Origin of the sequence: Nonomuraea sp. NPDC049480, assembly GCF_044465905.1 — a bacterium.
GTDB lineage: Bacteria > Actinomycetota > Actinomycetes > Streptosporangiales > Streptosporangiaceae > Nonomuraea.
This window is the reverse complement of record NZ_JBITMD010000011.1, coordinates 286,017-368,505: the sequence shown is the minus strand read 5'-3', so window position 1 is coordinate 368,505 and position 82,489 is coordinate 286,017. Positions and strand designations below refer to the sequence as shown.

The 82,489-nt window shown below is 70.8% G+C and carries 77 protein-coding genes and 1 tRNA gene (1 of these 78 running past the window's edge); 34 read left to right on the top strand and 44 right to left on the bottom strand.

Features of this window, described 5'->3' with window-relative positions; genetic code table 11:
- Together ACIBX3_RS31155 and ACIBX3_RS31150 are read right to left on the bottom strand one after the other, a co-directional pair.
- On the bottom strand, positions 1-1,517 hold a 1,517-nt coding region (locus ACIBX3_RS31155), incomplete at its 3' end, for a type I polyketide synthase (protein WP_397123132.1).
- 36 nt (positions 1,518-1,553) lie between these two features.
- A complete protein-coding gene (locus tag ACIBX3_RS31150) occupies positions 1,554-2,303 on the bottom strand; it encodes a thioesterase II family protein (protein ID WP_397123130.1) in 750 nt (249 codons plus the stop codon).
- Between the two features lie 340 nt (positions 2,304-2,643).
- On the opposite strand from ACIBX3_RS31150, the gene ACIBX3_RS31145 reads away from it, so the two are divergent.
- Positions 2,644-3,684, top strand: coding sequence for an LLM class flavin-dependent oxidoreductase (locus ACIBX3_RS31145; protein WP_397123128.1), 1,041 nt, complete (start codon positions 2,644-2,646; stop codon positions 3,682-3,684).
- A complete protein-coding gene (locus tag ACIBX3_RS31140) occupies positions 3,684-4,160 on the top strand; it encodes a flavin reductase family protein (RefSeq protein ID WP_397123126.1) in 477 nt (158 codons plus the stop codon). Before ACIBX3_RS31145 ends, ACIBX3_RS31140 begins: the two co-directional genes overlap by 1 nt.
- A 49-nt stretch (positions 4,161-4,209) precedes the next feature.
- Here ACIBX3_RS31140 and ACIBX3_RS31135 read toward each other — a convergent pair.
- The 3 genes from ACIBX3_RS31135 to ACIBX3_RS31125 all read right to left on the bottom strand — a co-directional run bounded on the left by ACIBX3_RS31135 (position 4,210) and on the right by ACIBX3_RS31125 (position 5,899).
- Positions 4,210-4,286 (bottom strand) — tRNA-Lys (locus ACIBX3_RS31135).
- Positions 4,287-4,329: 43 nt separating this feature from the next.
- A complete protein-coding gene (locus ACIBX3_RS31130) occupies positions 4,330-5,256 on the bottom strand; it encodes a nucleoside hydrolase (RefSeq protein ID WP_397123124.1) in 927 nt (308 codons plus the stop codon).
- A gap of 250 nt (positions 5,257-5,506) precedes the next feature.
- Entirely contained in the window at positions 5,507-5,899 is a 393-nt protein-coding gene (locus ACIBX3_RS31125; RefSeq protein ID WP_397123122.1) for an OsmC family protein, read from the bottom strand.
- 117 nt (positions 5,900-6,016) lie between these two features.
- Here ACIBX3_RS31125 and ACIBX3_RS31120 point away from each other — a divergent pair, with 117 nt between their 5' ends.
- Both ACIBX3_RS31120 and ACIBX3_RS31115 read left to right on the top strand, forming a co-directional pair.
- Positions 6,017-6,718: a hypothetical protein gene (locus ACIBX3_RS31120; protein WP_397123120.1), complete on the top strand. Its 702-nt coding sequence runs from the start codon at positions 6,017-6,019 to the stop codon at positions 6,716-6,718.
- A 50-nt stretch (positions 6,719-6,768) separates the two neighbouring features.
- Positions 6,769-7,545 (top strand): FAD:protein FMN transferase, encoded by a 777-nt coding sequence (locus tag ACIBX3_RS31115; protein ID WP_397123118.1) that lies wholly within the window; start codon positions 6,769-6,771, stop codon positions 7,543-7,545.
- On the opposite strand, the gene ACIBX3_RS31110 is transcribed toward ACIBX3_RS31115, so the two are convergent.
- Positions 7,542-7,811, bottom strand: coding sequence for a hypothetical protein (locus ACIBX3_RS31110; protein WP_397123117.1), 270 nt, complete (start codon positions 7,809-7,811; stop codon positions 7,542-7,544). The genes ACIBX3_RS31115 and ACIBX3_RS31110 overlap by 4 nt on opposite strands.
- A gap of 134 nt (positions 7,812-7,945) precedes the next feature.
- Here ACIBX3_RS31110 and ACIBX3_RS31105 point away from each other — a divergent pair, with 134 nt between their 5' ends.
- Complete coding sequence (locus ACIBX3_RS31105; RefSeq protein WP_397123116.1) at positions 7,946-8,326, top strand: phage holin family protein; 381 nt, start codon at positions 7,946-7,948, stop codon at positions 8,324-8,326.
- Positions 8,327-8,528: 202 nt separating this feature from the next.
- On the opposite strand, the gene ACIBX3_RS31100 is transcribed toward ACIBX3_RS31105, so the two are convergent.
- Complete coding sequence (locus ACIBX3_RS31100; protein WP_397123115.1) at positions 8,529-9,488, bottom strand: LacI family DNA-binding transcriptional regulator; 960 nt, start codon at positions 9,486-9,488, stop codon at positions 8,529-8,531.
- Between the two features lie 295 nt (positions 9,489-9,783).
- On the opposite strand from ACIBX3_RS31100, the gene ACIBX3_RS31095 reads away from it, so the two are divergent.
- Both ACIBX3_RS31095 and ACIBX3_RS31090 read left to right on the top strand, forming a co-directional pair.
- The gene (locus tag ACIBX3_RS31095; protein WP_397123114.1) at positions 9,784-10,680 is read left to right on the top strand and encodes an amidohydrolase family protein; all 897 of its coding nucleotides are present in this window, start codon (positions 9,784-9,786) and stop codon (positions 10,678-10,680) included.
- A complete protein-coding gene (locus ACIBX3_RS31090; RefSeq protein WP_397123113.1) occupies positions 10,677-11,207 on the top strand; it encodes a cysteine dioxygenase in 531 nt (176 codons plus the stop codon). The genes ACIBX3_RS31095 and ACIBX3_RS31090 overlap by 4 nt, the downstream gene beginning before the upstream one ends.
- Here ACIBX3_RS31090 and ACIBX3_RS31085 read toward each other — a convergent pair.
- Positions 11,179-11,853: a hypothetical protein gene (locus ACIBX3_RS31085; RefSeq protein ID WP_397123112.1), complete on the bottom strand. Its 675-nt coding sequence runs from the start codon at positions 11,851-11,853 to the stop codon at positions 11,179-11,181. The two genes, ACIBX3_RS31090 and ACIBX3_RS31085, sit on opposite strands and share 29 nt — an antisense overlap.
- 15 nt (positions 11,854-11,868) lie before the next feature.
- The gene (locus ACIBX3_RS31080; protein WP_397123111.1) at positions 11,869-13,041 is read right to left on the bottom strand and encodes a CynX/NimT family MFS transporter; all 1,173 of its coding nucleotides are present in this window, start codon (positions 13,039-13,041) and stop codon (positions 11,869-11,871) included.
- Between the two features lie 69 nt (positions 13,042-13,110).
- Here ACIBX3_RS31080 and ACIBX3_RS31075 point away from each other — a divergent pair, with 69 nt between their 5' ends.
- Positions 13,111-14,091: a LacI family DNA-binding transcriptional regulator gene (locus ACIBX3_RS31075; RefSeq protein ID WP_397123110.1), complete on the top strand. Its 981-nt coding sequence runs from the start codon at positions 13,111-13,113 to the stop codon at positions 14,089-14,091.
- 58 nt (positions 14,092-14,149) lie between these two features.
- Here the strand turns inward: ACIBX3_RS31075 and ACIBX3_RS31070 are convergent, their stop codons facing one another.
- A complete protein-coding gene (locus ACIBX3_RS31070; protein ID WP_397123109.1) occupies positions 14,150-15,373 on the bottom strand; it encodes an MFS transporter in 1,224 nt (407 codons plus the stop codon).
- 59 nt (positions 15,374-15,432) lie between these two features.
- On the opposite strand from ACIBX3_RS31070, the gene ACIBX3_RS31065 reads away from it, so the two are divergent.
- The 9 genes from ACIBX3_RS31065 (at position 15,433) to ACIBX3_RS31025 (ending at position 25,297) form a co-directional block, all read left to right on the top strand.
- On the top strand, positions 15,433-16,407 hold the full coding sequence (locus ACIBX3_RS31065; RefSeq protein WP_397123108.1) for a DUF5937 family protein: 975 nt from the start codon (positions 15,433-15,435) through the stop codon (positions 16,405-16,407).
- A 71-nt stretch (positions 16,408-16,478) separates the two neighbouring features.
- The gene (locus ACIBX3_RS31060) at positions 16,479-17,447 is read left to right on the top strand and encodes a sugar-binding transcriptional regulator (protein ID WP_397123107.1); all 969 of its coding nucleotides are present in this window, start codon (positions 16,479-16,481) and stop codon (positions 17,445-17,447) included.
- Between the two features lie 185 nt (positions 17,448-17,632).
- Positions 17,633-18,682: a sugar ABC transporter substrate-binding protein gene (locus ACIBX3_RS31055; RefSeq protein ID WP_397123106.1), complete on the top strand. Its 1,050-nt coding sequence runs from the start codon at positions 17,633-17,635 to the stop codon at positions 18,680-18,682.
- Entirely contained in the window at positions 18,682-19,443 is a 762-nt protein-coding gene (locus ACIBX3_RS31050; protein ID WP_397123105.1) for an ATP-binding cassette domain-containing protein, read from the top strand. The genes ACIBX3_RS31055 and ACIBX3_RS31050 overlap by 1 nt, the downstream gene beginning before the upstream one ends.
- Complete coding sequence (locus ACIBX3_RS31045) at positions 19,440-20,672, top strand: sugar ABC transporter permease (protein ID WP_397123104.1); 1,233 nt, start codon at positions 19,440-19,442, stop codon at positions 20,670-20,672. Before ACIBX3_RS31050 ends, ACIBX3_RS31045 begins: the two co-directional genes overlap by 4 nt.
- Entirely contained in the window at positions 20,672-22,147 is a 1,476-nt protein-coding gene (locus ACIBX3_RS31040) for an FGGY family carbohydrate kinase (protein ID WP_397123103.1), read from the top strand. The genes ACIBX3_RS31045 and ACIBX3_RS31040 overlap by 1 nt, the downstream gene beginning before the upstream one ends.
- Positions 22,144-23,643 (top strand): FGGY-family carbohydrate kinase, encoded by a 1,500-nt coding sequence (locus tag ACIBX3_RS31035; protein WP_397123102.1) that lies wholly within the window; start codon positions 22,144-22,146, stop codon positions 23,641-23,643. Before ACIBX3_RS31040 ends, ACIBX3_RS31035 begins: the two co-directional genes overlap by 4 nt.
- Entirely contained in the window at positions 23,640-24,281 is a 642-nt protein-coding gene (locus tag ACIBX3_RS31030) for a histidine phosphatase family protein (RefSeq protein ID WP_397123101.1), read from the top strand. Before ACIBX3_RS31035 ends, ACIBX3_RS31030 begins: the two co-directional genes overlap by 4 nt.
- Positions 24,278-25,297 carry a 2-hydroxyacid dehydrogenase gene (locus ACIBX3_RS31025; RefSeq protein ID WP_397123100.1) on the top strand — a complete coding sequence of 340 codons (1,020 nt, stop codon included), beginning with the start codon at positions 24,278-24,280 and terminating at the stop codon, positions 25,295-25,297. Before ACIBX3_RS31030 ends, ACIBX3_RS31025 begins: the two co-directional genes overlap by 4 nt.
- Here ACIBX3_RS31025 and ACIBX3_RS31020 read toward each other — a convergent pair.
- The 3 genes from ACIBX3_RS31020 to ACIBX3_RS31010 all read right to left on the bottom strand — a co-directional run bounded on the left by ACIBX3_RS31020 (position 25,287) and on the right by ACIBX3_RS31010 (position 28,370).
- Positions 25,287-26,138: a carbohydrate ABC transporter permease gene (locus ACIBX3_RS31020; RefSeq protein ID WP_397123160.1), complete on the bottom strand. Its 852-nt coding sequence runs from the start codon at positions 26,136-26,138 to the stop codon at positions 25,287-25,289. The two genes, ACIBX3_RS31025 and ACIBX3_RS31020, sit on opposite strands and share 11 nt — an antisense overlap.
- Before the next feature lie 5 nt (positions 26,139-26,143).
- Positions 26,144-27,025, bottom strand: a complete 882-nt coding sequence (locus ACIBX3_RS31015; protein WP_397123099.1) for a carbohydrate ABC transporter permease — start codon at positions 27,023-27,025, stop codon at positions 26,144-26,146.
- Between the two features lie 82 nt (positions 27,026-27,107).
- Positions 27,108-28,370 carry an ABC transporter substrate-binding protein gene (locus tag ACIBX3_RS31010; protein WP_397123098.1) on the bottom strand — a complete coding sequence of 421 codons (1,263 nt, stop codon included), beginning with the start codon at positions 28,368-28,370 and terminating at the stop codon, positions 27,108-27,110.
- A 251-nt stretch (positions 28,371-28,621) separates the two neighbouring features.
- Here ACIBX3_RS31010 and ACIBX3_RS31005 point away from each other — a divergent pair, with 251 nt between their 5' ends.
- Positions 28,622-30,484 carry an ABC transporter ATP-binding protein gene (locus ACIBX3_RS31005; RefSeq protein WP_397123096.1) on the top strand — a complete coding sequence of 621 codons (1,863 nt, stop codon included), beginning with the start codon at positions 28,622-28,624 and terminating at the stop codon, positions 30,482-30,484.
- Here the strand turns inward: ACIBX3_RS31005 and ACIBX3_RS31000 are convergent.
- Positions 30,481-31,932 carry a penicillin-binding transpeptidase domain-containing protein gene (locus ACIBX3_RS31000; RefSeq protein ID WP_397123094.1) on the bottom strand — a complete coding sequence of 484 codons (1,452 nt, stop codon included), beginning with the start codon at positions 31,930-31,932 and terminating at the stop codon, positions 30,481-30,483. The two genes, ACIBX3_RS31005 and ACIBX3_RS31000, sit on opposite strands and share 4 nt — an antisense overlap.
- Positions 31,933-31,968: 36 nt before the next feature.
- Entirely contained in the window at positions 31,969-32,331 is a 363-nt protein-coding gene (locus tag ACIBX3_RS30995) for a MerR family transcriptional regulator (RefSeq protein WP_397123092.1), read from the bottom strand.
- 79 nt (positions 32,332-32,410) lie between these two features.
- Here ACIBX3_RS30995 and ACIBX3_RS30990 point away from each other — a divergent pair, with 79 nt between their 5' ends.
- On the top strand, positions 32,411-33,334 hold the full coding sequence (locus ACIBX3_RS30990) for an aldo/keto reductase (protein WP_397123090.1): 924 nt from the start codon (positions 32,411-32,413) through the stop codon (positions 33,332-33,334).
- A gap of 45 nt (positions 33,335-33,379) precedes the next feature.
- On the opposite strand, the gene ACIBX3_RS30985 is transcribed toward ACIBX3_RS30990, so the two are convergent.
- A complete protein-coding gene (locus ACIBX3_RS30985; RefSeq protein WP_397123088.1) occupies positions 33,380-34,018 on the bottom strand; it encodes a TetR family transcriptional regulator in 639 nt (212 codons plus the stop codon).
- A 92-nt stretch (positions 34,019-34,110) separates the two neighbouring features.
- Here ACIBX3_RS30985 and ACIBX3_RS30980 point away from each other — a divergent pair, with 92 nt between their 5' ends.
- Entirely contained in the window at positions 34,111-35,427 is a 1,317-nt protein-coding gene (locus tag ACIBX3_RS30980; protein WP_397123086.1) for a GH1 family beta-glucosidase, read from the top strand.
- Here ACIBX3_RS30980 and ACIBX3_RS30975 read toward each other — a convergent pair.
- Positions 35,409-36,305: a coiled-coil domain-containing protein gene (locus tag ACIBX3_RS30975; RefSeq protein WP_397123084.1), complete on the bottom strand. Its 897-nt coding sequence runs from the start codon at positions 36,303-36,305 to the stop codon at positions 35,409-35,411. The genes ACIBX3_RS30980 and ACIBX3_RS30975 overlap by 19 nt on opposite strands.
- Positions 36,306-36,563: 258 nt before the next feature.
- On the opposite strand from ACIBX3_RS30975, the gene ACIBX3_RS30970 reads away from it, so the two are divergent.
- Positions 36,564-37,997: an aldehyde dehydrogenase gene (locus ACIBX3_RS30970; RefSeq protein WP_397123082.1), complete on the top strand. Its 1,434-nt coding sequence runs from the start codon at positions 36,564-36,566 to the stop codon at positions 37,995-37,997.
- A 288-nt stretch (positions 37,998-38,285) separates the two neighbouring features.
- On the opposite strand, the gene ACIBX3_RS30965 is transcribed toward ACIBX3_RS30970, so the two are convergent.
- The 5 genes from ACIBX3_RS30965 to ACIBX3_RS30945 form a co-directional block, all read right to left on the bottom strand.
- Entirely contained in the window at positions 38,286-39,038 is a 753-nt protein-coding gene (locus tag ACIBX3_RS30965) for an alpha/beta hydrolase (protein ID WP_397123080.1), read from the bottom strand.
- An 85-nt stretch (positions 39,039-39,123) separates the two neighbouring features.
- Positions 39,124-39,270, bottom strand: coding sequence for a hypothetical protein (locus tag ACIBX3_RS30960; RefSeq protein WP_397123079.1), 147 nt, complete (start codon positions 39,268-39,270; stop codon positions 39,124-39,126).
- Between the two features lie 5 nt (positions 39,271-39,275).
- Entirely contained in the window at positions 39,276-39,674 is a 399-nt protein-coding gene (locus tag ACIBX3_RS30955; protein WP_397123077.1) for an AMP-binding protein, read from the bottom strand.
- 56 nt (positions 39,675-39,730) lie between these two features.
- Positions 39,731-42,148 carry a LuxR C-terminal-related transcriptional regulator gene (locus tag ACIBX3_RS30950; protein WP_397123075.1) on the bottom strand — a complete coding sequence of 806 codons (2,418 nt, stop codon included), beginning with the start codon at positions 42,146-42,148 and terminating at the stop codon, positions 39,731-39,733.
- 63 nt (positions 42,149-42,211) lie between these two features.
- Positions 42,212-42,955 (bottom strand): AMP-binding protein, encoded by a 744-nt coding sequence (locus ACIBX3_RS30945; RefSeq protein WP_397123073.1) that lies wholly within the window; start codon positions 42,953-42,955, stop codon positions 42,212-42,214.
- Between the two features lie 314 nt (positions 42,956-43,269).
- On the opposite strand from ACIBX3_RS30945, the gene typA reads away from it, so the two are divergent.
- Positions 43,270-45,120: a translational GTPase TypA gene (gene typA / locus ACIBX3_RS30940; protein ID WP_397123071.1), complete on the top strand. Its 1,851-nt coding sequence runs from the start codon at positions 43,270-43,272 to the stop codon at positions 45,118-45,120.
- 207 nt (positions 45,121-45,327) lie between these two features.
- Complete coding sequence (locus tag ACIBX3_RS30935; protein ID WP_397123070.1) at positions 45,328-47,841, top strand: hypothetical protein; 2,514 nt, start codon at positions 45,328-45,330, stop codon at positions 47,839-47,841.
- Positions 47,842-47,898: 57 nt separating this feature from the next.
- Here ACIBX3_RS30935 and ACIBX3_RS30930 read toward each other — a convergent pair whose 3' ends face one another.
- A complete protein-coding gene (locus ACIBX3_RS30930; protein WP_397123068.1) occupies positions 47,899-48,972 on the bottom strand; it encodes a PLP-dependent cysteine synthase family protein in 1,074 nt (357 codons plus the stop codon).
- 248 nt (positions 48,973-49,220) lie between these two features.
- Here ACIBX3_RS30930 and ACIBX3_RS30925 point away from each other — a divergent pair, with 248 nt between their 5' ends.
- Positions 49,221-49,805, top strand: coding sequence for a sigma-70 family RNA polymerase sigma factor (locus ACIBX3_RS30925; RefSeq protein WP_397123066.1), 585 nt, complete (start codon positions 49,221-49,223; stop codon positions 49,803-49,805).
- Here the strand turns inward: ACIBX3_RS30925 and ACIBX3_RS30920 are convergent.
- Together ACIBX3_RS30920 and ACIBX3_RS30915 are read right to left on the bottom strand one after the other, a co-directional pair.
- On the bottom strand, positions 49,802-50,746 hold the full coding sequence (locus ACIBX3_RS30920) for an anti-sigma factor RsbA family regulatory protein (protein WP_397123064.1): 945 nt from the start codon (positions 50,744-50,746) through the stop codon (positions 49,802-49,804). The two genes, ACIBX3_RS30925 and ACIBX3_RS30920, sit on opposite strands and share 4 nt — an antisense overlap.
- A 28-nt stretch (positions 50,747-50,774) precedes the next feature.
- Entirely contained in the window at positions 50,775-51,608 is an 834-nt protein-coding gene (locus ACIBX3_RS30915) for an EamA family transporter (RefSeq protein WP_397123062.1), read from the bottom strand.
- A gap of 90 nt (positions 51,609-51,698) precedes the next feature.
- On the opposite strand from ACIBX3_RS30915, the gene ACIBX3_RS30910 reads away from it, so the two are divergent.
- The 3 genes from ACIBX3_RS30910 to ACIBX3_RS30900 all read left to right on the top strand — a co-directional run bounded on the left by ACIBX3_RS30910 (position 51,699) and on the right by ACIBX3_RS30900 (position 54,294).
- Positions 51,699-52,274 carry a helix-turn-helix domain-containing protein gene (locus tag ACIBX3_RS30910; RefSeq protein WP_397123060.1) on the top strand — a complete coding sequence of 192 codons (576 nt, stop codon included), beginning with the start codon at positions 51,699-51,701 and terminating at the stop codon, positions 52,272-52,274.
- A 539-nt stretch (positions 52,275-52,813) separates the two neighbouring features.
- On the top strand, positions 52,814-53,608 hold the full coding sequence (locus ACIBX3_RS30905; protein ID WP_397123058.1) for a polysaccharide deacetylase family protein: 795 nt from the start codon (positions 52,814-52,816) through the stop codon (positions 53,606-53,608).
- Positions 53,609-53,643: 35 nt separating this feature from the next.
- A complete protein-coding gene (locus tag ACIBX3_RS30900; RefSeq protein ID WP_397123056.1) occupies positions 53,644-54,294 on the top strand; it encodes a DUF2461 domain-containing protein in 651 nt (216 codons plus the stop codon).
- Positions 54,295-54,337: 43 nt separating this feature from the next.
- Here ACIBX3_RS30900 and ACIBX3_RS30895 read toward each other — a convergent pair whose 3' ends face one another.
- Complete coding sequence (locus tag ACIBX3_RS30895) at positions 54,338-55,321, bottom strand: ABC transporter substrate-binding protein (protein ID WP_397123054.1); 984 nt, start codon at positions 55,319-55,321, stop codon at positions 54,338-54,340.
- 102 nt (positions 55,322-55,423) lie between these two features.
- Between ACIBX3_RS30895 and ACIBX3_RS30890 the strand changes: the two genes are divergently transcribed.
- The 3 genes from ACIBX3_RS30890 to ACIBX3_RS30880 are packed head-to-tail and all read left to right on the top strand — an operon-like array spanning position 55,424 to position 58,301.
- Positions 55,424-56,458: a FecCD family ABC transporter permease gene (locus tag ACIBX3_RS30890; RefSeq protein ID WP_397123052.1), complete on the top strand. Its 1,035-nt coding sequence runs from the start codon at positions 55,424-55,426 to the stop codon at positions 56,456-56,458.
- Complete coding sequence (locus ACIBX3_RS30885; RefSeq protein WP_397123050.1) at positions 56,458-57,501, top strand: FecCD family ABC transporter permease; 1,044 nt, start codon at positions 56,458-56,460, stop codon at positions 57,499-57,501. The genes ACIBX3_RS30890 and ACIBX3_RS30885 overlap by 1 nt, the downstream gene beginning before the upstream one ends.
- Positions 57,498-58,301 carry an ABC transporter ATP-binding protein gene (locus ACIBX3_RS30880; RefSeq protein ID WP_397123048.1) on the top strand — a complete coding sequence of 268 codons (804 nt, stop codon included), beginning with the start codon at positions 57,498-57,500 and terminating at the stop codon, positions 58,299-58,301. Before ACIBX3_RS30885 ends, ACIBX3_RS30880 begins: the two co-directional genes overlap by 4 nt.
- 15 nt (positions 58,302-58,316) lie before the next feature.
- On the opposite strand, the gene ACIBX3_RS30875 is transcribed toward ACIBX3_RS30880, so the two are convergent.
- The 6 genes from ACIBX3_RS30875 to ACIBX3_RS30850 all read right to left on the bottom strand — a co-directional run bounded on the left by ACIBX3_RS30875 (position 58,317) and on the right by ACIBX3_RS30850 (position 67,178).
- A complete protein-coding gene (locus tag ACIBX3_RS30875) occupies positions 58,317-59,972 on the bottom strand; it encodes a tetratricopeptide repeat protein (protein ID WP_397123046.1) in 1,656 nt (551 codons plus the stop codon).
- A gap of 250 nt (positions 59,973-60,222) precedes the next feature.
- On the bottom strand, positions 60,223-61,398 hold the full coding sequence (ftsY, locus tag ACIBX3_RS30870) for a signal recognition particle-docking protein FtsY (protein ID WP_397123045.1): 1,176 nt from the start codon (positions 61,396-61,398) through the stop codon (positions 60,223-60,225).
- Positions 61,399-61,659: 261 nt separating this feature from the next.
- Entirely contained in the window at positions 61,660-65,403 is a 3,744-nt protein-coding gene (smc, locus tag ACIBX3_RS30865) for a chromosome segregation protein SMC (RefSeq protein WP_397123043.1), read from the bottom strand.
- A 177-nt stretch (positions 65,404-65,580) separates the two neighbouring features.
- Positions 65,581-65,775, bottom strand: a complete 195-nt coding sequence (locus ACIBX3_RS30860; RefSeq protein ID WP_090938435.1) for a hypothetical protein — start codon at positions 65,773-65,775, stop codon at positions 65,581-65,583.
- Positions 65,776-65,966: 191 nt separating this feature from the next.
- The gene (locus tag ACIBX3_RS30855; RefSeq protein ID WP_397123158.1) at positions 65,967-66,242 is read right to left on the bottom strand and encodes an acylphosphatase; all 276 of its coding nucleotides are present in this window, start codon (positions 66,240-66,242) and stop codon (positions 65,967-65,969) included.
- Positions 66,243-66,272: 30 nt separating this feature from the next.
- Complete coding sequence (locus tag ACIBX3_RS30850; protein WP_397123041.1) at positions 66,273-67,178, bottom strand: LysR family transcriptional regulator; 906 nt, start codon at positions 67,176-67,178, stop codon at positions 66,273-66,275.
- A 91-nt stretch (positions 67,179-67,269) separates the two neighbouring features.
- Here ACIBX3_RS30850 and ACIBX3_RS30845 point away from each other — a divergent pair, with 91 nt between their 5' ends.
- On the top strand, positions 67,270-68,415 hold the full coding sequence (locus ACIBX3_RS30845) for an MFS transporter (protein WP_397123039.1): 1,146 nt from the start codon (positions 67,270-67,272) through the stop codon (positions 68,413-68,415).
- Here the strand turns inward: ACIBX3_RS30845 and mutM are convergent.
- From mutM to ACIBX3_RS30805, 8 genes are all read right to left on the bottom strand, one after another.
- A complete protein-coding gene (gene mutM, locus ACIBX3_RS30840) occupies positions 68,354-69,208 on the bottom strand; it encodes a bifunctional DNA-formamidopyrimidine glycosylase/DNA-(apurinic or apyrimidinic site) lyase (protein ID WP_397123156.1) in 855 nt (284 codons plus the stop codon). The two genes, ACIBX3_RS30845 and mutM, sit on opposite strands and share 62 nt — an antisense overlap.
- A 77-nt stretch (positions 69,209-69,285) precedes the next feature.
- Entirely contained in the window at positions 69,286-70,005 is a 720-nt protein-coding gene (rnc, locus tag ACIBX3_RS30835) for a ribonuclease III (protein ID WP_397123154.1), read from the bottom strand.
- Positions 70,006-70,305: 300 nt separating this feature from the next.
- On the bottom strand, positions 70,306-70,485 hold the full coding sequence (rpmF, locus tag ACIBX3_RS30830) for a 50S ribosomal protein L32 (RefSeq protein ID WP_082535183.1): 180 nt from the start codon (positions 70,483-70,485) through the stop codon (positions 70,306-70,308).
- A gap of 1 nt (position 70,486) precedes the next feature.
- The gene (locus ACIBX3_RS30825; RefSeq protein ID WP_397123037.1) at positions 70,487-71,056 is read right to left on the bottom strand and encodes a YceD family protein; all 570 of its coding nucleotides are present in this window, start codon (positions 71,054-71,056) and stop codon (positions 70,487-70,489) included.
- 54 nt (positions 71,057-71,110) lie between these two features.
- Positions 71,111-71,587, bottom strand: a complete 477-nt coding sequence (coaD, locus tag ACIBX3_RS30820) for a pantetheine-phosphate adenylyltransferase (protein ID WP_127936038.1) — start codon at positions 71,585-71,587, stop codon at positions 71,111-71,113.
- Positions 71,588-71,601: 14 nt separating this feature from the next.
- The gene (gene rsmD / locus ACIBX3_RS30815) at positions 71,602-72,168 is read right to left on the bottom strand and encodes a 16S rRNA (guanine(966)-N(2))-methyltransferase RsmD (RefSeq protein ID WP_397123035.1); all 567 of its coding nucleotides are present in this window, start codon (positions 72,166-72,168) and stop codon (positions 71,602-71,604) included.
- 294 nt (positions 72,169-72,462) lie between these two features.
- The gene (gene recG / locus ACIBX3_RS30810) at positions 72,463-74,640 is read right to left on the bottom strand and encodes an ATP-dependent DNA helicase RecG (RefSeq protein WP_397123033.1); all 2,178 of its coding nucleotides are present in this window, start codon (positions 74,638-74,640) and stop codon (positions 72,463-72,465) included.
- A 49-nt stretch (positions 74,641-74,689) separates the two neighbouring features.
- Entirely contained in the window at positions 74,690-76,234 is a 1,545-nt protein-coding gene (locus tag ACIBX3_RS30805) for a DAK2 domain-containing protein (RefSeq protein WP_397123031.1), read from the bottom strand.
- 220 nt (positions 76,235-76,454) lie between these two features.
- Between ACIBX3_RS30805 and rpmB the strand changes: the two genes are divergently transcribed.
- Positions 76,455-76,640 (top strand): 50S ribosomal protein L28, encoded by a 186-nt coding sequence (rpmB, locus tag ACIBX3_RS30800; protein ID WP_043618345.1) that lies wholly within the window; start codon positions 76,455-76,457, stop codon positions 76,638-76,640.
- Positions 76,641-76,746: 106 nt separating this feature from the next.
- On the opposite strand, the gene thiD is transcribed toward rpmB, so the two are convergent.
- The 3 genes from thiD to ACIBX3_RS30785 all read right to left on the bottom strand — a co-directional run bounded on the left by thiD (position 76,747) and on the right by ACIBX3_RS30785 (position 80,869).
- Positions 76,747-77,550, bottom strand: a complete 804-nt coding sequence (gene thiD / locus ACIBX3_RS30795; RefSeq protein ID WP_397123029.1) for a bifunctional hydroxymethylpyrimidine kinase/phosphomethylpyrimidine kinase — start codon at positions 77,548-77,550, stop codon at positions 76,747-76,749.
- A gap of 8 nt (positions 77,551-77,558) precedes the next feature.
- Entirely contained in the window at positions 77,559-79,775 is a 2,217-nt protein-coding gene (locus ACIBX3_RS30790; protein WP_397123027.1) for a hypothetical protein, read from the bottom strand.
- A gap of 125 nt (positions 79,776-79,900) precedes the next feature.
- On the bottom strand, positions 79,901-80,869 hold the full coding sequence (locus ACIBX3_RS30785) for a thiamine-phosphate kinase (protein ID WP_397123025.1): 969 nt from the start codon (positions 80,867-80,869) through the stop codon (positions 79,901-79,903).
- Positions 80,870-80,916: 47 nt separating this feature from the next.
- Between ACIBX3_RS30785 and ACIBX3_RS30780 the strand changes: the two genes are divergently transcribed.
- Positions 80,917-81,150, top strand: a complete 234-nt coding sequence (locus tag ACIBX3_RS30780) for an Lrp/AsnC family transcriptional regulator (protein ID WP_188191651.1) — start codon at positions 80,917-80,919, stop codon at positions 81,148-81,150.
- Positions 81,151-81,163: 13 nt separating this feature from the next.
- Positions 81,164-81,646, top strand: coding sequence for a DUF3515 domain-containing protein (locus tag ACIBX3_RS30775; protein ID WP_397123023.1), 483 nt, complete (start codon positions 81,164-81,166; stop codon positions 81,644-81,646).
- Between the two features lie 2 nt (positions 81,647-81,648).
- On the opposite strand, the gene ACIBX3_RS30770 is transcribed toward ACIBX3_RS30775, so the two are convergent.
- Positions 81,649-82,489: the 3' portion of a D-alanine--D-alanine ligase family protein gene (locus tag ACIBX3_RS30770; RefSeq protein WP_397123021.1), read on the bottom strand. The gene runs 254 nt beyond the window's last position; only the last 841 of its 1,095 coding nucleotides appear in the window; the start codon falls outside the window, past its right edge; it ends in the stop codon at positions 81,649-81,651.

The window sequence follows — 82,489 nt, the reverse complement described above, 5'->3', positions numbered from 1 at the left end:
TCGACGATCGACGTCTCGTCCGAGACCCACGACGCCAGCCGCGACGCCTGCGCCCGCAACCCCTCCACCGACTTGGCCGACACCAACCACGGCACGACCGGTAGAGCCACCTCGTCACCAGCGGCGACGTCAGCGGTTTCCCCCTCTTCGATGATCACGTGGGCATTGGTGCCGCTGACGCCGAAGGAGGAGACCGCGGCCCGGCGCGGCCGGTCCTGCTCCGCCCAGGGCTGGGCCTCGGTCAGCAGCTCCACCATCCCCGCCGACCAGTCCACGTGCGGCGACGGCTCACCCACGTGCAACGTCTGCGGCAACACCCCGTGCCGCATCGCCATCACCATCTTGATCACGCCGCCGACACCGGCAGCCGCCTGCGCATGGCCGATGTTCGACTTCAGCGAGCCCAGCCACAGCGGCCGCTCCCGATCCTGCCCATACGTGGCGATCAGCGCCTGCGCCTCGATCGGATCGCCCAGGGTCGTGCCCGTCCCATGGGCCTCGACCGCATCCACGTCGGCGACCGACAGCCCGGCATTGGCCAGCGCCTGCCGGATCACCCGCTGCTGCGAAGGACCGTTCGGAGCCGTCAACCCGTTGCTGGCCCCGTCCTGGTTGACCGCCGACCCCCGCAGCACGGCCAGCACCCGATGCCCGTTGCGGCGGGCGTCCGACAGCCGCTCCACCAGCACCATGCCGACGCCCTCGGCCCAGCCGGTGCCGTCGGCCGACGCGGAGAACGCCTTGCACCGCCCGTCCGGCGACAACCCGCGCTGCCGCGAGAACTCCACGAACGTCCCCGGCGTGGCCATCACGGTCGCGCCCCCGGCCAGCGCCATGTCACACTCGCCCGACCGCAGCGACTGCGCCGCGAGATGCAACGCCACCAGCGACGACGAGCACGCCGTGTCCACCGTCACCGCCGGGCCCTCGAACCCGAACGTGTACGACACCCGCCCCGAGGCGATGCTCCCGGAGTTGCCGGTGCCGACCAGCCCCTCCAGCTCCTGCGGCACAGAAGACACCTGAGGGGCGTAGTCGTGGTACATCACACCGGCGAAGACACCGGTCCGGCTGCCCCGCAACCCGTCAGGATCGATCCCGGACCGCTCGATCGCCTCCCACGACGCCTCCAGCAGCAACCGCTGCTGCGGATCCATCGCCAGCGCCTCACGCGGCGAAATCCCGAAGAACCCGGCGTCGAACTCGCCGGCGTCGTACAAGAACCCGCCGTGCCGCGCGTACGACGTCCCCCGCCCATCGGGATCCGGGTCGTACAACTCCTCCAGATCCCATCCACGGTCGGCGGGGAACTCCCCGATCGCGTCCCGGCCGGCTGCCACCAGCTCCCACAGATCCTCCGGCGAGCCCACCCCGCCCGGATACCGGCAGGCCATTCCCACGATCGCGATCGGCTCACGTGCCGCTTCAGCGAGAGAGCGGTTCTGTGCCCGCAGGCGTTCGGTCTCCTTCAATGAGGAACGCAGGGCCTCGATGAGCTTGGTGTCGTTCGCAGCCATTTCTCGCCTCGTACTCCTCGTGCTGCCGAAAGGGACCTACGCCGGAACGGCGGGGATGTTTTCCGTGATCTTCCGCATGACGCCCGCGGCGTGGGAGTTCAGATAGAAATGGCCCCCGCGGAAGACGTGCATGTCGAAGAGGCCGCTGGTGTGGTCTTTCCAGCGCCGCGCCTCGTTCAGCGACACGTGTGGGTCGGAGTCGCCGGTCAGTACGATGATCGGCGCGTCGATCCGCGCCCCGGGCCGGCATCGGTAGGTCATGACGGCCGTGTAGTCGCCGCGGAGCGAGGGCATGATCATGCTCACCAGCTCCGGGTCGTCCAGCATCCGCGCGTCGGTGCCGCCGAGCCGCCGCACCTCGGCGAGCAGCGCCTGGTCGCCCTCCTTGTGCACGGTCTCGACGCGTACGCACGAGGGCGCGCGCCGGCCGGAGGCGAACAGCACCAGCGGGGAGACGTCCTCGGCCATCAGCCTTCTGGCCACCTCGAACGCGACCACCGCGCCCATACTGTGCCCGAAGAAGGCCATGGGCCGGTCCGCCAGGGGGAGGATCTCCGCCGCGGCCCGGTCCGCGAGGGTGCCGATGTCGTCGATGCAGCGCTCGTGGCGGCGTTCCTGCCGGCCCGGATACTGCACCGCCAGGACGTCCAGCCGCGGCGAGAGCTGTTTGGCGACCGGGTGGAAATAAGAGGCGGAGCCGCCCGCGTGCGGGAAGCAGATCAGACGGGTGGCGGATGCCGGTGCGGGGAAGAACCGCCGCACCCACGCTCCGGTTTCGGTGATCACTGGAAATTCCTTCCTTAGGTGTCCGCACTCATCCGGACGTCCAGGAATGCGCCCATACCCCGGCCCCGGTCATGCTTCATTGCAACCCACGGGGCGGCGGCATAGCTACACGATTCGCCCCCTAACGTCGTCCGCATTCCCCTACCACGCGGTTCTGTCGCACCATCCCAGGGGGCGATAGGGGCTTGACCGCACAGGCCCCGACGTGTCCACGAGCACGTCTAATGGGCCTTAGGGGTTACCCCGCCGTTCTGACGCGGCGAATACTGGTGCCGATATCGGGGACGCGCTCTCCGCCACCCGGAAATCGCGCGCCAGCGCGGCAATTAAGGAGAGACCGGTGGACTTTGGTTTATTCTATTTCGCCGACGACGTCACGACGGGAACCGACCGCTACCGGTTGCTGCTGGAGGGGGCCAGGTTCGCCGATACCCATGGATTCTCCGCCGTGTGGACTCCAGAACGGCATTTCCATGAATTCGGCGGCCTCTATCCGAATCCGGCTGTGACGGGCGCGGCCATCGCCGCCGTGACGGAGAACGTCGCGATCCGCGCGGGAAGCGTCGTGGCCCCGCTGCACCACCCGGTGCGCATCGCCGAGGAATGGGCCGTGGTGGACAACCTGTCCGGCGGCCGCGTCGGCGTGTCGTTCGCGCCAGGCTGGCACGTGGTGGACTTCGCCTTGCGGCCCGAGAGCTACGCCGATCGCCGGCAGGTCACGATGGACACGATCGACACGGTGCGGCGGCTGTGGCGGCAGGAGGAGGTGGAGCTGGTCGACGGAGCGGGCGAGTCGGTCAAGCTGCGCTCCTATCCGGCTCCGGTCCAGCCGGAGCTGCCCACGTGGCTCACCAGCTCGGGCAACCCGGAGACGTTCCGTCAGGCGGGCGAACTCGGCGTGGGCATCCTGACGCACCTGCTCGGCCAGAGCCTGGACGACCTCGTACGCAAGGTCGCCGACTACCGCGAGCACTACGCCAGGTCGCACGACGGCACCGGACACGTCGCGCTGATGCTGCACACCTTCATCGGCGAGGACCGCGGCCGCGTGCGCGAGGTGATCCACCAGCCCTTCACCGACTACCTGCGCAGCTCGCTCGGCCTGGTGCTGAAGGCCGCCGAGGAGCTGATGCCGGGTATCGACCCGGAGTCGATGGATCCTGAGGACATCGACTTCCTGCTGGAGATCTCGTTCGAGCGGTACTTCGAGACGGGTGGCCTGTTCGGCACGGTCGACGACGGCATGGCGACGCTGCGGTCCCTCGAGGAGATCGGCATCGACGAGGTCGCCTGTCTGGTCGACTTCGTCCCGGACACGGACGCCGCCCTGGACGGGCTGCGTCATCTGGACCGGCTCAAGCGGCGTTGGGAAGCGCAGTGATGATCGAAAGTCTGCGCCTGAGGCGGGTGCTGGGCCACTATCCGACGGGTGTGGTCGTGATCGCCGCGTTGTCGGGCGGCGAACCGCATGGTTTCACGGTCAACTCCTTCACCTCCGTCTCCCTCGACCCGCCCATCGTGAGCTTCTGCGCCGCCCACACCTCGACCACGTGGCCGCACATCCGGGCCGCGGGCGCGTTCACGATCAGCATGCTGAGCGCCGGGCAGGAGCGGGTGTGCCGGTCGTTCGCGTCCAAGGGGGCGGACAGGTTCTCCGGGATCGAATGGTCGGTGCGGGAGGGCGGCCATCCGGCGATCAACGGCGCGGTCGCCTGGATCGACTGCGAGCTGGACTCCTGCCATGTGGTGGGGGACCACGAGCTGGTCCTCGCCAGAGTGGTCGCCCTGACCACCAACGACAGCGACGGTGAGCCGCTGGTGTTCCACCGGGGGCGGCTGGGCAGGGTCCTGGTCTGAAAACCACGCAGGGCGCCCTCCGCGATGCGGAGAACGCCCTGCTTCGGTGTGGTGCGCCGCCAGGGACTCGAACCCCGGACCCGCTGATTAAGAGTCAGCTGCTCTGACCAACTGAGCTAGCGGCGCGACAGATGTAACTGTAGCAGCCGCCAACCGATGCCCGCACACGTCAGCCGAGCCGAGCGGCCAGCCCTTCGTACGCCCCCACCACCAGATCCCAGAACCGCCTGACGTCCAGCGAGGTAGCCACCAGCGCGTTCGCCCGCCGCTCCCCCACCACGAAGTTCGTCACCGTCATCCCCCGCGTATAGAGCCCGGCCGTCTCCACGTCCACCGCAGCCGGAACACAGGCGAAAAGGGACGGATCCAGCACGTACGCCACCGCGCACGCGTCATGGATCGCCGGCCCGCCATCGACCGTCACCGCCTTGTACGACTGCACCCCCGGCACCAGCAACTCCGCCAGCCGGCCGAGCGGCCGCATCCGGTCCAGCACGCTCGACGTGGCCACGGCGGACAGCGTCACGTCCAGGCCCAGCATCTTGACCGTCCATCCGGCGTCGAAGACGATCGCGGCCGCCTCCGGGTCTGCCAGCATGTTGAACTCGGCCGCCGGGCTGTGGTTGCCACGCGTGTAGGAGCCGCCCATGATGACCAGGTCGCGGGCCCATTCGGCGACGCGGGGCTCCTTGCGTACGGCGAGGGCGAGGTTCGTCAGCGGCCCCACGGCCACCAGCGTGATCTCGCCGGGCGCGGCCCGCAGCGTGTCCACGATGAAGTCGACCGCGTGCCCCTCCGACGGCCCGCGCACCGGCGCGGGCAGCACCACGCTGCCCAGCCCGGTCGCGCCGTGCACGTCGGCGGCCCGCACCGTGTGCCGCAGCAGAGCGCCCGCGCTGCCCGGCGTGACCGGCACGTCCCCGAGGTCCAGGAACTCCCTGAGCGCCAGCGCGTTCGTCGTGGTCAGCGGGAGGTCGACGTTGCCGCCCACCGTGGTGATCCCCACCACGTCCAGGGCGTCACGGGACCCGGCGGCCAGGGCCAGGGCGAGCGCGTCGTCGATGCCGGGGTCACAGTCGATGAGAACTTTCTTCACAGAACCGGAGGATACGCATGGATCGGGCCGGGCAGTTCCCCCAAAGCTGCCCGGCCCGATCGGCGGCGGTCCAGGCCGACGAATTCCCCCAAAAACGTCGGCGGTCCCGCACTAGCGGCCCGCGGTCCCCCTCCGCGTCCGCTTCGGTGAAAGTTGTCGGCCAGTCGGTAGTGCTCCTGACCTGCTATAACGCTACCGAGACGAATGCAACGGTCGCGTCATAACGGGGTCGAATATCTGTTTAATCCGACTACGGAAGCTTCAACCGAACCTCTGCACCCTCCTCCAGGGATCTCCCCACCGTGCAGTACTTCTCGTGCACCCGCCCGGCCACCGCGCGGAACACCTCGCCGGCCTCCTCCGACGGCAGCTCCACGTCATACGTGATCGTCACCGGCCCCAGCCTGTTCTGCTCGACCTTCTCGGCCTCGACGGTCATGGCCAGCCGGAGCAGCTGATGCCCCCGCTTGGCGGTGAGCGGCTCCACGCTCACGATGTTGCAGCCGCCCAGCGCGGCCAGCAGCAACTCCACCGGCGTGAACACCCCGTCGTCGGTGCCGCCGCCCATCCGTACCTCGGCGCCGCGGGCGTTCACAGCCCGGAATCCGCCGTCCTCAGTCCGCTCGACACGCACGTTAGCCATGTCTGCGACCCTACCCAGCCCGCGCCGGCCGCCCCCGCGAGGGCCCGGCGCGGGCATTTAGGCGATTCCTTGGAAGTACTCAGAAACCTTTAATGTTCGCTCAGGATCGTGGATGGCATGGCTAGCGAGGCGAATGCGAATCACGGTCCCATCCTCTTCTGGTGTGGAGTCGCGGTTGCGGAGTTCGGCGCGATCCAGCCCGGTTTCAGCTACCCGTGGACCCCGACCGCCTACGCCGCCGCGGGTCTCCTCGTGGCGCTCGGCTTCCTCAGCGTCAAGGCCGCCGACTACCTGCGTACCGAGGAGGCCAGGCAGCGGCTGCGGCTCGGCGGTTACCTGGCGGGTGCGCTGCTGGTGGCCCACCAGTTCACCTCGACGGCGCACGTGACGAGTCTCAGCCGCGTCGGCGCGCTCCTCCTCTACTCGACGGCGGCCGTGATGGCGGTCTGGAGCCACCGGGTCCCCCAGACGACGAGGGGCTCCCTGCTGATCGCCACCGGCCTGGAACCGGCGGCCCTGCGGTCCCGCCTGTCCCGCGCCCCAGACACGGTCGCGATCTACCGCGCCGAGCGCGCCACCGACGAGCTCCGCGACCTGGAGGCCAGATATGGGCTCATCCTCGTCGTGGGCGAGGAACACGACCCGAGGGCCAAGGAGCGGGTCAGCGCCTCCGGCCTGAGCCGCGAAATTCCCGACATCGCTGAGCGCGAGGTGGTGGTGGCCGGTCCGCGGCAGTTCAAGCGATACGTCGGCGGCGCTTTGTCACGCCTTGCCATCCCAAAGTCACAGATTCATTTCAAATCCATACCAAAAGTTTAGCCTGACATTACGCGGCTTCTGGGACGGTTGGCTGCAGACAAGGAGGCAAGGTGACGAGTTTCCCCGGAACCGCTCGTGTCGAAGTGATCTCGGGCATGCCGGTCAGCGTGGACATCCGCACGGCTCTCCCCGCGCGCGAGCTGAGGCCCCTGCTGGATGACGCATTCTCGTGGCTGAAGTGGGTGGCCGACACCTTCAGCCCCGCCAAGGAAGACAGTCAGATCGGCCGGCTCAACCGCGGACAGACGATCAGGCAGATCCCGGAGCTCATCGAGGTCCTGCACCGCTGCGACGAGCTCAGCGAGGCCACCGGCGGCTGGTTCGAGGCCCGCATCAACGGAGTCATCGACCCGTCCGGCTACATCAAGGGATGGGCGCTGGAGCGCCTGTCACGCGCCCTGTCCCAGGCGGGCGCGGGCGACCACCGCATCACCGCGGGCAACGACATCCGGGTGCGCGGCTCGGCCACCCCCGGCAAGCGCTGGCGCATCGGCATCAAGGACCCGCGCAGAGACGTGGTCCGCAAGGTCGTCTTCGCCAACGACCTCGGCATCGCCACCTCGGGCGGCGCGCCCGTCGTCAACCCGCGCACCGGCGAGGTCCAGGACGGGCTCGGCTTCGTCACCGTGATCGGCCCCGACCTCGGCCTGGCCGACGCGTACGCCACCGCCATCTTCGCCATGGGCCCGCTCCTCGCCCGCCGCTTCGCCGCCGACCTGGCCGCGTCCGGGCCGTACCAGACCATGATCGTCGCGCGCGACGGGCAGGAGGCGAGCACGCCGGGCTTCGCCGAGTACAGCGGCGCGGAGGCCCGGCTCGCTGGCTAGGCGTCGGGGTGTTTGCGCAGATAATCGATATAGACCGGGCGCAACGCCTCCCCCAACTCGCCCTCCCCGGCCGCAAGGGCGTCGCTCAGCAGCGCGGACACCTTGGTGAGGTCGGCGTCGGTCTCGTGACCGGCGGCGGCCTCGGCGGCCGGGATCACCTTCAGCAGGTCCCACAGGAACCCCAGATCGCCGTGGCGTACGGCGTATCGCACCGCCCGATCGTGCAACTCGTGCGCCGGCAACGACTCGAGCCCGTTCGCGTCCATCTCACTCCCTCCCCTGCACGCCTCTTCCCCGCGTTCGGGCACCGATAACCGGTGACCACGACCAGTGACAGCTGGGCATCGTACTGGCCGCGCCTCTATCGCAGCCCCGAGCCCAAGTGGGAGGATCAAGCAGCGTGAGATTCATCATCAGAACCATCGCGGCGGCGGCGGCCCTCTGGGTCGCCGTCCAGTTCATCGATGGCATCGAGGTCAACGCCCCCTCCAACTCGGCGCGATACTGGGGCGTCCTGCTCCTCGTGGCGCTGATCTTCGGCATCGTGAACGCGATCGTCAAGCCCATCGTCAAGGCGCTCGGGTGCGCCATCATCGTCTTGACCCTCGGATTGTTCCTGCTAGTGATCAACGCCGGCATGCTGCTGCTGACCAGCTGGATCGCGGGTGAGCTCGACATCCCGTTCCAGGTCGACAACTTCTACCCGGCCGCGTTCTGGGGCGCGGTCATCGTCAGCGTCGTGAGCTGGCTGCTGGGGCTGTTCATCCCGGACAACGACTGACCCTTCCATGGTGCTGCTCGACGGCGCCGGACTGACCTGCGCACAGGTCCACGCGGCCGCGTACGGCGGGGCCCGGGTCACGATCGCCTCCCTGGATCGTGCCCGGGCCGCGTGAGTCACCGCCCAGGAGCCGACCGGCCCGGTGTACGGCCGCAGCACCCGACCCGACCGCGGTGCCAGGCCGGACGGGCGGCAGGCGGGGTCAGGAGACGTGGGCGACCGAGCCGCGTTCGCGGAGGGTCGGGGCCTGGATGATGCGGCGGCGGCGGGTGGCCCCGTCGGCGGCCGCCGAGATGAGCCGCACCGCCGCTCGCACGATCCCGTCAATGTCCCAGTCGACCGTCGTGAGGCCCGGCGTGAGCAACCCCGACATCGGGTGATCGTCGTATCCCATCACGGACACGTCCCCGGGGATCGACAGCCCCAGCTCCTGGGCCGCCGCGTAGACCCCGTACGCGATGGAGTCGGCGAAGCAGAACACGGCGCTCGGCTTGTCGGCGGAGAGGATGTCGCGGGCGGCCGAGGTGGCCCCGGCCAGGCCGTGCGGCGCGGTGACGACCTCGATGTCCAGCCCCAGGCGCTCGGCCTCGGCTGTGGCGTGCACGTCGGCGGGGCGGTCGGGCGTGCTGGACCGGGTCGAGGTGAGCACGGCCACGCTGCGGTGGCCCAGCGCCCGCAGGTGCTCCAGCGCCAGCGTCACCCCGCGCCGGTTGTCGAAGATCACTTCCCCGGCCGTCCCCGCGAGCGAGTCACCGATCGCGACCACCGGCAGCGACTCGCACAGCTCCTTCCAGAAGGCGGCGGAAGGGTCGATCGGCTGGACGATCATGCCGTCCACGCGCTGGTCGCGCAGCTGCTGGGCCAGGGCCCGCTCCCTGGCAGGATCGCCGACCGCGTCGAGGATGAGGGCGTAGCGGTCCTTCTCCCGCAGCCCCCTGCTGATGCCGACCGCCAGCGACTGCTGCCACAGGTCCTCCAGGGACCCGCAGAGCAGCCCGATCATGCCGGTGCGCCCGCTGGCCAGGGCTCTGGCGATGGGGTCGGCCTCGTAACCGAGCTCGGCCGCCGCGGCGCGCACCCGCTCCATTGTCTCCTCGGACACCTGCAGGCCGCGCAGCGCATAGGAGACAGCCGCCGGCGACAAGCCAGTGGCTTGGGCCACCTCACGGATCGTGGCTCGCTTTCGAGGCATTCCGCCAGCCTATTGCGTAGCACCGACAGAATCGGATTCCCCATCACAGGCTTGTCGGTTCGTCCTCCTTTCGTGGAGGCATGTTCATCGGTCCGCCTCCTGCTGTATCCCCGGGGTCGGACGGCGGCACCGGCGGCGTCACACCGTTGACATATCCTGAGTGAAGCGGTTCACTGAACCGAATCACTGAAACGGTTCACGGCCACGGTTCGCAGGACAGAGCGTTTACCTGTAATACTAGTAGGAAATACGGGGAGGTGTGATCGTGGCCATCGACGTGCATCAGCATCTGTGGACCGGCGAGTTCGTCGACGCGCTGCGTGCTCGCAGCTCCCCGCCGTACCTCGACGGATGGACGCTGATCCTCGAGGGCGAGCCGCCGTACCAGGTGGATCCCGCCGACCACGAGCGCCGGGACACCACCGGGCTGGAACTGGCGCTGGTGTCGTTGTCGAGCCCGCTGGGCATCGAGTTCCTGCCGCCCGAGGAGTGCTGGCCGCTGCTCGACGCCTACCACGACGGCGCGCTGGCGCTGGGTGAGCCGTTCGGCGCCTGGGCGGCCACCTGCCACAGCGAGCCCGATCCCGAGCGCCTGGCCAAGGACCTCGGGCGGGGGTTCGCGGGGCTGCAGATCCCGGCGAGCGCCGTGCCGGACGACCGGCTGCTCGAGGTGCTCACCGAGCGGGATCTGCCGCTGTTCGTGCATCCGGGTCCGGCCGGGGCCGCCGCGGGCATGCCGCCGTGGTGGCCGGCGCTCGTGCCGTACGTGCAGCAGCTGCACGCCGCCTGGCACTACTTCCACGCCGTCGTCAGGCCCAGGCACCCGCGGCTGCGCGTGTGCTTCGCGGCGCTCGCGGGCCTGGCGCCGCTGCACTCCGAACGGCTGATCGCCAGGGGCGGTCCCAGCCGTGGGCTGGTCGACAGGGACGTGTTCGTGGAGACCTCCTCGTACGGCCCCCGCGCGATCGACGCGATCGTCCGCGAGCTGGGCATCGACGTCGTCGTCAACGGCTCGGACGCCCCCTACGCCACCGCACCGGAGCCGGGGCTCGGCGCGGCGGCCGCCCACGCCATCCGCGTCACCAACCCCCGCCGCCTACTGGCCTCCCACCCCGCCTTGCGGAGTGAGGCCATGAGACACAGAGAGGAGCCTCGTACATGAGCACCAACCAGATCCAGGGCGGGGAGACCTGTGCGCGGCTCCCCGAGCGCACGCTCGACCGGCGCGAGCTGCGCGACCTGGTGGATCAGCTGGCCGCCCGCCCCGAGGAGTGGCGTGATGTGGTCGACTTCCCCGAGGACGGCGGGCGGCACTACGCCTCGCTGCACCGGGACGCGTACGTGGACGTCTGGGTGCTGTGCTGGCGCCCCGAGGACGACACGGGCTGGCACGACCACGACATCTCCTCCGGCGCCGTGCACGTGGTCCAGGGCGCGCTCCTGGAGTGCAACCCGCGCATCGGCGGCGAGCACCTGGAGACCGTGGTGCCGGAGGGGCAGTCGTTCTCGTTCGGGCCCGACCACATCCACAGGCTGACCGGCGCGGTCGACCGGAGCGTCTCGATCCACGCCTACTCGCCGCCGCTGTGGCGGCTCGGCCAGTACTCGATCGACGACACCGGCGTCATGCGCCGCGTCTCGGTGAGCTACGCCGACGAGCTCAGGCCGCTGGACGACGCCGTGGCCTGAGGACGCAGCAGCTTCCGCAGGGCTCGACGTCGGGCAGCGTGATCCACAGGCAGCAGGTCCTGCGGAAGTAGCCGTCGTCCGCGGGCTCCACCAGCCCGTCGACCGGCGGCCCGACCTCCTTCAGCAGCCTCATGTAGTCGCCGGGCACGACGGCCGTCAGCGGGTGGGCGAACGCCTCCGCCGTGGATCCCCACAGCGTCCGCTCGCCCACCTTGGCCAGCGCGCCGATGGCCTTGACCAGCGGCGCCTGCGACTCGGCCAGCGCCTCGCGGATCGCCTGCGCGCCGGAGCCCCAGCGCACGCGCGTGGCGGCGATCGTCACCCCGGCGTCGGAGGGCTTGACGTAAGTCTCGGCGGGCGGCATGACCGGCACCCGCCCGTCCAGCGCCCAGCCCAGCGCCATCGGCAGCGTGTGCCAGTACGCGAAGGTCTTCCAGAACAGCGCGGCGCCGACGTGGTGCGGCGCGTTCCAGCGCCCGGCCGTCTCGGCGATCAGCCCGTCCAGCAGCGTGTACGGCTCCCGTGTCAGCTCCGCGACCGGCGTCCAGCTCTCGGCGGCGACCCCGGGTTCGATGACGAGGCCGGGCACGACCCCGATCACCCCGCCGCGCCCGTCGGCCATGCGCTGGAGCGCCTCGGTCAGCACGCTGGAACTCCTCCCTTAAAGGGTAGCCTTACCTAAAGTAGCAGGACGGCCGGCGAACCATCCCGCCACGATCTGCACCGCCAGCACCCCCAGCACCGCGATCAGGGGCACCGACCAGCCGCCGGAGACCTCGCGCAGGAACCCGAACAACAACGGTCCCAGGGCGGCGATCACATACCCGACGGACTGGGCCACGGCCGACAGCGCGGTCACCGTCGCGGGGTCGGCCGGTCGCAGCGCGATGATCAGCAGCGCGAGCGCGAACGACGCGCCCTGACCGACGCCGAGCACGATCATCCACAGCCACGGGACGCTCGTCGGGGCCAGCAGCAGGCCGAGGTAACCGAGCACGGTCAGCGCGCCCGCCACGACCACGTACGGCACCTGCGACTCCCGCCGCCCGGCCAGCACCGGGACCGCGAGCGAGGCCGCGACCTGGACCAGGTTCGTGAGGCTGAGCAGGTAGCCGGCCTGGTCGGCGGGCATGCCGTTCTCCAGGAAGATCGTCGGCAGCCAGGCCAGGACGACGTAGAAGGTCAGCGACTGCAGGCCCATCAGCGCCGTGATGTACCAGGTCACGCGGCTGCGCAGCACGGCGCCGTACGGCCTGGGCCCGCTCTGCGGCCCGGCCGGCTTGGCCAGCGCCTGCGGCAGCCAGAGCAGGGCTGCCAGCAGCGCGGGCACGGCCAGCAGCGCGGAGACGCCGCGCCAGCCGTACCCGGTGGCGTTCTCGACGGGGATCACCACCGCCGAGGCGGTGGCGGCGCCGCCCACCACCGCGGAGACGTAGACGCCGGTCAGCAGGTTGACCCGGGACGGGAAGTGTTGTTTGACGACGCCGGGCATGGCGACGTTCATGACGGCGATCGCGGTGGCCGCCAGGGCGGAGCCGAGGTAGAGCACCGGCGCGCCGTCGAGGCCGCGCAGCGCCACGCCGGCGGCGATGACGAGCAGCCCGGCCAGCAGCGTGCGGTCGAGCCCGATGCGCCGCGCGAGCAGCGGCGCCACCGGGCCGAACACGCCCAGGCAGATCACCATGACCGTGGTGATCGCGCCGCCACCCGCGGGTGAGAGGCCCACGTCGTTCATGATCTCGTCGAGGAGCGGGGAGACACCCGCGATGGCCGGACGGAGGTTGAGCGCGGCCAGGACGAACCCCGCCACGAGCACGGCAGATCTCAACGACATAGGGGTCCACTCTCGCACAGCGCCTCTGACAACGTTGTCTACCGGGGCCTGGTGAGACATGATCCTGGCGTGAGACCGACGATGAAGGACGTCGCCACCGCGGCGGGTGTGGCGCTCAAGACCGTCTCGCGCGTCGTGAACGGCGAGCCGGGCGTCCACCCGGCCACCGCCGAGCGGGTGCGCGCGGCGATCGACCGGCTGGGCTACAGCCGCAACGAGAGCGCGCGGGTGCTGCGCAGGGGCAGGACGGCCACGATCGGGCTGGTCATCGAGGACGTCGCCGACCCGTTCTACTCCGGGTTGAGCAGGGCCGTGGAGGACGTGGTCATCGGCCACGATTGCCTGCTGCTGAGCGGTTCGTCCGGGGAGGAGCCGGGGAGGGAGCGGGAGCTCGTCGAGACGTTCTGCACGCGGCGGGTGGACGGGCTCATCGTGGTGCCGGCGGGGGACGATCACACGTACCTGCGGCAGGAGCTCGAGGCCGGCACGAAGGTGGTGTTCGCGGACCGGCCGCCGGGGGCGGGGCTCGACGTGGACACCGTGCTCGCCGACAACGCGGGCGGGGCCGAGCAGGCCGTACACCACCTGCTCGGGCACGGGCACCACCGGATCGCGTTCCTCGGCGACGACCCGGCGATCTACACGGCGGCCGAGCGGCTCTACGGCTACCGCAAGGCGCTCGGGGGGCTGTACGACCCGCGGCTGGTGTCGATGCGGCCGCCGTCGCTGGAGGGGGTCCGTGACGATCTGGCGCGGATGTTCGCCGTGGACCAGCCGCCGACGGCGGTGTTCACCGGCAACGGCCGGTACACCGTGACCGCGCTGCGGGCGCTGGAGGGGCGGCCCGTGGCGGTGGTGGGATTCGACGACTTCGAGCTGGCCGACCTGCTGCGGCCGGGGGTGACCGTGGTGGCGCAGGATCCGGCGTGGATGGGCAAGGTGGCGGCCGAGCTGCTGTTCCGCCGGTTGCGCGGGGATCTGGGACCGCCCGAGCACATCCAGCTCCCGGTCCGCCTCATCGCCCGCGGCTCCGGCGAGCTCCCACCCTGACCACCGCACGAGCCGCGTCTCACGACCGTCCCGGAGTGAAGAGGCCCCGCCACCACGATCACGCGCCCGCGGGTCCGAGCGCGGGTTGAGGTGCGGGCGACGGACGCAGCACGCCGGCCAGGGCCAGCGCCACCAGGACGCCCCCACCGCCCGCGACCGCGATCGCGGGCCCCGGGCCGATGGCCTCCCCCAGGACGCCGACCAGGGCCGCCCCGGCCGCCTGGCCGCTCATCAGCCCCGCCGACTGCAGCCCGAACGCCTGCCCGCGCACCTCCTCAGGCACCGCGTCCACGAACCGCCGCTGCAGCCCCAGCTGGTACGCCAGCCCCGCAGCGGCCATCCCCGCCAGCACGGAGGCCCACACGATCCCCGGCGCGAGCACGAACCCGATCCAGGGCACCCCGAGCAGCACGGCCAGCGGCAACGACAGCCGCTCCCGCAACGGTGGAGCCGCGAACCGCCCGACCGCGAACTCGCCGACCGCCATCCCGCCCGCGGCCGCCGCCAGCACCACCCCCGCCTGCCCCTGGCCGCCCAGGTAAGGCACGACCATGGCCTCGGCCCCCGCGATGCACACGCACGGCAGCCACCCGGCCAGCAGCAGCCCGCGCACCCGCCCGTCGGCCAGCAGCCGGCGGTTCACCCGCAGCGTCTCCCGCACCGCGCCGCCGCCGAGGGCGGGCCGTTCCCCGCCACTCCGCGCAGGCCGGTACGGCAGTCCCACCCGCAGCACCACCGCGGCGACGACCGACAACCCCGCCGTGACGGCCAGCGCCGTGGAGGGCCCGGCGAAGCCCAGGAACGCGCCCCCGGCGGCCAGCCCGAGGATCTGCGCGCTCGCGGAGGCCACGTTCAGCACCGACCGCCCCAGCACGAACGCGTCCCCTGGCAGCACCTCCGGCAGCATGGCCGCCCGCGCCGCGAAGAACACCGGCGAGAACAGCCCGGTGACCAGCACGAGCACCAGCAGCCCCCACACCGGCAGCCCCGCGTACGCCAGCAGCAGGCACGTCACCGCCCTGATCAGCTCCCCGGCGATCATCAACGCCCGCGGCGGCAACCGGTCGGCCAGCGAGAGCAGGAACAGCCCGCCCACGATGAACGGCAACCACCCCGCCATGTACGCCGCCGCCGACAACCCGGGAGACCCGGTCCGCGCGTAGACCAGCACGGACAGGGCGAGCATCTTGATCACGTCTCCGGCGATCAGCAGCACGAAGCTGCCGAACAACACCCGGAACTCCCTGACGGCGAACACCTCGCCGAACGTGGCACTTCTCATGGGACCGATGCTGCGGACGGACCCCACCGCCGCGCGACTTTTTCGGATATAACCGAAAGGTGCTGAGCATCGAGGTCACTCCGCAGGACCTGGTGGCCAGCAGGTTCGCCATCTCGCCCCTGATCGAGACCATGCACGCCCAGTGGGTGCTCGCGGGCCGGGCCCAGGCAGGCGTGCACGGCACGTGGGCGGGACGGTGGCGGAAGACGTACCAGAAGCTCGTGCGCGAGCACCCCGCCCTCCGGGCGGCCGCGGCGATCAGCGGCAACACGGGCAGCGCGAACGTCGACTTCGTCGCGCCCCCGCCCACGGCGGTGGACGTGTCGTTCGAGGCCGAACTCGCCGCCATGCGCACGACACCGCTGGAACAGGCGCACGGGGAGATCACCAGGGTGCTGGCCACCCGCCCGCCCGCGACCGCCTGGGTCCGCGAGCTGTTGCTGGGCCCGCACGTGGTCGAGCAACTGGCGGACGCCTACGAGGCGCTCTGGAAGGAGATCCTCTCCCACGACTGGCCGCGCTTCCGCGCGATCCTTCAGCGGGACGTGGCGCAGCGGGCGGGACGGCTGGCGGCCTACGGCTGGGCGGCGGCGCTCGACGACCTCAGCCCGCACGTCCACTGGCGGCGTGGCGGGCGCATCGAGGTCGGGCTGCGCTCGGTCAGCGGACCCCTCCGGCTCGGCGACAGGGGCCTGCTGTTCCTGCCGTCGGCGTTCATGAGCAGCATCGCCGTCTATCTGGAGGAGGCGTGGCCGTACGCGATGATCTACCCCGCCAGGGGCACCGCGGCCGCCCCTCCGGCGCCGGACGCCGACCTGTCGCTGCTGATCGGCCGCAGCCGCGCCCGCATCCTCGCCGAGCTGGCCGAGCCCGCCACGACCACGCAGCTCGCGGCCCTGCTCCGGCAGAGCGTCGGCACCACGGGCGGGCACGTGGCCGCACTGCGCAGGACGGGCCTGATCACCGGCACCCGCATCGGCCGCGGCGTCCTGTACGCCCGCACACCCCTCGGCGACGCCTTGATCAACGGCTAGCCTTCTCTCGAAAGCTATAGTGGTTGCGCATCAGTTCTGCAAATCTGTTCACCGAATCCAGGAGCACGCGCATGGATGCCGCCGACGTCGCCCCCGACGCGCAGCAGGGCAGGTTCCCGCATGAGCTGATGTACGCGGCGGCGCAGCAGTACTACATGGAGGACGCCACCCAGGGTGACATCGCCAAGCGGCTCGGCGTCTCCAGGGCGACCGTGAGCCGGCTGCTCACCGAGGCCCGCAGGCAGGGCATCGTCGAGATCAAGGTGCACCGGCCGGCGACGCTGGAGGAGGGCCCGCTGGCCGACGAGGTGGCCCAGGCGCTCGGGCTGCGGCGCGTCTACCTGGTCCCCAAGGTCAGCGGTCCGGCATTGGGCCCGTGGCTGGCGCCCGGCGTGGCGCGCGCGCTGGCCGCCGCGGGCCTGGAGTCCGGCGACGTCGTGCTCGTGTCGTCCGGCACCACGGTCTACGAGTGCGCCCGCGAAGGGCTCGGCCAGTTCCCCGGCGTCACGATCGCGCCCGCGGTCGGCGGACAGGAGGAGCCGCAGCCCTGGTTCCAGACCAACGAGACCACCCGCATCCTGGCCGAACGCGTCGGCGGCGTGCCCGCCTACCTCTACGCCCCCGCCCTGCCCGGGCCCGAGCTGTTCTACTCGCTGCAGCACGAGCCGTCCGTACGCAAGGTCATGGACCTGTGGGCGCACGCCAAGTGCGCGATCGTCGGCGTCGGCTCGCCGCCCCTGACGCGGCAGATGATGCCCGCCCTCATGCCGCGCGACGCCGACAGCCTGCGCCAGGCCGTGGGCGACGTGTGCATGCGCGTGTACGACCGCGACGGCGCCCCGGTGACCTATCCGGGCAGCGAGCGGCTGGTGGCCGCCAAGCCGGAGGAGCTGGGCCGCATCCCCTCCGTGATCGCGGTCGCGGTGGGCGCCGAGAAGGTGCTGTCGATCGTCGCGGGCGCGAAGGGCGGCTACTTCAACCAGCTCGTCACCGACACGCCGACCGCGGAAGGCCTGGTCGCCGCCGCCCGCCAGCTCTGAACATTTTTTCTGGACAAAGTTTCCGCACGCGGGGTAACGTGAGCCGCACCACAGGACGTGCCCTCCTGTGAGGGCATGCCCATGTCTCGGGGGCAGCGAGCGTGATGAATTCGTCCGCGAGGACGTAGCGAGTGAGGAACGAACCCGTGAACAGAGCTCAGATGCGGACCTCCGCAATCGCCGCAGTGGCAGTCCTCGCAGGCTCGGTGCTGGCCGCGTGCGGCTCAGGCGCCGGCTCCACCAGCGAGAGCTCCAGCGGCGGCGGCAACCTCGAGAACGCCAAGGTCGCCTTCCTCATGCCCGACCTCGCCTCCACCCGGTACGAGCTGCAGGACAAGCCGCTGTTCGAAGCCAGGATGAAGCAGCTCTGCCCGAGCTGTGAGGTCATCTACCAGAACGCCGACTCCGACGCCGCCAAGCAGCAGCAGCAGGCCAACTCCGCGCTCGCCCAGGGCGTCAAGGCCATCGTGCTCGACCCGGTCGACTCCGCCGCCGCGGCCACCATCGTCAAGTCGGCACAGTCGCAGCAGGTGCCGATCATCGCCTACGACCGGCCCATCCCGGCCACGCCCGCCGACTACTACATCTCGTTCGACAACGAGAAGATCGGCGCGATGATCGCCCAGTCCCTGGTCGACCATCTGAAGAAGGAGAACGCCAAGGGCGGGATCCTCCAGGTCAACGGCTCCCCGACGGACGCGGCGGCCGGGCTGATCAAGAAGGGCATCCACAGCGCGGTCGACCCGAGCGGCTTCAAGCTGCTGGCCGAGTACGACACCCCCGACTGGCAGCCGGAGAAGGCCCAGACGTGGGTGAGCGGCCAGATCACGCAGTTCAAGGACCAGATCGTGGGCGTGGTCGCGGCCAACGACGGCACCGGCGGCGGCTCGATCGCCGCCTTCAAGGCCGCGGGCGTGACGGTCCCGCCGGTCACCGGCAACGACGCCGAGGTGGCCGCCGCGCAGCGCATCATCAACGGCGACCAGTACAACACGATCTCCAAGCCCATCAAGATCGTGGCCGAGGCCTCGGCGAACGTGGCGTGGGACTTCATGCAGGGCAAGAAGCCGGCCGGCAAGACCACGCTGTACAACACGCCGTCCGAGCTGTTCGTCCCCACGGTCGTGACCAAGGAGAACATCAAGGAGGTGCTGTTCGACAGCGGCATCATGAAGGCCGCCGACGTCTGCACCGGCGAGTACGCCAAGGGCTGCGCCGACCTCGGGATCAAGTGATGACCGTCCTCTCGCTACGCGGGATCAGCAAGACATTCGGAGCCGTCGCCGCGCTCACCGACGTCGGCCTCGACGTGGCCGCCGGCCAGGTCGTCGCCGTCGTCGGCGACAACGGCGCGGGCAAGTCGACGCTGGTCAAGATCCTGTCGGGCGTGCACCCGCCCGACTCGGGCACGATCACGTTCGAGGACCGCGAGGTCGAGATCCCGACCCCGGCCGCCGCGCACAGGCTCGGCATCGCCACGGTCTTCCAGGACCTGGCGCTGTGTGAGAACCTCAACGTCATCCAGAACCTGTTCCTCGGCCAGGAGATCCGCCCGCTGCGGCTGAACGACGTGGCCATGGAGACCCGCTCGTGGGAACTGCTCCGTCAGCTCTCGGCCAAGATCCCGAGCGTGCGGGTGCCGGTCGCGGCGCTGTCCGGCGGCCAGCGGCAGACGGTCGCCATCGCCAGGTCGCTGCTGGGCGACCCGAAGGTCATCATCCTCGACGAGCCCACCGCCGCGCTCGGCGTGGCACAGACGGCCGAGGTGCTCAACCTGGTCGAGCGGCTCCGCGAGAACAGCCTGGGCGTCATCATGATCAGCCACAGCATGGCGGACGTGAAGGCCGTCGCCGACAAGGTCGCGGTGCTGCGGCTGGGCCGCAACAACGGAGTGTTCGACGTGGACGCGGTCTCGACGGAGGACATCATCGCCGCCATCACCGGCGCCACCGACAACGTGGTGTCCCGGCGTGCGCAGAGAGGAATTCCCTCGTGAGCACACTCACAACGGACCGGGAGGACGAGCGGCTCCAGGACCGTGACGGGCTGCGCGGCGCGCTCGCCGACGTGATCGAGCGCGCCCGCGGCGGCGACCTGGGCGTGATCCCGGTCGTGGTGGGCCTGGTGGTCATCTGGACGGTCCTGCAGATCCTCAACCCGATCTTCCTGTCCAGCGCGAACCTGGTGAACCTCACCCTCGAATCCGCCGCCGTCGGCGTCATCGCGCTCGGCATCGTGTGCGTGCTGCTCGTGGGGCAGATCGACCTGTCCGTCGGCTCGGTCAGCGGGCTGTCGGGCGCGGTGCTGGCCGTGCTGTTCGTGAGCGAAGGGCTGCCGGTCTGGCTGGCCGTCGCGGCCTCGGTGATCATGGGTGCGGCGATCGGGTGGGTGTACGGGCAGCTGTTCAACAGGTTCGGCGTGCCGAGCTTCGTGATCACGCTGGCCGGGCTGCTGGCGTTCCTCGGGTTGCAGCTGTACGTGCTGGGCACCAAGGGCTCGATCAACCTGCCGTTCGACTCCGGTCTGGTGAACTTCGCGCAACTGGACTTCGTGCCGGCCTGGCTGTCGTACACGTTCGCCGTGATCGCCGCGGTCTGGCTGTTCGCCAGCGGCCACCTGCACGCGAGGGAGCGGCGCCGGGCCGGGTTGTCGGCCAGGAGCGTGTCCGCGCTGGCCGTGCGGAGCGCGGCGCTGCTGGCGGTGCTGGCGTTCGTGGTCTGGTACCTCGGCCAGACGCGCGGCGTGGGCTGGATGTTCGTCTTCTTCGTGGCGCTGGTGCTGATCATGCACTACCTGCTGTCGCGGACGAAGTGGGGCCGGGCGGTCTACGCCGTGGGCGGCAACGTCGAGGCGGCGCGCCGGGCCGGCATCAACGTCAAGGCGATCTACACCTCGGTGTTCGTGCTGTGCTCGACGTTCGCGGCGGTCGGCGGCATCCTGGCCGCGGCCCGGCTCGCGGCCGCCAACCAGAGCAGCGGGTCGGGCGACGTCAACCTCAACGCGATCGCGGCGGCCGTGATCGGCGGGACGAGCCTGTTCGGCGGGCGCGGCACGGCGTTCGGCGCGCTGCTCGGCATCATCGTGATCCAGTCGATCTCCAGCGGGCTGACGCTGCTCAACCTGGACTCCTCGATCAGGTTCGTGGTCACCGGGGCCGTGCTGCTGCTCGCGGTGATCGTCGACTCCGTGTCGCGGCGGTCGAGGACCTCCCACGGCAGGGCGTGATGGCGATCATCTGCGTGGACGCGGGAACCACGGTCATCAAGGCGGTCGTGTACGACGCCGCGGGCGCCGAGTCGGCCGTCGCGCGGCGGGAGACCGTGGTGTCCAGGCCCGCGCCCGGCCACGCCGAGCAGGACATGGGCGCGGTCTGGGACGCGGTCGCGGCCACGGTGCGCGAGGTCGCGGCCCCGGCCGATCGGGTCGACTTCGTGGCGGTGACGGCCCAGGGCGACGGCTGCTGGCTGGTCGGCGCGGCCGGCGAGCCGACCGGGCCGGCCATCCTCTGGAACGACGCGCGCGCGGCGGCGGCCGTGGACTCCTGGACCCGGGAGGGCCTGGCCGCCGAGGCATTCCGCGTCAACGGGTCCGCGGCGGCGTCGGGACTGCCGCACGCGATCCTGAGCTGGCTGCGCGAGCACGACCCGGAGCGGCTCGACCGGTCGGCCACCATGCTGACCTGCGGCGGATGGATCTTCGCGAAGATGACCGGGGAGCCGGTGGCCGACGAGTCCGACGCCTCCGCGCCGTTCATGGACCTGCGGGCGCGGGCCTACTCCCCCGGGCTCATGTCCATGTTCGGCCTGGAGTGGGCCGAGCGGCTGCTGCCCCCTGTCCGCTCCCGCCACGTCGCCGAGCTGATCCCGGACGCCGCCGAAGCGCTCGGCCTGCCTGCCGGGACGCCGGTCGTGATGGCCCCGTACGACATCGTGACGACGGCGCTGGGGGCGGGCGCGGTCACGGCCGGGCAGGCGTGCGGCATCCTCGGGACCACGCTGTGCACCGAGGTCGTCGTCGAGTCCCCCGCCCTGGAGGGCGAGCCGATCGGCATCACGATCGCCATGCCCGGCGGCTACCTGCGGGCCTTTCCCACGTTCGCGGGCACGGAGGTGGTGCAGTGGACGTGCCGCCTGCTGGGGCTGCGCGATCCGGCCGAACTGGGCGAGCTGGCCGGACGGAGCGCGCCGGGGGCGGACGGGCTGGCGTTCCTGCCCTACCTGTCGCCGGCCGGTGAGCGGGCGCCGTTCTCCGACCCTCTGGCACGGGGCGCGATGCTGGGCATGTCGTTCGAACACGGCCGTGAGCACGTCGCGCGGGCGGTGCTCGAAGGGCTGACGATGGTGATCAAGGACTGCCTGGTCGCCACCGGCGCGGCGCCGACGGAGCTGCGGGTGTGCGGCGGCGGGTCGGCCAGCGCCGCCTGGCTCGGGCTGATCGCCGACGTGACCGGGCTGCCCGTACGCCGGCCGGCCGACGCCGAGGTGGGAGCGCGAGGCGCGTACCTGGTGGGGCTGGCCGCCACGGGTGCCGCGCCGTCCATCGCCGCCGCGGCGACCGGACACGTGCGGCTGCGCGACGCGGTGGAGCCCGGCCCGGACCGGCAGTCGCTGTACGCGCGGCTGTTCGACGACTTCCTGACGCTCCGCGGGACCAGCGCGGTTTCGTGGCCTTTGCTGGGTGAGATGCGGAGCCGTACATGAGTGGGCGAACAATCGAACACAGCGTGTGGATCGGCATCGATCTCGGGACGCAGAGCGTGCGCGCGATGGCCGTCGGCGAGGACGGTGAGGTGCTCGGCGCGGCCGGTCGCCCGCTGGCCGCCCACCGCGACGGGCCCCGCCACGAGCAGGACCCCGAGGAGTGGTGGCGCGCGCTGGCCGCCGCCACCCGGGAGGCGCTGCGGGACGTGCCGCCGTCGCGGGTCGCGGGCGTGGCCGTGGCCGCGACCTCTGGAACGATCCTGCTCACCGACGCCCACGGCCGCCCGCTGACCCCGGCGCTCATGTACGACGACCGGCGCGCCGGCGCCGAGCGGGCCAACGAGGCGGGCGCGGCCGCGTGGGAACGCCTCGGCTACCGGCGCATGCAGCCCAACTGGGCGCTGCCGAAGCTGCTGTGGCTGCTCCGCGGCGCTCCGGCCGGGGTCCGGCTGGCGCATCAGAGCGACTTCGTGAACCGGCGGCTGGTCGGGCACGAGGTGGCCACCGACCTCAGCAACGCGCTCAAGACGGGCGTGGACCTGATCGAGGAGCGCTGGCCGGTCGAGGTGCTGGACCTGGTGCCCGCCGAAGTCCTCCCCGGCGTGGTACGTCCCGGCACGCGACTGGGCGTGGTCTGCGAGGACGCGCACAGGCAGACCGGCATCCCCGCGGGCACGCCCGTGATCGCCGGCACCACGGACGGCTGCGCGGCCCAGCTCGGCGCGGGCGCGCAGCGGGTGGGGAGCTGGAACTCGGTGCTGGGCACGACACTGGTGCTGAAGGGCGTGACGAAGGAGCTGCTCCACGACCCGCTCGGCGTCGTCTACTCCCACCGCGCCCCGGACGGCTCGTGGCTGCCGGGCGGCGCGTCCAGTACGGGTGCGGGCGTGCTGACGCGCGACCTGCCCGGCCGGGACCTCGGCCTGCTGAGCGTGCGGGCCGAGGGGCGCTACGGGGGGTGGCCGGCGCTCGGCGAGGGCCGGCTGCGCGCCCAGGCCGGACACCTTCCGGCGCTCCTGCCCCCCGCCGTCACCTACCCGCTCGTCTCGCGCGGGGAGCGCTTTCCGTTCGACGCTCCGGACGCCGAGACCTTCACCCTCGGCGAGCCGTCCGACGACGTCGAGCGCTACGTGGCGATCCTGCTGGGCGCGGCGTTCGTCGAGCGCCTCTGCTTCGACTACCTCGGCCTGCTCGGCGCCCCCATGGACGGCGAGATCGTCCTGACCGGCGGCGCCACGAAGAGCGCCTACTGGACCCAGCTCAGAGCAGACGTCCTGGGACGTCCCGTGACGCTGCGGGAGAACGCCGAGCCCGCGCTCGGCATGGCCGTCCTGGCGGGCGGCGACCCGAGCCGGATGATCCGGACCCGCGCGGTCGTCGAGCCGTCGGGCGCCGACCTGCGTGAGCCGTACCTGCGCTTCGTCGGAGAGCTGGAACGGCGCGGGTGGCTTCCAGGAAGAGTCGCGAACCACGCCCGGGAGAGGACCACCCGATGACCGACCTCGTGCTCGTCCGCCACGGCGAGACCGTCTGGCACGCCGAGAACCGCTACGCCGGCGTCAGCGACGTCGAACTGACCCCGCGTGGCCACGCCCAGGCCGCCCAGCTGGCCGAATGGGCCGCGACGGCGAGCCTGGACGCGGTCTGGGCCTCCACGCTCAGCCGGGCCGTGATCACCGCCGAGGCCGCCGCCGCCAAGGCGGGCCTGGTCCTCCGCACCGACGCCCGTCTCCGGGAGCTGGACTTCGGCGAGGGAGAGGGCCTGACCTCGGCCGAGATGAAGGCCCGCTTCCCCGAGGCCCGCGCCGCCTTCGAGGCCGACCCCGCGCGACACCCCTTGCCGGGGGGCGAGGACCCGCACGCGGCCGCGGACCGGTTCGTGACGGCGCTGCACGACATCGCGGCCGCGCACAGGAGGGACGGGCGGGGAGGCGGGCGCGTGCTCGTAGTGGCCCACACGACGGCCATCAGGCTGGCCCTGTGCCGGCTGATCGGGGTGCCGCCCGGCGAGTACCGGCGGCTGTTCCCTCGCCTGGACAACTGCGCGCTGACCGAGCTGCGCCTGCCGGAGCTCGGCGCGGCCGGGCGGGCCGCGATGCTGCAGTACAACTCCCCGATTGGAGCCGTTCGTTGACCATCCGAGTCCTTGCCGCAGGCGACCATTTCGTCCAGAACCGCCTGTTCGTCGACGCGCTCAAGCGCGAGGTGCCCGGCGAGGTGGACATCCGCGAGCTGACGCTGCCGTGGCCGGTGGAGCCGTTCGGCCGCGTGGGCGAGGTGGACGAGGCGTCGGACGTGGAGGACGAGCTGATCGAGGCGCTGCGCGGTGTCGAGGTCTGCGTGACCCAGATGGCCCCTTTGACCAAGCGCGTCCTGGACGCCTCTCCCGACCTGCGGCTCTTCTGCGTCAGCCGGGGCGGCCCGGTGAACGCCAACCTGGAGGCGGCCGCGCAGGCGGGCGTCGCGGTGACGTACGCGCCCGGGCGCAACGCGGTGGCCACCGCCGAGCACACCCTGGCGATGCTGCTGGCCGCCACCCGCCGCATCCCCCAGACGCACGCCGACCTCGCCGGGGGCGTGTGGCGGGGCGACTACTACACCTACGACAACGTCGGCCCCGAGCTGGGGGACAGCACGGTCGGCCTGGTCGGGTACGGCGCGATCGGCCGCCGCGTGGCTCGCATGCTGGCGGGCTTCGGCGCCGAGGTGCTCGTCCACGACCCGTACGTGGACGTGCCGGAGAACGTCGAGCTGGATGAGCTGTTGCGCCGCTCCCGGTTCATGTCCCTGCACGCCCGCGCGACCCCGGAGACCGCCGGCATGATCGGCGCGGCCGAGATCGCCGCCATGCCCCGCGGCTCGGTCCTGGTCAACTGCGCCCGCGGCGCGCTGCTCGACTACGACGCCCTGTGCGACGCGCTGGACTCCGGCCACCTGTTCGGCGCCGCGATGGACGTCTTCCCGGAGGAGCCGATCCCGCCGGGCTCGCGCCTGCTCGCGACGCCGAACCTGGTGATGACCCCGCACCTGGCCGGGGCCAGCAAGGAGACGGCGATGAAGGCGGCCGCGATCGTGGCCGCGGACGTGGCCCGCTACGTACGCGGCGAGCCACTCGCCCACCCTGCCACTCCTCAAAGGGCTACCCCTTGAGCGCCCCGGCCATGAGCCCACGCATGAAGAACCGGCCCAGCACGACGTAGATCACCATCGTCGGGATCGACGCCAGGATCGCCGCCGCCATCTGCTGGCTGTACGGGGTGGCCTGCGCGCCCGCGATGTTGTTCAGCATCACGGTCGTCGGCCAGCTCGTCGGCCCGGTCAAGAAGACGGCGAACAGGAAGTCGTTCCACAGCGAGGTGAACTGCCAGATGATGACCACCGCGATCGCGGGCCCGGACACCGGCAGCACGATCGACCAGTACGTCCGCAGCAGTCCCGCTCCGTCCACCCGCGACGCCTCGATCAGCTCGTCGGGGATCGTCACGTAGTAGTTGCGGAAGATCAGCGTGCAGATCGGGATGCCGTACACGACGTGGGCCAGCACCAGCCCGGGGATGCCGCCGTAGAAGACGCCCTGGAGCCCGGTCACCTCGTTCATCCACACCAGCAGCTGCACCAGCGGGATCATCACTCCCTGGTACGGGATGAACATGCCGAACAGGAACAGCGTGAACAACACGTCGGCCCCGGGAAAGCGCCACTTGGACAGCACGTAGCCGTTCATGGACCCCAGCGCGCACGACAGCAACGACCCCGGCACGGCCAGCAGCACGCTGTTCCACAGCCCGGGAGCGAGCTTCTCCCAGGCCACCCGCCACGCCTCGACCGTCCACGTCCGCGGCAGGTTCCAGGCCTGGCCCGGATCCGCCTCGGTGAGCGGCTTGAAGCTGGTGACGAGCAGCACGTAGATCGGGATCAGGAAGATCACCACGAAGACGATCAGAACGCCGAACCGCGCCCAGGCGAACCCCTTCGCCCGGCGCCCCGCCACCGCCGTCACGACCGCCGCTCCTTACGCACGGACCAGATCAGGTACGGGATCACGAAGATCGCCACACTCAGCACGATGTACGACGCGATCGTGGCCCCCTTGGCCGGGTCGTTGGAGTCGAACACCGCCACCCACATGAACACGGCCGGCACGTCGGTGATGATCTGCTTGCCCGACACCGCCACGATCAGGTCGAAGACCTTGAGCGAGATGTGCCCCAGGATGATCAGCGCCGACAGGGTCACCGGCCGTAGCATGGGCAGCACCACGTGCCGGTAGACGCCCCACTCGGTGCAGCCGTCCACCCGCGCGGCCTCACGCAGTTCCTCGGGCACGCCCCGGAAGCCCGCCAGGAACAACGCCATGACATATCCGGACATCTGCCAGATCGCGGGGAGAGCCATCGCGGCCATCCCCCAGTCCTGGTCCCTGAACCACTGCCACTGCGGCAGCCCGAGCCAGTCGAACAGCCGGTTGAGCCCGACCGCACGCTCCCCCGTCCCCGAGTTCATCAGCCACCGCCACACGATTCCGGTGGCGACGAACGAGATGGCCATCGGGAAGAGGTAGATCGCCCGGAACGTCCCCTCGCCCTTGATCCCCTTCTCCATGAGGAACGCCAGCAGCCACCCGAGCAGCAGCGCCCCCAGCACGAACACGACCGTGAACACGATCGTGTGGTTCACCGAGAGGTGCCATCGGGGCTGGTCCCAGATGTCGATGAAGTTCCGCAGTCCCACGAACTCGCCCTCGGACACCTCGTCGTGCTTGTCGGTCATGGCGAGCTGGAAGTTCCAGCCCAGCATGCCGTACACGAAGACGCCGATCGCGACGATCGACGGGGTGACGAGGAGAAGCCCGGGCAGCCACGCGCGTGCCCGCCTCACAACCGTTGCCTCCCAGGGGTGCGGCCGGAGCCGCACCCCGCTTATTTGCTCGGGAGCTCCGCTCCCCTCGTTGACGAATGAGTCACTGAGCGTTGGCCGTGGCCGCGTCGGCCAGCCCCTGCTGCAGGGCCTTGACGTCCTTGCTGCCGATGAACAGGCCGACCTGCTCGGTGATCGCGGCCAGCCACGGCTGGTTCACCGCGACGCCGTGCTGTATGGAGCCGGCGAGCTTGTTGCCCGACCAGTCCATCAGCGCGTCGGCCAGGTAGTCGGTGTAGAGCGACTGGTCGGCGTCCTTGCGGGCGGGGATGGAGCCCTTCTTGGGGTTGAAGGCGTCCTGCCCCTCCTTGCTGGCCGCGACCTTGAGCCAGGCGACGGCCCCTTCGCGGTTCTTCGCGCCCTTGGGGAGGGTGAAGCTGTCGGACAGCCACAGATACGTGCCCTCGGTGCCGGGCGCCGGCGCCCAGTCGAAGTCCGCCTTCGACTTCTTGCCCAGGCCGCCCTCCGGCGGGTTGTGGAAGTAGCCGTACGCCCAGTCGCCCATGACGTTGAACGCGGCCTCGCCGTCGGCCACCTGCTTGGCCGCGGGCTGCCAGTCGTCCTGCGGGTCTCCCGCGTACGACATGATCTTGGCGAAGCTCTCCAGCGCCTTGGTCACCTCGGGGCTGTTCCAGTTCGCGCCCGGCTTGAACAGCGCGTTGTACGCGTCGGTGCCGAGCGAGCCCAGCAGCACGCTCTCCAGCAGATGGGTGACCGTCCACTCCGACCCGATGGACAGCGGGATCTTGCCCTTGGCCTTGACCTTCTCCAGGGCCGCGACGAACTCGTCGATCGTCTTCGGCGCCGCCGCCACGCCCGCGTCCTTGAGCACGGCCGGGTTGAACCACAGCACGTTGGACCGGTGGATGTTCACCGGCACCGAGTAGATCTTGCCGTCCACGCTGATCTGCTCGACGAGCTGCGCGGGGAAGACGTCCTTCAGCTTCAGCTCGTCATAGAGGAAGGTCAGGTCCTCCAGGTTGCCCGCCTTGATGTAGCCCTGCAGCTCCGCGCCCGCGTGTCCCTGGAACGTGTCGGGCGGCTGGCTCGCCTGGAGCTTCGACTGCAGCAGCGCCTTGGCCTTGTCGCCGGAGCCGCCCGCGACCGCGGCGTCGAAGAAGGAGTAGTTCGGATTCTGCTGCTCGAAGATCTTCCGCATCTCCGCCAGGCCGTCGGCCTCACCGGGGCCCGTCCACCAGGAGAAGACCTCGACCTGCTGTTTACCGCCGCCGCCCGCCGCGGGCGACTGGGTCGCCTGCCCGCCGCCACCGCCACCACAGGCGGCCAGGCCCAATACGCTCACCATCGTGATCGAAACGGTCGCTAACCACCGTCGCATCGCACACCATCCCTTCGAAAGTCCCCCCGAAGTAGGTGATTTGACAACGTTGTCAACGATTCACTTCCCGCTCTTGATCGTCAAGAGATAGTCGGTAACAGCTCCGCATATTCGACAGACGCTCCAACACCCGCCGCCGGGTGAGCTCCTCCGCGTCGGACTCGCCGCTCATGAGAAATCCATGGAAAACCGTCAGTGCCCGTGCGCACACTGAAGCCATGGCCGATGAGCCGCTGGAGCTCGGCGAGATCTCCTTCTCCGACTGGCACGCCCACACGGACAAGCTGGCCGAGGTCGGCTTCCTGACCATCGCCAGGCGGCTCCCGTCGCTCGTGGCGCAGGCCATGCGGATGGCCTGGCGGGCCAGCCCGCGCGACACCGTGGCCACGGTCACGCTCAACCTGCTCGGCGGGCTGTGCACGGCCTTCGGCCTGCTGGCCACCACCGGCGTGCTCACCGCGCTCTTCAGCGAGGGCCCCACCCCCGACCGCGTGATGGCGGCGCTGCCCAGCCTGGCGCTGGTCGCCGCCGCGGCCGCGCTGCGCGCGACGCTGCAGGCAGGCGCGGGCTGGGCGCAGTCGCGCCTGGATCCGCAGGTCAGCCGCCTGACCCAGGGGCGGCTCTACGACCTGACCAGCCGCGTCGACCTGGTGGCCTACGACGATCCGGAGTTCCACGACGCGTTGCAGCGGGCCAGGCTGCGCGGCGTGGCCATGGCCGACTCGGTGGTGTCCGCGACCGTCGACGTACTGACCGCCGCCGTCGGCATCGCCGCCGTGGCCGGCGTGCTGGGCGTCCTGCACCCTGTGCTGGTCCCGCTGCTCCTGCTGGCCGTGCTGCCGGACGCGTGGGCCGCGGTGCGCAGCGCCAAGATGCAGTACGCCACCCTTTACGCCCTGATCCCCGCCAACCGCCGGAAGTGGATCATCGGCGAGCTGCTGTCCAACCGCGACCCGGCGGCCGAGGTCCGCTCCTTCACGATGCGCGGCTTCCTGCTGCGCGTGTACGACGCGGTGGCCAGGGCCGAGCAGGACGTCATGCTGAGGCTGGCCAGGCGGCAGACGTTCGCCAGGCTCGCCGGCGAGGCGCTCGGCGGCCTCGGCGCCGGCCTGGTCTACGTGGCGCTGGGCGTGCTCCTGGCGGTCGCCGCGATCCCGCTGGCCGTGGCCGGAACGGCGGTCCTGGCGATCAGATCCGCCCAGCAGTCGCTGCAGAGCCTGATGTACGCCACCAACCGTCTCTATGAGGAGGGCCTCTACTTCACCGACTTCCTGGAGTTCTGCGCCGACGCCGAGCGCCGCGTGCCCGGGGAGCGGCCGGCCAGGTTGCCGCCGGCTTTCGAGCGCATCACCGCACGGGACGTGACGTTCACGTACCCGGGCGCGGCGGAGCCGGCCCTGCTCGACGTGAACATCGAGATCAAGCGGGGCGAGGTCATCGCCTTCGTCGGCGAGAACGGCTCCGGCAAGACCACCCTCGCCAAGATCCTCTCCGGGCTGTACGAGCCGGACGCCGGCGCGGTCCTGTGGGACGACACCGACCTCAAGCAGGTCAACCCGGAGGAGCTGCGCCTGCGCACGGCCGTGATCGCCCAGGACCACACCCGCTGGCCGCTGACCGCCCGCTACAACATCACGATGGGCACCGACAAAGGGGACGAGGCGTTACACGCGGCGGCCGCGGTGGCGGGCGCCGACGAGGTCGTCGCGGACCTGCCGCACGGTTACCGCACGCTCCTGGACCGCCGATTCAAGGACGGCCACGAGCTGTCCGGCGGCCAGTGGCAGCGCATCGCGGTGGCCCGCGGCTTCCACCGCGACGCCGACCTGCTCATCTGCGACGAGCCCACCGCCGCACTCGACGCCCGCGCCGAGCACGCGCTGTTCGAACGCATCCGCAGCCATTCGGACGGCCGCACGGTGCTGCTCATCACCCACCGGCTGGCCAGCGTCCGCTACGCCGACCGCATCTACGTCCTCGACCGCGGCAAGGTCGTCGAGCAGGGCGACCACGAGACGCTGATGACACTCGACGGCCTCTACGCCGACCTCTACTCCCTCCAGGCCAGGGCCTATCGTTAGGACAGCGCGGCCTCGATCACGGCCCGCGCGATCGGCGCCACGGCCTCGGCCCGCGCGCCCGGATGCTCCAGCACGACCCCGACCGCGACCTCCGGCTTGTCCGCCGGCGCGAAGGCCGTGACCAGCGCATGGTCCTCCGCGCCGGGGACGGCCTGCGAGGTGGCGGTCTTGGCGGCCACCTCCACGCCCGGAATGGCGGCGCCCGTCCCGGTGCCGCCCGTGTGCGTCACCGTGGTCATCATCGCCGCCAGGTGCTTGGCCAGCGTGGGCGGCACCGCCGTCCGGTACGGCGTCGGACCGGCGCGGTTGATGACCGAGCCGTCCGGCAGGCGTACCTCCTCCACCACGTACGGCCGCATCAGCACCCCGTCGTTGGCCACCGCCGCCGACAGCATGGCGATCATCAGCGGGGTCGCCTGGTTGGTGTGGTGCCCGATGGCCGCCAGGGCGGTCTGGGCGCGGTCCATGGCCATCGGATACCTGCTGGGCGTCGTGGCCAGCGGGATCGTCAGGTTCTCCGCGTTGAACCCGAACGCCTCCGCCTGGTCCCGCAGGAGGTCCTGGCCGAGCTGGAGCCCGAGGTTGGCGAATGCGGTGTCGCACGAGACCTGGAACGCGTACATGAGCGTCGGGTGCTCGTCCCGGCAGCCAGGATCGTTGCGGACGTGTACGGAGCTTCCGGGCAGCCGCAGCCGGGCGGGGGCGTCCAGCAGGCTGGACGGCGTGTACTCTCCGGACGCCAGCGCCGCGGCCGTCGTGACCAGCTTGAACGTGGACCCCGGCGGATATCGGCCGTGCAGCGCCCGGTTCAGGAGGGGCCGCGCGGCCGCCCGCTTGAGCCGCCGCGCCGTCTCGGCGAGGCGGGACCGGTCGAAGGTGGTGAAGGCGTTCGGGTCGTACGACGGGTAAGAGGCCAGCGCCAGGATCGCGCCCGTGGCCGGGTCGATGGCCACCACCGCCCCCGGCACCCCGGTGGCCTTGAGGCTCTGGTACGCCGCCCACTGCACCCGATCGCGGATCGTCAGCCTGACGTCGGCGCCCTCGACGGCCCCCTCCCTGACCAGCGACCTGACCTTCACCTTGGCGTCGTCCCCGGACAACACCGCGTCCTGCGCCTGCTCGATGCCGGTCGCGCGGTGCAGCGACAGGTGGCCGGTGACCGGCGCGTAGAGCTCGCCGTGCCGGTAGACCCGCCGGTAGCGGTACGGGCCGCTGCCGGCCGGGCGGCTCGCGGCGACCGCCGTGCCGTCGTAGGTCAGGATGTCGCCGCGCGGATGACCGAATTTCTCGAGCAGCGGCCGCTCGTTCCTGTGGTCGGCGTTGAGCGCGTGGGACCCGAACGCCTGCACGATCGTGACGTGCGCCAGCAGCACGAACAGCATCGCCGCGCAGAGCACGGCGACGCGACGCAGCGACACGTTGATCCGGCCACCCCTCGATCCAGGCATGGATCTCGGTTTAGCAACCGGGCGGCAAAGGCGGGGCTAGAGGACTCTGCGGTAGTAGGAAATCTTGGTCTGGATGTAGCGCTGGCGCGCGGCAAGATTTTCGATCTGCGCCTGGACCTGCTGGTCGTGCTCCTCCAGCAGCTTGATCCGGTCGGGAATGGTGTGGTCTCCGGCGCGTACGAACTCGGCGAAGCGCAGCATCGTGGCGATGGGCATGCCGGTGTCGCGCAGGCACCGCAGCGTGCCGAGCCAGCCGATGTCCTCCTCGGTGAACCTGCGCTGCCCGGCCGCGTTCCTGCTCACGGGCTCCAGGAGGCCGATCTTCTCGTAATAACGCAAGGTGTCGAGGCTGAAGCCGGTCTCCTCGACGGCTTCCGCCGGTGTGTACACGGTCGTCACACCCCCAGCATTCCACCTGGAGCGTGCTCCAGGTCAACCGGTTGACATGGAGCGCGCTCCAGGTCCGAAAGTCGGGGCCATGAACATCGCACTCGGCACGATTCCCTTCGGCACCAGCGTCGACCTGCACGACAGCTTCGCCATCCTGGACCGGTTCCACGAGGCGGGCGGCACCATGCTCGACACCGCCAACAACTACCCGTTCTGGATCGAAGGCCGCACAGGAGACGAGAGCGAGCAGGCCATCGGCGCCTGGCTGAAGGCCCGCGGCAACCGGGACGAGATCTTCATCAGCACGAAGTCCGGCGCCCGGCCCACCGTACCCGGCGACACCACCCTGGCATCCGCCGAGGGCCTGTCGGCGCCCATGATCGCCAGGGCCGCCGAAGGCAGCCTGCGGCGGCTCGGGACGGACTACATCGACCTGTACTGGTCGCACATCGAGGATCGGTCAGTGCCGCTGGAGGAGACCCTGGGGGCGTACGACGAGCTGGCCCGGCAGGGCAAGGTCCGCGGCATCGGGGCGAGCAACATCGCGGCCTGGCGGCTGGAGCGGGCCAGGAACGTCTCGGCGGCGCGCGGGTGGATGCCTTACACGTACGTGCAGCTGCGGCACACGTACCTGCGGCCGCGGCCCCTGACCAGGCTCGCGGAGGCCGGGCACACGCTGGTGACGGACGAGATGCTGGACTACCTGGCCGCGGAGCCGGACATGACGCTGTGGGCGTACAACACGCTGATGTTCGGCGCCTACACGCGTCCCGACCGCCCGATCGCCGAGATCTACGACCACCCGGGCACCACCGGCCGCCTGGCCGTCCTCCAGGAGGCCGCCAAGGAGCTGGGCGCCACCCCGAACCAGGTGGTCCTGGCCTGGCTGATGTCCGACGGCATCGTCCCGATCGTCGGCGTCTCGACGATGGCGCAGCTGGAGGAGGCCATCGGCGCGGCGGACCTGAAGCTCGACCCGGAACTCCGCGCCCGCCTGGACGCCCCCTGCTGACCCCGCCACACCCGAACGCGCACCATCCGCGCGGCCACAGAGGGGTCAGGGGAGGTGGTCGGCGAGGTAGCGGCGGACGAGTTGCTTGCACTCGGCGATCAGCGCCGCGTCGCCTCGGGGGTCGGCGCGGAAGGCCAGCTTGAGCACCGCGTCCGTAGCCTCGACGGCCACCACCAGGGCCCGGTCCAGCCCCGGCCCCGCGGGCGCGTTCAGCAGCTCCAGCGTGAGGGAGCGCAGCCGGTCGGCCACGATCGCGTTGTTGTCCTTGTCCCCGTCGAGCGCCCGCTGGGTCCCCGGGAGCGCGGGCCCACCGGGCGCGGTCAGCACCTCGCCGAAGTCCATCACCGCGAACCCCGGCGTGGTGCGCTTCATGTTCACGAACTCGTCGATGGCCAGATCGACGAGGTCGGTCCAGTGCGCGAGGTCGGCCGTGGCGAGGCGCTCGGTGATCCGTTCGAGGAACGCGTCCAGGTTGCGCAGCGCCAGCGCCCGCACCAGCCCTTGCTTGTCGTGGAAGAACTGGTAGAAAGTGCCGATCGGCACTTCGGCCCGGCGCGCGACCTCCTTGGTGGTCAGCGCCTCATATCCGACCTCGTCGAGCAGCAACGCACACTCGTCGAGCATCCGCTCCACCCGTGCCACGCTGCGACGTTGGGCGGGACGGCGGCGCAAGATACTCGTCATCCCCCCATCCTGGCGTATTACCAGCTGGTAAAGGGAGTCACTTGGGACACAGTTAACATGAGCCATACTCGCATCACAGCAAGGAGCCTGCGATGTTCCTATGGGGTACGGCCACCGCCGCCTACCAGATCGAAGGCGCCGTCGCGGAGGACGGCAGGGGCGCTTCCATCTGGGATACGTTCGCCCACGAGCCCGGCCGCATCAGGGACGGCCACACCGGCGACGTGGCGTGCGACCACTATCACCGCTGGCCTGAGGACGTCGCCCTCATGTCCGGCCTCGGCGTGAACGCCTACCGGTTCTCGATCGCCTGGCCCCGCGTCCAGCCACTGGGCACGGGCCAGGTGAACGCCAAGGGCCTCGACTTCTACGAACGGCTCGTGGACGCCCTGCTGGAGGCCGGCATCCAGCCGGTGCCGACGCTGTTCCACTGGGACCTGCCGCAAGCACTCCAGGACGGCACTGGACGGATGGGGGGCGGGTGGATGAATCGCGAAATATCCGAAATTTTCGCCGAGTACGCCACCGCCGTCGCCACCCGCCTCGCCGACCGCGTCCCTCTCTGGATCACACTGAACGAGCCGTTCGTCCACATGGCCTTCGGCTACGCCATGGGGATCCACGCTCCCGGCCAGGCCCTCCTCACCGACGCCCTCCGGGCCGCCCACCACCAGCTCCTGGCCCACGGCCTCGCCGTGCAGGCCCTGAGAGCCGCGGGCGCCGCCCAGGTGGCGATCACGAACAACTGCACCCCCGTCTGGCCGGCCTCCCAGCGGGAGCCGGACCTCAGGGCCGCCGAGGCGTACGACATCCTGCACAACCGCCTGTTCAACGACCCCATACTCCTCGGGAAATATCCTGACCTGTCCGCCTACACTCCGACCCTCGACTTCGTCCGCGACGGAGACCTCGACGTCATCGCCACCCCCGTGGACGCCCTGGGCATCAACTACTACAACCCCACCCGCATCGCCGCTCCGACCTCCGACGGGCTCCCCTTCACGGACGCGGGCGTCACCGGCTACCCCACGACGGCGTTCGGCTGGCCGGTCGTCCCCGACGGCCTGCGCGAGCTCCTCACCGGGCTCAAGTCCAGGTACGGCGCCGCGCTCCCGCCGATCCTCATCACGGAGAACGGCTGCTCCACCGACGACACCGCCACGCTCGACGACCAGCCCCGCATCGCGTTCCTGGAGGGCCACATCGCGGCCATGCGGCAGGCCATGGCCGAGGGCGTGGACGTACGCGGTTACTTCGTCTGGTCGCTGCTGGACAACTTCGAGTGGGCGGAGGGCTATCATCAGCGCTTCGGCCTGGTCCACGTGGACTTCGAGACCCTGCGCCGCACCCCGAAGGCGTCCTACGCCTGGCTGAGGAGCTTCCTGGAGGATCAGAAGACCGACACGTGAACGTGGTCGTAGTGGTTGGCCGTGACCCCACCGCGGTCCGACATCGGGTCCCAGCCTCCGCCTGACCGCATGTCGTAGTAGCGCTGCTTCCAGATGATGTACATCACGCCGAGCCTGGAGCCGTTCTTGATGAGCCAGTCGGCCAGCGCGTCCCCGTTGGCACCATCGGCCCCGGCGGCCATGGTGCCGCCGGGCGACATCATGAAGTCGCAGGCCCGGCCCTTGCCGTGCTCGCCGGGGTCCCCGGGGCGCAGGCAGCCGACGCCGTACTTCATGGGGAAGTTCTGCATGATCGCCGCGCGCACCTGGATCATGCGCGCGGTCAGGCCGTCGGCGCCGCCGGGCTGCTGGAAGCCGTACTTGTCGAGCAGGCGCTGGATCTCCTTGCGCTTGCTCAACAGGGTCTTGATCTCCCGCTTCATCTTCTGGATCTTGTCGTTGGCCTCGACCTTGGCGTTCTTGGAGTCCTCGATCAGCTTCTGGATGCTCTTGACGCGCTGGGTCCGCTCGTTGGCCATGTAGGCCATGTTGGCCGCCTGGCCCAGGACCTGATACGGCTCGGCCTGCATGCCGAACATCCGCATGGTGTCGACCGGGCCCAGGATGTAGGCGGTCTGGGCGATGCGGCCCACGTCGGCCTGGGCGTCCGCCAGCTTGGCCTGAAGGTCGCTGGAGGTGTCCGTCGCCTTCTCGGCCTGGACCCTGATCTCTTCGAGGCTCTGGATCTGACCGCGGTAGAGCTCGTTGAGCCGGGTCGCCTGCTTGGTGAGTTTGCGCAGCTCGGCGGGGCTGGGATCGGCTGCGGCCGGCTCGGGGGCGGGGAGCGCGAGCAGCCCGGCGAGAACGGCGAAAAGAATAGCGATCCGCCAGATTCTCACACCCGTCCCTCCCGTCATAGACGGAGCGAAACTATAGAAGATGATCTTGATTCCTGTCATCCGAACGACGGAACTGCTGCACCTTTGATGGGGTTTGGCGAATTTTGTCCGATTCAAGGGCCGCCGCGCGGCGCGCTGCCACACCGCTCTTGCGCGTCCGGACAGAACATGGTTCTGTCACCTTGAGGCGTACCCTTAGCAAGCAAGCATTCGTTCGGTCGGGTCGGTTGGTTCGCAATACAGGAGGAGGCTCACGCCATGCGGCAGCACGACACGCTCTTCATCGGGGGCGAATGGGTGGCCCCGGCGGGGACGGCAACGATCGACGTCATCTCGCCGCACAGCGAGGAGGTCGTCGGCCGGGTGCCCGAAGGCACGGCCGAGGACATGGAGCGCGCGGTCGCGGCCGCCCGAGAGGCGTTCGACCACGGGCCCTGGCCCCGGATGACGTTCGCCGAGCGGGCCGAGGTGGTCGGCAGGCTGGCCGCGATCTACAACGAGCGGCAGGGCGAGATGGCGGCGCTCATCACGGAGGAGATGGGCTCGCCGATCACGTTCTCCAACATGGCCCAGGCGCCGCAGCCGCTCGGCATGCTGCAGTACTACGCCGAGCTCGGCAAGACGTACGAGCAGGAGGAGCAGCGGCCCGGCCTGTTCGGCCCGGTCACGGTGCGGCGCGAGCCCGTGGGCGTGGTGGCGGCCGTGGTGCCGTGGAACGTCCCGCAGTTCGTCACGATGACGAAGCTGGCGCCCGCACTGCTGGCCGGGTGCACGGTCGTGCTCAAGCCGGCGCCGGAGACGCCGCTGGACGCGTACCTGCTGGCCGAGTGGGTGGCCGAGGCGGGCGTGCCCGCGGGCGTGTTCAACGTCGTGGCCGCAGGGCGCGAGGTCGGCGAGCACCTGATCTCGCACGCCGGCGTGGACAAAGTGGCCTTCACCGGTTCGACGGCCGCCGGCCGGCGCATCGCGGCCATCTGCGGCGAGCAGCTCAAGCGGGTCAGCCTCGAGCTGGGCGGCAAGTCCGCGGCGATCATCCTGGACGACGCCGACCTGGCCGCCAGCATGGGCTTCCTGTCGATAGCCTCCCTCATGAACAACGGACAGGCGTGCGTGGCGCAGACCCGCATCCTGGCCTCCCGCAACCGCTACGACGAGGTCGTCGAGGCCGTCGCGAACATGGTCGGCTCCCAGCCCGTCGGCGACCCGGCCGACCCGGCGACCGGCGTCGGCCCGCTCGTGGCCAAGCGGCAGCAGCACCGGGTCGAGGGCTACATCAAGATCGGTATGGACGAGGGCGCCAAGGTCGTGACCGGCGGCCTGAACCGGCCGTACGACCGCGGCTGGTACGTCTCCCCCACCGTCTTCGCCGGCGTCACCAACGACATGCGTATCGCGCGCGAGGAGATCTTCGGCCCGGTCCTGGCCGTGATCCCGTACGAGGACGAGGCGGACGCCGTCAGGATCGCCAACGACAGCGACTACGGCCTTGCCGGCACGGTGTGGACGGCCGACACCGAGCGCGGCATGGAGGTGGCCCGCCAGGTGCGCACCGGCACATACGGCGTCAACTGCTTCATGCTGGAGACGAACGCGCCCTTCGGCGGCTACAAGGCCAGCGGCGTCGGCCGCGAGCTGGGTCCCGAGGGCCTGCAGGCCTACCTGGAGTACAAGTCGATCGCCCGGCTGGGCTGAGCCCTGCTCATGGCCTCACTCCGTGAGGCAGGCTCGGTCGCCTTCCCCCGCTCTGGTCGCTGCGCTCCCGCCGCTCCTCCAGGCGACGGCACTCCCTCGCCCTGCGCGGGGCCCCGCGGTGTGGCGCGGGGCCCGCGTGCAGGAATCGTCACCCAGCGCGCCCCCGCGACGCTGGGCGACCGCCTGACGACTGAAGTATGTCCCACGTCCACCGCATCGACGGTTTCCTTCCCCAGGGACTTTCTCCCGGCGGTTTCCTTCCTTCCGCCCTAGGTAGACGCGTTTCACTCACGAAAAGTTCGATGAGATCCATTTGCCGATACGGCGGATGAGATCGGGCGTCGCGGCGGACTCCGCGTGGCCGTATCCGGGCTCGATCCAGAGCTCCTTGGGCTCGCGCGCGCCGGCGTACAGCTGATGCGCGTGGTCCAGCGGGAAGAACGTGTCGGCGTCCCCGTGGACGATCAGCAGCGGCACCGGCGAGACGAGCGCGGCGGCCTCGTGGGGCGGCAGCGGGATCGGGTCCCACCGGCCGCGGGCGATCCTGGTGCGCTTGGCCACCCTCGCCGCCCAGCGCCCGAACGGTTGCTCGATGGCCCAGTGGACCTGGCGCATCGGCTTGGTGCCCCGGTAGTACCAGCGGGCCGGGCCGCTCACCGCCGCCACCGCGTCCACCCCGCCGCGCATCCCCGCGTGCCGTACGGCCACCGCCGCGCCCATGGAGAACCCCACGACCGCGACCTTCCGGTAGCCCGCCACGCGGGCATGCCTGACGGCGGCCTCCACGTCGAGGATCTCCAGGTCGCCGACCGTCGTCTCGCCGCCGGAGCGGCCGTGGCCGCGGAAGTCGAACGCGACCACGCCGCCGTACCCGCTCAGCACGTGCACGATGCGGCGCGCCGCACGCTCCCGCCACGAGCCGGTGAAGCCGTGCGCCATCACGATCCCGATGTCCGTGCCTGCGGAGGGGGTGTGGGCGGCGTCGATGCGGACCCCGTCTTCGGTCCTGAGCATGACGGGGAAATGGGGCGCGAAAGGCATGAATACGAGCTTAAGCTCGCTCGGCTGCCCATGCCCTCCAGCTCCTCCAGGTGACGCTCGCCGGACGCGGCCGGCTCGGTGACGATCAGTTCGGGATCACGATGCGGGCCGGCTCGACCAGCCACACGCCACCGGGGAACGACGGCGCCACTCGCGCCGCCACGCGCAGCGACAGGCGGGTCTTGCCGATGCCGCCCACCCCGCTGAGCGTGATCACCCGCTCATCGTCCACCGGGATCACTTTCCGTCAATGCCCCGCGACTGTGCGGATGCGGATGCGGGGGCGCTGAGGTCCGCGACGCTGATGACGATCCTCACGCGGGACTCCTCCGCCGCCTCCAGCGCCCGCGGGCCATCGGAGATCATCACGCGGGCGCCGCTGGCCCGGATGTGTTCCCTGAGCGCGTCCGCGTCGAGATCGGCGGGCACCGGCCAGGCCACGCCACCCGCGGCGATCACCGCGTCGGCAGCCACCAGCAGATCAGGGCCGACGGGCAGGCAGATGAGCACAGTGTCGCCCGACCGCACCCCACGGCTGCGCAACTGGACGATCGCGATGGCTGACCTCTCGTCCAGCTGCTCCTCGGTGAGCTTCAGGCCCGTGCCCGAGTCCACGATGACAATGCGCTCATCCATGCGGACTACGGTATGGAGGGCGTCTCGTGCGTACATGGGGCGGAATATGCAGATCCCTATGCAGAAGAGCCCGAGGGGCGCTCGGCCGCCCATACCGCGATCTGCGCGCGAGAGGTGTAGCCGAGCTTCTCCATGATGTTGGCGATGTGCCGCGCCACCGTGGCCGGGCTGATGACCAGTTCCTCCGCGATGGCCCGGTTCGACAGGCCGCGGGTGAGCAGGTGGGCGATCTCCAGCTCACGGGCGGTCAGCAGCGAGCGTCTGACGGGCTCGGCGGCCGCGGCCGGCTCCGGCGCCGGCCGCTCGCCCTCCAGCACGTGGCGGGCCGCGTCATCGGGGCTCGTCGCCCGGCCCCGGGACCAGAGCGACGCGGTGCGGCCGTCGCCCAGCTTGGCGCGGGCCCGGCCGAGCAGCGCCTCGATCCTGATCGTGGCCGAGTGCTGGCCGATCGACTCGCGCAGCGTGGCCGCCGCCGCGGCGGCCAGCACGGCGGCCTCCAGGTCACGTTCGTACTCGGCCAGGACCGACAGCCCCACCAGGCAGCGGGCCACGCCCTGGCGCTGGCCGGTCTCCCTGCTCAGCGCGAGGCTCGCGGCCAGCCGCTCCCTGGCCGTGCCGAACTCGTGCAGCATCGCCGCGACCCGGCCGATCCTGGCCAGGCAGCGGGCCAGGTCGGCGTCATTGCCGAGCTCGCGCAGCCACGGGACGGTCATCTCGTACTGCCTCTTGGCGGTCACCAGGTCGCCGCGGGCCTCGGCCACCGCGCCGAGCTGGGCCGCGGTCCTGGCCATGATCCAGCGGTGACTGTGCTCGCGGGCCCGCGCCAGCGCCTCCTCGCCGTGCCGCTGCGCCTCGCGCAGCCGGCCGCGGGTCAGCGCCACCGCCGACAGCCCGGCCAGCCCCGCCGCCTGGTTCCACGCGTCACCGGAGCGGGTGGCGATGGCCAGTCCCTCCTCCGCGTGGTGCACGGCCTCGTCCGGGCGGCCCATGCGCAGCAGCACCACGACGATGAGGCTGTGCATGACGCAGCGCGCGAACGTGTTGGCCGGCGACATGCCCGCCAGGCTCTCCCGCGCCACCTCCAGCGAGCGGCCCAGCTCGTCCCGCGCCTCCAGACCGTAGGCCAGGAACGCCTTGGCGTGCGCGATCTGCTCGCCGGTCACCCCGGACAGGTCGAGCGCGAGCAGCCGCTCGATCCAGCCGACGATCTCCGCCGGGTTGCCGCCGACGGGCAGCAGCCCCGTACTGGTGGTGCAGAGCCGCAGCGCCGGTGACGCGTTGCCGGACTCGGCGGCCCAGTCGAGCGCCACCCGCTGGTCGTCGAGCAGGCTCTTGCCGGCGGTCAGGGCCCGCAGCCGCGCCGGCCACGGCACGCCGGGCTCGACCATCTCGGTCGCGAAGTGGCGCTCCTGCAGCTCGCAGAGCACGCTGAGGTGCCGCTCGCGCAGAACCTCGCGCTCCCCGGCCTGCTCCAGACGCCCGACCGCGTACCGCTTGATCGTTTCCAGCAACCGGTAGCGCGTGCGGCCCTCGTCGCACAGCACGAGCGACTTGTCGACCAGGCCGCCCAGCAGGTCCACGATCTCCGCCCGCGAGATGGGCGGCTCGGCGCACACCTGCTCGGCCAGGTCCAGGTCGAAGCCGCCGGCGAACACCGACAGCCGGCGCAGCAGCACCTGCTCCTTGGCCGACAGCAGGTCGTAGCTCCACTCGACGGCCGCCAGCAGCGTGCGCTGGCGGGCGGGGGCGGTGCGGCCGCCCGTGGTCAGCAGCGAGAAACGATCGTCGATGCGGTCGGCGATCTGCCCGGGGCTGAGCAGGCTCGTACGTGCCGCCGCCAGCTCCAGCGCCAGCGGCAGCCCGTCGAGCGCCCGGCACAGACGTATGACGTCGGGCAGGCTGCCGGGGCCCAGACGGGTGCCCGCGGCCGCCGCGCGGTCAAGGAACAGCTGCACGGACTCGGCGTCGGCGCTCTCTGTGTTCGGCAGGTCCAGCGGCGGCACCCGCCAGATCAGCTCGCTGGCGATGCGCAGCGGCTCCCTGCTGGTGACCAGGACGCTCAGCCGCGGACAGGCGGCCACCAGCCCGGCCGTCACCTCCGCGCACCGGTCGACCAGGTGCTCGCAGTTGTCGAGCAGCAGCAGGCAGCGCAGGTCGCGCAGCCTGGCCGTCACGGTGTCGAGCAGCGGCCGGTTGGACTCCTCGCCCACCCGCAGCACGCGGGCGAGCTCCGGCACGACCAGCTCCGCCCGGCCGAGCCTGGCCAGCTCCACCAGCCAGATCCCGTCGGGGTAGGCCGGCACCAGCCCCGCGGCCACCCTCAGCGCCAGCCGGGTCTTCCCGATGCCGCCGACCCCGCACAGGGTCACGACGCGCGTCCGGCCGAACAATCCGCGCAGATCGTCGAGATCACGCTCGCGACCCACGAACCGGTTGGGCTCTGCTGGAAGGTTGTGCCGGGGCGGCTCTGGCATGTGGTCACCCTGCGTCGCGGATGGATCACACTCTCCCACAGTGTCGCACTTTTCCGAGGCCCTTCAGAGCCCGAGCGAGCTCACGACCGCCCTTTCGTCCACGACGCGCAGCATCGGATCGCCGAGCAGCCGTCTGGCCAGGTCATAGGGCGCCACGACCATGGTGGCCCGGCGCTCCTGGGCCAGCACGCGGCAGCCGATCAGGCTGGGCCCGTGGGCGACCACGACGTGGGCGCCGGACATCATCGCCAGATCCATCACCCGCAGGCCCCTGAACGGCTCGCTGACCGCGCTGAGCACGACGTCGTCCTTGCCGATCACCAGGCGCGCGGCCAGCCTGCGCAGGTCGCCGGCCAGCTCGATGTGGTCGAACACGCGCCGGCCGTCGAGCGTGATGGCGGGCCCGGCCAGCGGGCCGAACTCGACGGCGTCGTTCGCCAGCAGCTCGCCGAACGGCCTGGCCCCCGGCACCGGCTGGAACGAGAAGACGTGGTCGGCCTGCGCGACGGCCGGGTCGTAGGGACGGTGGGTGATCATCATGCGGGCCCGGCCCGCGGACCCGAGCATCGCGATCCCGCCGGCCCAGGCCACGGAGTGGACCGCGACGGGCAGCGCCGCGCCCAGCGGGACGTCGACGATCACGTGGTCGCCCTGCCGCAGGCCCTGGCGGCGCAGGCCCGCGGCGGCGCGGGTGACCCGGCGCACGAACGCGGAGTATGACAGCACCTCGCCGGATCTGACGTCGCTCACCGCCGGCTGGTCGCCCTTCGTCGGTGCCGAGGCCATAACCAGCTCTGTCCACGTCATGCCGACAATCTAGGGACCGGGCCCGTGATTGCCATGCGCACAATTGTGCAACCCGCTATGTAGGTGCGGACCTCGTCCCCGCAACCGACCGCGGCCGTCCGGGGGCGTTCGGCGCGCCTACGCTTGATCCACGCGGGACCACTCCCTCGAGCGCATCCTCGACGCCGCCGACGCGGTGCTGCTGGAGCGGGGCCTGCGCCGCTGCCGGCGCCCGCCGTCACCTGTTGCCGCTCTTGCCATGAGAGGGGATCAACTAGACTTAAGAGGTCGCGACTTCGCGCGGCCGCCCCCACGACACAGAGCGAGACGTCATCATGCCTTTGAACAGCCGCGACGACCTGCGGAACATCGCGATCATCGCGCACGTCGACCATGGCAAGACCACGCTGGTCGACGCCATGCTGTGGCAGTCCGGGGCGTTCCGCGCCAACCAGGACGTCGACGACCGCGTCATGGACTCCAACGACCTTGAGCGCGAGAAGGGCATCACCATTCTCGCGAAGAACACCGCGGTCAAGCACGGCGGCATGACCCTCAACATCATCGACACGCCCGGCCACGCCGACTTCGGCGGCGAGGTCGAGCGCGGCCTGTCGATGGTGGACGGCGTCGTGCTGCTGGTGGACGCTTCCGAGGGCCCGTTGCCGCAGACCCGCTTCGTGCTGCGCAAGGCGTTCGCCGCGAAGATGCCGGTCATCCTCTGCATCAACAAGGTCGACCGTCCCGACGCCCGCATCAAGGAGGTCGTCGACGAGGTCTACGAGCTGTTCATGGACCTCGACGCGACCGAGGAGCAGATCGACTTCCCGATCGTCTACGCCTCGGCGAAGGCCGGCCGGGCCTCGATGAACCGCCCGGAGGACGGCGGCATGCCGGACTCGGAGGATCTCGAGCCGCTGTTCGACATCATCAAGTCGACCATCCCGGCCCCGACGTACGACCCGAACGCGCCGCTGCAGGCCCACGTGACCAACCTCGACGCCTCCTCCTACCTCGGCCGCATCGCGCTGTGCCGGATCCACCAGGGCGTCATGCGCAAGGGCCAGCAGGTCGCCTGGTGCCGCACCGACGGCACCATCCAGCGCGTCAAGATCACCGAGCTGCTGATGACCGACGCCCTGGAGCGCAAGCCGGCCGAGGAGGCGGGCCCGGGCGACATCATCGCCATCGCCGGCATCCCCGAGATCATGATCGGCGAAACGCTGGCCGACCCCGACGACCCGCGCCCGCTGCCGCTGATCACCGTGGACGAGCCGGCCATCTCGATGACGATCGGCACCAACACCTCGCCGCTGGTCGGCAGGGTCAAGGGCGCCAAGGTCACCGCCCGCATGGTCAAGGACCGCCTCGAGAAGGAGCTCGTCGGCAACGTGTCGCTGCGCGTGCTGCCGACCGAGCGGCCCGACACCTGGGAGGTGCAGGGCCGCGGCGAGCTGGCGCTGGCCATCCTGGTCGAGCAGATGCGCCGCGAGGGCTACGAGCTGACCGTCGGCAAGCCGCAGGTGGTCACCAAGACCATCGACGGCAAGGTGCACGAGCCGGTCGAGCGCCTGACGGTCGACTGCCCGGAGGAATACCTCGGCGCGGTCACGCAGCTGCTGGCGGTGCGCAAGGGCCGCATGGAGCACATGACCAACCACGGCACCGGCTGGATCCGGATGGAGTTCGTGGTGCCGGCGCGCGGCTTGATCGGCTTCCGCACCGAGTTCCTGACCGAGACGCGCGGCACTGGCCTGGTGCACCACGTGTTCGACTCGTACGAGCCGTGGTTCGGCGAGCTGCGCACCCGTGCGAGCGGCTCGCTGGTGGCCGACCGCACCGGTCCCGTGACCGCGTTCGCCATGCTCAACCTGCAGGAGCGCGGCACGCTGTTCGTCTCGCCGACGACCGAGGTCTACGAAGGCATGATCATCGGCGAGAACTCCCGGTCCGACGACATGGACGTGAACATCACCAAGGAGAAGAAGCTCACCAACATGCGCTCCTCCACCTCCGAGGAAACGGAGAAGGTGATCCCGCCGCGCGTGCTGTCGCTGGAGCAGGCGCTCGAATTCATCCGCGAGGACGAGTGCGTGGAGGTCACCCCGGACGCCGTACGCATCCGCAAGGTCGTGCTCGACGCAGCCACCCGCGGCCGCGCCGCAGCCCGGGCCAAGCGCGCCTGAACGTTTTCCTTTTCGCCGGGCGAAGCGCTGCTTTCGGGTAAGTGCGGCGAGTAAGTGGCCGCCTCCAGCCACGTGCGATGAACGGACGCTCCCGTGTCATGCCGTAAAGAAAAGTTGTTATGGGAGCAGCTGTAATCACACCGTTACCGCACAACATAGAACATTTGCGCATGCCGGAGAATCATCCAAATTGTGGGAAAGCTCCGGATGGCAATCGCGTTCGGGCTGGCGCTGGTGTCGTTGGGGGCGATCGTTTGGTGCACCGTTGCCGCCAGACCGGTAGCGGGGCCTGCGGTCCCTAAGAGCACGGCGGCACGCAACCCGTGGGTGGCGGCCGCCGATCGCGCCGACCCCCTCGTGAAGTGGGCCCGCAGGGCCACCACCGAGGTCCTGCTCACCCGGGCGGACGGGGACGACCTGGAGCCCGTGCCCGAAGGGCGGCTGGATCCACGGCAGCGCCAGATCAAGGTGACCGTCATCCACCGGCTGCAGATGGACCGCAAGGACCCGCTCATCGAGGTGTTACGCCAGGGCAACGGGTTCCCCGGCGCGCTCCAGCAGGTCACGGACACCGCGTTCGGCGCGGTCAAGGTGAACGGCCCGGGCCTGGCGCCCACGACGCGCCAGGCGCCGATCCTCACCTCCGACGCCGAGCGCACCACGGCCGCCTTCAGGGTGACGCTGCTGCGGCAACTGGAGGAAAAGAAGCTGCTCGAGCTCGACTTCAACACCCCCAACGCGCGCCCCTTGATCGTCACCACGCGGTCGATCACCGTGCTGCCCGGCGAGTGGACCGTCCTGCGGCAGGAGGGCATCAGGCCGGAGCGGGAGCTGGAGGAGCGGCTGGACTTCACCATCGGGGCCTATCCGGTGAAGATGACGCTGGCGCCGGACTCCTACGGGTTCCCGGACGTGGTCGTGGCGGAGGACTTCTCGTGGGCGACCGCGCTCGGCGTGCTCACCGCGGCCGCGCTGGTCTTCTTCCTGCTGCGCTCGCTCGGCCGCGGCTGGTGGGAGCGGCTGCCCAACAGGGAGCTGGTCGTCGGACTCGCGCTGGCCGCGCCCACGCTGCTGATCCCGCTGTTCGCCAAGGACTGGTCGGCCGTCGCGTACGTGGTCCTCTTCGTCGCCGTGCCCGCGCTCGCGCTCCGGCACGCCGGGCGGGTGCTGCCCACCAGCCCGCCATGGAACACGCGCGACCTGCTGATCGTGACCGGGCTCGGCGTGGTGGTCGGGCTCGGCATGCTCAGCTGGTCCTGGCTGCATGGTCAGCTGTCCGGCCAGGCCCTGCTCACCGGCGGCGTGGTGGCGGCGCTGGCGGCCGCCGGGTCGGCGATCGCGTTCAGCGTGGACCTCGGGGTCAGGCCGGTCGTCGTCCGGCTGGCCGTGCTGTCGGCCGAGGCCGCGATCGGGCTGCTGGCGCTGGCGCTGTGGCTGCGGGCGCTGCTGAACGGCGTGTACCCGCCCGACAGCACCCGGCTCGTGCTGGCGCTGGGCTGGGCCATGATCCCGATCGCCGCCGTCGCGGTGGCCACCAAGCAGTGGAGCCGCGGCGCGGTCGTGGGCGCCGTGCTCGTCGGCCTGCTGGTGCAGGGGTGGCCGACCGAGTGGCTGGACGCCGGGTCGTGGAGCCTGGCCGTGCCGCAGCCGGTGCCCGCGATCGGCAGCCTGCCGCTCGACCCGATGGTGCGCGGCGTGCTCGGGCTGCTCCTGCTGGGGTTCCTGATGCTGGTGCTGCGGCTGCGGCGGCTCGGCGGGCAACTGGCGGCGGTGGACAACCCGGTCGCCGAGTACACGATGATCGCCGTACTCATGGTGCTGTACATCACACCCAGCGGCAGCACGACGCTGGCCGACATCGACGTGCCGCTGCCGCTGCTGGCGATCACCTCGATCGTCGCGTGGGCGACCGCCCGCTGGCTGCTCACCCGGCCGCACCTGCCGATCGTCGAACCCGCCACGCGGGAGGAGCACCGGGAGCTGATCAGAGCGGCCATCCACAAGCGCCTGCTGCTGATCGCCGAGCAGGAGCTGTACCGCGTCGGGCGGGGCAGGATCGGCTCGGGCGAGATGTCGATGACCGACTTCGACGAGCGACGCGACGCGCTGGAGACGGCGTTGCGGCAGCACGGGCGGCATCCGGAGACCGCGTTCGCCACGGCCGCGGCCTGCACGCCGTGGCACAACGGCGTTCACGCCTTCACCGTCAGCCTGCTGCTGAGCCTGCCCTTCACCCTCGTGTTCGGCCTGCCGGAAGGGGTTGACCCGACCACCTTCGTCTTCGACGGCCGCTACCTGATCACGCTGCCCGCCTTCGGGTTCCTGTTCGGCTACTTCTACCCGCGCGTCCGCGGCACCCAGCCGATGACCAAGGCCCTGCATCTCGCCGCCGCCGCGCTGCTGACCGAGCTGTCTGGCTATCTGTCGACGTTGGTGGAGCCGGACATCGGGGCTCTGGACAAGGCACAGGTGGTGGGGATCGTGGTGGGGCAGGTCATGCTGGTGTGCGTCGGGCTGGGGCTGTTCTGGGAGTGGCGCATCATGCATCTGGCCGACGAGCCCTGGGCGCGGGTACGCAACCTGCGCAGCGTACGCAGCCTCGCGGCGCCGACCCTTGCCCTGGTGCTGGCGGCCGGGACCACGGCGGCGACGTCGGCGGCCGGCCAGACGGTCGACCGCATACTCAAGGGCGACCAGGTGACCACGACCGCCCCCCGCTGACCCCGGCCACCACCGCACGAGACTGCGCCTCCGCGCCGGGGACGCCGGCGTGGTGGCCTACTTCGGGAGCCGGGCGCGTAGCTCGTCCAGGTGGGGCTCGATGTCCAGGCCCTGGGCGGACAACCACCGCGGGCTGCCGTACGTGCCCTTGTAGCGGTTGCCGCTGTCGCAGATCAGCGTGACGATGCTGCCCCGCTCCCCGGTCCGGCGCATCTCGTCGATGAGCTCCACGCAGGCCGCCATGTTCGTGCCCGTGGAGCCGCCGACGTCCAGGCCCGTGACCTCGCGGGTCCAGTGCATGGCGGCGATCGAGCGGGCGTCGGGGACGGCGATCATGCGGTCGATGACGGACGGCTGGAACGACGGCTCCACACGGGGGCGCCCGATGCCCTCGATGCGGGAGCCCCGGGCGGTGACGGTGGTGTCGCCGGTGATCCAGCTCGGGTAGAAGGCCGAGCCCTCGGGGTCGACGACGGCCAGGCGGGTGGCGTGGCGACGGTAGCGTATGTAGCGGCCGATGGTCGACGACGTGCCGCCGGTCCCGGCCCCGACCACGATCCACGAGGGCTCTGGGTGCGGCTCCAGCGACATCTGCGAATAGATCGATTCGGCGATGTTGTTGTTGCCGCGCCAGTCGGTGGCCCGCTCCGCGTACGTGAACTGGTCCATGAAGTGGCCGCCGGCCTCGGTGGCCAGACGGTGAGATTCCTCATAGATCGCGCCGGGGTCCGTCACGAGGTGACATTTGCCACCGTAGAACTCGATGAGGTGACACTTCTCCGGCGACGTGGACGCGGGCATGACGGCGATGAACGGCAGCCCCAGCAGCCGGGCGAAATACGCCTCGCTCACGGCCGTGGACCCGCTGGACGCCTCGACGATCGTCGTCGTGGGTCCGATCCAGCCGTTGGCCAGGCCGTACAGGAATAGGGAGCGAGCAAGTCGGTGTTTCAGTGAACCGGTTGGGTGCACTGACTCGTCTTTCAAGTAGAGGTTTACACCCCAGTCCGAGGGCAGCGGAAAGACGTGCAGGTGTGTGTCGCAACTGCGGTTGGCGTCGGCCTCGACGGTACGTATGGCCTCCGCCACCCAGCGGCGTGTCCCCGTGTCGTGACGGTCCACGAAATCCATGTCCTTACGCTATCCCATGTGACTTTTGCCACTAGAACTACACAATTGGATGGCTAGTGTTATGATACTGAGACTTGTCCGGCCGTGGACGTGACCACGCACGCCGCGAGCAGATGGACGGAAACCCCTTCTGACCAAGGCGGAACCTCGCTAACGCGTCCCTTAGCTGGGACTTGCCATGATGGGACCGACGGCAGGCGGCCTGTGCCGAAACGGGGGATAGCGCAAGGGGGAATGAATTGATCACTATGACCGATGAGCAGCGTCAAGACTGGTTCGAACGCGATGTCGTGCCTGTGACATCACAGCTGTTCGCCTCCGCCATGCGCCTCACCCGTAACGCCGCCGACGCGGAGGATCTGGTGCAGGAGACAGTGGCGAAGGCGTACACGTCGTATCACCAGTTCCGCGAGGGCACCAACCTCAAGGCGTGGCTGCACCGGATCCTGACGAACAACTTCATCAACGACTACCGGAAGAAGCAGCGCTCGCCCAAGCTGTCGGCCGCCGAGGAGATCGAGGACTGGCAGCTGCACGCCGCCGAGTCGCACAGCTCGACCGGCCTGCGATCGGCCGAGACCGAGGCGCTCGACCGGCTGCCCGACAGCGTCGTGATGAACGCCCTGCGCTCCCTCCCCGAGGACTTCCGCGTGGCCGTCTACCTGGCCGACGTCGAGGGGTTCGCGTACAAGGAGATCGCCGAGCGCATGGGCACGCCCATCGGCACGGTGATGTCCCGGCTGCACCGGGGCCGCCGCCAGCTGCGCGGCATGCTGGAGGAGTACGCCCGCGAGGAGGGCGCGCTCCGGGTCCCCGCCCAGAGAGCCGCTTAGGACTCCAGAGAAAGATGAAGGCGGACGCGTAACACGCCGCCTTCCGCGCGCAACTCCACGAGGTCGCAGAGCTGCCGGCTGATCCAGAGCCCGTATCCCCTGGGGGATTCGGGCTCGGGTGGTATGTAGCCGGGTAAGGGGTCGTCCAGAGCGCCGCCGGGGTCGGCGATCTCGCAGATCAGCTCCCCGTCGCTCACCCACATCGTGATCGCGCCGTACCCGGCGCCGTGCTCGACGCTGTTCGCGGCGATCTCCGAGACGCTGATGACCAGCGAGGTGATCAGGTTGCGGTCCATGCCCGCGGCCCTGGCGTAGTCGCCCACGCTCTGGCGCAGCCGCCGCAGCTCGCGAGCGGTGAACCGGATGGTCACGGCGCCGGGGCCGGGCTCGGGCAGCGGGACGCGGTCGTCGTTCAGCACCAGCTCGTGGGGCGGGATGAAGCTGGTGCTCGTCGCCTCGCCGTCCGCGCCGAGCAGCAGCGGATGGTTCACCGCGTTGTATTCGAGCACGTCGGGCGGCACCCTGCGCAGGTCGTACAGGCACAGCATGACGGCCGATGCCCCGCCGAGCGCGGCGTTCACCACGGACTCGTAGCGGATCATCTCCGTGATCTCGCGCCGGCTCCTGCCTTCCCAGCTGGGCTCGCCGATCACGAGTGTGCGGCGCCCCCGGGTGTACTCGTGGTAGGCGGCCAGGGTGCGGTACGGGTGGCCGTACCAGGCGGTGGAGACCCGGCTGTCGATGCGTCCCGCGTCGTGGCCCAGGGCGGCGGTCAGCAGGTCGAGCTTGCGGGCGGAGGTGATCACCAGCACCCGCCTGCCCTCGGTGAGCGCGGCCCGCACGCGTGGCACGGCGAGGTTGAGAAAGGACTCATCAGAGTCGTACGGCACGCCGACGTGCCTCAGACCCTCGCCATTGATACGTGCCCGCTCAGGGCGCACGGGCGAAACGTAGCAAGCGCCGGCGGTGCTACGCAACGGCTATCAGGGCCACCGCGCCGAGCGCGCATGCCACACCCACCACCTGGACGCCTCCCAGCCGTTCGCCGAGCACCTGTCTCGCCAGCAGCAGGGTGCTGGCGGGGTAGAGCGAGACCAGCACGGCCACCAGGCTCAGCAGCCCCTGGCGCTGCGCCAGCAGGTAGAGGACGTTGGCCACCATGTCGAGCACGCCCGCGGCCAGGATGATGTGCAGCGAGCCCGCCCCCGGCCGCAACGAGCGCCGGGCGGCCAGGGCCACCAGCACCACCATGGACACCGAGGACAGCCGGGCCCCCACCAGCGGCCACAGTCCCGCGTCCCCCGGCGCCATGGCGAGCAGAATGAAGAACCCGCCGAACCCGGCGCCGGCCGCCAGCGCGGTCAGCAGCGCGCCGATCGAGGCCCGCCCGCCCGGGGACGCGTCCTGGCTGACCAGCAGCACCGATCCCAGCGCCAGCGCCACGCCGACCAGCGCCCAGACCCCGGGCCGCTCGCCGGTCGCCAGCCCGAACACGACGGGCAGCGCCGCCGAGGTCACCGCCGTCGTCGGCGCGACCACCGACATGACACCCGTGGCCAGCGCCCGGTAGAACAGCGCCAGCCCGGCAGCGCCCGACAGCCCGGCGGCCAGCCCCCAGAGCAGCGCCCGGTCGCTGAACACGCCCGGCAGCAGCGGCAGCAGGCCGAGGATCAGCGCCAGGCCCGCGATCTGTGAGAGCACGACGACGGAGAGCACCTGGGTCCGCTTGCTGGCCAGGCCGCCGAAGAAGTCGGCCGTCCCGTAGACCACCGCACAGGCGGTCGCCAAGATCACTGCAGTCACCAATCGCCCCTTCAGTTCACTACGTTGCACTACTAGTACAACACATTAGGTGCAACACAGTGCAAAAACGTTTCACTAGACTGGACTCCCATGGAGGACCCCGCACTCATCAACCAGGCCATCGCCAACAACGTCCGCTTCCAGCGCTCGCACCGAGGGCTGACGCTGGACCAGCTGGCCGCCCGATCAGGCGTGAGCCGGGGGATGCTCGTGCAGGTCGAGCAGGGACGCACGAACCCGAGCGTCTCCACCCTCACCAGGATCGCCTCGGCCCTGGGCGTCACCGTGGCCCGGCTGGTCGAGGTCGGCGACGTCCCCATGGTGCGCATCGTGGACAAGTCGGACGTGGTGACGTTCCACCAGGGCCAGGTGGAGGCGCGGCTGCTCGTCGGCGCGGACACGCCGATGATCCTGGAGCTGTGGGACTGGCGTCTGGCGCCGGGCGAGCACCATGACGGCGACGCCCACCCGCCAGGCACCCGCGAGATGGTGACGGTGCTGGAGGGCGAGCTGACGCTCACCGTGTACGGCAAGAGCCACGTGATCGGCAAGGACGACGCGGTGCTCTTCACCGCCGACCGCCCCCACCGCTACGCGAACCGGGGCGAGGAGGACCTCCGGTTGATCATGGTGGTCGCCGAACCGCGCGAGACGCACGACCAATAACGGAAACAGTATGGAAAAGCTAGGTAACCATCGGTAACTTGTGCGGTAGGTGAGGCTCCCGTTACAGGAGGTACACGATGGCAACCCGCCGTTCCACCGGCTTCGGCCGGCGATAGTTGACGATTGCTGTATGTCTTGGACGGCTCATGCCCGTTGCTGGGTACATCCCTGGTGTCACGGCGAACGTCGGCAGGGGGTGGCGTGTGAGTGAGGCCCGAGCGGCGACGGAGAAGCTCCAGGTAGAGCTTCATGGTCTGGGCGTCACCAGCGCGTACGAGGTGGGCGACGACGCGACCATCTCGGTGTGGATAGGCCTGGTCGTGCGGTATAGGGATGGTTTTTACCGTTGGCAGGAAGGACCGGCGAAACGTCGGCATCTGGGTACGGATCCGCTTGGATGTGCCATACGCGTGGCGCGCCGCTGCAAGGAATTGCAGGCGGATGTCCCACTCTGGTGGGACGACCTGGCCAGGGAGCTGCGGGGGGAACCGGTCCAGGACTATCCGTAGGCCCCCGTATGCGGCGTTTCGGGGGGAAGCATGCGCGTCTGGGCCTTGCCGCTGGCCCTGCTCGCTCTGGCGGCCTGCGTCACGCGCTCGGTGGCGCACCACCGGTCGGCAGAGGAGCCGCCGGTCGCGCCGATGAGGCCGGTGAGCGTCGATCCCGTCCTGCTGGCCAGACGGCTGGCCTCGATGCAGGCCGGCTGGCCGCGCAGCCGCAGCTTCGACTGCACGCGGATCAAGTGCGTGGCCCTGACCTTCGACGACGGGCCGGGCGAGCACACCGGAAGACTGCTCGACCTGCTCGGCAGGCGTGACGTCAGGGCCACGTTCTTCGTCATCGGGCAGATGGTGGCGGCCGACAAAGGGGGGCGTACCGTCCGCCGCATCGTGGACGAGGGCCACGAGATCGGCAACCACACCTGGAGCCATCCGCCGCTGGCCGAGCTGCCGCACGCGGCGGTCCGGCGCGAGCTCAAGCACACCGAGAACATCGTGCAGCGGCTCACCGGGGTGCGGATGCGGATGATGCGGCCTCCGTACGGGTCCACGGACGAGCAGGTGGCCGCGGAGACCCGCCGCGAGGGGCTGGCCCAGATCCTCTGGAGCCTCGACACCCTCGACTGGCGCGACCGGGACACCTCGACCGTCGCCAGGCGGGCGGGCCGGGCCGCGCCGGGGTCGATCGTGCTGCTGCACGACATCCACCGCAGCACCGTGGACGCCGTGCCGGCGATGCTCGACACGCTGGGCAGGAAGGGCTACACGTTCGTGACGGTCTCGGAGTTGTACGGCAAGACGCCGGCGCCGGGGAAGATGTACACCGCTCGCTGACCCGGGTTGTCGGTGGCGCGTGGCACCCTTACGACATGGGTTTCACCGGTTTCCCCGACGAGGCGTTCATCTTTTACGAGGGCCTCGAGGCGGACAACTCGAAGACATACTTCACCCGGCACAAGCAGCTCTACGAGGAGGCCGTGCGGGCGCCCATGATCGCCCTCACGGACGAGCTCGCCGCCGAGTTCGGGCCCGCGCAGCTCTTCCGGCCCTATCGTGACGTGCGCTTCGCCAAGGACAAGTCGCCCTACAAGACCCATCAGGGCGCCTTCGTGGACCTGATGCCCGGCATCGGGCTCTACGTCGAGATCAGCGCGTCCGGGCTGTTCACGGCGGGCGGCTTCTACACACAGGCGGCCGACCAGATCGCCCGCTACCGGGCGGCGGTGGACGAGGACCTGACGGGCAAACCCCTGTCGGCGATCACCGACGCACTGGTGGCGGCCGGCTACGCGCTGGAGGGCGAGCGCCTGAAGACCAAACCTCGCGGATTCAGCGAGGACCACCCCCGCATCGGCCTGCTCCGCCACAAGTCTCTGTACGCGGGGATGCGATTCGAGCCCGAGCCCTGGGTGCACACGCCGCAGGCCCGCTCCCGGGTGGAGCAGACCTGGCGCGCCTACGGCCCCCTGGTCGAATGGCTCTGCGCCCATGTCCGGGGCAGCGAGCTCCCGCGCCGGTGACCGCCGCGTCGCAGGGGGCGGTCACCGGCAGTGCGGCGGACGGTCAGGAGGTGGTCCTGGCCGGGTCGACGCCGAAGAACTTGGCGACGTCGTCCAGGATGGAGTGCGCGCCCTGGATGCCCACGGCGGTCATCCACGTCAGGTCGGCGACCTCGCGCTTCTCACCCTTGAGCTTGGCCCAGAGCGGGTTGCCCACGAACTTCTCCTTCGGCTCTTCGGCCGACGGGTCCTGGTAGGTGGAGACGAAGATGTGGTCGGCGTCCAGGTCCGGGATCCGCTCCTGGCTCACGTCCACCGCGATCGTGTCCTGCACGGTCGGCTGGCCGTCGGGGCGCGGGAAGCCGACGTCCTTCATCACGATGCCGGAGTAGGACTTCTCCACGTAGAGGCGGACCGTCGGCTCACCGGCGAAACGCACGATCGAGATCGTCGGCAGCTTGCCGTCCTTCTCCTTGATCGCCGTGCCGATCTTGGCCGCCCGGTCCTCATACTCCTTGATCTTGGTGTCCGCGAGCTCCTCCTTGCCCAGGGTCTGGCCCATGAGCCGGATGTTCTCCTTCCAGATGGCCCCGGTCGTCTCGCTGAAGACGGTCGGCGCGATCTTGGACAGCTTGTCGTACAGGGCCTCGTGCCGGACCTTCGCCGAGACGATCAGGTCGGGCTTGAGCGCCATGATCTTCTCCAGGCTCGGCTGCTCCAGCGTGCCGACCGGGGTGGCCTCCTTGCCGTACTCCGCGGCAACCGTCCCCAGGTAGTCCGGAAGCTTGTCGTCGAGCGAGCGGTATGTCGTGTAGCCCACCACGGGCGTCTCCAGCGTGAGGACCGCGTCCACGAAGCTCTGGTCGAGCGCGACCACCCGCTTCGGCTGGGCCGGGATCTTGGTCTCGCCCATCGCGTGCTTCACGGTCCTGAACGGAGTGCTCGCCGTGTCCGCCGTGGAGGTGGTGGTGGCCGCTGGCTCGCTGGAGCCGCAGGCGGCGAGTCCCGCCACGAGGAGTGCGCCGACCAGCGCGCGCAACGGTCTCATCTGCAATCCCTTTCCCAGGAAGTAAGGCAAACCTAAATTAGGTTAGCCCTGCCTAAGCTGGCATACTTCACCAGGATCGAGCAAATGCTGAGGAGGAACCGGGTGAGCGCAACGGTCGCCGCGCCGCGCCTCTACGGCATTCGTCAACGCCGGATCGCCGTCCTCGTCGCGCTTCTCGCCGCCGTGGCGGTCGCCGTCGTGATGAGCGTCACGATCGGCTCCAAGTCCGTGCCGCTCGCGGACGCCTGGCACGCGCTCACCGCACCCACCGGCAGCGAGAACGACATCATCATCCGCTCGCTCCGCGTCCCGAGGACCGTCTTAGGAGTGCTCGCCGGCGTCGCGCTGGGCGTGGCGGGCGCGCTCATGCAGGGCCACACCCGCAACCCGCTCGCCGACCCGGGACTGCTCGGCGTCACGCAGGGGGCGGCGTTCGCGATGGTGGCCTCGATCATCCTGCTCGGCGCCTCCAGCCTGCTCGTCTACATCTGGTTCGGGCTGGCGGGCGCGCTGGTGGCCAGCGTGGCGGTGTTCGCGCTCGGCATGGTGGGCGGCAGAGGCGGGCCCACCCCGGTCACGCTGGCGCTCGCGGGGACCGCGGTCAGCGCCTTCCTGTACGCGCTCACCTCCGCCATCGTCCTGTTGGACGAGCAGGCGATGGACGTGTTCCGCTTCTGGCAGGCGGGCTCGATCGCGGCCAGGGGCTCCGACGTGGTCTGGCAGGTGGTGCCGTTCATCCTGGTGGGCCTGGTCCTGGCGATCGCGAACGCGCCGGGGCTGAACGCGCTCTCCCTCGGCGAGGACGTGGCCAGGAGCCTCGGCCAGAACATCGCCATGACCCGCACCGTCGGCGTCGCCGCCGTCACCCTGCTGACGGGCGCGGCGGTCGCCGCCTGCGGTTCGCTGTCGTTCGTCGGACTGATCGTGCCCCATCTGGCGCGCCCCCTGTCGGGCACCGACCACCGCTGGTTGCTGCCGTACTCGGGGCTGATCGGCGCGGCGCTGCTGCTGCTCGCCGACGTGATCGGCCGCGTGGTGGCGCCTCCGGGAGAGCTGGAGGTGGGCGTGGTGCTCGCGTTGATCGGCGCCCCGTTCTTCGTGGCCCTGGTCCGCCGCAGGAAGCCGGTGCGCCTGTGATGACCGCCCTCCCCCTGCGCGTCGGCGCCCTGTCCTGGCGGGTACGCCTGCGCGGCGTCGCGATCACCCTGCTCGGCCTCGTGCTCCTCGCCCTGCTCATGGCCATGAACATGCGCATCGGCGACATCCAGATGACGCTCGCCGAGGTCGTCGCCGGCACGTTCGACCAGAACAGCGCCGCCCACTTCGTCATCATGGAGCTACGCCTGCCGCGCGCCCTGACCGGCGCCCTGGTCGGCGCCGCGCTCGCGCTGTCCGGCGCGATCATCCAGTCCATCGCCCGCAACCCGCTGGCCAGCCCCGAGATCCTCGGCGTCACCACCGGCGCCTCCGTCATGGTCGTGGCGGGCGTGGTGGCCAGCGGCAGCGTGTACGGCGGCACCAGCGGCCTGCTGTCCACCCTCGGCATCCCCGCGCTCGCCCTGCTCGGCGGCCTGATCGGCGCGACAGTCGTGTACGGCCTGGCGTGGCGGCGCGGCCTGGACGGCTACCGCCTGGTGCTCGTCGGCATCGGCGTGGCCGCCGTCTTCACCAACGTCAAGTTCTGGCTCCTGACCGTCGGCGACGTCAACGACACCAGCCGCGCCATGGTGTGGATCAGCGGCTCGCTCAACGGCCGCGGCTGGGAGCACGTCGTGCCCACGGCGCTGGCCCTGGCCGTGCTGGTGCCGCTGACCCTGCTCGGCACCCGCTCGCTCGACGCGCTGCGCTTCGGCGACGACACGGTCACCTCCCTGGGCATCAGGACGAACCTGGCGCGCGCCCTGATGATCCTGGCCGCCGTGCTGCTGGCCGCCGTGGCCACCGCGTCCGCCGGGCCGATCGCGTTCGTGGCGCTCGCCTCGCCGCAGATCGCGCTCCGGCTGGCGCGCTCGGGGCAGCCTCCGCTGTTGTGCTCGGCGGTCATCGGCGGCGTCCTCACCACGGCCGCCGACCTGATCGCCAGGACCGCGTTCTCCCCGCTCGAACTGCCCGTCGGCATCGTCACCGCCGTGCTGGGCGCCCCCTACTTGATCCATCTGATCTGGAGGGCACGCAAGTGAGACTGCAGGCCGCCGCCGTCAAGCTCGGCTACGGCGACCGGATCGTCGTCGACGGGCTTGATCTGGCCATCGAGGCGGGCACCGTGACCACCATCATCGGCCCGAACGGCTGCGGCAAGTCGACCCTGCTGCGCGCGCTCGGCCGCCTGCTCAAGCCCCACGGCGGCGAGGTGCTGCTGGACGGCAAGCGCATCGACAAGATCCCCACCCGCGAGGTGGCCAAGATCCTCGGCGTGCTGCCCCAGGCGCCCATCGCTCCGGAGGGGCTGACCGTGGCCGATCTGGTGGCCAGGGGCCGGCATCCGCACCAGACGTGGTACCGGCAGTGGTCCTCCGACGACGAGGAGGCAGTCGCCACCGCGCTCGACATGACGGGCCTCGCCGACCTGGCCGAGCGGCCGCTGGACGAGCTGTCGGGCGGGCAGCGGCAGCGGGCGTGGATCTCCATGGCGCTGGCGCAGGGCACCGATCTGCTGCTGCTCGACGAGCCCACGACCTTCCTCGACCTGGCACATCAGGTGGAGGTGCTGGAGCTCGTACGGCACCTGCACCAGGAGGCGGGCCGCACGGTCGTCATGGTGCTGCACGACCTCAACCTGGCCGCCCGCTACGCCGACCGGCTGGTGGCCATGCGCGCCGGCAAGGTGATCGCGGCGGGGACCCCGCACGAGGTGCTCACCGAGGAGCTGCTGGGGGACGTGTTCGAGCTGGACGCCAAGGTCATCGAGGACCCGGTGGCGGGGACTCCGCTGGTCGTCCCGATCCGCCCGCGTTCCCATCCTCCACAGCCGCCGGCCTGACCCGGCGCCCACGGGTCACACCTCTGCCAGCGCCCGCCCGACGTCTTCGTCGCCCGGGGCCAGCTCGGCGGCCCTGAGCAGGTCCCGCCTGGCCGCGTCCGGCCGGCTCATGGCCCGGTAGACCACTGACCGGTTGAACAGCAGCTCGGCGCTCTCCGTCAGCTTCAGCGCACGGTCGAGGTCGGCCAGCGCCGCTTCGTTGTCGCCGCGCTCGTAGGCCAGCTCCGCCCTGCCGGCCAGGCCCGCCGGCAGCTCGGGGTCGAACTCCAGCGCCTGGTCGAACGCGGTCCGCGCCTCCAGGTGGCGGCCCTCGGCCAGCTCCACCTGCCCGAGCACGCACAGCAGGTGCGGATCGCGCGGCGCCAGCGCGAGCCCCCGCTCGACGTCCTCCCTGGCCCGCTCGTAGTCTCCCTGGGCCACGAAGATCCCGCTGCGGTTCACGTACGCGGGCGCGAAATCCGGGTCCAGCTCCAGCGTGTGGTCCAGGTCGGCGCGGGCGCCCGCCAGGTCGCCGGCGGCGAAGCGGAGCTCGGACCGGTTGTAGTACGCCTCCGGGAAGGGCGGGCTCAGCCGCATGACGGCCTCGTAGTCGGCCAGCGCCTCGTCCGCTCTGCCGAGCTGGTGCAGCAGGTTGCCCCGGTCGAGGTAGTAGTCGGGGTAGCCGGGGTCGGCCTCGATGGCGCGCGTGTAGTCGGCCAGCGCCTCCTCCGCGCGGCCCGCCATGGCCAGGAGCTGGGCCCGGTTGGCGTGGAGGACGAGACGGTGGATCGGGTGCTCGTCCGGCAAGTCGGCCTCGGCCAGATCGATGGCCCGCTGGACGAGCTCCATGGCGGCGTCGTGGCGGCCCCTGCGTACTTCGACCAGGGCCTTGCCGTTGAGGTCGAACCCCAGGTGGAAGGCCCGCTCCCGGGGGTCGGGCAGCAGGGACGTGATGGTGACGGCCTCGTTGATCCAGGACAGGGCCTGTTCGGGGTCGCGGCGGGCCGGGTCGTGGTGGCGTACGAGGATCATGGCGGTGGCGTACGCGATCGTGGCGCGGTGCTTGGGGTCGATACACGTGCGGCGCGCGCGGTCGTAGAGCTCGCGGGCCTCGTCCTCGCGTTCGATGGCCTCCAGCGCGGCGGCCACCCGCTGCAGGAGCCCGGGGTCGTCCACGCCGCGCAGCCGCGCCAGGCCCGACTCGGCCATGGCGTGGTGGAAGCCCTCGTCCCGGTAGCGGTCGAAGTCGGCCGGCAGCGGCCCCGTGCGCGGAGCCGGTGGGCCCTCCTCGATGGTCAGGAGGCCGGGGTCGAGCCTGCGCCGCAGCACGGCGACGAGCTCCACGTCGGTGTGGTCGGCCTCGCCCAGGTTGGTCACGGTGAGCGTCAGCGCGCCGGCGCGGCTCAGATGGTCGCGGACGAATTCGGCCAGCCCGTTGGCGATCCTCAGGCTGCGGCGGGCACCGGGCACGAGGACCCGTTGCGCCCTGGGCAGGCTGTCGGCCAGCGAGCGCCGGCGTGCCGGGACGACGTCGCGCAGGCGCGGCGCGGCCGCGCGGATCTCGATGTCGTGGGCGGCGACCAGATCGGGCCGGTGCTCCAGCGCCTGTGGGACGAGGTGGCCGAGGAGCGCGGCGGCGAGTGTGTACGGACCGCCGATGCGGCGATCCGCGTCCAGGAGGATCGTGCTCACGCGCGCGCCCCCTTCCGTGGTGCCGGCGCCCCACGCGGAGACGCCGGCGTCGGCGGCATCAGGCGTTGTGTCTCGGCGCGGCCCCGGCGGTGGGTTTCACGGTCCCTGGCCGATGAACGACGATCTTCTTCATGGGCGCCCTTTCACGATCATTGATGACCGGAATATGTCAGCACACCGCAAAGTCACCGATCAACATTTATCTGGTAAGGGCTATTCCGCCGTTAATTACCGTGCGGCCGGAACATCGTCAGTCCCCGAGAATGGCGTCCACGAACACCTCGGGATCGAACGGCGCCAGGTCGTCCGGCCCTTCGCCGAGCCCCACCAGCTTGACCGGGACCCCCAGCTCGCGCTGCACCGAGATCACGATGCCGCCCTTGGCGGTGCCGTCGAGCTTGGTCAGCGCGATGCCCGTGATGTTGACGACCTCGGCGAACACCTGAGCCTGGCGCATGCCGTTCTGGCCCGTGGTGGCGTCGAGGACGAGCAGCACCTCGTCGACCGTGGCCTTCTTCTCGATGACCCTCTTGACCTTGCCGAGCTCGTCCATGAGGCCGGTCTTGGTGTGCAGGCGGCCGGCCGTGTCGACGATGACGGCGTCGACCTTCTCCTCGATGCCCTTGGCGACGGCGTCGAACGCCACCGAGGCCGGGTCGCCGCCCTCGGGGCCGCGCACCGTGTCGGCGCCGACCCGCTCGCCCCAGGTCTGGAGCTGGTCGGCGGCGGCCGCGCGGAAGGTGTCGGCCGCGCCGAGCACGACCTTCTTGCCGTCGCCGACGAGCGAGCGGGCGAGCTTGCCGGTGGTGGTGGTCTTGCCGGTGCCGTTGACGCCCACGACGAGCACCACCGCGGGGCGCTCGCCGTGCTTCTGAACGTGGAGGGTGCGGTCGAGGTCGGGGTTGATCTGAGCGAGCAGCTCCTCGCGCAGCAGGGCGCGCACCTCGCCGGGCGTGCGGCTGCCCAGCACCTTGACCTTGGTGCGCAGGTCCTCGACCATGATCTGGGTCGGCGCGACGCCCACGTCGGCCGTGATCAGGCTCTCCTCGATCTCGTCCCACACGTCGTCGTCGAGCCGGTCGCGGGAGAGCAGCTCCAGCAGCCCGCGCCCGAGCGCGCTCTGCGAGCGGGCCAGCCGCGAGCGCAGCCGCACCATCCGGCCCGCGGACGGCGGCGGCACCTCGATCTCAGGCTTGACGACCATCGGCTCGGCCGGTTTGACGGGGGGCGGGAGCGTCGTGGTCGCGCCCTCGCCCTCCTCCGTCGCCGGCCGCCGCTCCTCGGGCTTCTCCGGAATGGGGGGCGCCTCGGGCGGCTTGACCGGCGGGGGCGCCTTGCGGCCCGGCCTGAAGAGCAGGAAGAGACCGCCGGCCGCCAGCAGGGCGACGACGGCCACGATCACTATGACGCCGAGGTAACCATCCACAAGATGTCAGTTTTCCAGATCGACCGGCATGGTCATGCCCAAGGCCACACCGATCAGGCCGGTTCGCACCTCACAACCACCATCCGACCACCCGCCACCGGGCGCGATTCCGTCTTTTCTCCCCTGAAAGGACCTCACCCGAATCTCCCCGAAAAGACCTCACCCGAATCTCCCCGAAAAGACCTCACCCGAATAGGTCCCCGGGAAGGACCGGACCGGAGCCACACCGGGCGCGATTCCCCGCCCTTCTCCAGAGGGACCTCAGGCGGACTCGCGCTCCCGCAGCCGCTGGCTGACGACCTGGGTCACGCCGTCACCGCGCATCGACACGCCGTAGAGCGCGTCGGCGATCTCCATCGTGCGCTTGTTGTGGGTGATGACGATCAGCTGCGAGCTCTGCCGCAGCTCCTCGAACAGCGTCAGCAGCCGCTGTGTGTTCGTGTCGTCGAGCGCGGCCTCGACCTCGTCCATCACGTAGAACGGCGAGGGCCGCGCCTTGAAGATCGAGATCAGGAACGCCACCGCCGTGAGCGACCGCTCGCCGCCGGACAGCAGCGACAGCCGCTTGACCTTCTTGCCCGGCGGCCTGGCCTCGACCTCGATCCCGGTGGTCAGCATGTCGTTCGGGTCGGTCAGCACCAGCCGGCCGTCGCCTCCGGGGAACACCCGGGTGAAGATCTGCTCGAACTCGCGGGCCACGTCCTCGTAGGCGGAGGCGAACATCTGCTCGACCCGGTCGTCGACCTCCTTGACCACGGTCAGCAGGTCACGCCTGGTCTTCTTGAGGTCCTCCAGCTGCGAGGTCAGGAACGAGTGCCGCTCCTCCAGCGCCGCGAACTCCTCCAGGGCGAGGGGGTTGACCTTGCCGAGCTGGTTCATCTGGCGTTCGGCGATCCTGGCCCGCTTCTCCTGCTCCTCGCGGACGTAGGGCACGGGCGGGTCGCCGGGGACCGGGACCTCGGGGCCGTACTCGGAGATCAGAGCCTCGATCTCGACGCCGAACTCCTCCATCGCCCGCTGCTCCAGCTGCTCCAGCCGCAGGCGCTGCTCGGTGCGGGCCACCTCGCTGCCGTGCACGCGGTTGACCAGCTTGTCGAGCTCCTGGCCGAGCTCGCGTACGCGCAGGCGCACCTGCTTGAGCTCGGCGTCGACGGCGACCCTGGCCAGGTCGGCCTCGTCGCGCTCCCTGGCGGCGACCTGGACCGACTCGGAAAGGGCCCTGAGCACCTGTTTGGCGCCCTTGCTGACGGCTTCGGCCACGGCGGCCTGCCGCCTGCGCCTGGCGCGCTGAGCGGCCGCCTGGGCGCGTTCCTCGCGCTCCCGTGCGGCGGCGCGCATGAGGGCGTCGGCGCGGCCCTCGATGCCCTTGACGCGCTCCTCGGCGGTGCGTACCTGGAGGCGGGTGTCCATCTCGCGCTGCCTGGCGGCCTCGCAGGCGGCCGCCAGCTCGTCGCGCCGGTCGGTGGTGGGCTCGGACTCGAGCTCCTGGGCGTATTCGGCCTCGGCCAGGCGGATCTCCAGCTCGGCCAGCTCCTCCATGCCCTCGGCTCGGGCCTCCTCCGCCTTGGTGACGCTCCTTGTCAGCCGCTCGGCCTCGTCGCGGGCGGCGTTGGCGGCGGCCTCGAGCTGGGCCAGGCGCCTGGCGGCCGCGGCGTTGCGCTGGTCGGCCTCCCGCTGGCGGGCCCTGACCTGGTCGAGAGCGCCCTGGGCGGCGCTCACGCCCGCCTGGGCGGTGGTGACGGCGGTCTGGGCCTCGCCGGCCTGCGCCTGGGCGGCCTCCAGGGCGGTCTGGGCGCGCTGCTCCTGGACGATCGCCTCGTCCATCGCCGCGGCGGTCTCCTCCGCCCTCGCCTCGGCCTCCTCCAGGTCCCTGACGGCCTCGTCCAGCGCCGCCCTGACCTGGAGCACGGAGGTGCCTGCTTCAGACCCGCCGCTGGCCAGATGGGCACCCACCACGTCGCCCGCCTTGGTGACGGCCCTGAGCCCGGGGTTGCGCTCGACCAGCGCCCGCGCGGCCCCCAGGTCGTCCACGACGACGACGTCCACGAGCACGTGGTCGAGGGCGGGACGCAGGTGGTCGGGGACGGTGACGAGCTCCGCGGCCCACTGCCCGCCCTCAGGCGCCGCCGCACGCGGGCGCCGGACGCCGGCGTAGGCCTCCTCGCCGCCGCGGCGCTCGGCGGCCGTGCCGGGAGCGCCTTCACCGTTCCCTCCCCCGGCCAGCGCCACCAGGAGGGTCGCCTGACCGGTGCCCCCGGCGCGGAGCAGGTCGAGGGCCTCGACGGCCGTGTCCAGGGTCTTGACGGTGATCGCCTCGGCAACGGGCCCCAGCACCGCCGCCACGGCCTGCTCGGCCCCCGGCGTGACCTGCATCGACGCCGCCAGCGGCCCCAGCACTCCGGCCAGGTCCGCCTCCAGCAGCGCGGCGCCGCCGTCGCCCTTGGCCAGCCCGAGCTCCAGGGCGTCCCGGCGGGCGGCCAGGGCGGCCACCGAACGCTGGGCCTCCTGGTCGGCGGCCCGCGCGGTGGCGACGCCCGCCTTGGCGGCCTGGAGGGCGGCGCGCGGCGCGTCCAGTGCGGACTTGGCCTCCTCCGCCGCGACCCTGGCCTCGTCGGCGACGGCCTTGGCCTCCTCTACCGTGGCCTGCGCCGTGGCCAGCTCCTCGGCGAGCGCGGGATCCACGGGGGGCTCCTCCTGCCGCTGCGCGTCGAGGTCCTCCCTGGCCTGGCCCTCGCGCTCGGCCGCGTCGGTCACGGCCTGCCGGAGCCGGCCGATCTCCTCCTCGGCCGCGCGGGCGCGGCTGCGTACGGAATCGACCTGGCCGCGTAGCTTGGCCAGCCCTTCGCGGCGGTCGGCGGCGGCCCGGGCGGCCAGCGCGAGCCGCTGCTCCTCGGCGCTCAGCTCGGCCTCACCGGCGGCCCGCCGCTGGACGGCATCCTCCAGCAGCTCCTGCGCCTGCTCCAGCTCGGCCTTGAGGATGAGCTCCTGCTCGCGTACCTCGGCCGCCTCGCGTTCGAGGTCCTCGGGGTCGCGCCCGCGCCGCTCGATGGCGGCGGCGTCGACAGCGTGCCGGTGGCGCTCGGCGGCGAGCTGTTCCAGGCCGGTGATGCGCTCGCGCAGCGACGACAGCCGGAAGTACGTCTCCTGGGCGGCCGCCAGCCGCGGCTGGGCCTCGGCCTCGGCGCTCTCCAGCGCCGTCTCGCGCTGCTGGGCCTCGGCCAGCTCGGTCTCGACCTGGTTGCGTCTGGCCATGATCGCGGCCTCGTCGGCGGCCTCGCGCTCCAGGGTCACCCGCAGGATGCCCACGTCGTCGGCCAGCAGGCGCAGCCTGGCGTCGCGCAGGTCGGCCTGGATGACGGCGGCCTTGCGGGCGATCTCCGCCTGCCGGCCCAGCGGCTTGAGCTGGCGGCGCAGCTCGGTGGCGAGGTCCTGGACGCGGGTCATGTTGGCCTGCATGGCGTCCAGCTTGCGCAGCGCCTTCTCCTTGCGCTTGCGGTGCTTGAGCACGCCGGCGGCCTCTTCGATGAAAGCCCGCCGGTCCTCGGGCCCCGCGTGCAGCACGGCGTCGAGCTGGCCCTGCCCGACGATCACGTGCATCTCGCGGCCGATGCCCGAGTCGGACAACAACTCCTGGATGTCGAGCAGACGGCAGGTGTCGCCGTTGATCGCGTATTCGCTCTGCCCCGACCGGAACATCAGCCGGCTGATCGTGACCTCGGTGTAGTCGATCGGCAGCGCGCCGTCGGAGTTGTCGATCGTCAAGGTCACCTCGGCGCGCCCGAGGGGCGGCCGGGAGGAGGTGCCGGCGAAGATGACGTCCTCCATCTTGCCGCCGCGCAGCGACTTGGCGCTGTGCTCGCCCATGACCCAGGCCAGGGCGTCGACGACGTTGGACTTCCCTGAGCCGTTGGGACCGACCACACAGGTGATCCCGGGCTCGAACCGGAGGGCGGTGGCGGAGGCGAAGGACTTGAAGCCGCGCAGGGTGAGGGTCTTCAAATACAAGCGCGACCCCCTTCTCCCTGACCGGACATGCGGGAAAGCCTACTGGTCCGCACTGCCCCACGTGGGCATGCGCAGCGGGGACCGCGGGCTACCAGGTCATCGGGGCGAACAACTAGTGGGGCAAATAACAAGGGACGCCTCTCCGAGACGTCCCTGGGTGTTGCGCTCCGATCACTCTCAGGTGAGTGCCGGCTCGCGCTCTTGCATGCGGCTGAGCGCCTCGTCGCGGGTTTGCGCCGCAAGAGCGTCATTCGTGGCCTGAAGTCGGATGAGTTCTGCCTCCAGGTCACGGATACGCTGCTGCAAGCGCCGCATTTCCGAGACCATCCGAGGGTCAGGACCGCCGACGTGGCCGAGTAGAGCCTTCGCCATGGTAAAGGGTCCTCCACGCTGAGTGACCAGACTGGTTCGCGCACTTCTATTCCGCGGGAGGGGTGCGCGTGGTACCTAACAAGAGTCGCACCGGCAGTGTGGGCGGTCAAGTCGAACAAACCGCTGAGCCCTACTGACTGGGCACTCCCGACATACAACTATACCCTATTTGGACGGTTTAACGGAAGTCGCTACCTCTCTACAAAACCGCCCAAACTACCTCGGGGTTCGCTCCACCGTTCCACTACTCCATCGACCCTCCCCGGCGTGTCGCAACCTCTCAGCAGCTCCAGCAGCTTGACGCAGTCCTCGCGGGGGCCCTCTGCCACGACCTCCACCCGGCCGTCCTCTGTGTTGCGCGCCCATCCCGCCAGACCGAGCTCCAGGGCACGGGCTCGGGTCCACCAGCGGAACCCCACACCCTGAACCCTCCCCCGTACCCAGGCCGTTAGCCTGGCGTTTTCCACATTTTCTCGCATCATTCCTCCCAAAAGGTCTCACGCGACGAGCGCCTCCACCCCGAGCGCGTGCCCCGCCGCCGCCTCGTCGAACGCCCTGACCGCCGCCGTCTCCGCCGCCCGCACCCAGGCCACACCCAAGATCGACGGCGGCAGCCCCGTGACCGGAACGAAGCTTATTTCGGGGCCCCTGTGGTGATCCGCCGTAGGGGTGCAGAACAGCATGCCGCCCCGGCCGAGCGCCACCTGGGTCAGGCCCTCCTGGGTGGTCGCGACCGCGCCGGCCCGGGGAATCGGACGACCGGAAGGCGTTACGGAGGGTGCCACCCGCTCGCGCCACCAGCGCGGGGCCGGGCCCTCCACGCCGATCAAGGGCACCGAGGCCAGTTCCTCCACATCGATGCTCGCACGGGCCGCCAGCGGGTGGCGCGCGGAGAGGCCGAGCCGGTAGGAGACCCGGTTCAGCGCGGCGCCCGCGGCCAGGCCGGGCTCGTCGTCCACCGGCAGCAGCGTGAACGCCAGGTCCACCTGTCCCGCGCGCAGCTTGCCGAACGGGTCTGAGAGCCGGATCTCCACCAGCTCCACCTCGCATCCCGGGTGGCGGCTCTCGAAGGCCCGTACGCTGCCCGTGACGGCGTCCGTGGGCGTGGCCAGGAAGCCGACCCTGAGCACGCCCGTCACCTCGCGAGCGGCCGTCTTGGCGCGGCTCACAGCGTTCGCCAGACCGTCGTAGGACGGCCTCAGGTCGGCCAGGAAGCGTTCGCCGAGGGGAGTCAGGCGTACGCGGCGGCTGGTCCGGTCGAAGAGTCTGCCGCCGATCCTGGTCTCCAGGGAGCGCATGAGCTGGCTCACCCGCCCCGGCGACAGGTAAAGGCGCTCGGCCGTACGCGCGAAGTGCAGCTCCTCGCTCAGCACCACGAAGCACTCCAGCTCTCTGAAGTCCATCTCCACCTCCGGACGATCGCTTAACTTGACTAAACCAAGCCTTCGATCTTCGCCATTGTTCCGCTCCCCGGGCGGCAGAAGGCTGAGGGGCATGACGACCCTTCTCTCCGCCCCCGTACGGGCGCGCTGGCTCCCCGTGTCCTCGCTCGCCGTGGGCACCTTCACGCTCGTGACCAGCGAGATGCTCCCTGTAGGCCTGTTGACCTCGATCGCCGCCGACCTCGGCGTGTCCACGGGCACGGCCGGGCTGATGATGTCGGCGCCGGGACTGGTCGCCGCCGTGTCCGCCCCCGTGCTGGCGCTCGCCGCCCGCCGGCTCGACCGGCGGGCCGTACTGCTGGGGCTGATGGCGCTGCTGGCCGCGGCCAACCTGGCGGGTGCGCTGGCGCCGGTCTATCCGGTCATGCTGGCGGCCCGGGTGCTGACCGGGGTCGCCATCGGCGGGTTCTGGGCCTTCGCGGCCGGTCTGGGCGTGCGGCTGGTGCCCGAGCGGCACGTCGGGCGCGCCACGTCGATCATCTTGGCCGGGGTGTCGGTGGCGTCGGTGCTGGGGGTGCCGGCGGCGACGTTCGTCTCGTCGTTCGCGGGGTGGCGGACGGCGTTCGCCGCGATGGGTGTGCTGGCCCTGGCCCTGCTCGCGCTGCTGGCCGCCACTCTGCCGCCGCTTCCCGGCGAGGGGCCGGTCCGCGCGGGAGGCGTTCCCGGCCCGCTCAAGATCCTCCTCCTGCTGACCGTCCTGGTCGTGTCCGGCCACTTCGCGGCCTACACCTACGTCCGGCCGTTCCTGGAGCAGGTCTCGCACGCGGGTCCCTGGCTCGTCGGCACGGCCCTGCTCGTGTACGGGGCCGCGGGAGTGCTCGGCAACTTCGCCGCCGGCGCCCGGGCGGCCAGGAACCCCCGGCCGGTTCTGATCATCCTGGCCGTCCTCATGGCCCTGGCCACGGCGGCGCTGCCGCTCATCGGCGTGCCGCTGGCCGCGCTGGTGGTGTGGGGGCTGGGCTACGGTGGCGTGGGCGTGACCCTGCAGCTGTGGATCATGCGGTCGGGCGGCGGCGAGCTGGGCACGGCGCTCTTCGTCGGCGCGTTCAACCTCTCCATCGCGCTCGGGTCGCTGATCGGCGGCCGGGTCGTCGACGGGGTGTCGATCTCCGCGGTGATGTGGCTCGGCGCGGCGCTCAGCGCGCTGGCCGCGGGCGTCGCTGGCATTTGGGGCAGGAGTAGGACGACCGGTTCATGAACGCCTCCCGCCTGACCGGGGTGCCGCAGCGGGAGCACGGCAGGTCGCGGCGGCCGTACACCTCCAGGGAGCGGTCGAAGTAGCCGCTCTCGCCGTTGACGTTGACGTACAGGCTGTCGAACGAGGTGCCGCCCTGATGGAGCGCGGCGGCCATGACCGTGCGCACGGCGGTGACCAGCTCGGTGATCTTGGGGCGGGTGAGCGTGTGCGTGGGGCGGGCCCAGTGCAGCCGGGCGATCCACAGCGCCTCGTCGGCGTAGATGTTGCCGACGCCGCTGATCAACGATTGGTCGAGCAGTGCCCGCTTGATCTCGGTGTGCCTGGCCCTGAGCCGGCGGGCGAACTCCGCCTCGTCGAACGCCGGCTCGAACGGGTCGGGCGCGATGTGCGAGATCGGCTCCGGCACGCCGTCCGCCAGGGCGGTGAGCATCACGTGGCCGAACGTGCGCTGGTCGACGAAGCGCAGGTCGGGACCGCCGTCCTCGAAGCGCAGGCGTACCCGCAGATGCTTCTCCGGCGGCGCGTCCTGGTCCACGACGAGCAACTGGCCGCTCATCCCCAGGTGCGCCAGGAGTGCCTCCTCGGCGCCCGACAGCGGCAGCCACAGGTATTTGCCGCGGCGCTCCGCGGAAACCACCGCGCGGCCCTTCAGCCGCGCGGTGAACTCGTCGGCCCCGGGCACGTGACGCCTGATCGCGCGGGGGTGCAGCACCTCCGCCGAGGCGATCTCACGGCCGATGACCCACTGCGCGAGACCGCGCCTGACGACCTCGACTTCCGGCAATTCCGGCAACTGGACCTCGCCCTCTGTACGCTCGGGCACATCCGGCGTGCGAACGTGCCCTCGGGACCGGCCTCTTCCGCGCCCGCTCAGCCCGCGGGCTGGCTCTCCCGCTGGTCGCGGCGGGCCCTGATGCGGGTCCACGCGGCCTCGGCCGCCTGCTGCTCGGCCTCCTTCTTGCTGCGCCCGGTGCCCGAGCCGTAGGACTCGCCGCCGACCCGCACCATGGCCGTGAACGACTTGGCGTGGTCGGGGCCGCTCTCCTCGACGTGGTACTCGGGCACGCCGAGCGCCTCGGAGGCGGTCAGCTCCTGCAGCGACGTCTTCCAGTCGAGCCCGGCGCCGAGCGAGGCCGAGCGGACGATCAGGGGGTCGAACAGCAGGTGCACCACCCGGAACGCCTCGTCGAGACCCTTGTCGACGTAGATCGCGCCGATGAGGGCCTCCAGCGTGTCGGCCAGGATGGACGACTTGTCGCGGCCGCCCGTGCCCTCCTCGCCCCGGCCGAGCCGCAGGAACCGGCCCAGGCCCAGGTTGCGGGCCACGTCGGCCAGCGCACGCATGTTGACCACCGCGGCCCGCAGCTTGGCCAGCTGGCCCTCGGGCAGGTCGGGGTGGTTGCGGTAGAGGGTGTCGGTGACGACCAGGCCCAGCACCGAGTCACCCAGGAACTCCAGGCGCTCGTTGGTGGGCAGGCCACCGTTCTCGTACGCGTACGAGCGGTGCGTCAGTGCCCGCTCCAGGATGTCGGGGTCGAGACCGACAGAAAGGACCCGCTCGAGCTCTTCTCTGGCGACCTCCACGGCCACCGGCTTAGGACCTGCGCCCACGTGCTTCCTCCTCGGACATCTTCACATGGCGCGACGACTGCGGAAGATGCCCGAAAACGTGGTGGGCGTCGGGGTAACGCGTAGCCCCGGCGTCCACCACGGCCGCGGGCGAACCGCCGCCGCACGCATCTAGACGGTAACGCCGACCGAGGCACGATCGCACCCGGTCGGCATCACGTCAACTGCTGATGCAAAACCGCCGTGTGGACCGCCGTCACGGTCACAGCCAAGCACAAGAGCGGTGCGGCAGTCCAATGGGCAGGTTTCTTGTCAGTCGGATCAGGCGGACGGCTCGACGACCTGACGACGGTTGTAGGTGCCGCAGGTGGGGCATGCGATGTGCGGCTGCTTGGGCGAACGGCACTGCGGGCAGCTCACCAGGGCGACAGCAGTCGTCTTCCACTGGGAGCGACGGGCGCGGGTGTTGCTCCGCGACATCTTTCGCTTCGGGACGGCCACGTCACTTCTCCTGATCGTTATCTTTGTCGGAAATCAGACCTTGCAACGACGCCCAGCGGGCGTCGATCTTCTCGTGCCTGTGATCTTCGCCGGCCTCGGCCAGCTTGATCCCGCATTCCGTGCAGAGCCCTTCGCAGTCCTCGCGGCACACCGGGCTCAGCGGCAGTGCGAGCACCACCGCGTCGCGGAACGTCGGCTCGAGGTCGAGCAGCTCCCCGTCGAGCAGCGAATCATCCTCCGAGGCGTCCTCGTTGGAATAGAAGAACAGCTCCTGCAGGTCAACCTCGATATCCGAGGTCATCGGGTCCAGGCACCGCGCGCACTCCCCGGCGAGCGGGGCCTGCGCCGTGCCCGAGACGAGCACGCCTTCCATCACTGCTTCGAACCGGAGATCCAGCTCGACTTCGGCGTCCTTGGGGACACCGATCATGTCGACGCCGAGGTCCGCCGGTGCCGGGAGGGTCAGGGTCATCTGCCGCATCGAACCCGGCCGCCTTCCCAGGTCATGCGTGGAGATGACCCAAGGGGAGCGGGGGTCGAGGTGCTGAGTCATCCTGCTCTCGCTAGGCATGGCGAAAAGTATCGCCGTCGTACAAGGCCGAAAAGAAAGGATAGCAGGTCGTGCTCAGCCCCTGAGCCGCTCGATGAGCAGCTTGTGGACGAGATCGGGCACGAGGCCCGACACGTCCCCACCGTACCGGGCGATCTCCTTCACCCGGCTGGAGGACAGGAAGGAGTATTCGGGGTTCGTCGGCATGAACAGCGTCTCGACACCCGACAGCCGATAGTTGAGCTGCGCCATCTGCAGCTCGTAGTCGAAGTCGCTGACCACCCTGATCCCCTTGACGATGGCGGGGATGTCGTTCTGTTTGCAGAAATCCACCAGCAGGCCGTGGAACTTCCGCACCTTGACGTTGTCGAACTCCTTGGTCACGGTCTGCAGGATCTCGATGCGTTCATCGACCGTGAACAGGCTGCTTTTCTCGACGTTGATGAGGACTGCCACGGTGACCTCGTCGTACAGGCGGGCCGACCGGCCGATGATGTCGAGGTGGCCATTGGTGATGGGGTCGAACGACCCCGGGCAGACTACGCGGCGCAAGACGCCTCCCAGGTCTACGGGTTCCCGGCGGCGCGACCGTACCAAACGGACGCTTCACCATAACGACGGACCCTCTCCTCAACGTATCCTTCAGGCCACATCAAGGCTTTTCCCCTGGTTTCCCTCTCGAAAGCCACCAATCCCTCATCGACGAGCCAGCCGTTGTCGCGCAGCGCCTCCAGGACCGTCATGACCTCGCTGTCCGGCACGGCGTAGGGCGGATCGGCGAAGACGATGTCGTACGGGGCGTCGGGCGTCTTGGCCAGGGCCCGCTCCACCTTGTCGGCCACCACGCAAGCCCCTTCCAGGCCGAGGGAACGGACGTTGGCCTGGATCGTCCTCACGGCCTTGGGATCGGACTCGACCATCACAGCCTCCGCCGCCCCGCGTGACAGCGCCTCCAGGCCGATCGCGCCTGACCCCGCGTACAGGTCCAGGAGGCGGGCGTCACGGAGTCCGTACAGTGAATCGAGCGTCAAGAAGATCCCTTCTCGTGCCCTGTCGCTGGTCGGTCTCGTGCCGCGCCCCGGCGGCACGGCCAACCGCCTCCCACCCGCGCTCCCCGCGATGATCCGAGTCATGTGCCCCATTCTTTCGCAGGTTCACGCAGGTCAAGAGTGGACAAGTGTCTGCCTCGACTGCGCAAGGGTGATTGGCATCGGCGCAGTGGGCCCGCATGATGATTCATGCGGCCTTCGAGATGACCCACGTGAAGGCCGACCGGCGTGATCGTGAGCCCTTCCGCACGCCGGTTCCCTCGGCACCTGACCCGAGGGTGGGCCCAGCCGGGGACGGCATTCGGGGGGAGGCCGTCCCCGCGGCTGGGCATCTCATTTTCTTCCTTACGCGGTGCCGTGGTCTGCCGCCACCGGCCGCTATGTCTTCTCCAGATACTCCGCCCGCTCGTCCGCCAGCAGCCGGTCGATCTCCGCCCGGAGTCCCTCGTGGGCCGTCAGATCGGGATCCTCCGTCAGCAGGGCGGCGGCCTCATCCCTGGCGGTGGCGATGACGTCCTCGTCGCGCAGCAACTGCAGCAGCTTCAGCGACGACCGCTTGCCCGACTGCGCAGCCCCCAGCACGTCGCCCTCCCGCCGCTGCTCCAGGTCCACCCGTGACAACTCGAAGCCGTCCAGGGTGGCGGCCACCGCGTCCAGGCGGGCGCGGGCCGGGGTGCCCTCGGGGAAGTCGGAGACCAGCAGGCACAGGCCTGGGAGGCCGCCGCGGCCCACGCGGCCGCGGAGCTGGTGGAGCTGGGAGACGCCGAAGCGGTCGGCGTCCATAATGATCATTACGGAGGAGTTGGGCACGTCCACGCCCACCTCGATGACCGTCGTGGCGATCAGGACGTCGAGCTCCCCCCGCGAGAAGGCCCGCATGATCGCGTCCTTCTCCTCCGGCGGCAGCTTGCCGTGCAGGGTGCCGACCCGCAAGTCGTGGAAGGGGCCCTGGGTGAGGAGCTCGGCCACGTCCAGGACGGCCAGCGGCGGGCGGCGCTCCTCGTCCGCCGACGCGATCTCCATGTCCCCCTCGTCGCCCTCCAGGTCGCCGATGCGGGGGCACACGATGTACGCCTGCCGCCCCAGCGCCACCTCCTCCCGCACCCGCTCCCAGGTCCGCTCCAGGTAATGGGGCTTCTCCGCGGCCGGCACGACATGGGTGGTGATGGGGGCGCGGCCGGACGGGAGCTGGGACAGCGTCGAGACCTCCAGATCGCCGAAGACCGTCATGGCGACCGTGCGCGGGATCGGGGTGGCGGTCATGACCAGGACGTGGGGGCGGGCGTCCCCCGCCTTCTCGCGCAACGCGTCGCGTTGCTCCACCCCGAACCGGTGCTGCTCGTCGACCACCACCAGCCCCAGGTCGGCGAACTGCACGTGCTCCTGCAGCAACGCGTGCGTGCCGACGACGATCCCCGCGTTGCCCGAGGCGGCGTCCAGCAGCGCCGAGCGCCGGGCGGCCGCGCCCATCGAGCCGGTCAGCAGCGTGACCGCCGTGCCGCCGAACATGCCGCCCTGTGCCAGGTCCCCCAGCATGGCGGTGATCGAGCGGTGGTGCTGCTGGGCGAGCACCTCCGTGGGGGCCAGCAGCGCCGCCTGCCCGCCCGCGTCGACCACCTGCAGCATCGCGCGCAGCGCCACCACCGTCTTGCCCGCGCCGACCTCGCCCTGCAGCAGCCGGTGCATCGGGTGCTCGCCCGCGAGGTCGTCGGCGATCTCCTCGCCGACCTGCGCCTGCCCCTCCGTCAGCGAGAACGGCAGCCGCTTGTCGAACTCGGCCAGCATCCCGTCATCGCGCCTGGGCCGCGGGCGGGCGGGCCAGGCGGTGGCCGCCTGGCGGCGCTGCAGCAGAACGGCCTGCAGCACGAACGCCTCGTCGAACTTCAGCCGCTTGCGCGCCCGCCCCATCTCGGCGAAGTCCTTGGGCCGATGGATGCCCACCAACGCCTCGCCCAGCGGCTGCAGACCGTGGCGCGCCCGCAGGCCGGCGGGGAGCGGATCATCCAGCGGGCCGAGGGTGTCGAGCACGATGCCGATCGCGCGCCTGATCGCCCACGGCGTCAGGTCCTTGCCCGCCGGGTAGATCGGCACCGGCGCCGCCGCGAACTCCTCCGCGCTCCCTTCGGCCTCCTCGAACAGCTCGAACTCCGGGTGCGCGAGCTGCCAGCGCGGCTTGCCCCTGGCCCCGAACAGCCCCACCTTGCCGGCGAACATGCCGCGCCGCCCCGGCTTGAGCCGCGACTCGGCCACGTGGGAGCCCTTGCCGAAGAACGCCAGGTAGATCTTGTTGCCGTCGCCGTCGACGACCTCGACCTCCAGCCAGGTGCCGCCGCGGTTGCGCATGGGTTTGCGCATGAGCCTGGTGACCTCGCCGACCACGGTGACGTGCTCGTCCACCGCGAGCGCGTCGAGATCGGTCAGCTCGCCGCGCTCGGCGTAGCGTCGCGGGTAGTGGCGCAGCAGGTCGCCGACCGTCTCCAGGCCGAGCACGCTGTGCAGCAGCTTGGCGGTCTTCGGGTCGAGCGCCTTCGTCAGAGGCTCGTCGAAACGGCTCACGGGATTAATTTCTACCGCCTGCGGCCGACAGGAATCCCGTTCACGGCCATCACTCCACGCCGATCAGCAGCGGATAGCCGCCCTGCTCGCCGTCGTACACGACCAGATCCACGTCCGGCCGCGTACCTCTCAGATGCGCCTCGACGCAGGTGGCGAGACCCGGGGGCGCGTCCGCGCCGGTGACCAGGGTCACCAGTTCGCCGCCGCCCGCCACCATCCGGTCGACGATCACCGTGCACACCGTCTCCAGCGTGCCGCCGATCACCGCCACGTCACCCTCGATCATGCCGAGCACGTCCCCGGGACGGCACACTCCGGCGCTCGTGAACGCCTCCCTGTCGGCCACCGTGACGTGCCCGTACCTGGTCTGGCCGGCCGCGTCGGTCATCGCCACCACGTCGTCATCGAAGCGCCGCAGCGGGTCGTGCACGGCGAGCGCCGCCAGCCCCTGCACGGTCGCCTTCGTGGGCAGCACGCTGACCACGACGCCGTCCTCGCGGGCGATCTCGGCCGCCGCGGCGGCCACGACCCCGACACCCTCGTCGTTCGGCAGGACCGCGACCTCGCCGCCGGCCTCCCTGATCGCGGCGAGCAGGGCGGGGAGCGCGGGCCGGGAGCCGGGCGCGCGGCGTACCACGACGGCCCCGCACTCCTCGAACAGCGCCGCGATCCCGTCGCCCGCGGCGACCGCCACCACGCCCCTGCCCGCGCTGGCCCGGTGGGTGCGCTCGGCCAGGTACGTGATCCGGATCCGGTGCGGCCGCCCCGCCCGCAGCCCGGCCTCGACGGCCGGTCCGGCCTCGGCCACGTGGACGTGCACGTTCCACAGGCCCTCGCCGCCGACCACGACGAGCGAGTCTCCCATGGCGTCGAGCTCCGTGCGCAGGCCGGCCACCGCCCGGTCGTCGGCGTCCAGCAGGTACATCACCTCGTAGCCCGCCCCGACCTCGGTCATCGGCGTCACCCGCGCGGTCGGCGCGGGCACGTCGTAGTGGTCGGCGTAGGAGTCCGTGATCACGGCCGCCAGGGTCTCCAGCACGATCGCCGCCCCGGCGCCGCCCGCGTCCACGACCCCGCTGCGGGCCAGCACGTCGAGCTGGTCAGGGGTACGCCCCAGCGCCGCCCGCGCCTCCCCTGCCGCCTGCCGCGCCACCTCGTGCAGGTCCCCGTCCATCTCCTGTACGGCCCGCGCGGCGGCCTCCAGCACGCTCAGCACCGTGCCCTCGACCGGCCTGGCCACGGCCTCCCTGGCCAGCACGGCGGCCCGCTGCAGCCCGGCGCGCAGGTCGTGACCGTCCTTGAGCACCTCCGCGAGGCCGCGCAGCGCCTGGCTGACGATCACCCCGGAGTTGCCGCGCGCGCCGACCAAGGCGCCGTACGAGAGCGTCTGCCACACCACGACCGCGTCCACGTCCTCCGGCAGCGACTCGACGGCCTCGGCCGCGGACAACATCGTCAGGTGCAGGTTGGTGCCGGTGTCGCCGTCGGCGACCGGGAACACGTTGAGCGCGTCGATCTCCGTCCTGGCCCGCCCGAGGGCGTCGGCGGCCAGGCGTGCCCAGCGGCGCACCGCGGGCGGGTCGAGGATCTTCACTGCGCTCTTCGACCTCCCCGCATGCGCTACCGTTGTTGGAGGAGAATATCTCCGTGCCGGGCCGAGTGGAGCGCTTGCCAGTGCTCGGTCCAGTGCCCCGGTTCGCGCCCAGCGGTGTGGATCGGATATTCTCGTCTGGCTGGCCGGTTGTCCCGGCATGCCCTCCGCCCGGAAAGCATCAGCGGACAGGGCTATATCGACTGTTTTAAGGAGCGATACCGTGGCTTCCGTCTGCGATGTCTGCCGCAAGGGCCCGACCTTCGGTAACAACGTGTCCCACTCGCACCGCCGCACCCGCCGTCGTTGGAACCCCAACATCCAGACGGTGCGCGCGGTCGTCGGCGGCACGCCGAAGAAGCTGAACGTGTGCACCTCGTGCATCAAGGCGGGCAAGGTCACCCGCTAGTTCTCACTTTCGCGCAAGCCCGCTGCTCCTGAGGGAGTCGCGGGCTTGCGCGTTTTCGCCCCGCAGGGCGTGCGGGGTCCCCCGGCCGGGCGCGCGATGCCGGGCGTCAGCGCCAGCGCCAGGCGTGGTCCACCGGGCCGATGCCGGCGCCCAGCGGGAAGCCTTGGGCGATGGCGCCCGTCACGTACTCCTTCGCCTTCCCCACCGCGTCCGGCACCTCGTCCCCCAGTGCGAGCCGGGAGGCGATGGCCGAGGCCAGTGTGCAGCCCGTGCCGTGGGTGTGGCGGTTGTCGAGGCGCTCGGCGGCGAAGCGATATTCGCTCGTGCCGTCCGTCAGCAGGTCCACGGGCGCGCCGGGCAGATGTCCGCCCTTGATCAGCGCCCACGTGGGCCCCAGCTCCAGTACGGCGTCCGCGGCCCGCCGCAGCCCGTCCTCGTCCTCGACCTTGACCGAGGTGAGCTGCTCCACCTCCCACAGGTTCGGCGTGGCCACGGTCGCCACGGGCAGCAGCCGGGTCCGCACCGTCTCGACGGCCTCGGGCGCCAGCAGCGAGTCGCCGTGCTTCGACACCCCGACGGGATCGACCACGACAGGCGCGGCATAGGCGCCCAGGACGTCCGCCACAGTCTCGACCAGGACCGGAGAGGCCAGCATGCCGGTCTTGACGGCCTGAGCGCCGATGTCGCCCAGGACCGAGTCGAGCTGCGCCCGCACGGCCTCCGGCGGCAGCTCCCAGTAGCCCTGGACGCCGATCGAGTTCTGTGCCGTCACCGCCGCGATGACGCTCATGCCGTGGACGCCCATGGCCAGCATGGTTTTCAGGTCGGCCTGGATGCCCGCGCCGCCTCCTGAGTCGGAGCCGGCGACGGTCAGCACGCGTGGAGGGGTCGAAACCGTCATGTCCCCCATCCAACCATTCAGGTGACGGCGCACTCCCCACTGACCATGCCGCAGGTCGCGGCCTCCACGCCCGTTCCCGTGGCGGTGAACGAGACGCTGGCCGACGCGCCCGCGGCGAGCGTCGCCGACAGGTCCAGGATCAGCAGGTCGCCGTCCTGCGTCCACTCGGCGCCGTCCACGTCCAGGACCAGGCCCTCGACGGGCATGGAGACCGTGGGCTTGTCCAGCGTCGCCCGTGAGGTGTTCGAGAGCGTCAGGTTGGCCTTGTACGTGGCCACCCGCTGCACGATCGTCTGCTTGACGTTCACCGAGCCGCTGCTGCCGCCCGCGTTGATCGTCCCCGCGCCGCTGGTGGGATCCGGCGTGGAGCCGAAGGTGGGCGCGCCGGTGTCCAGCGACGAGGGGTCGTCGGTCGGCGAGATCGTCACGTTGTCGTCGGGTGTCGGCTCGGGCGTCTCCGTCGGCGTCGGCTCGGCCACCGGCTTCGGGGACTTCTTCACCCTGGTCTTGGTCGGCGTCGGGGTGGGCGTGGCGGTGCGCTGCGGCGCGCGAGCGGCGTACGTGGCCGTCGGCGTAGGAGTCTTGGAGGGCGTGGTCTCCTCCTCGTCCGGCGCCGGCTCCTCCTCGGGCTCGGTCTCCTCCTCCTCCGGCGGGTCGGAGACCGCGGGAGCGGGCCCGCTGGACGTGGCCTGTACGGCCGCGCACGTCGCGCCCTCGCACTTGGCGGCCTCGCCGGAGGAACTCATGAGCTTGACGCCCGCCACCGTGCCGCCGAGCACGACGGCCACGGCGGCCACCGACAACAACGCGACCCTGCCCTTGCCGCCTCCCGAGGGTGCGGCGAGCAGTTCGTCACCGCCGCCGCCACGACCGCCGTTACCACCGCCACCACCGCCGCCGCGTGCGGCCTTGGCCTTGCGGCGGCCGCGGCGGCCTTTGGGCTCCTCCGGCTCGTCCAGGCCGGAGTCGGACGACCAGCCGGAGGCCAGGAACCCGGTCTCGGCCTCCGCCCACGCGGGGGCCTGAATGGCCGTCGGCTCGCCTGCCACCTTGATGTCGCCGGGCTCTGGCGGGCCGCTCAGCGTGGGAGGACCCATGGGCTGGTCGAACCCGGCCGTACGGTCCCCAGGCCCGCCGTTGCCGCCCTCAGGGCCGTCGAAGGGGCCGTTACGGCCGTCGGGGCCGTCGAAGGGACCGGGACCCCCGAAAGGGCCCGGGTTGTCGAAGGGGCCGGGACCCCCGAAGGGGCCCGGGCTGTCGAAGCGGGCGGTCTCACCGCTCGGCCGGTCGAACGGCCCGGTCCCGCCGGACGGCTGGTCGAACGGCCCGGTCCCGCCGGACGGCCGGTCGAACGGCCCGGTCCCGCCGGAGGGCCGGTCGAACGGCCCGGTCCCGCCGGACGGCTGGTCGAAGGGTCCAGTTCCGCCGGAGGGCCGGTCGAAGGGCCCGGTCCCGCCGGACGGCTGGTCGAAGGGATTCATCCCCCTGGCCGGCCGATCGAAGAAACCGGTTCCGCCGGAGGACTCGTCGAAGGCTCCAGGACGGTCGGCAGGGCCGTCGAAGGGCCCAGGACGATCGGAGGGACCATCGAAGGGGCCTCTGCCGTCGGCGGGGCCGTCGAAGGCGCCGGGTCCGTCGCCGGGCCTCGGGCCGCCGGCCCGGTCGAAGCCTCCCGGCGCGTCGAAGGCGCCGGTGACGGGACCATCGAAGCCGCCGGGGGCGCCAGGCCTGCCCCCGGGACCTGGGCCGCCGGGGGATCCCGGCGCTCCGCCAGGACCGGGAGTGCCCATGGGCCGCGGGGCACCGGAAGCGTCTGCGGGGCCGCGAGCGCCTGTGGGACCGAAAGGACCGGTGGGACCGGCGGAGCCGGGACCGGAGGTCGCGTCCCAGTCCGGCGGGCGGACGAAGGCGCCCGTCGTCTCAAAAGGCCCGGCCTGCGCGCTGTGCGGACCAGGCGGCGGGAAGGCACCCGCAGGGTCGTTGGCCGGTGGGAGGCCGCCGGCGGAGTCGGTGGGCAGCGCGAAGGCCCCGGTGGTCTCGAACGGCTCGGGCTGCGGCCCGCGCGAAGGCGGCTCGCTCTCCCGCCGCGGCATCGGGGCCCACTGCCCCGTCACCTCGGGCCGGTCCGGCAGCGACGGCCAGCCTGGCGGCTCGGCCTGCTCATCAGGACCCCAAAATGCGCTGTCCCCCTGTTCTTCCCCGTCGTCGGATCCACCTGTGCCGTGGCGGCCCATGGCTGCCCTTTCTTCCGGTTACAGTGGCCGCCAATCTTCATAACACCTTTGCTACGCCGCTGTCACAGCAATCCCGCTAGTCATACCCCAAAACAGGCAATTATCACGTAAATCGGGACAAGTCATTACCGAAAGTGATCCCAGCCGCCTTGTCCCAGTTCGCGGCCATATACCAGCACGCCTTCCCCCTCGACCACGCGGCCCACGATCTGCCACGACGCCGGCAGCCGTACCTCCGGGGGAAATACGGCCGCGAGCGCGTGATCTTCCCCACCCGTGAGCACCCACTCCAGCGGATCGAGCCCAAGTTCTTTGGCCGCCACCGCCACCGGCTCACCCACGGCGAACACCTGCGGATCCAGCTCGATCCGCACCCCGCTCGCCTTCGCGACGTGCCCCAAGTCCTGCAGCAGCCCGTCGCTGACGTCCAGCATCGCGCTCGCGCCCAGCTCGGCCGCCCGCACCCCCTCCGCGTACGGCGGACAGGGCCGCCGGTGCGCGGCCACGGCCTCCTGGAGCGCCGCGGAGTCCACCGGCGCTCCGGCGTCCAGCAGCGCCAGCCCGGCCGCGGCGTACCCGAGCCGGCCGGCGACCGCCACCACTTGCCCCGGCGCGGCGCCCGCCCGGGTCACGGGAGGCCGCCCGCCCAGGTCGCCCAGCGCGGTCACGCCGAGGACCACCAGGTCACACCGGGTGACGTCGCCGCCGGCCACGCTCGCGCCGGCCACGGCGCACTCGTCGCGGAACCCGTCGGTCAGCCCGTCCAGCCACGCCACCGGCAGGTCCGCCGGAATTCCCAGCCCGACCACGATGGACGTCGGCGTCGCGCCCATGGCCGCCACGTCCGCGAGGTTCTGCGCCGCGGCCTTGCGGCCTACGTCATATGCGCTGGACCAATCGCGGCGGAAGTGCCTACCCTCGATCAGCAAATCCGTGGACACCACCACGCGCCCGTCGGGCGCGCCGATCATCGCGGCGTCGTCACCCGGGCCCAGCATTACTGCCGCGCTCTGGGGCAGACGTCCGGTAATACGAGTTACCACACCGAATTCGCCGAGATCTCCGACTGTGATGACGCACCTCCTGACGCACACAGGGTACGGTGGCCCTTCGGCGTGATCCAATCGCCCGGGAGGACGTAATGGTGCAGGCCTACATCCTTATTCAGACCGAGGTCGGCAAGGCCGCTGCCGTGGCTCGCGAGATTTCCGGGATCCCCGGCGTCACTCAGGCGGAGGACGTGACGGGTCCCTATGACGTGATCGTCCGCGCGGAGGCCCGCAACGTCGACGAGCTGGGCAAACTCGTCGTTGCGCAGATTCAGGCGGTGGAGGGGATCACGCGTACGCTTACGTGTCCGATCGTTCACATTTAAAGGTAGTCGTCGCATGCGTGCCGCCGCCCTCCTGCTCGTTCTCCTAGCGCTCGCCGGGTGCGGCGGCACCGTACAGGTCGAGCCGCCCGTGCCGCAGGGCCCGGCGGTCGCCGCCTGCGGCAAGCTGGCGACGCTGCTGCCCCAGACGCTCGACGGGGAGCCGCGCGGCACGTCCACGCCGGAGTCGCCGTACGTGGCCGTCTGGGGCGACGGCGTCATCGCGCTGCGCTGCGGCGTGCCCCGGCCGGCCAGAATGGCGCCCACCGATCAGCTGCAGGAGATCGGCGGGGTGGGCTGGTTCCCCGATCCCGAGAAGCCCGCGTTGTTCACCGCCGTGACCGACTCCGCGTACGTGGAGGTCACGGTCGGCGGTGAGCACACGGCCGCCGAGGTGCTCTCGGACCTGTCGAAGGCGGTCGGGCAGATCTCACCCCAGGCCGGCGGGAGCGGCGGGCCCGCGGACTCCACCCTGTTCTACACACTCAACGCCCCCTGACGTCACCGCAGTCCGGCCGACCGGGACAGCGCCAGCTGGATGAGCCGGTCGACCAGCGCCGGATACGGCATCCCGGAGGCCGCCCAGAGCTGCGGCGCCACCGACAGCGACGTGAACCCGGGCATCGTGTTGATCTCGTTGAAGACCAGCTTGCCGTCGGGCGTGTAGAAGAAGTCCACCCGCGCGAGCCCCTCGCAGTCGAGCGCCTCGAACGCGGCCACGGCCATCGCCCGCAGCTCCTCGGCCGTCTCCGCCGGAATGCCGGCGGGCACGGTCAGCGACATCTGGTCGGGGTAGTACTTCGCCTCGAAGTCGAAGAACTCCTGCCCGCCCTCGACCCTCACCTCGCCGGGCAGCGACGCGACCGCCGGCTCGTCGCCGAATGACTCCAGCACGGCGCACTCGATCTCCCGGCCCTCGATCGCGGCCTCGATGAGCACCTTGGGGTCGTGCTGCCGGGCGAACTCGACGGCCTCCTCCAGCTCGGCCCGGTCGTGGGCCTTGGAGATGCCCTGCGAGGACCCGGCCCTGGCGGGCTTGACGAACACCGGCCAGCCGAGCTCCTCCGCGTTCTTGAGCACCAGCTCGCGGTTGAGCCGCCAGTCCCGGTCGCGCACCACCAGGTAAGGTCCCGTCGGCAGCCCCGCGGCGGCCATCACGGTCTTCATGTGGGCCTTGTCCATGCCCACCGCGCTGGCCAGCACGCCGGAGCCGACGTAGCGCACCCCGGCCATCTCCAGCAGCCCCTGAATGGTGCCGTCCTCTGCGAATGCGCCGTGCATCACGGGGAACACCACGTCGACCTGGCCGAGCTCCACGGGGATGCTGCCCGGGTCGTAGGCC

Coding starts and splice junctions, on each gene's coding strand:
- ACIBX3_RS31140 (WP_397123126.1), top strand. CDS start 3,684: ATGATCGAAAGTCTGCGCCTGAGGCGGGTGCTGGGCCACTATCCGACG.
- ACIBX3_RS31125 (WP_397123122.1), bottom strand. CDS start 5,899: ATGGCTAACGTGCGTGTCGAGCGGACTGAGGACGGCGGATTCCGGGCT.
- ACIBX3_RS31120 (WP_397123120.1), top strand. CDS start 6,017: ATGGCTAGCGAGGCGAATGCGAATCACGGTCCCATCCTCTTCTGGTGT.
- ACIBX3_RS31110 (WP_397123117.1), bottom strand. CDS start 7,811: ATGGACGCGAACGGGCTCGAGTCGTTGCCGGCGCACGAGTTGCACGAT.
- ACIBX3_RS31090 (WP_397123113.1), top strand. CDS start 10,677: ATGAGCACCAACCAGATCCAGGGCGGGGAGACCTGTGCGCGGCTCCCC.
- ACIBX3_RS31080 (WP_397123111.1), bottom strand. CDS start 13,041: ATGTCGTTGAGATCTGCCGTGCTCGTGGCGGGGTTCGTCCTGGCCGCG.
- ACIBX3_RS31070 (WP_397123109.1), bottom strand. CDS start 15,373: ATGAGAAGTGCCACGTTCGGCGAGGTGTTCGCCGTCAGGGAGTTCCGG.
- ACIBX3_RS31060 (WP_397123107.1), top strand. CDS start 16,479: ATGGATGCCGCCGACGTCGCCCCCGACGCGCAGCAGGGCAGGTTCCCG.
- ACIBX3_RS31050 (WP_397123105.1), top strand. CDS start 18,682: ATGACCGTCCTCTCGCTACGCGGGATCAGCAAGACATTCGGAGCCGTC.
- ACIBX3_RS31040 (WP_397123103.1), top strand. CDS start 20,672: ATGGCGATCATCTGCGTGGACGCGGGAACCACGGTCATCAAGGCGGTC.
- ACIBX3_RS31035 (WP_397123102.1), top strand. CDS start 22,144: ATGAGTGGGCGAACAATCGAACACAGCGTGTGGATCGGCATCGATCTC.
- ACIBX3_RS31030 (WP_397123101.1), top strand. CDS start 23,640: ATGACCGACCTCGTGCTCGTCCGCCACGGCGAGACCGTCTGGCACGCC.
- ACIBX3_RS31010 (WP_397123098.1), bottom strand. CDS start 28,370: ATGGTGAGCGTATTGGGCCTGGCCGCCTGTGGTGGCGGTGGCGGCGGG.
- ACIBX3_RS31005 (WP_397123096.1), top strand. CDS start 28,622: ATGGCCGATGAGCCGCTGGAGCTCGGCGAGATCTCCTTCTCCGACTGG.
- ACIBX3_RS31000 (WP_397123094.1), bottom strand. CDS start 31,932: ATGCCTGGATCGAGGGGTGGCCGGATCAACGTGTCGCTGCGTCGCGTC.
- ACIBX3_RS30990 (WP_397123090.1), top strand. CDS start 32,411: ATGAACATCGCACTCGGCACGATTCCCTTCGGCACCAGCGTCGACCTG.
- ACIBX3_RS30985 (WP_397123088.1), bottom strand. CDS start 34,018: ATGACGAGTATCTTGCGCCGCCGTCCCGCCCAACGTCGCAGCGTGGCA.
- ACIBX3_RS30980 (WP_397123086.1), top strand. CDS start 34,111: ATGTTCCTATGGGGTACGGCCACCGCCGCCTACCAGATCGAAGGCGCC.
- ACIBX3_RS30970 (WP_397123082.1), top strand. CDS start 36,564: ATGCGGCAGCACGACACGCTCTTCATCGGGGGCGAATGGGTGGCCCCG.
- ACIBX3_RS30965 (WP_397123080.1), bottom strand. CDS start 39,038: ATGCCTTTCGCGCCCCATTTCCCCGTCATGCTCAGGACCGAAGACGGG.
- ACIBX3_RS30955 (WP_397123077.1), bottom strand. CDS start 39,674: ATGGATGAGCGCATTGTCATCGTGGACTCGGGCACGGGCCTGAAGCTC.
- ACIBX3_RS30950 (WP_397123075.1), bottom strand. CDS start 42,148: ATGCCAGAGCCGCCCCGGCACAACCTTCCAGCAGAGCCCAACCGGTTC.
- ACIBX3_RS30945 (WP_397123073.1), bottom strand. CDS start 42,955: ATGACGTGGACAGAGCTGGTTATGGCCTCGGCACCGACGAAGGGCGAC.
- typA (WP_397123071.1), top strand. CDS start 43,270: ATGCCTTTGAACAGCCGCGACGACCTGCGGAACATCGCGATCATCGCG.
- ACIBX3_RS30935 (WP_397123070.1), top strand. CDS start 45,328: ATGGCAATCGCGTTCGGGCTGGCGCTGGTGTCGTTGGGGGCGATCGTT.
- ACIBX3_RS30930 (WP_397123068.1), bottom strand. CDS start 48,972: ATGGATTTCGTGGACCGTCACGACACGGGGACACGCCGCTGGGTGGCG.
- ACIBX3_RS30925 (WP_397123066.1), top strand. CDS start 49,221: ATGACCGATGAGCAGCGTCAAGACTGGTTCGAACGCGATGTCGTGCCT.
- ACIBX3_RS30910 (WP_397123060.1), top strand. CDS start 51,699: ATGGAGGACCCCGCACTCATCAACCAGGCCATCGCCAACAACGTCCGC.
- ACIBX3_RS30905 (WP_397123058.1), top strand. CDS start 52,814: ATGCGCGTCTGGGCCTTGCCGCTGGCCCTGCTCGCTCTGGCGGCCTGC.
- ACIBX3_RS30900 (WP_397123056.1), top strand. CDS start 53,644: ATGGGTTTCACCGGTTTCCCCGACGAGGCGTTCATCTTTTACGAGGGC.
- ACIBX3_RS30895 (WP_397123054.1), bottom strand. CDS start 55,321: ATGAGACCGTTGCGCGCGCTGGTCGGCGCACTCCTCGTGGCGGGACTC.
- ACIBX3_RS30885 (WP_397123050.1), top strand. CDS start 56,458: ATGACCGCCCTCCCCCTGCGCGTCGGCGCCCTGTCCTGGCGGGTACGC.
- ACIBX3_RS30860 (WP_090938435.1), bottom strand. CDS start 65,775: ATGGCGAAGGCTCTACTCGGCCACGTCGGCGGTCCTGACCCTCGGATG.
- ACIBX3_RS30850 (WP_397123041.1), bottom strand. CDS start 67,178: ATGGACTTCAGAGAGCTGGAGTGCTTCGTGGTGCTGAGCGAGGAGCTG.
- ACIBX3_RS30845 (WP_397123039.1), top strand. CDS start 67,270: ATGACGACCCTTCTCTCCGCCCCCGTACGGGCGCGCTGGCTCCCCGTG.
- ACIBX3_RS30825 (WP_397123037.1), bottom strand. CDS start 71,056: ATGCCTAGCGAGAGCAGGATGACTCAGCACCTCGACCCCCGCTCCCCT.
- rsmD (WP_397123035.1), bottom strand. CDS start 72,168: ATGACTCGGATCATCGCGGGGAGCGCGGGTGGGAGGCGGTTGGCCGTG.
- thiD (WP_397123029.1), bottom strand. CDS start 77,550: ATGGGGGACATGACGGTTTCGACCCCTCCACGCGTGCTGACCGTCGCC.
- ACIBX3_RS30790 (WP_397123027.1), bottom strand. CDS start 79,775: ATGGGCCGCCACGGCACAGGTGGATCCGACGACGGGGAAGAACAGGGG.
- ACIBX3_RS30780 (WP_188191651.1), top strand. CDS start 80,917: ATGGTGCAGGCCTACATCCTTATTCAGACCGAGGTCGGCAAGGCCGCT.
- ACIBX3_RS30775 (WP_397123023.1), top strand. CDS start 81,164: ATGCGTGCCGCCGCCCTCCTGCTCGTTCTCCTAGCGCTCGCCGGGTGC.